Consider the following 112907-nt stretch of genomic DNA (forward strand, 5'->3'; position numbering starts at 1 on the left):
CCCCGCGGGGTGGAGCAGCCCGGTAGCTCGTCAGGCTCATAACCTGAAGGTCACAGGTTCAAATCCTGTCCCCGCAACCAAACCTACAAACAATCAGACCCAAGCAACCTCTTCAGCTTCACGCCAGGATCGGCCAGCGCCGCGCGATCCGGTGACGCAGAAGCGGCGATCAGCATCTCCGCGAGCCGGATATCCCGCGCAACCTCGCCCAGAACCCCGTAAGCGCTCGCGCCAACCAGACGACCGGCCTTGAGATGAAACAGGAACGGCATGCCGTCGAGATCGCGGATGATCGTCTCATCCCCCTCATCCGGCAGCCCCGCTATCTGAAGCGTCTCACCGAGCTGATCGGACCAGAACCAGGGAATGGCGGCGTAATCCGCCGTCTCGCCCAGCATGGTGCCGGCCACGTGCCGGCCCTGATCCCGCGCATTGCGCCAGGCTTCGAGCCGCAGGCGCCGGCCGCCGAAGACCGGATGCGGGAAGGAGCAGCAATCGCCTGCCGCGAAAATCGCGGGATCGCTCGTGGCCAAGCGTCCATCGACGCGAATGCCGTTTTCGATGGCAAGCCCGGCGGCTTCGGCAAGGCCGGTCTCCGGCACCGCGCCGATACCGACCACCACGCTATCCGCTTCCAGCACCCGGCCATCGGCCAGATGCACAGCCGCGCCGGCCGCGCCGCGCGGGCTGATCGCCGTGAGGCGAGCGTCTTCGAGGAGGGTGATGCCCGCCCCTCGATGACGCTCCGCGATGCGCGCCGCGACCGCGGCCGGCACCGCGCGGCCAAGGATGCGGGGCGCCATCTCCACCACCGAGACAGCGCAGCCGCGTGCCCGGGCGCTGGCCGCGATTTCGAGACCGATGAAGCCGCCGCCGATGATGATGAGACGGCCGCCGCCCCGCAGCCTCTCGCGCAGCGCCAGCGCATCACTGAAGCTGCGGAGATAGAGCAGCGGCACATCCTCCGCGCCCGGCAGGCGGAGCTGGCGCGGCCGCGCGCCGGTTGCCAGCAGCAGGCGGGAATAGGCCAATGCCGCGCCGCGATCGACATGCACGCGCCGCTCCTCCCGATCGATGCCGGTGGCCTGCAGACCCGGCTGATAGGCGATCCCCTGCGCCGCGAGCGCCTCGGCGCTGGCGATGACGACCGGGCCCGGCACCGCCGCCGCGGTCTGCGCCGCTTTGGAGAGCGGGGGCCGCTCATAAGGCGGATGGTTTTCCGCCCCGATGAGCGTTACCCGGCCCGCATAGCCGCGCTCCCGCAGGGTCAGCGCGGCGCGGGTGCCGGCTTCGCCCGCGCCGATGATGACGATCCCCCGATCGGCGGCTGCGGCCTGCATGGGAAGCCTGCCTCAGCCGAGACCGAGAAGGACGCGATCCCCCTCGATCCTCACCGGGAAGCTGCGCAGATCGATGCAGGCCGGCGCGCGCTTGGCCTGGCCCGAGGGGATATCGAAACGGCCATTATGCTTCGGGCATTCGATCGTCTGCCCGATCACCAGCCCATCCGCGAGATGGACGTTTTCATGCGTGCAGAACCCGCTGGTCGCGCAGAACGCGCCGCTCCGCAGCCGATAGATCGCGTAGCTCTGGCCGGCATGATCGAAGCGGATGACATCCTCCTCCTCGATATCATCCACCGCGCAGGCATCGACCCAATGCGTCATCGGGCATTTCCCTTTCTTCTCAAGGCATGGTGCAGGAGGGCGGCCGCCCGGCTCAGCCAGGCTCAGGCCAGGCTGTCGATCGCCGGCATCTGCGCGGTCGGCGGCAATTCCCGCCGCACGCAATAGGACGGATCGCGGGCCTGCCGCAGCAAGGCGGGAATGATCTCCCGATAGGCGGCGAGGATGCCGGGATAGGGCGCCGGACACTCCGCCCGGATCGCTGCATGTAGCGCCGGCAGCGCGTGATAGGGCACCATCGGGAACATGTGGTGCTCCACGTGATAGTTCATGTTCCAGTAGATGAAGCGCGACACCGGATTCATCATGACGGTGCGGCTGTTGAGCCGATGGTCGAGCACGTCTTCGGAAAGGCCGGCATGCTGGGTCAGGCCATGGATGATGGTGAGCCCGCCGCCGTAGAGCGTGGGCAGGCCGACCAGCATCGCGGGAAGCGCGCTGCCGATCGCGACCGAGAGGGCGCCGACCGAGAGGAGGATCGCGATGTAGAGGCGCGCGATGCGATAGACCTTGGCGCGTTCCGCCCCGGGAACGAAACTCCGCTCCTCCTCGGTCAATCGCCCCGCCGCATGCAGCGCAAGCTTGCGCAGCGCCGTCGCGGTCGATTGCAGCGCGAAGAGGTTGAGCAGCATGGCACGGAAATCCGGCGGGCGCTTGGCCGCGATCTCCGGATCGCGCCCGACGATGATGGTGTCGGTATGGTGGCGCGTATGGCTCCAGCGCCAGATGGTCGGCTCGCGCATGATCATGAAACAGGCGAGGTGATAGACGGCGTCGTTCATCCAGCCGGTCTTGAAGGCGGTGCCATGGCCGCATTCGTGCCAGCGTGAATCCGAGGCCGAACCATAGAGCACGCCATAGACGATGAAGATGGGCACGGCGAGCCAGCGCCCCCACCAGAGGATGCCAAGGCCCGCGCAGAGCAGCATGAGGCCGAGCCAGATCGCGGTATCGCGGATCGCCGGCCCGTCCTTCCGCCGCATGAGTTCCTTGAGCTGCCTGCGCGGCAGCGGTGCGGCATACCATCGGCCGGAGGCGAGGCCGCGCTCCGCCGCGCGCCCGGCTTCCGGCCCCACCAGGCTGTAATCCCGCCGCGGCGGCGCGTCCCTCAGGGTGGCGCTGGCCATTCCGTTCTCTCCCCGCGTCTCTCTGCGCTTATCGTCGCTATAGCGCAGGGATCGGCCGGGGCGGCTTCCACTTTTGATGGGTTTCCATCAAGCGGCGGCCGCTCTGCCGCTTGCCGCTCGGCGACATGCGGCCTCTGTTGCAGACGAGGCGGAGGGGCGTCGCATGATGAAGCCGGAACGGCTGCGGCCTGGACTCGTGGACGTGGCGCGGCGGGCAGGGGTCGGCATCGCAACCGTCGATCGGGTGGTGAACGAGCGCGGCGGCGTCTCGGCCGAGACCGAGCGGCGGGTGCTGGAAGCGGCACGCGCCGTCGGGCTGCGGCGCCTCCTGCCGGCGCCGCATGCGCGGGCGCGGCGGATCGAGGTTCTGCTCGGGCCGCCGGTCACCCCCTTCATGCGGCGGCTCAACAGCGCCATCGCCCAGGTCGCCGCGACGCTCGATCGCTCGGTCACGGTTCTCCGCTCCGGCTTGGACATGGCGGAGCCAGCCCGGGTCGCCGCGCGGATCGCCCACTCCCGCGCCGATGGCATCATCATCTATTGCGAGGAGCATGCGGCCAATGTCGCCGCCATCGCCGAGGCGGAGGCAGCGGGCCGCGCCGTGATCTGCGTGGTCACGGATGTGCCCGAAGCCCCGCGCACCGCCTATGTCGGCATCGACCATGCGAAGGCCGGCCGCACGGCCGGGTTTTTCGTCGCGCGGATGGCCCGCGCGCGGGGCCAGGCGCTGATCCTCGCGACCTCCCAGGGCTTTCGCGCGCATAAGCAGAGGATCGACGGTTTTCGCGCGGCTCTCGCGGCCCATGCGCCGGCCATAGCGGCATCGGCGGTGATGACGACGCATGACGCGGCGGAGCGCTGCTACCATCACGTCACCCACGCTTTGCGCCGTGCGCCGGGCGAGGTCGTCGCGATCTACAATACCGGCGGCGGCAATGAGGGGGTGGGCCAGGCCTTGCGCGATCATGCCGCCGCCGCGGCCCTGGCGGCTCCGGTCTTCGTCGGCCATGAACTGACCGAGGAAACCGCAGTGCTGCTCACGGAAGGATTGATGACGGTGACGATCGATCAGGCGCCGGAGCTGCAGGCCCGCCGCGCGATCGATCTGATACTAAAACGTCTTGCCGGCGGCGGGCTGGAGAGCGCGGCGGGCGAGATCGCCTTTACCCTGCATACCGCCGAGAACTGCTAGCCGCGCCGCTCAGCTGCCGTCGAAGCGCTGCGCCGACAGCGCGACCTGGGTGCGGTTGGAGACGCCCATCTTCTGCATGATGTTACGCACATGCACCTTCACGGTGCTGGCGCTCATGCCGAGATCCTCGGCGATCACCTTGTTCGGCTTGCCGAGGCGGATGAGTTCGAGCACCGCGAGTTCACGCTGCGTCAGATGCCGTGCCTCGCCTTTGCGCGTGGTGGCGATGGCTGGTGCTGGCGCCTGGGTGAAGAGGAAATCGCGCGGCACGAAGGTTCCGCCGGAATGCACGAGGTTGATCGCGGAAGCGACGACCTGCAGCCCGGTGCGGCGGGTGAGGATGAAACCGGCCACGCCACGGCCGAGCGTCTCACGCACCGTCTGCGGATCGCAGAGCGTCGCGTCGGACATGACGATGAGCGGGGTTTCGGGGAAGCTGTCCCGCAGCGCCTGGATGCCGTCGAGATCCACGTGATCCTCGGAATGACAGTAGAACAGGATGATATCGGCATCGAGCCCGCGCTGACCCAGGCATTCCGGCACGGAGGCGAAAGCACTGATCGAGAATTCCGGATGGCTGCCGACCAAGGCGCTGATCAAGCTTTCCCGCGTCAGCTGGGAATGGTCGATCCAGGCGATGGACACCGTCGCCGCGGCGTGCATCGGGTTGGCGGCGGCGCGATCGGCGGCGATCTGCGCTCCGTTGAACATGGGGGTGCTCTCGGTCGTCATATCCATCACTCACCTCTTGCCTGCTTCCGGAACGCTGAGCCTAGACGGGCCGGACGTCTTATTGGTCCTGTGGCTTAGACCACCCCCTCATGCTGCCTAAGACAGTTTGGCGGAAGCCTCAAATAGGGCTGATCACCGTAATTCGTTACATCCGGATGGCAGTCTCCAGGAGAATGTCATTTTTGGGTTTGGAAGATCGGGGGGAGTCAGTATTTTTATTTCCATATCGCATCAAAACGACCGGCCAAACCGCCTATTCTCGCTATCCATCCGGCTAAGACGGGGTTTCCGTTATGGAGCCGCAATAATAGCCCACGGCAGGCAAGCCGCCCGCCGCGATGGAAGCCAGAGTTTCTCGCGCGGAAAGCCAAAAGCATGAGGGCCGCGCCGATATTTGCGGCTAATCCTTTGGTGGGTGTTCTTCTCACCCTTTCGCAAAATGGCCAGGGCAATCTCCTGGGCACTAAGTCTAGGGGTGTATCTGTGCTGCGGTCGCGGCTCTCGCCCCTTGCCACCCGGGCCCTGCCTCGGCAGGTTTGCGCGAGACGACGGCTCAGCGGGGATAGGATGACGCTTGAGGATGGCACGTGCGAGGATCGGTTGGAGCGGGTGCTCGCCCTTGCCCGGGCGGTGGACCCCGCGATCTTCACCAGGTTCTACGAGGCGAGCGCGCGGGCCGAGGCTTCGGCTGCGGATCGCCGGGCGGCGCGGGGTGAAAGCCTCGGCCCGCTGGATGGGCGTCTCGTCAGCATCAAGGATCTTTTCGACGTGGCGGGCGAACCGACGACGGCGGGCTCGGCCATGCGGCGAGGCGCCGCCCCGGCCGAGCGGGACGCGACCGTCGTCGCCCGGCTGCGCGCGGCCGGCGCCGTCATTTTCGGCAAGACCAATATGACGGAGTTCGCCTTCTCCGGCCTCGGCCTCAATCCCCATTACGGCACGCCCGGCAACGCGCGGGATCCAAGCCGCATTCCCGGCGGCTCCTCCTCGGGCGCCGGGGTCGCGGTCGCGCTCGGTCTCGGCGAGATCGCGATCGGCAGCGATACCGGCGGCTCGGTGCGCATCCCGGCGGCGCTCAACGGCGTCGTCGGCTTCAAGCCGACCAGCCGGCGCATCCCCCGCGCGGGTGCCTTTCCGCTTTCGTACACGCTCGATTCGATCGGGCCGCTGGCGCCCTCCCTCGAACTCTGCATCGCGGCCGATGCGGTGATGGCGGAGAGGCCGCTCGGGCCACTCGCTGCGCGCCCGCTCACGGGCCTCAGCCTCGCGGTGCCGGACGCGTTCCTGGCCGAGACCGAGCCCGCCATCCTCGCCGCCTTTACCGAGAGCCTCGGCCGGCTTGAAGCGGCGGGGGCGCGGCGGGTGCCGATCGATATCCAGGATCTCATCGCCGCGATGCGCGAAACGCTGGCGGCTGGCCCGATCGTGCTGCCGGAGGTCGCCTCCATTCATGCTGAAGCGCTCGAAACCGCGCCCGAGGCTTTCGATCCGCGGGTGCTGGCGCGCATCCTGCCGGGGCGGGAGGTTCTGGCCTCGCGCTATATCGCGAGCCTGCGGCGGCGCGAGGCGTTGATCGCCGATCTCGCCGCGCGCCTCGCCGCGGAGCGGTTGTGGCTCGCGATGCCGACGGTGCCGATGGAGGCGCCGCCGATCGCCGCGGTGCAGGCGGAGGAGCCGTACTACCGCATCAACCAGCTCATTCTGCGCAATACGAGCTTCGGCAATTTCTTCGATCTCTGCGCCCTCTCCCTGCCGATGCCGAAGGATGGGCTGCCCGCCGGCTTCATGCTGATGGGCCGGCCCGGCGCGGATGCCGAACTGCTGGGCTGGGGCCTTGCCTGCGAGAGGGCGCTCGGCGGCTGAGGAGGAGGCGTCTGGCCGGGCGCTGCCGGGCGGCAGCGGCTGCCATCAAGGTTTGTTTACCCGCCATCAATGTTTGTTGACCGGCACGCGAGCCGCAGCCTAGAGCAGCCCGATGCGCAAGGAAAGCATCCCCCTGACCTCGATCCGCGGTTTCGCGGCGCTCTGGGTCGCCTTCTACCACTATACGCTTGAACTGAAAGTGCTCGGCTACACGATCTGGGCGCATTTCAGCTGGTGGTTCTACGGCTATGTCGGGGTGGATATCTTCTTCATCCTGAGCGGCTTTATTCTGATAGCGGTGTATCGCGCGCTCGATTGGCGCAATCTCGGCGCCTTCCTGACCCGGCGGGTCTTTCGCATCTATCCCATGCACGTCGCCGTGCTGCTCGGCATGCTGATCCTGTGGCTCGACATCTACTACCGCTTCGATGTCATCGATCCGACGCAGCAACTCTCCTGGTGGCCGGTCTGCGCGCTGCTTCTGCAGCCCTTCTTTTCGCACAAGCTGATGTGGAATGCGGTGACCTGGTCGCTCTCGGTCGAGTTCACCTGCTACTTCCTGTTTCCTCTCGCCATCATGCTGTTCCGGCGGGCCCCGCTTGCCCTGCTGCTGCCGCTCATCCTGCTGCTCGGCCTGGTCGAGGAACAGGTCCAGATCTACGATCTCTACACTTGGTCCGGCGGCGCGGTGGGCCGCGGCGTGGTCGCCTTCGGGCTCGGCATGATGCTGCGCCTGGCAAGCGAACGGATGCCCACCCCCTCGGCCCTGCTGGTGACGCTCGGCGAATGTCTCGCGGTTGGCGGCATCATCCTCTGCGCCTGCTTTCCGAAGCCGCCGGGCCATGGTGGCGGCCCCTATGTCGCGCTCTTCGCGGCGCTTCTCATCCTCTGCCTGTCCTATGAAAGCGGGATCGTCGCCAAGGCGCTGAGCGCGCGGGTCTGCCTCTGGCTGGGCAAGATCTCCTTCTCGCTCTACCTGCTGCACGAACCTGTCTTCGGCTTCGCCTGGGCACGCTTTTCGGCCCACAAGCTGCCGTTCGGTCATCATACGGATGCGGTGGTGTGGGTGATCTGCACGATGGGGGTGACGCTCGGCGCCGCCACCATCACCTGGTTGCTGATCGAGGAGCCGTTCCGCCGCCTCGGCGGGCGGATCGCGCGGCGGATGGAGCGGAACGATCCTCTGCGCGCGCCCATGCCGGACGGGCCGCCGGTCCTCGCGGCCCCGCTGGCGCCGGCGGGCAGGGCGGCCGGGGCGGCGATCCGGGCGTAAGCGCCGGCCGCGCCGCGGCTAATCGGCCGCGCTGGGCGCCTGGGTAAGGCGGAAGGCGGCCGCCGGATAGACGCCGAGGACGCGAATTTCCCGCGAGAAGAAGGCGAGTTCCTCGAGCGCGCGGCGCAGGCCCGGATGCTCCGGATGGCCCTCGACGTCGCAGAGAAACTGCGTCGCGGTGAATTGCCCGCCGATCATGTAGCTTTCGAGCTTGGTCATGTTCACGCCATTGGTCGCGAAGCCGCCGAGCGCCTTGTAGAGGGCGGCCGGCACGTTGCGCACGCGGAAGACGAAGCTCGTCATGAGGTTGGGCGCCTCTGCCGGCGGCAGGCGCGGCTCGCGCGCAGCGATGTAGAAGCGCGTGGTGTTATGCGCCGCGTCCTCGACATTGCGCAGCAGGATCTCGAGCCCGTAAAGCTCGGCGGCGAGGGCGGAGGCAATGGCCCCGTCCTCCACCCGCCCCCAGCCGGCGACGAGTGCCGCGCTGCCGGCGGTATCGGCCTCCACCACCGGCTCCATGCCATGCTCGCGCAGCAGCCGGCGTACCTGGCCGAGGGCGACGGCGTGGCTATGGACGCGCCGGATATCCCCGATCGCCGCGCCCTTGATGCCGAGCAGGCAATGCTCCACCCGCTCGAAATGCTCGCCGACGATGGCGAGCCCGCTATCGGGCAGCAGGGCGTGGATATCGGGCACGCGGCCGGCGAGCGAATTCTCGCAGGCCAGCATGGCAAGCTCCGCCCGGCCTTCCCGCACCGCCTCGATCGCGGCCTCGAAGGTCTCGCACGGCAGCGGCTCCAACTCAGGATGCGCACGGCGGCAGGCGAGATCGGAATAGGCGCCAGGAACCCCCTGGAAAGCGATGCGGCTGGTGCTCATGCCAAGATCCTCCGGGCGCGTTCGAGATCGGCGGGCGTATCGACGCCGAAGGGCGCGGCCGGCGCGCGCGCGACGCCGATGCGCATGCCGGCTTCGAGCAGGCGAAGCTGTTCGAGCTTCTCCCGCAGTTCGAGCGGCGAGGGGGGCAGGGCCACGAAGCGCTCCAGCGCGGCGCGGCGATAGGCATAGACGCCGATGTGATGCCAGAGCGGCCCTTCGCCCCAGGGCACTGTCTGGCGCGAGAAATAGAGCGCGGCGGCGATCTCCGCACCCTCGGCGAAGGCGCAGACGGCCTTGACCACGCTGCTCGCGCGCGCTTCGGCCTCGCTCTCGATCGGGACGACGAGGGAGCCGACATCGAAGCCATCATCCGCGAGCGGCAGCAGCACCTGGCGCAGCAAGGCGGGGTCGAGCGTCGGGAAATCCCCTTGCAGGTTGATCACCACCTCATGCCGTGCGTCGGGGTCGATCTCGGCGAGGGCGGCCTGCACGCGGTCCGACCCGCTCGGGAGGTCCGGCTCCGTCATGACCGCAGTCCCGCCCGCAGCCCGCACGGCGTCTGCGATCTCGGCTTCGGCGCAGGCGACGGCCACGGGCCCGATGGCGGCCGCGACCGCGAGGCGCCAGACGCGTACGATCATCGCCTCCCCGCCGATCATGGCGAGCGGCTTGCCGGGCAGGCGGGTCGAGCCCATGCGGGCAGGGATGAGGATGATAGGGGCCACGGCCGGTCCTCTGTCAGGCTCGCCCCGGGCGAGAGTGCCTGGGGCGCTGCCTTGCGCTCGTAATCGCTCCGCCCGCGGCCGGCAAGCGGGCCGCCCCGATCTGCCCGCTCGCCCCGATCCGGCAGGGCGCCCCGGCCAAGCCCCCGATTCCCCGGGGCGGGCGCTTGCCGAGCGGGGCGCGGCATGGTCTCTGTCTCGGGCTGGATATTCTTCCCGGGAGAGCGACATGGGGTGGGGCTTCGATGCCTGAGGCTGCGGATTATCTCGCCGTCGCGTTGGCCCTTGCGGATGCCGCGGCGGCAGCGGTGCGGCCGCATTTCCGCACCCGCATCGCGACCGACGACAAGGATGATGCGAGCCCGGTGACCCGGGCGGATCGCGCGGCGGAGGAGGCGATGCGCGCCGTGCTCGCCGCGCGCTGCCCCGATCACGGCATCATCGGCGAGGAATATGGCACGAGTGCTGCCGGCACGGGCGGATTGTGCTGGGTGCTCGACCCGATCGACGGCACGCGCGCCTTCATCACCGGCCGCACCACCTTCGGCACCCTCATCGCCCTGATGAAGGACGAAACCCCCGTGCTCGGCATCATCGATCAGCCGATCACCGGGGAACGCTGGGTCGGGCTTGCCGGTCGGCAAACGGAGTTTTTCGGCCCCTTCGGCGGCCGGATCGGCTGCCGGCCTTGCCCGCGCCTGGCCGAGGCCGAGCTTTCCTGCACCAGCCCGGATATCTTCGGGCCCGCCCATGCGCCCCGCTTCGCGCGGCTGCGCCAGGCGGTGCGCCGGACGAGCTGGGGCGGGGATTGCTACGGCTTCGGGTTGCTCGCCCTCGGCGAGATCGACCTTATCGTGGAAACCGATCTCAAGCCCTGGGATTGGGCGGCCCTCGTGCCCATTATCTCGGGGGCCGGCGGGTCGGTGACGGATTGGCGCGGCGAGCCTCTCTCGCTCACCGGCGAAGGCTCGGTCATCGCGCTCGGCGATCCCTCCCTCCTGCCTGCGGTGGTGGCAAGCCTCGCCTGAGGCGGCGCCCGCCTCCGCCGATTCCGCCTCGTCCACCGCCTCCTCTATTGCTGTGCCGATGCCTCAAGGAGCCTGAATGAAGCGACGGAGCTTTCTCAAAACGGCCGCGGGAGCGATCGCCGCGCCGCTCGTCACCTTGCCCGAGGCCGGCCATGCCCAGGTGGTGCCGGCCGGCGGCTATGCGGTCGGCGTGCTGGCAACGCCCGCCCTGCCGCGGGGCTTCACCCATTTCCCCTATGTCGATCCGCAGGCGCCGAAGGGCGGCGCCGCCACCTTCAGCCAGATCGGCGGCTTCGATAGTTTCAACCCCTTCATCGTGCGCGGCACCCCGGCCGCGAGCGTCAGCCTCATCTGGGATACGCTGCTCAAGCAGTCGGACGACGAGGCGGCGGTCGCCTATGGCTGGCTGGCCGAAAGCGTCGTGGTTGCGGCGGATCACGGCAGCGTCACCTTCACCCTGCATGCCAAGGCCCGCTTCGCCGATGGCAGCCCGGTCCGCGCGAGCGACGTGGTCTGGAGCTTCGAAACCCTCGTCGCCAAAGGCCAGCCCTTCTACCAGCAGTATTACGCGGCCGTCGCCGGCGCCCGGGCGGTTGATGACCGCACGGTGGTCTTTACCCTCAAGCCCGGCGCCTCGCGGGAGCTGCCGCTCATCCTCGGGCAATTGGCGGTGCTGCCCGAAGCCTGGTGGAAGGGGCGGGATTTCACCGCCCCGTTGACCGACGCGCCGCTCGGCTCCGGCCCCTATGCGGTGGCGCATTCGGCGTTCAACCGCTCCGTCACCTATCGCAGGCGGCCGGATTACTGGGCGGCGGATCTGCCGGTCTGCCGTGGCTTTTATAATATCGACAGCATCACCCACGAATATTTCGGCGATCCCGCGGTCGCCCTGCAGGCCTTCAAGGCCGGGGATATCGATTTCCGCAACGAGAATATCGCGAAGAACTGGGCGACCGCCTATGATTTCGATGCCGTGAAGAAGGGGCTGGTGATCAAACGCATCTTCCCCAACCGCCTGCCCACCGGCATGCAGGGCTTCGGCATGAATACCCGCCGGCCGGTCTTTCAGGATGTGCGGGTGCGTCAGGCGATCGCCTGGGCCTATGATTTCGAATGGGCGAACAAGGTTCTGTTCTACGGCGGCTATGAGCGCACGCGGAGCTATTTCAGCAATAGCGACCTCGCTTCCTCTGGCCTGCCGCAAGGGGCGGAGCTCGCGCTGCTCGAACCCTATCGGCGGGATCTGCCGCCCCAACTCTTTACCGAGCCCTTCACCCTGCCGGTGACGGACGGCTCCGGCAACAACCGGCCGCAGCTGCTCGCGGCGCTGAAGATGCTGGAAGCCGCCGGCTGGCGCGTGCAGGATCGCAAGCTGCGCGATGCCGCGGGCCAGCCCATGCGCTTCGAAATCCTGCTGAACGACCCTGTTTTCGAGCGGGTCACGCTGCCCTATGCCGAGGATCTCAAGCATCTCGGCATCGATGTCTCGGTGCGGGTGGTCGATCCCTCGCAATACCAGACGCGGATGGACAATTTCGATTTCGACATGACGGTGGTGCTGTTCCCGGAATCGGACGTGCCCGGCAGCGAGCAGCGGGATTACTGGGGCTCGGCCGCTGCCAAGATCCCCGGCAGCGACAATCAGATGGGCGTGTCGAGCCCGGTGGTCGATGCGCTGATCGACAAGGTCATCGCCGCGAACGACCAGGAAAGCCTGCTCGCCGCCTGCCACGCGCTCGACCGCGTGCTGCTCTGGGGCTGGTATGTGGTGCCGCAATGGCATCTCGGCGCCTATCGCCTCGCCTTCTGGGATGTCTTCGGCTTCCCCACCCAGCCGATGCGCGCCGGTTTCGATATCGATACCTGGTGGATCGACCAGGCCAAGGCCGCCGTTACCGATCGCTCCCGCCATCATTCCAATGTCGCCTGACGCGCGCGGAAAAGGCTGAGCCATGGCCGCCTACCTGCTCCGCCGCTTGCTGCTGATCATCCCGACGCTGTTCGGCATCATCGCGCTCAATTTCGTGGTGGTGCAGTTCGCGCCCGGCGGCCCGGTGGAGCAGGAGATCGCCCAGCTCAAGGCCCATGCCGGCATGATGCCGGGAGAGGCCGGCAGCGGCCCGGCCGCGGGCAGCTTCTATCGCGGCGCGCAGGGGGTGGACCCCAAGATGGTCCTCGAACTCCGCCACATGTTCGGCTTCGACAAGCCGCCGCTTACCCGTTTCTGGCTGATGCTGAAGGGCTATCTCACCCTCAATCTCGGGCGCAGCTTCTTCCTCGGCCAATCCGTCTGGCATCTCATCCTCGAACGGATGCCGGTCAGCATCTCGCTCGGCCTCTGGTCCACGCTGCTGATCTATCTGGTGTCGATCCCGCTCGGCATCGCCAAGGCGACGCGCGACGGCACGCGCTTCGATCTCGTCACCACGCTGATGGTGCTGATCGGCTACGCGATCCCGGGCTTCCTCTTCGCGATCTTCCTCATCGTCGTCTTCGCCGGCGGCACCTTCGTGCAATGGTTCCCGCTGCGCGGGCTGACCAGCATGGGCGCCTCCTCCTGGGGCTGGCCCGCGCGCATCCTCGATTACCTCTGGCACATGGTCCTGCCGACGACGGCGATGGTGGTCGGCGGCTTCGCCAGCCTCACCATGCTGACCAAGAACTGTTTCCTGGAAGAGATCGGCAAGCAATATGTGCTGACCGCGCGCGCCAAGGGGGCGAGCAATACGCGCGTGCTCTACGGCCATGTCTTCCGCAACGCCATGCTGCTCATCATCGCGGGCTTCCCGGCCGCCTTCATCAGCATCCTCTTCACCTCGGCCTTGCTCATCGAGATCATCTTCTCCCTCAACGGCATGGGCCAGCTCGGCTATCAGGCGGCGCTGCAGCGCGATTATCCGGTGATGTTCGGCACGCTCTACGTCTTTTCGCTGCTCGGCCTCGTCATGCAGATCGTCGGCGACATCCTCTATACCATCGTCGATCCGCGGATAGACTTCAGCGCCCGGCGCTGAGAGCGGGGAGGCGGTGGCAACCGGCATGTGGCGCCCGCATCTTTCGCCCCTCAACCGCCGCCGGCTCGCGGCTTTCCGCGCCAACCGCCGCGCCTTCTATGCCCTGTGGATCTTCCTCCTCCTCTTCGGCATCAGCCTCTGCGCGGGCGTGGTGGCGAATGACCGGCCGCTGCTGATCGATTTCCGCGGCCAGCTGCTCTGCCCCATCCTGCACGACTATAGCGAGGATCGTTTCGGCGCCGATTTCCTGCCGACCGATGCCGATTATTCCGATCCTGGCGTGCAGGCGGCGATCCGCCGGCATGGCTGGATGATCTGGCCGCTGATCCCCTTCAGCTACGATACGACGGTGACCAATCTCGGCGGCCCGGCGCCCTCGCCACCCTCCTGGCGCAACTGGCTCGGCACCGACGATCAGGGGCGGGATGTGCTCGCCCGGGTGATCTACGGCTTCCGCATCTCGGTGCTCTTCGGCTTCACGCTAACGGCGCTTGCCTCCGTCATCGGCATCCTCGCCGGCGCCGTGCAGGGCTATTACGGCGGGCTGGTCGATCTCCTCTTCCAGCGTTTCATCGAAATATGGTCCGGCCTGCCGGAGCTGTTCCTCCTCATCATCCTCTCGGCGATCATCGCGCCCTCCTTCTGGGTGCTGCTGCTCTTCCTGCTCCTCTTCAACTGGATCAGCCTGACGGGCGTGGTGCGGGCCGAATTCCTGCGCGGCCGCACGCTCGATTACGTGCGCGCGGCGAAGGCGCTCGGCGTTTCCGATATCGCGGTGATGCGCCGGCATATCCTGCCCAATGCCATGGTCGCGACCCTGACCTTCCTGCCCTTCATCCTCTCCGGCTCCGTCACCATTCTCGCGAGCCTCGATTTCCTCGGCTTCGGCCTGCCGCCCGGCTCGCCCTCTCTCGGCGAACTCGTCTCCCAAGGGCGGGACAATCTCCAGGCACCCTGGCTCGGCATCACCGCCTTCGTGGTGCTGGGCGGGCTGCTCATCCTCCTCATCTTCATCGGGGAGGGGGTGCGGGATGCCTTCAACCCCAGAAAGACGGGTCTCACATGAGCCAGCTTGTGGTGGAGAAGCTCACCGTCTGCTTCGGTGAGCGGCCGGTGGTGAGGGATGTCTCCTTCAGCGTCGCGGCCGGGGAGACGCTGGCGCTGGTGGGGGAGAGCGGATCGGGCAAATCGCTGACCGCGCTCTCCATCCTGCGGCTGCTGCCGCCGGCCGCGCGCCTGCGGCAGGGCCGCATCATGATCGCGGGCGAGGATGTCGCCGCCATGCGGGAGGCCGATCTCCGCCGCGTGCGGGGCGGCACTGTCGGCATGATCTTCCAGGAGCCGATGACGAGCCTCAACCCTCTGCACCGCATCGGCCGGCAGGTGGCCGAGGCGGTGCAGCTGCACGCCAAGCCGGGGCTCGGCCGCGAGGCGCTCCGCCGGCGCAGCGTGACGCTGCTGGAGCAGGCGGGCTTCGCGGATGCCGAGCATCGGCTGGACGCTTTCCCCCACCAGCTGTCCGGCGGCCAGCGCCAGCGCGTGATGATCGCGATCGCGCTCGCCAACGATCCGGCCTTCCTCATCGCCGATGAGCCGACGACGGCGCTCGATGTCACGATCGAGGCGCAGATCCTGGCGCTGCTCGATGCGCAGAAGGCGGCGCGCGGATTGGGCCTGCTGCTCATCACCCATGATCTCGGCATCGTCCGCCAGCATGCGGATCGGGTCGCGGTGATGAAGGCGGGCGAGATCGTGGAGACCGGCTCGGTCGGCGATATCTTCACGCGTCCCCAGCACCCCTATACCCGGGCGCTGCTCTCGGCCGAGCCGGGCGGCGGGCCGCCGCCGCTCGCCCCCGGCGCGCGGCCGGTGATCGCGGCCGAGGGCATCGGCGTGCGCTTCGCCATCCGGCGCGGCGTGATGCGCCGGGCGGCCGGAGCCGTCACCGCGATCGACCGCCTTTCCCTTACCGTGCATGAGGGCGAGACGGTCGGGCTGGTCGGGGAAAGCGGCTCGGGCAAGACGACGACGGGCTTCGCCATGCTCGGGCTGGAGCCGGCATCTGGCCGGATCATGTTCCGGGGCCAGGATATCGCCCATCTCAAGGAACGGCAGCTGCGCGCCCGCCGCGCCGAGATGCAGATCGTCTTTCAGGATCCCTATGGCAGCCTCTCGCCCCGGATGACGGTGGAGGAGATCGTGGCCGAGGGCTTGCGCGTGCATTTCCCCAAGCTCAGCCGGGCCGAGCGGCGGGAGCGCGTCGTTGCCGTCCTGCACGAGGTCGGCCTGCCGGAGACGGCGCTGGAGCGCTACCCCAACGAATTTTCCGGCGGCCAGCGCCAGCGTATCTCGATCGCCCGCGCCATGGTGCTGGAGCCCCGCTTCGTCGTGCTCGACGAGCCGACGAGCGCGCTCGACCGCTCGGTGCAGACGCAGATCGTCGAACTGCTGCGGCGGCTGCAGGCCGCGCACGGCCTCGCCTATCTCTTCATCAGCCACGATCTGCGCATCGTCCGGGCGCTCGCCCATCGCATCATCGTGCTGCGCCGCGGGCGGGTGGTGGAGGAGGGACCGGCCGAACAGATCTTCGCCGCCCCGCGCGAGGATTATACCCGCGCGCTGATCGCCGCCGCCTTCGAAGGCCGCGCGATCAACACGGATTTCGAGGAGCCCGAAGCACCGCTCCTCGGTGTCGATTGAAGCGACCGCGCCGTCATCGCTAGCCGAGGCTGAGCGGCACCCATTGCGTCGCGTCCGACCCCTGCACGAGGAGCAGGACATCGTGCGCCTGCCGATGCCGCGCCCCCGCCACGATATCGAGCATCTGCTGGATCGTGGAAACCGGCTGGCCGCCGATTTCGAGGAGCAACTCCCCGGCGGCGAGGCCGGCGCGGGCCGCGAAGCTGCCGGGCGCGACCGCGGTGATGACGATGCCCTTGGCGCCATCGGCAAGGCTGTATTTGGTCTTGAGCGCGGGCGTGATGTCCGACAGCGTGAGGCCGAGAATGGCGGCGGTGCGCGGCTCGGCCGGCTTGGCGATCGCCCCGGCATCGGGCTCGGCGGGTGAGGCCGGCTCGTCCGCCACCTTGATCTCGGCCGTCCGCGCCTGTCCGTCATGCCAGTAGTCGAGCGGGACGGAGGTGCCGACCGCGCTATCCTGCACCAGGCGCGGGAAGGCCTGCATCGTCGCCACGCCATGCCCGTCGAAGCGGGTGATGACATCGCCCGGGGCCAGCGGCAGGGCGGCGGCGGGGCTGCCGGCAGCGACGGTCGCCACCACCACGCCTGCCGGCGCCGGCAGTTTGAGGGCGGCGGCGATATCCGGCGTCACCCCCATTACCTGCACGCCGATCCAGCCGCGGCGCGGCCGGCCGAAGCGGCGCAGCTGGTCGATCACCGCGGCCACCTCGTCCGAGGGGATCGCGAAGCCGATGCCGACGGAGCCGCCCGAGGGCGAGTAGATGGCGGTGTTGATGCCGATCACCTGCCCCTCGGTATTGAACAGCGGGCCACCGGAATTGCCGCGATTGATGGCGGCGTCGGTCTGGATGAAATTCGTCGATCCGTCTTCCTGCAGATCGCGCCCGCGCGCCGAGATGATACCGGCGGTAACGGTGCCGCCGAGCCCGTAGGGATTGCCGATCGCAAGCACCCAGTCGCCGATGCGCGCGGTGCGCGAGGAGCCGAACTGCACGGCGGTCAAGGGATGGGGGGGATGCACGCGCAGAAGGGCGATATCATCCTGCGTATCGCGCCCCACGAGCGTCGCCGGCAGGGCGGTGCCGTCCGACAGGATCACGCTCATGCTGCGCGCCCCGTCGATCACGTGATTGTTGGTGACGATGAGGCCCGAGGGGTCGATCACGAAGCCGGAGCCGAGGCTCTGCATCTGGTCCCCGCCGGTTGTCACGTCCGGGCTGCCCGGCCCTTCGGCGCTATGCAGGAATTGCTGGAATCCCTTGTCGAGCGGCGGCAGGCCGGCGCCGGGTGCCGCCCCGCTATCGGCGCCCCCCGGCGCCATCGCGGAGGGCGGAGGCGAAGCCCCGGAGGGTGATTGCCCGCTATCACCCGAACCGCCCGAATCCGGGGTCGCCGGCTCCGTGCTCGCGACATTGACGACCGCCGGCAGCAGGCCCGCCACGAGGTCGGCAAAGCCCGGCGGCACGGCATGGGCCGCCACCAGGCGCGTGCTGGCGAGCAGCATGAGGGTGGAGGCAAGCAGCAAAGCGCGCATGGGATCTCGCCGGCTCATCCGATGGACAGAAGTCGTCTCGCGGGCGATTGTGCGCGGCGGAAAGCGGGACCACAAGCAGAACGCGCGAAGGGCTGCGGTCCGGCGGCGGGCAGCGCCCGGCGCGGGGCTTTCTTCGGAACAGGGCGATGGATATGGCTGAGAGCGATGGCGTGATTGCCGCGGCGGCGGAGCGTCTGGTGGCGGGCTTCCTGGCCGAGGATGCGGCGGGCGAGGCGCTGGGTGGTGCCGCGGTCGAAAGCCTCGCGGTGCGGGACGGCGTGGTGCATCTGGCGCTCACCGTCCCCCGCGAGCGCGCTTCCGCCCTGGAAGCGCCGCGCCGGGCGATGGAAGCAGCCCTCGGCCGGCTGCCCGATGTCCGCCAGGCGCGGGTGGTGCTGACGGCGCATCGCGCCCCCGGCGCCCCGGGCGGCCCCGGAGCGGCCAGTGCGGCCGGTGCGGCAGGCACGGCGAGCCCGGCTAGGCCGGCGGCCCCGGCGCCGCAGCCGCTTCCGGGGATCGCCCATGTCGTCGCCGTCGCATCCGGCAAGGGCGGCGTCGGCAAATCGACGGTGGCGGTCAATCTCGCGGTCTCGCTTGCCCAGCAGGGCCTGCAGGTCGGCCTTATGGATGCCGATATTTACGGGCCGAGCCTGCCTCGGCTGGTCGGTGAGCAGCGGCGCCCGGGCTTGCGGGAAAATCGGCTGGTGCCGATCGAGGCCTGGGGCATCCGCACCATGTCCATGGGCTATCTGGTGGATGAGGAGACCGCGATGATCTGGCGCGGGCCGATGATCATGGGCGCGGTGCAGCAGTTCCTCGGCCAGGTGGACTGGGGCCGGCTCGACGTTCTCGTCGTCGATCTGCCGCCGGGCACCGGCGATATCCAGCTGACCCTCGCCCAGCGGGTCAAGGTCACGGGGGCCGTGGTCGTCTCGACGCCGCAGGATCTCGCTTTGCTCGATGCGCGGCGCGCCGTGTGGATGTTCGAGAAGGTGGCGATCCCGGTGCTCGGCCTGGTCGAGAATATGAGCTATTTCTGCTGCCCGAATTGTGGCCATCGCAGCGAGATCTTCGGCCATGGCGGGGCGCGGGCGGAAGCGGCAAAGCTCGGCCAGGCCTTCCTCGGCGAAATCCCGCTGCTGGCGGAGGTGCGCGCCCTCTCGGATGCCGGCACGCCGGTGGTGGCCGCAGCGCCCGAGAGCGAGGCGGGCCGCGCCTTCGCGGCGATCGCCCGGCAGGTGGCGGCGCATCTGGCGAGCCTGCCGCCAGGCTGACGCCCGGCCGCGCGCCCCGGGCTCCGCGCCCCGGGCTACGCGCCTCGGGCATTTGCTTGGCGAATACTTCCTCGCGTTTTCGTGCTCTTCTGGTGGCTCTCTCCGCGCCTTGCCTCCGCGCGGGCGTGCGGCCGATCGCCTCTGGCGTCTCATCTTGCGCTTCTACTGGGGCGGCGCGGGTGAGGCCTGGGAAAAACAAGCGGGTAAATGCCGCAAGCGTTGCCCGCAAGGCCGAAATCCAGAAGTTTTTTCGGATCTTCTCTTGCATTTCATCGTCAGTCAGGACAACTAAAGCACGTTCGATTCGCAGAATTGCCGCGCGTATTACCGAGTCGTAATACTTGCAAGCGCAGCCTGGCGGCGAAAGCCGCGTTCCGACCCCTGTATTGTCTCTCTTTTTTACGACAGAGTGTAATGAGATCTGAAAAGCTCAATCTCGATCCGCAGGCCGAGGCGATTGACGCGGCGGAGGCCCGGATGCGCGCGGCGCTCGGCCTCGGCACGCGGCCTGCGGCCGGTGGCGGCGGCAATGGCCACGCCAATCATGCGGCACCGCCACCGCCGCCCGCGCATGAGGGGCCACGGCCGCGCCGGCGCTTCGCCCAGGATGGCGATGTGCCGGTCGTCATGCTCGGCCGCGCCCGCGAAGCGGAGAGCGACGGCCGTGCAAGCGCGATGCAGGCGAGCCTGCGGGAGGAGAAGGAGGCCCGCGCCCGTGCCGAGCGCGCGCTGGAAGAGGCGCAGGCCAGCATCCAATCCCTCAAGACCAAGCTCGCCCATATGGAAATGGCTTTCGAGGAGCGGCTGAGGGCCGAGCAGGAGGCCCGCGCCCAGTTGGAGGCGCTGCGGCTCGCCGATCAGGAGGCCCGCCAGCGGAGCGAGGCCCGGCAGGCGGAAGCGGAACTCGCCCTTTCGCTCGCCGAGCGCAAGCTGGCGGAGCTGGAGGCGGGCCGCGCCGCCGCTCTCACTGCCCCGCCCAGCACCGATCTCTTTGGCGAAGAGGCGCCGCCGCCGAAGCCGCGGCGCGGGCGCCCGCCGGCGATCAAGCCTGCCGCGCCGATCGCGGCCTCGCCAGCCGCGGCCCCCGGCGCCGAAGCGGTAGAGGCAGAGACCGAGACCGAGACGGCGAGCGCGCCGGAGAGCGCGGGCGAGGAGGATCAGCCCATCGAATGGTGGCTGCCGAGTTTCCGCGCCCAACGCCATGCCGGCACCGGCCGCAAGCGCAAAGCCCGTTAAGGAAAACAGCTAGGCTGGAGTGGCGAACGGGGTGCCCGCTATCGGCACCGCGCCGCGCCCTTGGCAGCAACGTACGCTCTGCGGCTTCGCGCCAGTTGACGGCACGCCCCGCGCCGCCGAAACAGAGAGGCCATGGCCGCGCCCTCCTTCTCCGCCGAGACCGAACGCCTGCTGACGGAAGCGGCCGCCCTCTGCGCCGGCCGTCGCGAGAAGCTGACGGAGCAGCGGCGCCTCATCCTCGGTTTCATCCTGGAAAGCCCCCGGCCATCCGGCGCCTATGATCTGCTGGACCGGCTGCGCGCCGCGGGCCGCGCGGCAGCCCCGCCCACCGTCTATCGCGCGCTCGACTTCCTTACCGCCCAGGGCCTCGTGCATCGGATCGAGCGGCTCTCCGCCTTCATCGGCTGCGCCCATTTGCACGGACCCGGCAAGGGCGCCGCCGCCACGCATTGCCACCCCCCGGCCGCGGAGGGCGCGGAGCCGCCGCATCGCCTCGACTCCCTGCAATTCCTCATCTGCACCCAGTGCCGCCGGGTGTTCGAGATCACCGATGCCCGCATCCGCGGCGCCATGGAGAGCGCGGCCGAGGCGGCGGGCTTCCGCCCTGCCGGCGCCACGGTCGAGATCGAGGGCCTTTGCGCCGAATGCGCGGCAGCCCAGGGCGAAAATCCTGCCTGAGCGTGCTTTTCGGGATTCGCCTTCGCAGGCGAATTCGGCCATACCACCGCAGATGAACGATACCCTGACAGAGGCCAAGGCCGCGCCGGCCCAGAAGGACGCGGCACCCGATTACCGGAGCACCGTGTTCCTGCCGCGCACGCCTTTCCCGATGAAGGGCGATCTGCCGAAGCGCGAGCCTGGCATGTTGGCCGCCTGGGATGCGCGCGGGTTGTGGGAAAAGCTCCGCGCGGATTCGAATGGCCGCGCGCCCTTCGTGCTGCATGACGGGCCGCCTTATGCCAATGGCAACCTCCATCTCGGCCATGCGCTGAACAAGATCCTGAAGGATGCGATCAACCGCGCCCATCAGATGGCGGGCTTCGACGCGCATTACGTGCCGGGCTGGGACTGCCACGGCCTGCCGATCGAATGGAAGGTCGAGGAAGGGCACCGCAAAGCCGGTCGCAACAAGGACGATATCCCCGTCCTGCAATTCCGCGCCGAATGCCGCGCCTATGCCGAGCATTGGCTCGCCGTGCAGCGGGAGGAGTTCAAGCGCCTCGGCGTGCTGGGCGACTGGGCCGAGCGCTATGCGACGATGGATTTCGCGTCCGAAGCCGCGATCGCTCAGGAGATCGGGCGTTTCCTGATGAACGGCGCGCTCTATCGCGGCCTTCGCCCCGTGATGTGGAGCCCGGTCGAGAAGACCGCGCTCGCCGAGGCCGAGATCGAATATCACGACCATAAGAGCGTCACGATCTGGGTGCGCTTTCCCATCCTCTCAGGCGGTCCCGCCGAGATCGCGGGCAGTTCGGTGGTGATCTGGACGACGACGCCCTGGACCATGCCGGGCAACCGCGCCGTGGCTTACGGGCCAGAGATCGATTACGCGCTGATCGAAGTCACCGGCATCGCCGAGGGCGCGCGGGCCAAGCCGGGTGAGCGCGTGCTCGTCGCTGAAGCGCTGCTCGAAGCTTTCGCGAAGGATACCGGCGTCACCGGCCACAAGCTGCTGGCCACCTTCAAGGGCGCCGATCTCGAAGGCGCGATCGCCGCCCATCCGCTGCGCGGCCAGGGCTATGAGTTCGACGTGCCGCTGCTGCCCGGCGGGCATGTGACGACGGAAGCCGGCACCGGCTTCGTCCATACCGCGCCGAGCCATGGCGAGGAGGATTTCGACCTCGGCCGCCAATTCGGCCTCGAGGTGCCGGAGACGGTGGGGGATGACGGGACGTACAACCCCGGCGTGCCGCTCTTCGCGGGCCTGCATGTCTTCAAGGCGGCCGATCCGGTCTGCGCCGCACTCGAAGCCGCGGGCGCGCTCTTCCATCGCGGCATCCTCATCCACTCCTACCCGCATTCCTGGCGCTCCAAGGCGCCGGTGATCTACCGGGCGACGCCGCAATGGTTCATCCGCATGGATGGCCCCGAGGATATCCGCGGCCGCGCGCTGGCCGCGATCAGCGAGACGCGCTTCGTGCCCGAGCAGGGCCGCAACCGCATCGCCAGCATGGTCGCCGGGCGCCCCGATTGGTGCATCAGCCGGCAGCGCGCCTGGGGCGTGCCGATCGCGATCTTCGTCGATCGCCGCACGGGCGAGCCGCTGCGGGATGAGCGGGTGATGGCGCGCGTCGTCGAGATCTTCAAAGCCGAGGGCGCGGATGCCTGGTACGCGCGGCCCGCGGCCGACTTCCTCGGCAATGATTATGACGCTGCCAATTACGAGCAGGTGCGCGATATCGTCGATGTCTGGTTCGAAAGCGGCTCGACCCATGCTTTCGTGCTGGAAGCGCGCGGGCTGTCCTGGCCGGCCGATCTCTACCTCGAAGGCTCGGACCAGCATCGCGGCTGGTTCCAGTCCTCCCTCCTCGAAGCCGTCGGCACGCGGGGCCGCGCGCCCTTCAAGGCGGTGCTGACTCACGGCTTCATCGTGGACGAGCAGGGGCGGAAGATGTCCAAGTCGCTCGGCAACGGGGTCGAGCCGCAGGACGTCATCGCGCAATACGGCGCCGATATCCTCCGCCTCTGGGTCATGTCCTCCGACGCGCGGGACGATCTCTCGATCGGGCCGGAAATCCTCAAGCAGCAGGGCGAGCTTTACCGGCGCCTGCGCAATACGCTGCGCTGGCTCTTGGGCAGCCTCGATGGCTTCGACAAGGCCGAGATCCTGCCCCATGGCGATCTGCCGGAGCTGGAACGCTGGGTGCTGCACCGGTTGACCGAGCTTGATGCGCTGATCCGCGGCGCGGTCGAAAGCCATGACTGGACGGGGGTTTATCCCGCCATCCATCATTTCTGCGCGACCGATCTTTCCGCCTATTACTTCGATATTCGCAAAGACGCGCTCTATTGCGACCGGGCGGACAGCCCCCGGCGGCGCGCCGTGCGCACGGTGCTCGACCAGCTGCACCGCTGCCTCTGCACCTGGCTCGCGCCGGTGCTGGTGTTCACCGCCGAGGAAGCGTGGCAGACGCGATTCGGCGCCGAGAGCAGCGTGCATGAAGAGCTTTTCCCCACCCTTCCGGCCGAGTGGCGGGACGCAGCTTTGGCCGAGAAATGGGCGCGCGTGCGGGAGATCCGTCGCCTTGCCACGACGAAGCTCGAAGCCATGCGGCAGGAAGGGCAGATCGGCGCCTCGCTCCAGGCAGCGGTGACCTTTCTTCTCCCCGAGGGAGAGCAGACGCTGCTTTCGGCGCAGGATTGGGCCGATACCCTCATCGTCTCCGCGGTCGAGCTGGGGCAGAGCGATGCCGGGCTGCTGGCCGATGCCGCACTCGCGCCGGGCGAGAAATGCGCCCGCTGCTGGCGCGTGCTGCCCGAGGTCGATGCCGCCAGCAAGCTCTGCCGCCGCTGCACCGATGCGGTGGCGGCACTTTCCTGCGATCCGGCCCGCTGATGCGCGCGCGCCCTGCCGTCGCCATGGGCGGCCTCGCCATGGCGGTGCTGATCTTCATCGCCGACCAGCTGAGCAAATGGTGGGTTCTGCACGGGCTCGATCTGCCGCGCCTCGGCCAGGTGGAAATCCTGCCGGTGCTCAACTTCACCATGGTCTGGAACCGGGGCGTCACCTTCGGCCTGCTGACGGGCGATAGCATGCTCGCCCATCTCGGCCTTGCCGCCTTCGCGCTCGGCGTCGTCATCGTGCTCGGCCTCTGGCTGATGCGGGCGGAACGGCGGATGGTGGCACTGCCGGTGGGCGCGATCGCCGGCGGCGCTCTTGGCAATGTCGCCGACAGGCTGCATTACGGGGCCGTCGTCGATTTCATCCAGGCGCATGCTTTCGGCTATTCATGGTATGTGTTCAACCTAGCGGACGCCGCGATCGTTTGCGGCGTGGCGGCACTCTTGATCGACAACCTCTTGCCGGGGCGGCCTCAGACGGCGGCGGCCCGGGCCAAGAATCGCGGCTGAAGGACGCAAGGCTCGGATGATGACGAAGCGGTGGACGCTCCTGCTGGCGCCCCTGATGCTTGCGGGCTGTTCCAGCGGGGTGATGCAGACCATCGGCCTGCAACGCAACCCGCCGGATGAGTTCAAGGTGACGACGCAGCCGCAGCTTGCCATGCCGCCGGATCTCAACCAGGCGGCGCAGGCGCTTCCGGCGCCGACGCCGGGTGTCGCCCGGCCGCAGGATGTCGCCATCTCGCAACAGGCGGCGAGCGCCATGATGGGCGCGGCCTCTCTTCCGAGTGGCGCGCCATCGACCGCCGGCGACCAGGCCTTCCTCGCCAAGGCCGGGCCGCCGCCGCCGGCCAATATCCGCGCCCAGGTGGAAGCGATCGCGGTGAAGGATCAGAAGAGCCGCACGCTCGGCAATCGGCTCAACCCCTTCGGCGCCCCGATCGCCAAGCCCGCGATCGTCAATGCCCGCGAGGAAACCAAGCGCCTGCAGCGGAACGCCGCCCTCGGCATCAGCCCGGCGGCCGGCACCACGCCCCTGGTGAAGCCCAAGAACCGGGGGCCGCTCGGCAATTTCTTCGACAGCCTGTTCTGACCGCCCTAACCACGGATTCCTGACATGAGCAGCAGATACGCGCGCTACCCGAGCCTGGACGGCCGGCGGGTGCTGGTGACGGGCGGGGCGTCCGGCATCGGCGCCGGCATCGTCGAGCATTTCGTGGAACAGGGCAGCCGCGTCGGCTTCCTCGATCTCGACACGGCTTCGGCCGAGGCGCTGCTCGCCCGCCTGCCCGAAGGGGCGGCGGCGTTCCGGCAGGTCGATCTGCGGGACATACCGGCCGTCCGCACCGCGATCGCTGAGCTGCGCGAAAGCCTCGGCGGCGGCTTCACCGTGCTCGTCAATAATGCCGCACGCGACGATCGGCACGCGATCGACGAGGTGACGCCGGAATACTGGGACGACCGGATGGCGACCAACCTTCGCCACCAGTTCTTCTGCGCGCAAGCCGTGAAGGATGACATGATCGCCGCCGGCGGCGGCTCGATCATCAATATGAGCTCGAACAGCTTCTTGCTGGGCCAGGGCGGCATGCCGGCCTATACGGCGGCGAAATCCGGCGTCATCGGCCTCACCCGGGCGCTCGCCCGCGATCTCGGGCCGCATCACATCCGGGCGAATATCGTCTATCCGGGCTGGATCATGACCGAGCGACAGCTCAAGCTCTGGATGAACCCGGAGGCTGATGCCAAGCGCGCGGCCGGCCAGTGCATCCCGGATCGGCTGCATCCGGCCGATGTCGCGCGCATGGTGCTCTGGCTCGCGGCGGATGACAGCGAACTCGTCACCGCCCGGGAATTCGTCGTGGACGGAGGCTGGCGCTAAGCGCCTCTCCTCCGTCGTTCACAGGAGGATTGGCTTATGGAACAGAGACGTCTCGGGCATTCGGGCTTCATGGTGCCGGTGCTCAGCTTCGGCACGGGCACCTTCGGCGGCAAGGGGGAGTTCTTCGAGGCCTGGGGCAGTTCGGACGTCGCGGAAGCGAGCCGGCTGATCGACATCTGTCTGGACGCCGGCCTCAATATGTTCGACAGCGCCGACATCTATTCGGGCGGCTCAGCCGAAGAGGTGCTGGGCGCGGCGACGAAGGGCCGGCGGGACAAGATCCTCATCTCGACCAAGGCGACCTTCCGCGCGGGTGAGGGGCCCAACGATGTCGGCTCCTCGCGGTTTCATCTCATCCGCTCGGTCGAGCAGTCCCTCAAGCGGCTCGGCACGGATTATATCGACCTCTTCCAGCTCCATGGCTTCGATGCGATGACGCCGGTGGAGGAGACGCTCTCGACGCTCGACGATCTCGTCCGCGCGGGCAAGATCCGCTACGTCGGCTGCTCCAACTTCTCCGGCTGGCATCTGATGAAGTCGCTGGCGGTGGCGGAGAAATACAACCTGCCGCGCTATGTCGCGAACCAGGCCTATTACTCGCTCATCGGCCGTGATTATGAGTGGGAGCTGATGCCGCTCGGCCTCGACCAGGGGATCGGCTGCGTCGTCTGGAGCCCGCTCGGCTGGGGGCGGCTCACCGGCAAGATCCGCCGCGGCCAGCCGCTGCCCGCGCAATCCCGCCTGCATAAGACAGCCGATATGGGCCCGCCGGTGCCGGACGAGCACGTCTATAAGGTGGTGGAGGCGATGGACGAGATCGCGCAGGAGACCGGCAAGACCGTGCCGCAGATCGCGCTCAACTGGCTGCTGCAGCGGCCCACGGTCTCGACCGTGATCGTCGGCGCGCGTAACGAGGAGCAGCTGCGGCAGAACCTCGGCGCGGTCGGCTGGAACCTGACGGCAGAGCAGGTCGCGAAGCTCGACGCGGCAAGCACGGTGACGCTCGCCTATCCCTATTGGCACCAGCGCGGCTTTACGGAGCGCAACCCGGCGCCGGTCTGACCATGCTGCGCCAGGCGAGCCATCGCCTCACCTTGCAGACGCGCGGCAAGGGGCTCGTCGAATTCACCGATGCGATCGAGGCCTGGGTGGGGGAGACGGGCATGGAAACCGGCCTCCTCACCCTCTGGTGCGCCCATACCTCGGCCTCTCTGGCGGTGACGGAGAATGCGAGCCCCGAGGTGCTGCGGGATATCGCGCAAGCCTTCGAACGGCTGGTCCCGGAAGATCGCGGCCAGGTGGGGGCCCAGCGCTACCTGCATGCGCTGGAGGGGCCGGACGATATGCCCTCCCATATCCGCACGCTGCTCACCGGCCCGCAGCTCACCATTCCCCTCGCCCAAGGGCGCCTGACGCTCGGCACCTGGCAGGGCATTTTCCTCTTCGAGCATCGCACCCGCCCGCACCGCCGGCAGATCGCGCTGCATCTGATCGGGGAATAGCGCGGCGCTCAGCCCGCTCGGTCGGCGGCCAGCAGGGTCTGCCGCACATGGGCCATCACGGTGAAGAGGAAGGCGGTGCTGACGCCGAAGAGCAGCATGCCGCACGCGCCCTCCAGCGGCCCCAACAGAGACCACTCCGCCGCGATCGCAACGCCGGTGCTGCCCAGCGTCGCCATGCAATCAACCGAATACAGCATTGCTGCATGGAAAGACGGAATGGCGCCCAGAAGGCAGTAGATCGCGGCCCAGACGGCGGCATCCAGCCCGTGCAGGCAGGCGAGCAGCCAGCCTGCAAAGCCGATGAAAACTGTCGCGCTGAGAATAGCGCGGCGCAACCGGCTGCGGCCCTTCTGCGTTCGGCGGCTTTCCCAGCGGCGCAGCCTGCCATCCAGTAGCAGGCTGATCAGCACCAGCCCGAGGGCATGCAGCATGATGGTGCCGCCAATGAGGCCAAGGCCGACGCACCAGTCCAGGAACCAGCCGTCACCTACCGGCTGGGTCATTGGCGGGCGAGGTCCGTCAGGCGTGAACGCGGCCGTTCGGCGCCTCCACAGCGACCGGGGAGAAGGCCTCGGCTTTGGCGGAAGCCGGCACCGCGCTCATCATCCTGTGCTCCGTTTCGGTGATGTAATCGCGCGATAGGGGTGCGGCGGTCTGTTCCCGTGTCAGTTGCACCTGGAAATTGACGTGCTGCTGGTAGTGGAAGGCGAGTTCGGAGCCCGCGAGGTAGAATTCGAACATGCGGCAGAAGCGCTCATCGTACAGCGCCTGGATGGCATCGCGGTTGGCGGCGAAGCGGCGCCGCCATTCCCGCAGGGTTTTGGCATAATGCAGGCGCAGAACCTCGATATCGGTCGCGATCAGGCCGACGCGCTGGATCGCTGTCATCATCTCGGAAAGCGCCGGGGAATAGCCGCCGGGGAAGATATATTTGGCGATCCAGGGGTTGGTCGTCCCCGGCCCGTCGCTGCGGCCGATGGTATGGATGAGCGCCACGCCATCATCCTTCAGCGTGCGCTTCACCATGTTGAAATAGGCGCCGTAGTGGTTGACGCCGACATGCTCGAACATGCCGACCGAAACGATCCGGTCGAACCGCTCCTGCACGGCGCGGTAATCCAGCAGTTCGAACTTCACCCGGTCCGTCAGCCCCTCGGCCTCGGCCCGCGCCCGCGCCTCGGCCAACTGCTCGGAGGAGAGGGTGATCCCCGTCACCCGGGCGCCATAATCCCGCGCCAGCGTCAGCGCCATGCCGCCCCAGCCGCAGCCGATATCGAGCACCGAAAGATCCGGCCGGTCGAGCTTCAGCTTGGCGGCGATGTGATGCTTCTTGGCAAGCTGCGCCTCTTCCAGCGTCTCATCCCCGCGCGGGAAATAGGCGCAGGAATATTGCCGGTCGCGGTCGAGGAAGAGGCTGTAGAGGCGACCGTTGAGATCGTAGTGGTGGGCGACGTTGCGGCGCGCTCGCACGGCGTTGTTGATCTGCTGCAGCCGGCGGAAGATGGTGCCGAGGATCACCCGCACCTTCATCATCGGCACCGCGCCAAGGCCGGCCTGGTGCAGATTGTCGAGCAGCACTTCGAGCACCTGATAGATCGAGCAGTCGATTGGCACCACCGTGCCCGCCATATAGCATTCGCCCATGGCAAGGCCGGGGTTGAGCACGATCGCCCGCACCGCCTTATCCTCCGTGATGCGGATTTTGGCGGCGCCCGCCAGCTCCGGCCCATACTGGGTCTGCTCGCCATTAGGCCAGATCACGCCAAGGCCACCGCGGCGGACGAGTCGCTTCAGAAGATGGTCCAGGATCTGCTGCATCGCCATTCCTCGGCTGACAAGGACGGGCCGGGGCGCAAGCCAGACCCGCTGAATGGTACCTTACCAACCGGATAATGCGCTGCGCGCAGCCGCGCAAGCAAGGCTCTGCACATGAGTCTTATCGGGCGGCATTCGCCGGACGCGAGAATGTGAAAAAGCCGCAATGTAAAAAGGCCGGCAAGCGATGCCTGCCGGCCTTTTTCGGTCGCTTTCGCCCCCTAAGGGGCCGAGGTCACGCGGCCGGGGCCGCAGCCTCTTCGTCACCACCGCCGAAGATATCGGCCGCAACGTCGGTCTCTTCCTCGGCCGCGCGGCCCACCGCCTCGCCGCGAAGCTGCTTCTCAGCCTCTTCCGCGCTGCGCGCGACATTGACCGTGACATCGATCACGACTTCGGGATGGAGCACCACGCGCACCGGGCGGATGCCGAGCGCCTTGATCGGGTGATCAAGCTCCACCTGGCCGCGGTCGATCGAGAGGCCGGCTTCCGCCGCCGCCTCGGCGATATCGCGGCTGGAGACGGAGCCGTAGAGGCTGCCCGAATCGCCGGCCTGGCGGATGATCGTCACCGTCAGGCCCTTCACGCGGCCGGCCACCGCCTGCGCCTCTTCCCGGCGCTGGAGGTTCTGCGCTTCGAGATGCACGCGCTCGGTCTCGAAGCGGGCGACGTTCTCCTTGGTCGCCCGCAGCGCCTTCTTCTGCGGGAGCAGGAAGTTGCGGGCATAGCCCGGCTTCACGCGCACGCGGTCGCCCATCTGGCCGAGCTTGGCCACGCGCTGAAGCAGGATGACTTCAATAGCTGCCATGGTTCGCGCTCCTTACTGAAGAACGTAGGGGAGCAGCGCCAGGAAGCGGGCGCGCTTGATCGCCCGCGCCAGCTCACGCTGCTTGCGGGCGGAAACCGCGGTGATGCGGGACGGCACGATCTTGCCGCGCTCGCTCAGGAAGCGGGAGAGCAGCCGCACGTCCTTATAGTCGATCTTCGGCGCGTTGGGGCCGGAGAAGGGGCAGGACTTCTTGCGGCGATAGAAGGGGCGGCGGGCGCCCACGGCCGCGCGGCGCGCGGCGGGATTCACATCGGTCGTGTCAGACATGGTCAGCCCTCCTCACCCATACCGCGTCCGCGGTCGTCCTCATCGTCGCGCGGGCCGCGATATTCCTCGCGGGCGCGGAATTCCTCGCGGTCGTCATAGCGGCGGCGGCCGCTCTCGAACCGGCCGGCCGGCTTCGGGCCGCGGAAGCCGCGATCGTCGCTCTTGCGCGCCAGCACCGCCGAGGGGGCCTCGTCGATCTCGTCCACGCGGATGGTGAGGAAGCGCAGCACATCCTCGTTGAGGCGCAGCTGGCGCTCCATCTCGGCCAGGGCCTTGGGCTCGATATCGAGGCCGAGGAGCACGTAATGGCCCTTGCGGTTCTTCTTGATGCGATAGGCGAGGCTGCGAAGGCCCCAGTATTCGCGCTTGCGGACTTCGGCGCCTTCGGCTTCGATCTGCGCGACGATCCCATCGGTCAGGGTATCGACCTGCTGCTGGGTGATTTCGCTGCGTCCAATCACGACGCATTCATATAAAGGCATGATGGTCCCTCCGGATGTATCGGCCTGGAGAACCGTGGCCCCGGGCTTCCGGGCACGGCCAGGCACAGCCGGGGTGATGCCTTCACCCCGGCAGGGCGCGCGCAAAAGCGCAGATCTTGCCCGATTCCGCAAGGCAAAGCTGATCTGCGCACTATTTCTGCCAGGCCCGCTGCCCGCGGATGCAACGCGGTCATGCTTGCACTCGGGCGTAATCCCGGCGTAAGGCTCCGCTCAGCATGGGCGGAGATCATCGCCCGGCTCCGTTTGGTTCGCCCCCGCGCGATTTGCCAAGCCAGCGGGAAGCTGATGGACGATGCTTTCGCCTGATCTGCCTCCCCTTCGCTCCCGCCCGACCGGGGGCCGCCTGACCCTGGCTTCGAGCCCTGCCGACAGATACGGGATTGCATGACCACCACCACGACGACCCCGACAGCCGCCGCTTCCTCTTCCGCGCGCGGCGCCGTTACGCCCGCGCTCATCCTCGGCGTGCTCGGCGTCGTCTATGGCGATATCGGCACGAGCCCGCTTTATGCGCTCTCCAGCTGCCTGGCATTTTTTGGCCGCGCCGGGATGGATGCCGCGACCGTGCTCGGCACGCTTTCGATGATCTTCTGGGCGCTCATCATCACCGTCACCATCAAATACGTGACCTTCGTGATGCGCGCCGACAATAACGGCGAAGGCGGCATCCTGACGATGATGGTGCTGGCGCAGCGCGTCTGCCGGCGGGCCAAGATGGCCGGCATCGTCATGCTCGTCGCCATCATCGGCGCCTGCCTCTTCTTCGGCGATGGCATGATCACCCCGGCGATCTCGGTGCTCTCGGCGGTCGAGGGGTTGGAAGTGACGTCGCCGATGCTCAAACCCGCGGTGCTGCCGCTCTCCATTCTGGTGATCGGGCTGCTCTTCGCCTTCCAGTATCGCGGCACCAGCCTGATCGGCCGCGTCTTCGGCCCCGTGATGGCATTGTGGTTCCTCTCGATCGGGCTGCTCGGCCTCTGGCAGATCCTCCAGGACCCCTCGGTGCTGCGCGCCCTGCTACCGATCTATGTGGTGATCTTCGCCATCCACCACGGCTTCGTCACCTTCATCACCCTCGGCTCGGTGGTGCTCGCGGTGACCGGCGCGGAAGCGCTCTACGCCGATATGGGCCATTTCGGCCGCCGGCCCATCCAGATGAGCTGGACCTTCTTCGTCCTGCCCTGCCTTGCGCTCAATTACTTCGGCCAGGGCGCGCTCGTGCTGCATGACCCGAGCACGCTCGACAATCCCTTCTTCCTGCTCTGCCCCGATTGGGCGCGGCTGCCGATGGTGATCCTCGCGACCGCGGCGACGGTCATCGCCAGCCAGGCGATGATCTCCGGCGCCTTCTCGGTCGCCCGGCAATGCGTGCAGCTCGGCTTCATTCCGCGCATGGTCGTCCGCCATACCAGCGGAACGGAGGAAGGGCAGATCTACCTGCCGCAGATCAACACCATGCTGCTGCTCGGCGTGCTGGTGCTGGTGCTCTCCTTCCGCAGCAGCGCCTCCCTCGCCTCGGCCTATGGCGTCGCGGTGACGGGCACCTTCACCTGCACCACGATCCTCGCCGCACTGGTGTTCCGCCGGCAATTCGGCTGGTCCCGCAAGGCGGTCGGCAGCGTCTTCGGGGTGTTCCTCTTCCTCGATCTCGTCTTCTTCATCTCCAACCTCATGAAGATCCCGGATGGCGGCTGGGTGCCGATCGCCGTGGCGCTCGTGCTGATGGCGGTGATGACCTCGTGGAAGCGCGGGCGGGAACTCATGCTTCAGCGCTGGAAGCAGGATAGCCTGCCGCTCAACTCCTTCCTCGCGCGGCTGCCCTCCTCGCGCATCATCCGCGTGCCGGGCACGGCGGTTTTCCTCACCGGTAACGGCGCCTATGTGCCGAATGCGCTGCTGCACAACCTCAAGCACAACAAGGTGCTGCACGAGCGGGTGTTTCTGGTGACGGTGCAGACCGCGGACGTGCCCGAAGTGCCGGAGCAGGAGCGGCTCGAGGTGGAGGAGTTGGCGCCGCAGATCAACCGCGTCATCGTCAAATACGGCTTCCAGGAAAGCCCCAATATCCCCCGCGCGCTGGAGGAGATGCGCACCCTCGGCGTGCCCTTCGACCCGATGCAGACGAGCTATTTCCTCGGCCGCGAGGTCATCGTCAAAGCCCTGGTGCCGAAGCTGCCGCTATGGCGGCTGTGGCTCTTCCTCGTCCTCTCCCGCAACGCGGTGCCGGCGACGGAATTCTTCCGCATCCCGAGCGACCGGGTGGTCGAACTCGGCGTGCGCATCGCGATCTGAGACGCCCGCCGAAGCACGGGCGCCGAAGCACGCCCGTCGAAGCAGGGGAGCCTGCGCGCCGCTCAGGCTTCCAGATCGGCATCCCAGTAGAGGAAATCGAGCCAGGTCTTGTGCAGGTTTTCCCGGGTCGCGTGGCGCTTGGCGAATTCGTCGATCTGGTGGGGCGTCGGCTCATAGGGCTCGCGCAGCAGCCGGAGCCCGCTCTCGCTCAGCGATTTGCTGCCCTTGAAGAGATTGTCCCGCTGGCAGCAGGTCACGACATTCTGCCAGAGCGTGCGCCCGCCGCGGCAGCGGGGGATAACGTGGTCGAAGGTCAGTTCCTTGGCGGTGAGGCTGTCCCCGCAATACTGGCAGCGGAACCCGTCTCGCAGGAAAACATGGTAGCGGGTGAAAGCGACGTGCTTGCGCTTGTGGTAGCGCTTGAGGGCGACGACGGAGGGAATGGGGAAGGATTGGTTGGCCGAATGGACCTCGGCCTCGTAATTGATCACCGGGCTCACCCGGTCTTGCAGCACCGCGACCAGGGCATCCTGCCAGGGCCAGACGGAAAGGGGCCCCCAGCTCAAGGGCTGCATATCCGCGTTGAGCACAAGGGTCTGAAGTCCGGCAGGGATCGCGCTCACCGGCTCATCCCCTTCGATGGGGCAAGTGTCGGTCCCGGCCAGAGAACCGGGACGAAGGCTTCGTCAGGCAGTAAGCCATAAGCCGATCGCCGCTCCTTCATGAGCGACCGGATCCGGGGAGGAAGAAGCCAAGCGCCAGGCCCGAATGCGGTCGCCGCTGAATTGCTCTGGTAAGTTATCGCAAAGCAGCGCCGCCACGGCAAGCATGGCAGCCATTCTGTCATGCGGGATTCATGGATCTCCTGCCGGCGCGCCGGAAAAAGCTTCCGCGAGCAGCCTGCGGCCGGCTGCGATCCCGGGCGAATCGATGGCATGGCCGAGTGCCGGGTCGAGGTCGAGCGTCACGCGAAGGCCGAGCGCGCCGAGTGTCTCCGCCGCCGCGCGGGAAAAGGCGGCTGGCACCACCTCATCCCTTTGGCCATGCGCCAGAAGCACTCTCGGCCGGCCGCCGATCTCGGCGGGAAGCGCCGCCGGGTCGAGCAGGATGCCTGAGAAGGCGAGGATGGCGGCCGGTGGCGGCCGGCGCCGCAAGCCGCAGAAGAGCGCCATCATGGCGCCCTGGCTGAAGCCGGCGAGGGCATAGGCCGCCGCCGGCAGCCGATGCTCGGCCAGGCTCTCATCCACGAAGCGATCGAGCGCCGGCAGGCCGCGGCGGACGCCGCGCGCCATCGCCGCCGGCGACCAATCGCCGAGCGAGAACCATTGCCGCGCCTGCTGGCCTTCCTCGGGCGAGACGAGATCGCAGGGCTCCGGCGCGTCGGGCATCAGGAAGAGCGCGCCGGGCGCGGCGGGGGCGAGCGCCTGGGCCAGCGGCGCCAGATCCGCGCCATTGGCGCCGAGGCCATGCAGCACGAAGACGATCTGGCGCGGCGGCCCGCCATCGGCGGGGCCGAAGCGGCGGGCGGGCAGGGGCGGCATGGCCGGCATGGGGCGAAGTCTCCTATCTCCCGGGGCCGGGGTGATGCTACAGCCCCTCCCTCGTGAACGCCAATTCGCCGAACCCCGCTCCAGCCACGGCTACGGCCTGGGTGACCCGCTTCGCCCCGAGCCCGACCGGCTATCTGCATCTTGGCCATGCCGCCGCCGCGCTCCGCGCCTGGCGCCATGCCCGCGCCAGCGGCGGCCGCTTCCTCCTCCGCATCGAGGATATCGACACGACCCGCGCGCGGCCGGACTATGAGGCGGCGATCCTGGAAGATCTGCGCTGGCTCGGGCTCGATTGGGATGGGCCGGTGCGGCGCCAGCAGGCGCATCTCGGAGAGTACCAGGCGGTGCTCGACGGGCTGCGGGCGCGCGGGCTCCTCTACCCCTGCTTCTGCACCCGGGCGGAGATCGCGCGCGAGGTGGCGCGCTCAGGCCAGGCGCCGCATGGGCCGGAGGGCGCGCGCTATCCCGGCACCTGCGCTGGCCTCTCCCCCGCCGTGGCGGCCGCGCGAATCGCCGCAGGCGCGCCGCATTGCTGGCGGCTCGCCATGGGCCGGGCGCTGGTCGAGACCGGGCCGCTCGCCTATCGCGAGGCAGGCGAGGGGGAGATCGCCTGCAACCCGGCGGCCTTCGGCGATGTCGTGCTGGCGCGGCGGGATTGCCCGGGCAGCTATCATCTGTGCGTGACGCATGATGATGCGGTGCAAGGCGTCACCCTCGTCACCCGCGGGGAGGAGTTGCGCGCGGCGACCGATGTGCATCGGGTCTTGCAGGCGCTGATGGGCTGGCCGGCGCCGGCTTACGCGCATCACCCCCTGCTGCGCGATGCGGCGGGGGAGAAGCTTTCGAAGCGCCATGGCGCTTTCACCCTGCGTGCCATGCGGGCAGCGGGCCTGGCGCCGGAAGCGGTCCTCCGGCGGGCCGCGGATTAAGCCGCAGGAGCCGCGGCGGCGGGGGCGCGGAAGCGGCGCATGAGGAGCAGGCCGAGCCCGGCCGAGGCGAGGAACAGCGCGCTCGCCAGGGCGATCTGCAGCCCGTGCGAAACCTGCACGCCGCTGCCGAGCAGGGCGAACACCAGGGTCTGCGGCACATAGCCGAGCGCGGAGGCCGAGAGGAAGGCCGGCGCGCTGACCGAGGAGATGCCGGCCAGGAGGTTGAGCGCCACGTTATTGCCCACCGGCAGCAGGCGCAGCGTCAGCGAGGCGGTGAAGGGATGCCCGGCGAGCCGCGCATCGAGCCGGGCGAGCCGCCCGCTGCCGAGCCGTGCCTGCACCCAATCGCGCGCGATCGCCCGCGCCCAGAAGAAATCCAGCACGCAGCCCAGCGTCTGGCCGATCAGGGCGAGGAGGAAGCCCGTCTTGAGGCCGAAAGCATAGCCGCCGGCAAAGGCCACCACCTGGCGCGGCAGCCCGGCCGCGCTCAGTAGCGCGCCCCCCAACACCAGCAGCACTTCGCCTTGCAGGCCATGGCCCATCACGTAATGGGCGAAGACCCCGCCCTTCACGCCGCCGGCGAGGGTCTTGAGCACGACGCCCGCGAGCACGAGGCCGAGGGCGAGGCCGAGCGGCTTGGCGAACAGCTTCCAGACCGGCTTGCGCGCGGCACCCGGCGGGTCATCGCTGCCCGCCGGCGCTCGCGGCATGGCCGGGAAGCCGCCCTGCGGCGCCACCGCGCTCATGGCATGACCGCGCCTGTCGGCCGCGCCTCCATCCCCGCTTCGCTCGGTCGGCGCTCGGCGCCCTGCATCGGCGGCTCGATGATCGCGCCCTCGATCTCGGGGCCCCGCCAGCGGCGCTGCAGCCAGTACATGCCGATGAGATCGACGAGGCCGACCTTGAGGCGCTGCCAGTTATTGTAGTTCGAGCGGCCTTCCAGCCGCGGGCGATGGTTGACGGCGACCGAGATAACCCGCCCGCCCTGGCGGATGAACAGCGCCGGCAGGAAGCGGTGCATATGGTCGAAATGCGGGATTTCGAGGAAGGCATCCCGGCGGAAGACCTTGAGGCCGCAGCCGGTATCGGGTGTCGCGTCGCGCAGCACGCGGGCGCGCACCTTGTTGGCGATGCGCGAGCCGTAGCGCTTGGCCGAGCTATCCCGCCGCTTCTGCCGCCAGCCGGCGATGAGGATCGGCTGCGGGCCGCGGCCCTCCTCGGCCTGGGCGCGGGCGAGCATTTCGGGGATGCTGGCGGGGTCGTTCTGGCCGTCGCCGTCCAGCGTCGCGATCCAGATGCCGCGCGCGTGGCGGACGCCGGTGATCACCCCGGCGCTCTGCCCGCAACTCGCCTTGTGGCGGATCACCCGCAGGGGCGCGCCTTCGGCGAGCGCCTGGCGCAGGCGCTGCGGCGTCTCATCCGTGCTGCCATCATCGACATAGACGATCTCATAGGGCGTGACGGCGAGGGCGGCGCGGATTTCGCCGATCAGTGGCAGGATGTTCGGCCCCTCGTTGCGCACGGGGACGACGACGGAGATCAGCGGGCGCGGCGCCGCGGTGGAGGGGGAATCCGGGAATAACGCCTCGCTCATGCCAGTCTTCTCCTCAAGGGCCGGATGGGGGAGATCGGGTGGCAGGCCGATTTGGCTAGCCACCCTCTCCCGGCATGTTGAGGAAGCCCTAAAGAAATGGTCAGAAAATGGCCGAGTTTGTCACAGTTCAGGCGGTATTGTCCCGCCGGGCGCCGATGGCGGCTTGGGCGGCGGCGAGGCGGGCGACGGGCACGCGATACGGCGAGCAGGAGACGTAATCGAGCCCGGCTTCCTGGCAGAAGCCGATGGAGGCAGGATCGCCGCCATGCTCGCCGCAGATGCCGAGCTTGAGGCCGGGCTTGGTGCGCCGGCCCTTTTCGGCCGCGAGTTCGACGAGGGCGCCGACGCCGTCGCGATCGAGCGTCACGAAGGGGTCTTTCTCGTAGATCCCGCTCTCGACGTATTTCGGCAGGAACTTGCCGGCATCGTCACGCGAGAGGCCATAGACGGTCTGCGTCAGGTCATTGGTGCCGAAGCTGAAGAAATCGGCGCTTTCGGCGATCCGGTCGGCGAGCAGCGCCGCGCGCGGCAGTTCGATCATGGTGCCGACCTGATAGGCGATGGTGCGGCCGCGGGCAGCGAAGACCTGTGCCGCCACCCGGTCGATCAGCGCGCGGGTGATCTCGAGTTCGCGCGGCGCGCCGACCAGCGGGATCATGATCTCGGGCACCGGCGCGGCGCCGGCTTCCTCGGCAACCGCGATCGCCGCCTCGAAAATCGCCTGCGCCTGCATCTCGTAGATCTCGGGATAGGAGATGCCGAGGCGGCAGCCGCGATGGCCGAGCATCGGATTGGCTTCCGAGAGATCCACCACCCGGCGCTGCATGCTGGCGAGATCGACGCCGAGCGAGGCGGCGACCTCGGCCAGCTCATGCTCGCCATGGGGGAGGAATTCGTGCAGCGGCGGGTCGAGCAGGCGGATCGTCACCGGCAGGCCGGCCATGATGCGGAAGAGGGCGATGAAATCGCCGCGCTGGAAGGGCAGCAGCTTCTCCACCGCCTGGCGGCGGCCTTCCTCATCCGTCGCCATGATCATCTGGCGCACCGCGCCGATGCGCTCGGGGTCGAAGAACATATGCTCGGTGCGGCAGAGGCCGATGCCCTCGGCACCGAAGGTCTTGGCGGTCTCGGCATCGAGCGGGGTTTCCGCATTGGCGCGGACATGCAGGGTGCGGGCCGCGTCGGCCCAGTCCATCATGGTGCTGAAATGGCCGGAAACCTTGGGCTCGATCATCGGCACATAGCCCAGGAAGACCTCGCCGGTCGTGCCGTCGATGGTGATCGCTTCGCCCGCGCGGACGAGCTTGCCGCCGGCCGAGAGGGTCTGCGCGCCGTAATCGACCGCGATGCCGCCGGCCCCTGATACGCAAGGCCGGCCCATCCCGCGTGCGACGACGGCGGCATGGCTCGTCATCCCGCCGCGGGTGGTGAGGATGCCGCGCGCGGCATGCATGCCGTGGATATCCTCGGGGCTGGTTTCGACGCGCACGAGGATCACCGCCTCGCCCTTCTGGGCGCGCAGCTCGGCCTCATCCGCCGAGAAGACGACGATGCCCGAGGCCGCGCCCGGCGAGGCCGGCAACCCGCGGGAGATGAGATCGCGCTTGGCATGCGGGTCGAGCATGGGGTGCAGCAGCTGGTCGAGCGCGCCGGGGTTGATGCGCATCAGCGCCTCTTCCCGCGAGATCAGCCCGCTCTCGGCCATCTCGACGGCGATGCGCATGGCCGCCGCCGCGGTGCGCTTCCCGTTGCGGGTCTGCAGCATGTAGAGCTTGTTGCTCTGCACGGTGAACTCGATGTCCTGCATGTCCTTGTAGTGGTTTTCCAAGGTCTCGCGGACACGCAGCAACTCGGCGAAGGCCTGGGGCAGCGCCTCCTCCATGCTTACCTCGCCGGGCTTGGCACGCTCGCGCCGCAGCGGCTGCGGGGTGCGGATGCCGGCCACCACATCCTCGCCCTGCGCGTTGATGAGGTATTCGCCGTAGAAGACGTTCTCGCCGGTCGAGGGGTCGCGCGTGAAGCAGACGCCGGTGGCGCAATCGGCCCCCATATTGCCGAAGACCATGGCCTGGACATTGACCGCCGTGCCCCAATCGGCCGGGATCTCGTGCAGGCGGCGATAGGTGATGGCGCGCTGGTTCATCCAGCTGCCGAAGACGGCGCCGATCGCGCTCCACAGCTGCTCCTGCGGCGCCTGCGGGAAGGGCTTGCCGGTCTCGGTCTCGACCAGCGTCTTGTATTCCTCAACCACCGCCTGCCACTCGGCGGCGGTCAGCGCGGTATCCTCGATCGCGCCGGCATCGATCTTGGCCTGGTCGATGATCTCCTCGAAGCGGTGGTGATCGACGCCGAGGACGACGCTGCCGAACATCTGGATGAAGCGGCGGTAGCTGTCCCAGGCGAAACGCTCATCGCCCGAGGCGGTGACGAGGCCCTGCACCGTCTCGTCATTAAGGCCGAGGTTGAGGACGGTATCCATCATGCCGGGCATCGAGACGCGGGCGCCGGAGCGGACGGAGACGAGGAGCGGGCGGGCAGGATCGCCGAAGGCGAGGCCGGTCGCCTCTTCCACGCGGGCGAGCGCCTCGGCCAGCTGGCCCTCAAGATCGGCCGGATACTGCCGGCCATTGGCGTAGAAGGCCGTGCAAACCTCGGTGGTGATGGTAAAGCCCGGCGGCACCGGCAGGCCGATCGCCGCCATCTCGGCGAGGTTCGCCCCCTTGCCGCCGAGGAGATTGCGCATCTCCGCGCGCCCCTCATTCGCCCCGGCCCCGAAGTTATAGACCCACTTCGTCGTCACGTCGCTCATTCAGACGGCTCCCGTCGTCGTTTCAAGCCTGGAGAAGTCGGCGGCACGATCCGTCAGGGATTTTAGCCGCATCAGAAGCTTCAGGCGATTTTTTCTTAAAGCGGGGTCGTCTGCGTTGACAGTGACTTTTTCGAAGAATTCGTCGATGAATGGCCGTATTGCGGAAAGTTGAGACATTGCGAGCGAGAAGTTTTCTTCCGCTATTGCTTTTGTGACGTTTAGTTCCGAACTATTCAGCTCTTCCGCCAGTTGTTGTTCCGACTTTTCGACCAGCAGGGCCGGATCGACCGGCCCGGCATCGACCGCGCTTTTCTTCTCCTCGATGCGCAGGATATTGGCGGCGCGGCGGTAGCCGGCGAGAAGATCCGCGCCCTCTTGCGTGCCGAGGAGCGCTTCCACCGCATCGGCCCGGGCGAGGAGACGGGCAAGATCATCGTCATTCGCGGCGGCGAAGGCGGCCGCCAGCACATCATGCCGGCGTCCTTCGCTGCGCAGTTGCACGCGCAGCCGCTCGATGATGAAGGCGAGGACGTCTTCGGTCGGATCGCCGTCAAAAAGGATGCCGAAGCGTGTCTTGGCTTCGAAAAGCACGGGGCGAAGCCGAATCCGCAGCCCGTTCTCGCGGATGATGCGGATGATGCCGAGGGCGGCGCGACGCAGCGCGTAAGGATCGCCCGAGCCGGTCGGCTTCTCGCCGATGCCAAAGAAACCCACGAGGATTTCGATCTTCTCGGCAAGCGCCACGGCGATCGAGACCGGCGCCGTGGGCACAGCGTCCGAGGGGCCTTTCGGCTGGTAGTGCTCGCGGATGGCGGTGGCGACCTCGGGCGCCTCACCGTCATGCGCCGCGTAATAGCCGCCCATGATGCCTTGCAGTTCGGGGAATTCGCCGACCATGCCGGTGGTCAGATCGGCTTTCGCCAGTTCCGCAGCGCGGGCCGCACGCGCCGTATCCGCGCCAATCGCTTGCGCAATGATGGGCGCGAGCGCCTGGAGGCGCGCCACACGTTCCAACTGCGTGCCGAGCTTGGCGTGGAAGGTGACCTTCTCCAGCGCCGGCACGCGGGAAGCGAGCGGATGCCCACGGTCCAGATCCCAGAAATGCCGCGCATCCGATAGCCGGGCGCGCAGCACGCGCTCGTTCCCGGCGACGATGGCGGCCCCGCCGTCCGGGGCCGCGATATTGGCGGCGAAGACGAAGGCGGGCGCTGGCGCGCCTGCCGCATCCGTCAACGCGAAATAGCGCTGGTTGACGCGCATCGAGACCTGGCGGACCTCGGGCGGCAGGGTCATGAAATCATCATCGATCCGGCCGAGGAGCGCGACGGGCCATTCCACAAGGCCGGCCACTTCATCGAGCAAGCCCTCATCCGGCACGATGCTGTAGCCGGCTTCGGCGGCACGGGCGGCGATGCCTTCGGCGATGCGGCTGCGGCGCTCGGCGGCATCGGCGAGAACCTGATGCGCCTGCAAGACATCAATATATGTTGATATACGCTCGATCGTCAGCACCGGCGCTGAGCCATCGGGCCGGCGATGGCCCTCGGTCAGCCGGCCGCTCTGGAGGCCATGGCCGTCATCCTCACCCAGCGCGAGGGTGAAGGGCACTACTTCGTCGTCGAGGAGACAGAGAATCCGCCGCAGCGGCCGCACCCAGGTGAACTGGCTGGTGCCGCCCCAACGCATGGACTTCGGCCAGGGGAAGCGGCGGAGCAGGCCGGGCATGGCTTCCGCGATGAGTTCGGCCGCTGGCCTGCCGGGGATGGTCTTGGCGAGCAGGTAGTAGCCGCCTTCCTCGCGCAGATCCTCTCGCGTCGCCTGATGCTTGCGGAGGAAGCCGGCGAGCGCCTGCTCCGGCGCGCCGAGCTTGGGCCCGCGTTCTTCGACGGCGCTTGCCGGCACCTCGGCCTCAATCTCCCCGATCCAGGCGAGGCGGCGCGGCCCATAGAGCGTGCGGACCGAGCGGGGCTTGAGCGGTGCCAGGGCTTCCGCCATCAGGCGCGCGAGTGTTTCTGCCGCCATCGCCTGCATGCGCGCGGGGATTTCTTCCGAGAAAAGTTCGAGCAGAAGCTGGGGCATGGCGGTCACTCCGTCTCCCCGGCAAGCCAGGCTTCGCAACAGCCGCGGGCGAGCGTGCGCACGCGGCCGATATAGGCCGCGCGTTCGGTGACGCTGATGACGCCACGGGCATCGAGCAGGTTGAAGAGATGGCTCGCCTTGATGCACTGGTCATAGGCCGGCTGGGCGAGCTTCGCGTTCAGGAGCGACTGGCACTCGGCCTCGGCATCGCGGAAATGCTGCTCCAGCCGCTCGGTATTGGCGATCTCGAAATTATGGCGGCTGTAGTCGATCTCGGCGCGCTTGAAAACATCGCCGTAGGAGACGCCGGCGCCGTTGAAATCGAGGTCATAGACGTTCTCGATCCCCTGCACATACATCGCCAGCCGCTCCAGCCCGTAGGTGAGTTCCATGCTCGGCAGCGCGCAGGCGATGCCGCCGACCTGCTGGAAATAGGTGAACTGCGTCACCTCCATCCCATCACACCAGACCTCCCAGCCGAGGCCCCAGGCGCCCAGCGTCGGGCTTTCCCAATCGTCTTCCACGAAGCGGATATCGTGGCGGGCGAGATCGATGCCGATCGCGGCATAGGAGCCGAGGAGGAGGGCTTGCGCGTCCGCCGGGCTCGGCTTCATCAGCACCTGATACTGGTAATAGTGCTGCAGGCGGTTCGGGTTCTCGCCATAGCGCCCGTCGGTCGGCCGGCGGCTCGGCTGCACATAGGCCGTCTTCCAGGGCTTGGTGCCCAGCGCGCGCAGCGTGGTTGCCGGGTGGAAGGTGCCGGCGCCCACCTCCATGTCATAGGGCTGGAGGATGACGCAGCCCTGCGCCGACCAATACTCGTGCAGCTTGAGGATGATGCCCTGGAAGCTCAGGGGCTTGCGCTCGTTCGCGGAACTCGGGTTCATGGGCTCGCCAGGGCTCGTGGATCGGGGCTTTTCATTACGGCCCCCATCGGCGCGCGGCAAGGCGAGGACGCAGCAGAGGGGATGGGCGGGCGCATGAGCGACGTGGCGGCGGTGATCGGGGCCTATTACGCGGCCTTCAATGCCGGGGATAAGGAGGCGTTCCTCGCCCTCCTCACCGAGGATGTGGCGCATGACATCAACCAGGGGGAGCGGCAGGTGGGGCGCGAAGCCTTCTCCCGCTTTGTCGATCATATGAGCCGCTGCTACCGCGAGCAGCTCACCGATATCGTGATCATGACCGGCAGCGCCGCCGATCGCGGGGCGGCGGAATTCACCGTCCACGGCACCTATCTGGCGACGGATGAGGGCCTGCCGGAGGCGACGGGCCAGACCTATGTGCTGCCCGCCGGCGCCTTCTTCACCATTCGCGACGGCCGCGTCGCCCGGATCAGCAATTACTACAACCTGCAGGACTGGCTGGCGCAGGTCGGCGCTTAACCCCGGGGGCTGGCGCTGCGAGCGAGACCGCTTACGCGCAAAATCCCGCCGCGGATGCCGCTCTGTCCTGGCGAAAGCAGGGGTGCTGGTTTGCTGCACCCGCGTTGACCCTGGGTGCGCGCGCGACTACAGAAGGTTGCGGGTCAATCCGGCCTCCGGCGCCGCATTCGTGGAACATTTGCGCCCGCGCACGCGGTTTGGTCGCCCTATCATCCGAGCCTAACAGCCTAGGTGGAACCGGTTATGGCAGATGTGCGTGACGCATTAATGATTGGTAAGCGAAGCGACGGCTCGCTGGTCCGCCGGCCGCTATCGCCGCATCTGCAGGTCTATAAGCCGCAGATCAGCTCCGGCACCTCGATCATCAACCGGGCGACCGGCATCGCGCTCTCGGTCGGCCTCCTCCTCATGGTCTGGTGGCTGGTGGCCGCCGCCACCGGCCCTGCCGCCTTCGCCGCGGCACAGGGCTTCATCGGCTCGCCGATCGGCCTTATCCTGATGTTCGGCTGGACCGTCTCGCTCTGGTATCACTTCTGCAACGGTATCCGGCATCTCCTCTGGGATATCGGCTGGGGGTTCGATCTGAACACCTCGCATCGCACGGCCGGCATCGTCGTCATCGCGACGATCGCGCTGACCGTGCTCAGTTGGATCATCGGCCTCGCCGTCTGGCTCTGAGGATCGCGCATCATGGCACAGAACGAAAAGCTTTCCGTCACCATGCGGCAGACGCCGCTCGGCCGGGTGAAGGGCCTCGGCGCCGCCAAGGCGGGCGTGCATCATTGGTGGGCGGAGCGTGTCACTTCCGTCGCGCTCATCCCGCTGACCCTCTGGTTCGTCTTTTCGGTGCTGGCACTCGCCGGCCACCCGCAGGCGGCGGTGGCGCATTGGGTTTCCCACCCGCTGGTCGCCGTGCTGCTCATCGCCTTCGTTCTCGCCTCCTTCCACCATGCGGCGCTCGGCCTGCAGGTGGTGATGGAGGATTACCTGCATGATGAGGGCCAGCGGCTGATCTGGATGATGGTGATGAAGGCCATCGTCTGGCTGCTCGGCCTCGCCGCACTTCTCTCAATCATCAAACTGGCGATCTGAAGGGATCTTCCGGATGAACGCGATCTCCAAGCCCAGCCTGGGCGCCTACACCGTCATCGACCATACCTATGACGTGGTGGTGGTCGGCGCCGGCGGCTCCGGCCTGCGCGCGACCCTCGGCATGGGGGCGACCGGCCTCAAGACCGCCTGCATCACCAAGGTTTTCCCGACGCGCAGCCACACCGTGGCGGCGCAGGGCGGCATCGGCGCCGCGCTCGGCAATATGGGCGAGGATGACTGGCGCTGGCATATGTACGACACCGTCAAGGGGTCGGACTGGCTGGGTGACCAGGACGCCATCGAATATATGTGCCGCAACGCCATCCCGGCGATCCACGAACTCGAACATTTCGGCGTGCCCTTCAGCCGCACCGAAGACGGCCGCATCTATCAGCGCCCCTTTGGCGGGCATATGCAGGAATACGGCAAGCGGCCTGCGATGCGCGCCTGCGCGGCAGCCGACCGCACCGGCCACGCCATCCTGCACACGCTCTATCAGCAGAGCCTCAAGCATGAGGTGGAATTCTTCGTCGAATATTTCGCGCTCGATCTCATCATGGATGAGGATGGCGCCTGCCGCGGCGTGACCGCATGGTGCCTCGACGATGGCACGATCCATCGCTTCCGCGCGCAGACCGTGGTGCTCGCAACCGGCGGCTACGGCCGCGCCTATCAGAGCTGCACCTCCGCCCATACCTGCACGGGCGACGGCAACGGCATGGTGATCCGCGCCGGCCTGCCGATGCAGGACATGGAATTCGTGCAGTTCCACCCGACCGGCATTTTCGGCGCCGGTTGCCTCATCACTGAAGGCGCGCGCGGCGAGGGCGGCTATCTCACCAATGCCGCGGGCGAGCGCTTCATGGAACGCTACGCGCCGACGGCCAAGGATCTCGCCTCCCGCGATGTCGTCTCCCGCTCGATGACGATCGAGATCAACGAGGGCCGCGGTGTCGGGCCGAACAAGGACCATATCCTCCTGCATCTGGAGCATCTCGGCGCCGAGATCCTGCATCAGCGGCTGCCCGGCATTTCGGAGACGGCGAAGGTCTTTGCCGGCGTCGATGTGACGAAGGAGCCGATCCCGGTGCTGCCGACCGTGCACTACAATATGGGCGGCATCCCGACCAATTATCACGGCGAAGTGCTTTCCCCGACGCCGGATGATCCGGACCGCGTGGTGCCCGGGCTCATGGCCGTCGGCGAATGCGCCTGCGTCTCGGTGCATGGCGCCAACCGCCTCGGCACCAATTCGCTGCTCGATCTCGTGGTCTTCGGGCGTGCGGCCGCCCATCGCGCGGCGGAGATCATCCAGCCGGGGGCGAGCCAGGCGCCGCTGCCGGCGCGCGCGGGGGAAGCCTCGCTCGATCGGTTCGATGCCGCCCGCCACGCCAAGGGCGAGACGCGGGTTTCCGAACTCCGCGCCGAATTGCAGCGCGCCATGCAGAGCCATGCGGCGGTTTTCCGCAATTCGGAAAGCCTCAAGCAGGGCGTGGCCAAGGTGCAGAAGGTGTGGAACGGGCTGAGCGACATGGCAGTGGCCGACCGCAGCCTGATCTGGAACTCGGACCTTGTCGAAGCCCTGGAGTTGCAGAACCTGATGGGCGCGGCGATGACCACGATGGTCGGTGCCGAAGCCCGCAAGGAGAGCCGCGGCGCCCAGGCGCATGATGATTTCCCCGAGCGCGACGATGCGAATTGGATGAAGCATACGCTCGCCTGGTGCGATGAGGCGGGCGGTGTGAAGCTCGACTATCGGCCGGTGAAGATGCGCACGCTCACCAACGAAGTCTCGGTCTTTCCGCCTCAGAAGCGCGTTTATTAAGCCGCGCGGATCGGAGCCTGGCAGATGGCAGAATTTACGCTTCCGAAGAACAGCAAGGTGGTCGAGGGCCGGCGCTATCCGGCCCCGGCCGGTGCGAAGAACGTCCGCGAATTCCGCATCTATCGCTGGAACCCGGATGACGAGCAGAATCCGCATACGGATATCTACGAGATCGACCTCGACGCCTGCGGCCCGATGGTGCTGGACGCGCTGATCAAGATCAAGAACGAGATCGACAGCACGCTGACCTTCCGCCGCTCCTGCCGCGAGGGGATCTGCGGTTCCTGCGCGATGAATATCGACGGGACCAATACCCTCGCCTGCCTCAAGCCGATCGAGGATGTGAAGGGCGCGGTGAAGATCAACCCGCTGCCGCATATGGCGGTGGTGAAGGATCTCGTCCCCGATCTCACCCAGGCCTATGCCCAGTATCGCTCGATCGAGCCTTGGCTGCAGTCTGAAACCCCGCCGCCGCCGGATGGCGAGCGTCTGCAGAGCGTGGAAGAGCGCGCCAAGCTCGACGGCATGTGGGAATGCATTCTCTGCTTCTGCTGCACCACGAGCTGCCCGAGCTATTGGTGGAACGGCGACCGCTACCTCGGCCCCGCCGTGCTGCTCGCGGCCTATCGCTGGATCGTCGATAGCCGCGACGAGCATACCGGGGACCGGCTGGACGCGCTGGAAGACCCCTTCAAGCTCTATCGCTGCCATACCATCATGAACTGCGCCGAGACCTGCCCCAAGGGCCTCAACCCGGCCAAGGCGATCGCCGAGATCAAGAAGCTGATGGTGCAGCGCCAGGGCTGAGGCGGGTTTTCGGGTGGCGCGAGGCGGGCCCATGGATGCGAGGGCTTTGATGCGGGCGGGCATCGCGGTTGTTCCTCCCGCTCATGCTGAGAGGCCGTAGCGTTCATGTTCAAGGGTGATCTGGCAACGCCACGCGGCCGCGCGGCCGCATGGTCCGACAGCCTCTTCGTCGATCACTCGGTCTTTCGCCTCGTCTGGTCCAACTGGGCCGAGGTGGTGCCGGGGCGGATCTATCGCTGCAACCACCCGACCGCCTGGCGGCTGGCGGCTGCCCAGCGGCGGCTCGGCATCAAGACGGTGATCAACCTGCGGGGGCAGCGGGCCTGCGGCTCGGACGCGCTCTCGCGCGAGGCGGCGGCGAAGCTTGGCCTGCGGCATGTCGATATGGCCTTCGAAAGCCGCGGCGCGCCGCACCGGGAGCGCATCCTGCGCTTTCACGCCATCTGCCAGACGCTGGTGGAGCCCGCGCTCATGCACTGCAAATCCGGCGCCGATCGCGCCGGCCTCGCCGCCGGGCTTTTCCTCATGTTCAACGGCGGCACCAGCCGCGATGCGCTGGCCCAGCTTTCCTGGCGCTTCGGCCACTGGAGCCGCTCCCGCACCGGGATTCTCGATGCCTTCTTCCTCCGCTATGCCGCCGAGGCCGAGGGGCGGCTGCCCTTCCTCGACTGGGTGCGAGACGAATATGACGAGGCGGCGCTGAAGAAAGACTTCATCGCGGGCGGCCTTTCCTCCTTCGTGGTTGATCGCGTGCTGCGGCGCGAATAAACCCTGCGGCCAAGGCTGGTGGCGCGCGTTCTGGCGCCGCTTTCGCTGAGCGGCGGTAGGCTTGGCCAGAATGCAGAGTGATTATCAGCTGACGAACCTCGCCGCCGGGATGAAGCCGCCGGCGCTGCGCCTGGCCGCTGCCAGCATCCTGGTCGGCGGCCTCGTGCTCGCCCTCAAGGCCGCGGCCTGGTGGATCACCGGCAGCGCGGCGCTCTATTCGGACGCGCTCGAATCCGTCGTCAACGTCGTCACCGCGATCGTGACCTTCTGGACGCTGCGGATCGTCGCCCAGCCGGCCGATCAGGACCACCCTTACGGCCATGACAAGGCGGAGTTCTTCTCGGCCGTGGTGGAAGCGGTGCTCATCCTGGTGGCCGCGATCTCCATCCTGCACCATGTCTGGCTCAATCTGAAAACCGGGGAGAGCCTGCGGGCGCCGCTGACCGGTATCGGCCTCAACCTGATCGCGACGCTGCTCAACGCTGGCTGGGCGGTGATGTTGATCCGCCAAGGGCGCCGCCGCCGCTCGCCTGCGCTGATCGCCGACGGGCGGCACCTGGCGACCGATGTGCTCACCTCCTCCGGCATCGCCATCGGCCTCGTGATGGTCATGATCACCGGCGAGATCTGGATCGATTCGCTGCTCGCCATCGCCACCGCCTGCTACATCCTCTGGGCGGGGTTCGACATGCTGCGCCAGTCGCTCCAGGGGCTGATGGACGCGGCGCCCGATGCCGAGACCCTCTCGCGCATCCGCAGGCTGGTGAGCGAACACGCCGCCGGCGCGCTCGAAGCGCATGATCTGCGCACCCGCCAGGCCGGGCGGCTGACCTTCCTGCAATTCCACCTCGTGGTGCCCGGCAGCATGACGGTGGAAGAGGCGCACGATATCTGCGACCGGATCGAGGCGGCGCTGAAGGCCGAGATGGAGGGGCTGGTTGTAACCATTCATGTCGAACCGGAGCGCAAGGCCAAGCATAGCGGCGTGATCGTGCTGTAAAAGCCCCGCCGGGCCGCCACAATCGGCGGCATTCCGCCACGCGAGCACCATGAAGCGGCGATAGTCTCGCCCGAGCTTCCTCCTATCTCAGCACCCGTCGGCAGGGGCTTTGCGCCCCGCGGCCCGGCCGCTCGGCTTCGTGATGGCGGCCGGCGATGCCGATCCATACCGCCATGCCATCTGCGGGAAACGCGGATTGGCACGATAGAGGAGGGGGCCATGCGCCTTGCAATCATCACCATGGCCGGTCTGGGCGGGCTTTGCCTGCTCGCCGGCTGCACCGATCCCTATAGCCCGGGGCAGCGGGCGCTTGGCGGCGCGGCGATCGGCGCCGGCTCCGGCGCGCTGATCGGCGGCCTCGCCGGCGGCGGGCAGGGGGCTGGCATCGGCGCGCTGGTCGGCGGCGCCGTGGGTGCGGCGGCGGGGGCGGCGACTACGCCGCAGCGACCCTATTACCAGCAGCCCTATGGCGGGGGATACTATTACCGCTGAGACGACGGCCGGCAGGGCAGCGCCCCGCTGAGGCCGGGCTTCAGAGCAGATCCTGGTCAGACCCACGCGCGTCTGACCAGGGGACGCCATGAACCGCTCCCGGCCGAGGCTGGGCCGGGGGCTTGGGCTTTCGCCATACCCCTCGTCACGGCATGCTGCCCCCGCGTGCGGCAGAGCGGGATCGGCGATGCCTGCCTCCGTCAGAGTTGCAGGGTCGCCAGGGCGGGCCGCCCCTGGCGGTTGGCGATGGCCGCGATCCGCCCGCCATCGCGCGCGGAGATCATGATCATGTCACCCGGCGCGAGCATATCCGCCGCGTCGGCAAAAAAATCGTCATCCTCGACATCGTTCAGTTGGTCCGCGCCGGCCTTGTAGTGCCAGAGCGTAAAGCCATTCGCGTAGGCCAGGACACAAAGATTACGAAGCGCAAAAGACATGGTTGCAGAAGCCTCCTATTCGAGGAATAGAATCCTGTAGAGTCGATTCGTTAGGAAACGATGCCCAAAGTTCGGAGGGGCCATTCAAGGCGGTCCAGAGCCTCGCGCCAGATGCGCGCGTCTGCGCCTCGATCGGGTTCCGCGGGTCCGGCGCGCGGCCGCGATGCGCCCAGAGGCGCAGGATGCGGACGTGATGCAGATCGATCCGGCGCTGGCGATAGAGCTTGTCCAGACATTTGACGACTTCATGCGGCGAGCAGATGGCGGCGCGGGCCGGCTTCTTCTCGGCCTCGGCCTCGGCCGCCAATTGCCGGATGGTCCAGACCAGGCAGGCCTCGGCATCGCGGAAGGGTTCGCCCCGCCGGCGAGGCTGGGCAAGGCCGAGGCCGGGGGTGGCGGCCGTCCCGGCAGCCGGGAAGCGCGCGGGCGCGGCCATCTCATCCAGAGACGGGCCGGTGCCAGGCAAGGGTTGGCAGGACCGCGGGATAAGGGTGGCGTGTTCAAGCTGCATTATCGGGGGATCCATCGCTTTGGGTCAGAAACAGGGCCCGCCGCCATTGCGGGCTGGTTTGGGATCGGGGAGATCCGGCGGAACGCCGAAGGTAGTTCGTTCCGATATCGAGATGATTAAGCCTAAATTCCTAGGCTTGCAACCCAAAATTAGGGATAGATTCTCATGTTGGGGTGTAGTCTTCTTCTAGAGTTTTGTAATTTAACGGAATTCTGATGCGGCACGAAGACATATGGCGCGCGATCGATACCCTGGCGGCGGAGCGCGGCCTGACGGCTTCGGGCCTGGCACGCAAGGCCGGATTGGATGCGACGACCTTCAACCTTTCGAAGCGCCTGACACCGGACGGGCGCGGCCGTTGGCCGAGCACCGAAAGCGTCTCCAAGGTGCTGGACGCGACGGACGCGACGCTGGAGGAATTCGCGAGCCTGGTGCGCGGCGCCCGCGCGCTGCCCGCCGCCGGCACCCGCCCGGCGATCCGCCGCCTGCCGATGATCTCGCTGCATCAGGCGGCCCTGCCTGGCTTTTTCGACGGTGCCGGCAACCCCTCCGGCAAGGAGTGGGACGAGGCGGCGCTGCCAGAAGTCTCCGACCCGCACGCCTATGCGCTGGAGGTGGGCGGCGATGCGCTGGAGCCCGTCTATCGCGACGGCGACCTGCTGATTGTCTCCCCGCTCGCCCCGATCCGCCGGGGCGATCGGGTTGTGCTGCGCGATCAGAAGGGCCGGGTGATGGTGCGCCAAGTCGTCCGCCGTTCGCCGCGCGGGGTCGATGCACGCTCGCTCAACCCGGCGCGGGCGGATACCCGCCTCGAAAGCGAGTCGATCGCCTGGATGCACCGCATCGTTTGGGCGAGCCAGTGAGTATAAGAGAGGGAAGCAGCGGGGTATGGCGGCGCCTCCGCGCTGCTTCTGCCAGCCGTTTTCCCATCAGTCATTTGCGAAGCTTGGCGAGATCCCACATGCACCGCATGAAGCGCCCGGACCTCACGCCCGACCTGCTGCTGCGGGCCTATCGCGTCGGCCTCTTTCCCATGGCGGAGAGCCGGCGGGACGATCGTATCTACTGGCTTGATCCGGATCTGCGCGGCATCATCCCGCTCGCCGGGTTTCACCTGCCCCGCCGGCTGCGCCGCACCACCCTCGGCCCCCGCTTCCGGGTAACGACCGACCGGGCCTTCGAAGCCGTGCTCAGCCAATGCGCCGATACCGCCGACAATCGGCCGGATACCTGGATCAACCCGACGATCGAGCGATTGTTCCTCGGGCTGCATGCGGCGGGCCATGCCCATAGCATCGAATGCTGGGAGGGAGACCGGCTGGCCGGCGGGCTTTACGGCCTTGCCATCGGCGGTGCCTTTTTCGGCGAAAGCATGTTCCACCGGGTACGCGATGCCTCCAAGGTGGCGCTGGTCTATCTGGTGGCGTTGCTGCGGGCGCAGGGCTTCACCCTGCTCGACGCGCAGATGGTGAACCAGCATTTGAACCAGTTCGGGATTGAGGAGGTGCCGCGCGAGCGGTATCGCGCTTGGCTCGGGCAGGCGGTCGAGGTCGGCGCCGTCTGGCCCCAGCGGATTGACGAGAGCGTGCTGCGGCCGATGATCGCGGCGATGGGAAGGGACCGGGAATGAAGCGAGCCATGATGATCTGCCGGGACGTGGCGCGAAAGCGCCCTGCCCGCCGCCGCCCGGTGCTTGGCGCGGCGTTTTGCGCCGCTTTCGCCGGTATGCTCCTGCCGGCTGCGGCCGAGGCTGCTGCTGCCCCCTCCATCCTGCCGCTCCGCCCCGTCTCGGTCGGCTATGATCTGACCAGCAGCCAGACGGGGGAACTCGCCCTCACCATGCGGGCCGATCCGGCCGATCAGCTGATGCGGATCGATCAGGCGGGCAATTCCGACTATCTGCTGCTCGATTTCGCGCATGATACCGTGCGCCTCGTCTCGCCGGGCAAGGGGATGATCTTCGCGGTGGCGCCGGCGGGCCTTGCCGCCATCACCCTTGCCCCGGACCATCTGCGCCTGCAGCGCGCCGGGGAGCGGGTGCTGCTCGGCCTGCCCTGCCGCGTCTGGACGGGCGCAGGGGAGGGGGGCAAGGGCGAGGCCTGCATCACCCGCGACGGCGTGATCCTGCAAGGGGATGCGGGGGGCACGCCGCCCGGCACGCCCCCCGGCGGGGCGGCCGATCACGGCCGGCTGGTCGCGACCTCGGTGAGCTTTGCGCCGATCCCGACCGACCTCTTCGCGGTGCCCGCCGGCTTGCAGCAGGTGGATCTGCCGCCCGCCCTGTTCCGCGCCATGGTGCCCGGCCTCGCGGGGCTCGGCGCGCCATGACCGAGGCCGGAACCGCCCAGCCGAGGCCGATCCGCCGCGGCGCGCGCGCCGGGGCGGCCAATGCCGCCGCCCCGGGCAGCGGCCGGGGCGCCGCACGCGCCCGCCTGCCCTGGTTCACCCCGCCCTGGCGGGACCGCGCGGGCCGCCTCTCCCCCTTCAAGACCGTCCTCCTGCTGCTTTGCCTGCTGCCTGGCCTGCTGATGGCGATCCGCTGGAGCGCCGGCACCTATTCGGCGACACCGCTCAACCGCGCGATGCTGATGACCGGCGTCTGGGCGATCTGGTTCCTCCTCGCCTCGCTCGCGGTCTCCCCGGCGCGGGCGATCTTCGGCCTGCCCAAGCTCATCCAGGTGCGGCGCATGCTGGGGCTGACGGCGGCGGCCTATACCCTGGCCCACCTCGTCCTCTACGTGATGGAGCAGGGCTGGAACCTCGGCTTCGTGCTGAACCAGATCTTCACCATCCTCTATCTGCTGATCGGCTTCATCGCCGTCCTCGGCCTCATCCTGCTCTCGGCGACCTCCACCGATGCCGCCATCCGCCGCCTCGGCCGACGCTGGAAATGGCTGCACCGGCTGGTCTATCCGATCGCCGTCCTCTCGCTCTGGCATTTTTTCCTGACCCAGAAGATCGACGTGACGCTGGCGGTATTGCCGACCGGCCTGTTCCTCTGGCTCATGCTGTGGCGCGGCTTGCCGGCGGGGGTCGAGCGGCAGCTCGCTGGCCTGCTTCTGCTGGCGCTCGCCGCCGGCGCGGCGACGATCGCGGTGGAATATGCCTGGTACGCGCTTGAAACCTTCGTGCCGCCGGGGCGGGTGCTCGCCGCCAATTGGCAGATCGGCCCGCGCGGGCCACGCCCATCCTTCTGGGTGACGTTCGATGGGCTCATCCTGCTGGCCGCGGCCTTCGCCTGGCGGCATCTGCCGCAGCACGAGAAGCTCGGCGGCTGGCTGACCCGGTAGCCCGGGAGGCCCATGCTTTCCGGCCCCGCCGATCCCCGGGACGGGCACGGGGATGGCGCTGCGGCCGAGGCTTCTGCCGAAAGCGGGCGGCCGTCAGGCCGCCGCGGGCTGGCCGATGAGTTTCCGGGCGATCAGCGCCTCGGCGATCTGCACCGCGTTGAGCGCCGCGCCCTTGCGCAGATTATCCGCCACGCACCAGAAGGCGAGGCCGTTTTCCACCGTCGGATCGCGGCGGATGCGGCTGACGAAGACATCATCCTCGCCGGCGATCTCGGCCGGGGTCGCGTAGCCGCCATCCTCCCGCACGTCGATCACCGTCACGCCCGGCGCGTCCCGCAGCACGGCCCGCGCCTCGCCCGCCGTCACCGGGCGCTCGAACTGGACATGCACGGCCTCGGCATGGCCGATGAAGACCGGCACCCGCACGCAGGTCGCGAAGACGGCGATCGAGGGGTCGAGGATCTTCTTGGTCTCGACCACCATCTTCCATTCCTCCTTCGTCGATCCGTCATCGAGGAAGACGTCGATATGCGGGATGACGTTGTAGGCGATGTTCTTGGTGAACTGCTGCGGCGTGACCGGATCGTTCACGTAAAGCGCGCGGCTGTTGTTGAAAAGCTCGTCCATCCCTTCCTTGCCGGCGCCGGAGACGGACTGGTAGGTCGCGACCGAGACGCGCTTGACGCGGAATTCGTCGTGCAGCGGCTTGAGCGCCACCAGCATCTGGATCGTCGAGCAATTGGGATTGGCGATGATGCCCTTGCGGCGGAAGCCGGCGAGCGCCTCGGGGTTCACCTCCGGCACGACGAGCGGCACCTCGGGGTCCATCCGGAAGTGGCTGGTATTGTCGATGACGACGCAGCCGGCGGCGGCCGCGCGCGGCGCATGGATCGCCGAGACCGAGGCGCCTGGGCTGAAGAGGCCGATATCCCAGCCATGGAAATCGAACTTGTCGAGGCTCTGGGCCTTCAGCACCCGCTTCTCGCCGAAGGAAATCTCGGTGCCGGCGGAGCGGCCGGAGGCAACGGCCGCGATATCGCTAATCGGAAAATCCCGCTCGGCCAGCGTTTTGAGGATCTCGCGCCCCACCGCCCCTGTGGCACCGACGACCGCGACCCGATAGCCCATCATCCTTGCTCCCGTTCTGCCCCGCGCTCCGGGGCCAGCCGACCCCGTTAGCCGCTCCCCCGCCCGATCACAAGCGAAGCCTGAGCCGATCAGCCTCCCGGCGGATGATGGACAAGGCGCGGAACTCCGCGATATCGTTCCGGCATCGGATCAAGAGGGCCAGCGATGAGCGTCGTCCGGGTGCAAAGCTTCGCCTTCTCCGGCATCCAGGCCGTGCCGGTGGAGGTGCAGGCGCAGGCGGCGGCGGGTTTGCCGGCCTTTCTCGTCGTCGGCCTGCCAGACAAGGCAGTGGGCGAAGCGCGGGAGCGGGTGCGCGCGGCACTGGCCGCCATGGGGCTCGCCCTGCCGCCCAAGCGCCTGCTCATCAACCTCGCCCCCGCCGATCTGCTGAAGGAAGGCAGCCATTTCGACCTGCCGATGGCGCTGGCCGTGCTCGGCACGATGGAGATCATCCCAGCCGAGGAACTGGCGGGCTTCGCGGCGCTCGGCGAGCTGTCGCTCGCGGGGGACATCGTGCCGGTCTCGGGCGTTCTGCCGGCGGCGATTTCTGCCGCCGAGCGGGAATGGGGGCTCATCTGCCCCGGCCGCCAGGGGCCGGAAGCGGCCTGGGCGGGGAGGCTGCAGATCCTCGCCGCGCCCGACCTGATGAGCCTCATCAACCATTTTCGCGGCACCCAGGTGTTGAGCCCGCCAAGCGTCGCGGGCCTCGCCGATCCGCCGCCGGGGCCGGACCTCGCCCAGGTGAAGGGCATGGAACTCGCCCGCCGGGCGATGGAGATCGCGGCCGCCGGCGGCCACCACATGCTCATGCTGGGGCCGCCCGGGGCGGGAAAATCCATGCTCGCCGAGCGCCTGCCCGGCATCCTGCCCGATCTTTCGCCGATGGAGGCGTTGGAGGTCAGCATGGTCCATAGCGTCGCGGGGATGCTGACCGAGGGGCGGCTCCTGCGCCGCCCGCCCTTCCGCGAGCCGCATCATTCGGCAAGCCAGGCGGCGCTGACCGGCGGCGGCGGGCGGGCCCGCCCGGGCGAGGTCAGCCTTGCCCATCGCGGCGTGCTCTTCCTCGACGAGCTGCCCGAATTCCCGCCGATGGCGCTCGAAGCGCTGCGCCAGCCGGTGGAGACCGGGCGCACCACCGTCGCCCGCGCCGCGGCGCATATCACCTACCCGGCGCGCTTCCAACTCATCGCCGCGATGAACCCCTGCCGCTGCGGCTATTTCGGCAATGCGGCGCGGGAATGCGGCCGCGCGCCGCGCTGCGCGGAAACCTATCAGGGCAAGATCAGCGGCCCGCTGATGGATCGCATCGATCTCGTGGTCGAGGTTTCGCCGATTTCGCCGACCGAGCTTTCCCGCGCGCCGGCCGGCGAGCCGACGGCCGCGGTGGCGGCGCGGGTGGCCGCCGCCCGCGCCTTGCAGCGCGCCCGCGCGCCCGCTGAGGCGCCTGGCGGCTGGCTCAACGCCGCGGTCGAGATTGACCGGATCACGCTCGAGCCGGAGGCGCGGGCCTTTGCCGAGCGCGCGGCCGAGCGGCTGGAGCTTTCGGCGCGCGGCTTTACCCGCACGCTGCGGGTTTCGCGCTCGATCGCCGATCTGGCGGCGTCGCCCGCGGTGCGGCGCGTCGATGTGGCCGAGGCGCTGACCTATCGCCATCGCCGGCCGGGGCAGCAGGCACGCCTGCCCGCCTTCAAGCCCCCTGCCGCCGCCGAGTGACCGGCCGGCTGCGAGTTTCCTCCGCCGCCGGGATGCGTTAGGCGGAGGGAGGACTTTCCCGCAGCATGAGGCGCATACGGCGATGGCGAAACCCAAGGAGCGGCAGAGCGCCAAGCGGATCCTCGTGATCCGGCTTGGCGCGCTCGGCGATTTCATCCTCTCCTTCGGCCCCTTCGCCGCCATCCGTGCCGCCCATCCGCAGGCGGAGATCACGCTGCTGACGACCGCGCCCTTCGCGCGGCTCGGCCGGCTCAGCCCCTGGTTCGATCATGTCGAGATCGACCGCCGCGCGCCCTGGTGGGATCTGCGCGGGCTCTTCGGCATCATGCGCCGCCTGCGCGGCTACGATTTCGTCTATGATTTGCAGACCTCCGGCCGCTCCAGCCGCTATTTCCGCCTCGCCGGCCGGCCGGGCTGGTCCGGCATCGCGCCGGGCTGCTCACACCCGCATGCCAACCCCGAGCGCGACCGGATGCATACCTGGGAGCGGCAACGCGACCAGCTGGCGATGGCCGGGATTATGCGCGTGCCGGTGGCCAGGACTGATTGGCTGCTGGCCGCCGCCCGCCCGCCCGCGCTGCCCGAGCCCTATGCGCTGCTGGTGCCCGGCGCCTCTCCGCATCGGCCGGCCAAGCGCTGGCCGACGGTGCTCTACGGCCGCCTCGCGCGGGAATTGCAGCGCCGGGGCATCACGCCGGTCGTGGTCGGTACCGGGCCGGAAGGCGCGCTCGCCAAGACCATTCAGGAGGAATGCCCGGAAGCTGTGGACCTGACGGGCCAGACCGACCTGCCCGGCCTCGCGGCGCTGGCCGCCCGGGCGCGCTTCGCGGTCGGCAACGATACCGGGCCGATGCACCTCGCCGCGGCCATGGGCTGCACCTGCCTCACGCTCTTCTCCTATGCGAGCGATTTCAACCGCACCCAGCCGCGCGGGCCGGAGGGCCAAAGCTTCCTCATCCTACGCGAGGATAACCTCGCCGATCTCTCGCTCGACGAAGTGCTCACGGCGCTGACCGAGGCGGATGTGCTGTAGCATCCGCCGCCGCTCCATGCGCTCGGGCGCGATCCGGCTGGCTAACCCGCCAGCGCCGCACGCACGGCGGCCAAGGCCTCTTCCGCCCGCTCACCCTCCGGCCCGCCGGCCTGGGCGAGATCGGGGCGCCCGCCGCCGCCCTTGCCGCCGACTGCCGCACTCGCCGCGCGCACGAGATCGACCGCGCTGAAGCGGCGGGTAAGATCGGCCGAAACCGCGACGACGATGCTCGCCTTGCCTTCGGCGGTCGAGACCAGGGCGACGACGCCGCTTTCGATCTGCTTGCCGATGGCTTCCGCCAGCCCCTTGAGATCGCGCGGCGGCACGTCGCCGAGATTGCGGGCGGAGAGCTTGACGCCGCCGACCTCCTCGATCTCGGCCGCGGAACCGCCGGTCGCGAGCTTCTTCTGCGTCTCGCTCAACTGGCGTTCGAGGCGGCGGCGATCCTCGACGAGGGCGGCGATGCGGGCGGGCAGCTCGCTCGCCGGCACCCGCAGCGCCGCGGAGGCTTCTTCGAGCAGCCGCTCGGTCTCGCGGAGGCTCGCATAGGCGCTCTCGGCGGCCACCGCCTCGATCCGGCGGACTCCGGCTGATACGCCGCCTTCCGAGACGATGCGGAGCAGGCCGATATCGCCGGTGCGGGCGACATGGGTGCCGCCGCAGAGTTCGATCGAATAGGCGCGGCGCTCCCCTTCTCCCTCGCCCATGCTGACGACGCGCACTTCCTCGCCGTATTTCTCGCCGAAGAGGGCCATCGCCCCTTCCGCGACCGCGGCATCCGGCGTCATCAGCCGCGTCGTCACCGCGGAGTTCTCGCGGATGCGGGCATTGACCTCGGCTTCCACCGCGGCGAGCTCCCCGGCCGTCACCGGCATCGGGTGGCTGATGTCGAAGCGCAGCCGGTCGGGCGCGTTGAGGCTGCCCTTCTGCACGACATGCGGGCCGAGCGTGCGGCGGAGCGCCTCATGCAGGAGGTGGGTGGCGGAGTGGTGGGCGCGGATGGCCCGCCTGCGCGCGTGATCGACCTCGGCGCGAATGGCGAGGCCCGGGCGGGCGAGCCCGCTTTCCACCCGGCCGAGATGGATGAAGAGATCGCCGAGCTTCTTTTGCGTATCCGTGATGGTGATGACGAGCCCGTCCGGCCCGGTGATGCGCCCCTCATCGCCCACCTGGCCGCCGCTTTCGGCGTAGAAGGGCGTCTGGTTGAGGAGGACGGCGACCGCGCTGCCCGCCATCGCGCTTTCGGCCGGCGCGCCGTCCACGACGAGCGCGAGGATCTCGCCCTCGGCGCTCTCCGTCGCGTAGCCGAGGAATTCGGTGGCACCCAGCCGCTCCTTGAGGTCGAACCAGACCCGATCGGTCGCGGCATCGCCCGAGCCTGCCCAGGCGGCGCGGGCACGGCTGCGCTGCTCGGCCATCGCCGCCTCGAAACCCGCGACATCGACGCCGAGGCCACGCTCGCGTAGCGCATCCTGGGTGAGATCGAGCGGGAAGCCGAAGGTATCGTAAAGGCGGAAGGCGACGTCACCGGCCAGGGCCTGGCCCTCGCCTAGCTTATCGGTCTCTTCCGCCAGCAGGTGCAGGCCGCGTTCGAGGAGGGAGCGGAAGCGCGTCTCCTCCAGCCGCAGCGTATCCGTCATCAAGGTTTGCGCCCGGGTGAGCTCGGGATAGGCCTGGCCCATCTGGCGGACGAGGGCGGGGACGAGGCGCGGCATCAGCGGCTCGGCGGCGCCCATCTGATAGGCGTGGCGCATGGCGCGGCGCATGATGCGGCGCAGGACATAGCCGCGCCCCTCGTTCGACGGCAGCACGCCGTCGGCGATGAGGAAGCAGGAGGAGCGGAGATGGTCGGCGACGACGCGGTGGCTGGTCTTTTCCGGCCCGTCCGGATCCCGGCCCGTGGCTTCGGCGCTGGCGAGGATCAGCGCGCGCAGCGTATCCGTATCGTAATTGTCATGCTTTCCTTGCAGGATGGCGGCGAAGCGCTCCAACCCCATGCCGGTATCGATCGAGGGGCGGGGCAGGGCGTTCCGCGTGCCGGGCGGCCCTTCCTCGTATTGCATGAAAACGAGGTTCCAGATCTCGATGAAGCGGTCACCATCCTCGTCCGGGCTGCCGGGCGGCCCGCCGGGGATGGCGGGCCCATGATCGTAGAAGATTTCGGAGCAGGGGCCGCAGGGGCCGGTATCGCCCATGCGCCAGAAATTATCCGAGGTCGCGATGCGGATGATCCGCTCCTCCGGCAGGCCGGCGATCCGGCGCCAGAGGCGGGCCGCATCCTCATCCTCATGATAGACGGTGACGAGCAGCTTCTCGGGTGCCAGGCCGAAATCCTTCGTCACCAGGGTCCAGGCGTGGTGGATGGCCTCTTCCTTGAAATAGTCGCCGAAGGAAAAATTCCCCAGCATTTCGAAGAAGGTATGGTGCCGGGCGGTATAGCCGACATTGTCGAGATCGTTGTGCTTACCGCCGGCGCGGACGCATTTCTGCGCCGTCGTCGCGCGGCTATAGGGCCTGCGCTCCTGCCCGGTGAAGACGTTCTTGAACTGCACCATGCCGCTGTTGGTGAACATCAGCGTCGGGTCGTTGCGTGGCACCAGCGGCGAGCTTTCGACGACCGTATGGCCGTTGCGCGCGAAATAATCGAGGAAGGTGGCACGAATATCGTTGCTGCTGGCCATGAGGGGCAAGGATTCCGAAATATCAGGTCTGCGATATTGCGCCTCGCACCTAGCGCACGATCTGCCCCCTGTCACCCTATGCGGGCGAGAATGGGCCTCCCCCGCTTCTGGTAGGTCGGCATTTTGCGGCGCCGGTGTGCCTGGATCGCCTGCTTGATCGCTATAACGTAAGTCTGTTCGCTATGCGGTACAGCGCTGCAAAAATGCGCTTGCATCGCACGAAGGTTCAGACTAGTTTGTGCATCGCAGCAACGGCGGTCCAGGATCGTGTTGCTGCTTTCTTGGACGTTTCCTCCCTAAACTTGGCGGTGCTTCGGCACCGCCTTTTTTTTGGCCGGAGGATAGGATGCCCGTGCCGGACGCGAAACCCCGCCCCCTTCTCATCGGCAGCGAGATCTACCGCCATTCCACCTATGGCGCCGACCATCCCCTCGCCGTGCCGCGGGTTTCGACGATGATCGACCTCTGCCGCGCGCTCGGTTGGCTGCCGGCCGCGGCCTATCGGGAAGCGCCCCTCGCCTCGCTCGAAGCGCTCGCCCGCTTTCACGACCCCGCCTATCTCGCGGCGCTCCGCCACGCCGAGGCGACGCAGAGCGTGCCGGAGGCGGCGCGCGCCCGCTTTCGCATCGGCACCGATAACAATCCGGTCTATGCCGAGATGTTCCGCCGCCCCGCGACCTCGGCCGGCGGCGTCATCGAGGCCGCGCGGCTGACGGCGGCGGGCGGCATGGTGCATGTGCCGGGCGGCGGCACCCATCACGGCCGGGCGGATCGCGCCTCCGGCTTCTGCTACGTCAATGACTGCGTGCTCGGCCTGCTCGCCTGGCTCGACCAGGGCCTCACGCGGGTGCTCTACCTCGATCTCGACGCGCATCACGGCGATGGCGTGCAGGATGCTTTCGCGGGCGATCCGCGGGTGCTCACGATCAGCATCCATGAGGCCGGCCGCTGGCCGCAGACAGGCGCTGCCACCGATCGCGCCGGCGGCAGCGCGCGCAACCTGCCGGTGCCGCCCGGCTATAACGATACGGAGGCGCGGTTCCTGCTGCGCGAGGCGGTGCTGCCGCTCATCGCCCGCTTCCGCCCGGAGGCGATCATGATCCAGTGCGGGGCGGATGCGCTGGAAGAAGATCCGCTGGCCCGGCTCTCCCTTTCCAACAACGCCTATTTCGAGGCGGTGGGCGCGGTGCGGGGGCTGGCGCCGCGGCTCCTCCTGCTCGGCGGCGGCGGCTACAACCCCTATACCGTCGCGCGGTGCTGGGCCGGGCTCTGGGCGGTGCTGAACGATCACGAAATTCCGCCCCGCCTGCCGCCCGAGGCCGAGACAATCCTGCGCCGCCTGGTTTACAACCGCGCCGCTGGCCGCGATCCGCCGCCGCATTGGACCACGACCTTGCGGGATGCGCCGCGAGAGGGTTTGGTGCGGGCCGAGATTCGCCAGCTTGCCGCCCTGACCCTCCGGGAGATCCCTTAGGATGCGCCTTCGCAACCTGCTTGCCATCTTCGTTCTGCTGCTCATCCTCGCAGCACTGCCGCTGCTCCTCGCCACCTGCCAGGCGCATGCCCAGAGCGACCCGACCGGCCCGCAGCCAAAGCTGCCGACGGCGCCGCTCACCATCACCGACGATCACGGCAAGCCGCATCATTTCGTGGTGGAGATGGCGACCACGCCGCAGGAGCAGGAGACGGGGCTGATGTTCCGCACCTCCGTGCCGGCGGATAGCGGCATGCTCTTCGTCTTCCCCGATGTTCAGCCCCAGGCTTTCTGGATGAAGAACACCATCGTGCCGCTCGATATGGTGTTCATCAATGCGGACGGCACGATCCGTGCGATCGCCGAGAATACCGTGCCCTACAGCCTGGCGCCGGTGCAAAGCCACGGGCCGGTGAAGGCGGTGCTGGAGCTGCAGGGCGGGCTGACTGCCAAGGATGCGATCTCCGTGGGGGACGAGGTGATCGGCGCGCCCTTCGGCAATGTGAAAGCCGGAGGCCAGTAGGTGGCCGCGCGGGCTGGCATATTGCGCCGGGCCCGCTATACAACGCGGATGGCGGGGCGTGGCGCAGCCTGGTAGCGCGCGTGTTTTGGGTACACGAGGCCGCCGGTTCGAGTCCGGCCGCCCCGACCATGCAGAACGAGGCTACAAAGCGGGAGAATGCCGATGCGCGTGCGGATCTACCAGCAGCCGAAATCGGCCATGCAATCCGGCCACGGCGCGCAGCGGAACTGGGTTCTCGAATGGCAGCGGCAGGATCCGCAGCGGCCTGACCCGCTGATGGGCTGGATCGGCGGCGCGGAGACCCAATCCCAGGTGCGGCTGACCTTCCCAACGCGGGATGAGGCGATCGCCTATGCCGAGCGGCACGGCGCCGCCTATGATGTGGAAATCACCGAGGAGCGGGTGGTGAAGCCCAAGGCCTATGCGGATAATTTCCGCACCGACCGGCCCGAAAACTGGACCCATTGAAGCGCCGCGCCCGGATGGCATGCGCCGCCGCGGCGCGCTATAAGCCCTGGATGAGCGGCGCCCTTAGCTCAGCAGGATAGAGCAACAGCCTTCTAAGCTGTGGGTCGGTGGTTCGAATCCACCAGGGCGCGCCATCCCCTCCGCCGCCATCGGGCCTGCCGCCGCGCCGGCCCCCGCTTCACCTCTGCCATCACCCCTGGCTCAGCCGCGGTAGCGCGCGCCGATATGCCGCGCCCGGCCGGCGCCCAGCCCGGCCGCCAGCATGGCGCCGCCGAGGATGACGATGAGCGCGGCAAGCCCCGCCCAGTTATGCATCGCCGCATGCAGCAGCCCGGCGAGCAGCGGGCCGGCCGAGGCCAGCACATAGCCGACGCCCTGCGCCATGCCCGAGAGGTGGCGGGTGAGGTTGCTGTCGGGCGAGCGCAACACGATGAGCATGAGCGCCAGCGGAAAGAGCCCGCCCTGGCTGAGGCCGAGCACGACAACCGAAGGCCAGACCAGCCCGAGCGGGGCGTAGAGGCAGCAGAGCAGGCTGGCAACGCAGAGCAGGCTGAGCGCCGCCGCGGCCGGCCGCTGGTCTTTCCCGAGGGTGGTGAGCGAGGGCAGGATGAGCGAGGCCGCCGCCTGCGCCATGATCGAGATCGAGAGTGCGAGCCCGGCTTCCGCCGGTGCCAGCCCGCGATCGCGCAGCACCGGCGCCAGCCAGCCGAAGACGATATAGGCGAGCGCCGATTGCAGCCCCATGAAGAGCGTGACCTGCCAGGCGAGCCTGTCCGACCAAAGGCCGTGCAGGCGCCCCGGCCCGCCGGCGGCGCCCGCCTCCTGCCCGGGGCCCGCGGCCCAGGGTAGCCATAGCCCGGCTGCCAGCAGCGCCGGCACCGCCCAGAATCCGAGAGCCGCCGCCCAGGAGCCGAGCGAGCGCTCCAGCGGCACCGTGCTGCCGGCGGCCAGCGCCGCGCCGACCGACATGCTCATGACATAGAGGCCGGTGACCGCCGCCACGCGGGTCGGGAAATCCCGCTTCACCAGGCTCGGCAGCAGGACATTGACGACGCCGATGCCGCCGCAGGCGAGGATCTGCCCGGCGAAGAGGGTGAGCGGCAGGCCCGCGAAACGCAGCGCGGTGCCGAGGGCAAGCGCCGCCAGCGCGGCGAGGATCGCCCGTTCCACTCCGAGGCTGCGGCTGAGGCGCGGCCCGAGCGGGCTGAAGAGGCCGAAACAGAGCGAGGGGATGGTCGTCAACAGGCTCGCCGCGGTCGCCGAGAGGCCGGTGCCGGCGATCGCCTCCGGCAGGACGGGCCCCATGCTGGTGACGGGCGTGCGCAGGTTGAAGGCGATGAGCGCCAGGGTGAGGGCGAGCAGCAGGGCGCGGCGGCGCGGGGGGCTGGGCGCGGCATCGGGGGCGAGTGGGGGCATGGCGCCTCCGTTAGCACCGGCGGCGGCGCTTGGGCAGGCCGGACCATCCCTATGAGATTCCTATGCCGGCGGCCGGCGCTCCGCATCGCTTTCCTATGCCGGGCGGGCGGATGATCCGGCCGCAACCGCGCTTGGAGACAGCAATGTTCGATCTCGGCTTTCTCGCCCTCGGCCTGGCAGGCTTCGCCGCCTGCCTCGGCTTCCTGCGCTTCTGCGCCAGGCTCTAGCGCCATGCTCGCTCTCGTGCTCGGCGGCCTCGTGACCGCCTTTCTCCTCGCCTACCTCGTGACCGCGATGGTCTGGCCGGAAAAATTCTAGGACATCGCCCGCATGACCGTTCTTGGCTGGGCGGAAATCGCCCTCTTCTTCCTCCTCGTCATCCTGATCACCCGGCCGGTGGGCGCGCTGCTCGCCCGGCTGAGCGATACGGGGCGCGCGCTCCGCGTGCCGGTTCTCGGCCCGATCGAGCGCGGCCTCTATCGCGCCGCCGGGGTCGATCCCGCGGCCGAGCAGAGTTGGGTTGCCTACGCAACCGCTATGCTCGCCTTCAAGCTCGCCTGCTTCCTCGCAGTCTACGCCATCCTCCGCCTGCAGAGCCTGCTTCCGCTGAACCCGGACGGGCAGGGCGCGGTGCCGCCGGCGCTGGCCTACAATACGGCGGTGAGCTTTCTCACCAATACCAACTGGCAGTTCTACGGGGGCGAGACGACGCTCTCCTATTTCAGCCAGATGGTGGCGCTCGCGGTGCAGAATTTCACCTCGGCGGCGGCGGGGATCGCCATCGCGCTCGCCGTCATCCGCGGCTTCTCCCGCCGCTCGGCCGGCGCGATCGGCAATTTCTGGGCCGATCTCGTGCGGATCACGGTCTATGCGCTGCTGCCGCTCTCGCTCATCTACGCGCTCTTCCTGGTCTGGCAGGGTGTGCCGCAGACTTTCCACGGCGCGGTGACGGTCATGACCCTCGAAGGGTCGAAGCAGACCATCGCGCTCGGTCCCGTCGCCTCGCAGGAGGCGATCAAGATGCTCGGCACCAATGGCGGCGGCTTCTTCAACGCCAATTCCGCGCATCCTTTCGAGAACCCGACCGCGCTGACGAATTTCATCGAGGCAATCTCGATCTTCGTCTTCGGCGCGGGGCTGACGAACGCCTTCGGCCGCCTCGTCGGTGACGAGCGGCAGGGCTGGGCGATCTTCGCGGCGATGGGACTGATGTTCCTCGTCGGCGTCAGCGCGATCTATCTGATCGAGAGCGGGCCGAACCCCATTCTCACCGCGCTGCACGTGGCCCCCGGCATGGGCAATATGGAGGGCAAGGAGATCCGCTTCGGCATGGCGGGCACCGCGATCTTCTCGACCGCGACGACCGATGCCTCCTGCGGGGCGGTGGATGCGATGTTCGAAAGCTTCCTGCCGCTGGGCGGCATGGTGCCGATGATCAATATGATGCTGGGCGAGATCATCTATGGCGGCGTCGGCTCGGGCCTCTACGGCTTCCTGCTCTTCGCCATCCTCGCCGTCTTCATCGCCGGCCTCATGGTCGGGCGGACGCCGGAATATCTCGGCAAGAAGATCGAGGCGCGCGAAATCAAGCTCACCATGCTGGCGGTTCTCTGCCTGCCGCTCGTGATGCTCGGCTTCACTGCCCTCGCCGTGGTGCTGCCGGTTGCAAAATCAATGATATCGGCGAGCGGGCCGCACGGCTTCTCGGAAGCGCTCTATGCCTATGTCTCGGCCGCGGCCAATAACGGCAGTGCCTTCGCCGGGCTTTCGGGCAATGATTTCTGGGACATCACGATGGCCATCGGCATGATGATCGGCCGCTTCTTCGTGATGGTCCCGGCGCTCGCCATCGCCGGCGCGCTCGCCGCCAAGAAGACGGTGCCGCAATCCTCCGGCAGTTTTCCGACGACCGGGCCGCTCTTCATCGGCCTCGTCATCGGCGTGATCCTTATCCTCGGCGGGCTGGTTTTCTTCCCCGCTTTGGCGCTCGGCCCGATCGCGGAACATTTCGCGATGCTGCGCGGCACGACCTATTGAAAGTACGACAATGACCCTTGCTGACGATCATGGGCAGCCCATGCCGCGGCTTGCCGCCCGCGCGCTGATGCGCGAGGCAGCCGTGCTCAGCCTGCGCAAGCTCGATCCGCGCCTCCTCTGGCGCAACCCGGTGATGTTCACCGTGGAGGTGGTGGCGACGCTGACGACGCTGCTGCTGCTGCGCGACATCCTCGCCGGCCGCCCCGGCATCGGCTTCGCCGTGCAGATCAACCTCTGGCTCTGGTTCACCGTGGTATTCGCCAATTTCGCCGAGGCGGTGGCCGAGGGGCGCGGCCGTGCCCAGGCCTCCACCATGCGGCGCGCCCGCACCGAGACGATGGCGCGGCGGCTGACAGGCGACGGCCGGGAGGAGAGCGTGCCGGGGGCGGCGCTCCGCGAGGGCGATCTCGTCCGCGTCGATGCCGGTGAGTTCATCCCCTCGGATGGCGAGGTCGTCGAAGGGGTCGCTTCCGTCAACGAGGCGGCGATCACCGGTGAATCGGCCCCGGTGATCCGCGAATCGGGCGGCGACCGTTCGGCCGTCACCGGCGGCACGCAGGTGATCAGCGACAGCATCCTGGTGCGCATCACCGCCGCCCCCGGCCATACCTTTCTCGACCGCATGATCGCGCTCGTCGAAGGGGCGGCGCGGCAGAAGACGCCGAACGAGATCGCGCTCAATATCCTCCTCGCCGGGATGACGCTGATCTTCGTCATCGCGGTCGCCACCATCCCCTCCTTCGCGGCCTATGCGGGGGGGCGGGAATCGGTGCTCGTGCTCGTCGCGTTGTTCGTCTGCCTGATCCCGACGACGATCGGCGCGCTGCTGTCTGCCATCGGCATCGCCGGGATGGACCGGCTGGTGCGCTTCAAGGTGCTCGCCATGTCGGGGCGCGCGGTGGAGGCGGCGGGCGATGTCGATACCCTGCTGCTCGACAAGACCGGCACCATCACCTTCGGCAATCGCCAGGCGGCGGCCTTCCACCCGGTGCCGGGTGTGCGGGTGGAAGCCCTGGCCGAGGCGGCGCGGCTCGCCTCGCTCGCGGATGAGACGCCGGAGGGCCGGTCGATCGTGGTGCTGGCCGATCAGCGGCTGGGGCCGGCGGCGGCGGTGGCGGGGGCGCGCTTCGTGCCCTTCACCGCGCAGACGCGGATGAGCGGCGCGGACCTGCCGGGGCAGGATGGCGACATCCGGCGCATCCGCAAGGGCGCGGTCGATTCCGTGCTCGCCCATGTGCAGGCCGCCCCCTCCGATCCGCCGGCGCAGGCGCTGCGCGAGACCAGCGAGCGCGTGGCGCGCGAGGGGGCGACGCCGCTCGCCGTCGTCGATGGCGGGCGGCTGCTCGGCATCGTGGAGTTGCGCGATATCGTGAAGCCCGGCATTCGCGCCCGCTTCGATGCGCTGCGCCGCATGGGGATCCGCACGGTGATGATCACCGGCGACAATCCGCTGACCGCCGCCGCCATCGCCGCCGAGGCGGGGGTGGATGATTTCCTTGCCCAGGCAACGCCGGAGGACAAGCTCGCGCTCATCCGGCGGGAGCAGGCGGCCGGCAAGCTCGTCGCCATGTGTGGAGACGGCACCAACGATGCGCCGGCCCTCGCCCAGGCCGATGTCGGCGTTGCCATGAATACCGGCACCATGGCCGCGCGCGAGGCCGGCAATATGGTCGATCTCGACAGCGATCCCACCAAGCTCATCGAGATCGTCGAGATCGGCAAGCAATTGCTGATGACCCGCGGCGCGCTGACGACCTTCTCGATCGCCAACGACGTGGCGAAGTATTTCGCCATCATCCCGGCGATGTTCATGGCCCTCTACCCGCCGCTGCAGGCGCTCAACATCATGCATCTGCGCACGCCGGACAGCGCCATCCTCTCGGCCATCATCTTCAATGCCCTGATCATCGTGGCGCTCATCCCGCTCTCTCTCAGAGGCGTGACCTATCGCGCGGTCGGCGCGGCCTCGCTGCTGCGGCGCAACCTGCTGATCTACGGGCTCGGCGGGCTCGTCGCGCCCTTCATCGGCATCAAGCTTATCGACATGCTCGTCTCCGCCATCGGTCTGGCGTAAAGACCCCGGACGAAGGGAATACCCTCATGCGACTGATCCGCCCCGCCATTGTCCTGCTGCTCGGCCTCACGCTGCTCACGGGCCTCGCCTATCCGCTGCTCGTCACCGGCTTCGCGCAGCTCATCTTTCCCAGCCAGGCGAATGGCAGCCTGGTGATGCGCGCCGGCCGGCCGGTGGGCTCCGCGCTCATCGGCCAGAACTTCACCGCCGCCGGCTATTTCCATGGCCGCCCTTCGGCGACGACGGTGACGCGCGCCGACGGCACGGTGGTGCCGGCGCCCTATAACGCGGATAATTCGGGCGGCTCCAATCTCGGCCCGACATCGAAGGCGCTGGCCGCGCGCGTGGCGGCGGACGTGAAGCAGTTCGTCGCGGCCAATCCGGGCCAGCCGGTGCCGGCCGATCTCGTCACCACCTCCGCGAGCGGGCTCGACCCCGATATCTCCCCGGCCGCGGCCTATGTGCAGGTGCAGCGCATCGCCGCCGCGCGGCATCTGGAGGAGAAGGCCGTGCAGGCGCTGGTGGCCCGCTCGGTCGTCGGCCGTACCTTCGGCCTGCTCGGCACGCCGCATGTCAACGTGCTCTTCCTCAACCTCGCGCTTGACCGGCTGGCCGGCCAAGCCGGACGATCGTGAGCGCTGCCGCCCGGCCTTCGCCCGAGCTTTGGCTGCGCGCCGCGGCGGCCGAAGGGCAGGGGCGGCTGCGCATCTTCCTCGGCGCGGCGCCCGGCGTGGGCAAGACCTACGAGATGCTCGCCGCTGCCCGCGCCGCCCGCGCGGAGGGGAGCGATATCGTTGCCGCGGTGGTGGAGACGCATGGCCGGCGGGAGACGGCGGCACTGCTGGAGGGGATGGAGATCATCCCCCGCCGGATCGTCTCCCATCGCGGGCACGATCTGGCGGAGATGGACCTCAACGCGGTGCTGGCCCGCCGGCCGCAGATTGCGCTGGTGGACGAGCTGGCCCACAGCAACGTCCCCGGCGCCCGGCACCCGAAGCGCTGGCAGGATGTGATGGAGCTGTTGGAGGCCGGCATTGATGTGTGGTCCACGCTCAATATCCAGCATGTCGAAAGCCTGAACGATATCGTGGCGCGCATCACCCGCATCCGCGTGCGTGAAACCGTGCCCGATCGGGTGATCGACCGCGCCAATGCCATCAAGGTCGTGGATCTCACGCCCGAGGACCTCATCAAGCGCTTGCGCGAGGGCCGCATCTACCTGCCGAAGGTGGCCGAGCGGGCCCTTGCGCATTACTTCTCACCGGGCAACCTCACCGCGCTCCGCGAACTCGCGCTGCGGCTGACCGCCGAGCGGGTGGACGATCAGCTGCGCGACCATATGCAGGCGCATGCCATCAGCGGCCCCTGGGCAGCGGGGGAGCGGGTGCTCGTCGGCATCACCCCCGGCGGGGCGGGCCCGGGCCTCGTGCGCTATGGCCGCCGCCTTGCCGAACGCCTGCATGCTGCCTTCCTCGTCCTCTACGTCGAGACGCCGCAGATCGGCGCGGAAGGCCAGGAACGGGTGGAGCATACGCTGCGCCTCGCCGAATCGCTCGGCGCCGAGAGCATCACGAGGCCGGGGCGGGATATCGCGGCCGAGATCCTCGCCTATGCCCGCGAGGTCAATGCGACGCATATCGTCATCGGCACCGCGGGCGGCCGCCGCCGCTGGCCGTGGCGCCGCCGCGTGGTGGAACGGGTGATCGAGGCAGCGCGGGACATTCCCGTCCATGTCATCGGCCGGGAGGTGGCGGCGAGCCGCGCGGGCCGCTCCGGCCGCGCCGGCCGGCCTCGGCGCCGGCCGGCGCCCGGCGGCTGGGTTATCGCCGCTGGCGCGATCGCCGCCGCGACCCTTGCCTGCGAGGTCTTGCAGCAGGTCGGCGGCAACGCGACCGTCAGCATGGGCTATCTCACCGCCGTCATCGCGGTGGCCGCCACCGCCGGGCCCTGGCCCTCGATCGCCGCCGTCGTCGCGAGCGTGCTGGCGGACAACTTCTTCTTCCTGCCGCCGCTCTACACCTTCACTATCGCCGATCCGCGCAACATCGTGGCGCTGCTCTTCTTCGGCATCGCCGCGCTGGTGACGAGCCAGCTCGCCGCCCGCTTGCGCGAGCAGACGCTCGCCGCGCGCAGCCGCGCCCGCACCACCGAGGAACTTTACGCCTTCAGCCGCAAGATCGCCGCCATCGCCTCGCTCGACGATCTGCTCTGGGCAAGCACCTATCAGGTGGCCTCCATGCTCGGCCGCTCGATCGTCGTGCTGCTGCCGGAGGGGGAGCGGCTGGCCGTCCATGCCGGCTACCCGCCTGAGGATGCACTGGACGAGGCCGATATCGCGGCCGCCACGCTCTGCCTGCGCAACAACCGCCCGGCCGGGCACGGATCGGATACCCTGCCGGGCGCCCGCCGGCTCTTCATCCCGCTCGCGACCGCGCATGGGCCGCTCGGCGTCCTCGGCCTCGACCGCGGCGGCGAGGCGGCGGGCGGGCAAGGCCTGCTCACCCTCGCGCAGCGGCGGCTGCTCGATGCGCTGGCGGATCAAATCGCGGTCGCGGTCGAGCGGATCCGCCTCGCCGATGATGTGGTGCAGGCCCAGCGCCATGCCGAAACCGAGCGCCTCCGCTCGGCGCTGCTCACCTCCCTCTCGCATGATCTGCGCACGCCGCTCGCGGCGATCCTCGGCGCTGCGACCGGGCTCGAGACCTATGGCCCGCATCTGCCCGCGGCGGAGCGGGCGGGGCTGCTCGGCACCATCCGGGAGGAGGCCGAGCGGCTAGGCCAGTTCGTCGAGAACCTGCTCGACATGACCCGCCTGGAGGCAGGCGCGATCGCCGCCCGGCGGGAGCCCGTGGAGCTGGATGAGGCGATCGGCAGCGCGCTGCGCCGGGCGGGGCGGCTTTTGCAGCGCCATCAGATCCGCCTCGCGCTGCCGCCCGGCCTGCCGGCGCTCGACCTCGACCCGGTGCTCTTCGAGCAGGTGCTGCTCAACCTGCTCGACAATGCCGGCAAATATACTCCGCCCGGCAGCCTGATCACGCTCAGCGCCGTGGCGCGGGGCGATTGGGTGGACCTCGCGATCGAGGATGACGGCCCCGGCATTCCGGCCGATATCCTGCCACGCATCTTCGAAAAATTCGTCCGCGCCGAAGGGGCGGACCGCAAGCGTGCCGGCACCGGCCTGGGCCTTGCCATCGCGCAGGGCTTTCTCACCGCCATGGGGGCGACGATCCGCGCCGCCAACCGCCCGGGCCAAGCGGGCGCCGTCTTCACCCTTGGCCTGCCGGTGCGGGCATGAGCACCCTCGTTCTCGTGGTGGAGGATGAGCCGCCGATCCGCCGCCTGCTGCGCACGGTGCTGGAGGCGGAGGCCTATCGCGTGCGGGAGGCGGCGGACGGCCGGGCCGCCCTGGCCGCGGTGGGCGATGGGGTGGATCTGATCCTGCTCGACCTCGGCCTGCCGGACATCGATGGGCTCGATCTCCTCGGCCGCATCCGCAAGCTCAGCGATGCGCCCGTCGTCATCCTCTCCTCGCGGGAGGACGAGCGGGGCAAGGTGGCGGCGCTCGATCTCGGCGCCGATGATTACGTGACGAAGCCTTTCGGCGTCGGCGAACTCGCCGCCCGGCTGCGCACGGCGCTGCGCCATCGCGCGGCGCGGGAGGGCGAGACCGCGCCCTTCCGCCATGCCGGGCTGGTGGTGGACCGTGTGCGCCGCCGCGTCAGCGTCGACGGGGCGGAGGTGCATCTGACCCCGCGCGAATATGATATCCTCGATCTTCTGGTGGCCCATGCCGGGCGGGTTCTCACCCATCGCTTCATCATGGACCGGCTCTGGGGTGCTTCGGGCGATGTGCAGCAACTGCGCGTCTATGTCCGCCAGCTGCGCCAGAAGATCGAGCGCGATCCGGCGCGCCCTGATCATGTCCTGACCGAAACCGGTATCGGCTATCGCCTTGCGGAAGATCCATGAACGCTCCTCTCCTCTCGCTCGCCGACATCCTGCCGGCAGGCCATGCGCTCGCCGGCCAGCGGGCGGCCGATAAGCCCGCCTTGCTCGGCCTGCTCGCCCAACGGGCGGCCCCTGCCGTGGGGGCGACGCCGGCAAGCCTCGCCGCGGCGCTGGCCGCGCGGGAGAAGCTCGGCTCCACCGGCATCGGCGCGGGGCTGGCGCTGCCGCATGCCCGGCAGCCGCAGCTCTCCGCCCCGCTGGCCTGGATGCTGCGCCTCGCCCGGCCGCTGCCCTTCGATGCGGTGGATGGTGCGCCGGTCGATCTCGTCGTGCTGTTGCTCAGCCCGGAGGGTGATCAGGCGCGCCATCTGGCGGCGCTCGCGGCACTCTCCCGCCGGCTGCGCCAGCCCGGCATCGCCGACGCGATCCGCGCCGCGCCCGACCCTGGCGCCATGCGGGCGATCCTGATCGACGCGTGAGGAAGGCGCCGGCCCTGGCCGCGGGTTGCCCCTGTGCATCGAAGGTGGCGCCGTGTTCGACGCGCCGGCGCGGCTTGCGCCTCAGCCGAGGCCGGTCAGGCTGCAGCGCCAGGCGGCGAAGGCCGGATCTTCCAACAGCTGCGGCACGGCCCAGAGGGTGACAACGCTGAGGGCGAGCAGGAAGAGCCAGAGCCAGCGCCCCTGGCGACCCAGCTGCACCGTCATGGTCCAGACCAGAGTGACTGCGAGGGCGAGCGCCATCGGCCCCAGCGGCGAGGGCAGGTGCCAGGCGGCTGCCATCAGGGCCCCGCTCGTCGCCGGCAGGCAGAGGGCGACCGCGGCGGTGACTGGCCGCTGCTGTTCACGCGGATCGGCGATCAGGCGCAGGAGGATGAGGGCGAGGGGGCCGGTCCCCAACAGGCAGAGCAGCATCAGTGTCGCGAAGGCTGGAAGGAAGGCGCCGCCGAAGCGCTCCAGCCAGGGCGGCAGGCTGCCGGCCGGGGCGAGGCCGTGCAGCGGTGCCCACCAGGCTCCCCAGATCTCGGACGCCGGCAGGCCGAAAAGGGCGCTCGCCAGCAGCGAGGAGAGGATGAGGATGACCGAGGGAAGGGCGGCGATCAGCACGATGGCCATGGCCGAGGCGCCGCCGCGCATGTCCCGGCTCGCGAGGGGCAAGACGAGCATGAGCAGGCCAGCGCCATAGACGGCATCCGGGCCGAGGGCCAAAGCGCAGGCGAGGGCGATGCCGAAAAGGATCGTCGCCTGAGTATCGCCGATCGCTTCGATCCGATCGAGGGCGAGGACGGCGCCTGCCATCGTGACGATGGCGATGCCGAGGTTGCCGCCGCTGGTCGCCAGGAAGAGGATCAGCGGGTGGGTGGCGAGCAGCCCGCAGGCGAGGCCCGCTTGCAGCGGCGTCCAGCCGCGCCGCAGCAGGATGGCCCCGAAAAAGCCGATGCAGGCGGCAACCGGCAGGCCGAGCCCGAGCCGCACCGCGCCGAGCCCGCTGCCGATGGTGAGCACGATGAGCCCGAACGGCGCGAGGCTGAGTTTCTGCGCATTTGCGAAAGGCTGGCGTGGGAGAGCGACGGGCGCCGCGGCATGGGGCGGCGGCGGGAGATGGGCCGTCAGCAGCAGCAGGGTGGCGGAGAAAAGCAGCAGGGACAGCAGCGCGATGGCGAGGCCGGCACAGGTCGTGCGGGAAAGCCGCAAGCGGGTGGCGAGGCGGGCGGTGCCGGGCCTCGGGCCGAGCTTGGGCAGATCTCCGCTGCTCTCCCTGTTGCCCGCGCCACCACGGCTCCGCAGGCCCAGATACGCCAAGGCCGGCCGGCCTTGGCCGCTCACGGCGCGGTGGCCCCGGCCTTGGCACCGATCCCCGCGCCCGCCGCGGCGGCATCTGGCGGGGCATAGCCGGCGGCGACCATGGCCAGCACTTCCTGCGTCTTGCCCGAGGTGCCGTGCTGCGTCTTTTCCCAGTAATGCGGGTTGAGGACGAGCTGCCACAGCGCCTTGTAGGCCGCCACGGAATGCAGCACCCAATAGATGGGCGCGAGGAGGCCCCAGGGGACCAGATCGAACCAGCCGCGCTTCGATGCGGCGACGATGTTGAAATAAACGTACATCGCATTGCCGATGAGGAGGTCGAAGAGCGAGAGCGTCAACGTCGCCGGGGGGAAGAGCACATGCAGCGCCTGTGGCCCGATGACGAGAGCGAAGAGCGAGGTCAGCCACAGAAGGGGATTGAGGAGGGCGGTGAAGGGCGGAAAGCCCACGAACATCTGAAAGCCGAGGAAGCCGAGAAAGCCGAGCCGCCGGTAGAGCGCCACCGGCTGGCGCATATGGACGAGCCAGGTCTGCATATAGCCTTTGATCCAGCGGCTGCGCTGATTGATCCAGCTTGGCAGGACGCCGTTGGCTTCTTCGAAGGTGGTGGAATTGACGATCGCCACGCGATAGCCGGCCTGGGTGAGGCGTACCCCGAGATCGGCATCCTCCGTCACGTTGTAGGGATCCCAGGCGCCGAGGGCGACCAGCACATCCGTCCGGAAGTGGTTGGACGTGCCGCCAAGCGGGATCGGGATGTTCAGCGTGTGCAGGCCCGGCAGCAGGTAATCGAACCAGTGGCTGTATTCGAGGGTGAACATCCGGGTGAGGAAGTTATCTGCCCGGTTGAAGTAGTTGAGCCTTGCCTGCACGCAGGCGACATCCGGCGATGCGGCGCGAAAGAGGGCGACGACCTTGCGGAGCTGATCTGGTTCCGGAATGTCTTCGGCATCGTAGATGACGGTGAATTCGCCGCGCGCGAAGCGCAGCGCATAGTTGCAGGCTTTCGGCTTGGTCTTGGGGTGGCTGTCCGGCACGCGGATGATTTCGAAAAGATCTTCCGCGCCGAGCGCCTTGGCGGCATTGATCGTCAGATCGTCCTTGGCTTCGAGAACCAGCTTCACGTCCAGCTTGGCGCGCGGATAGTCGATCCGGCGGAGGGATTCGACAAGGATCGGCAACACCTCCGCCTCCCGGTACATCGGCACCAGCACGCTGAAGACCGGCAGATCCTCCTCGCGCAGGGCGGCGAGCTGGGTGGCGCTGACGGTGAGATCCACCCGCCGGCTGCTGCCGATCACCGTGAGCCCGGCGCGGAACAGGAAGAGCAGCGCATAGAGGGCGGAAAGCAGCGCCGATATCACCATGAGGGTGAGCTTGGCATTGGCCACGAGCGCGAGCAGCAGCGTGAGCGCGACCAGCAGGAGGCTGAGGCGTTGGCTCGCCGAGAAGGTGATTTTGGCGGAGAATTGCGGGCTGCGGCGGAACAGCGCTTCCCGCGCTTCCTCGCTCATCACGTCATCAAAGCACCGCTGCACCGCCCAGATCACGTCGAACTTGCCGGTGACGGCGAATTGCAGCCGCAGGCCGGGCCAGCGGGCTTCCAGAAGCGGCAGGAGCGCCGGATCCTCGGGCTCTCGCGCGGCGATCACGAGGGTCTTGCCGGGCAGCATGCGCCACGGAATGAAGAGGTGCTGCAGATAAAGATCGCGATCCTCGGCGGCGAGAAGCGCCATGTCGGGCGGGTTCTGCCGCAGGTCGGCAAGCGGCAGCCCGGTCGCTTCGGCGAGGCTCTGCGCCCAGCTATGGCCGCTCACCCGGAAGAGCGCGGCCAGGACCTCGGAAAGCGGCACGCCCCAGGCATCGCGCTGGACGATCGCGGAGGCGAGGTTCGCCTCGTTGATCAATCCACGCATCATCAACCGCGCCACGGCGCGGAGGTGGCTTTCCGAAAGCGGGCCGCGAGAGGCCGATCCCGGCATCTCAGAAGCGCAGCCAGAGCGCGAGCACACCCGCATTGCCGAGCGAGATATCGCGCCCGCCAAGATCGTGCCAGGCGCCGAACTGCACCGCGACATGGGGTGTCAGATCATGCACCAGCGAGATTTCCATCCGGTAGAGATTGTAATCCGGCTGGCCTGGGTTCGGCGTCGAGACGCCGACGGTATTGAAGCTCTGGACGAGCAGCGTCCAATCCGGGAGCGGGCGGAGGCCGGCCGTGGCATCGAGGCGGAGCTGATTGGCCCAGCCCTCGGTTTCGAAACGATAGGCGGCTTCGAGGTCGATGAAGCCGGACCAGCCGTGCGGCAGGGCGAGGTTGCGGCCGTAGAGCAGACGGGTTTCGTATTCGTCGTTCGGCTGGGCAAGTTGCGGCTGCATGCCCGTCTGCACGCCCGAGATATCGACCTGCTCCTGTACGGCGACCGCGTTCCAATCGTCGCGATAGAGCTGGTAGCGGGCGAAGAGGTTGAGTTGGACGAGGCCGAAGGCGCGCGCCGTGCCCGGCAGGTTCGATTGCTGGATTTCCTGCACCCTGGGCTGCAGGCCGATCGTCCAGCGATCGGCAAGGCCGTATTCGATATAGGGCGCGAATTCCAACTGCTGGTAGAGCCCAGAACCTGCAGGCTGGCCGAGCTGGTTATAGCCGTTTGTATTGACCGCGTAATAGCTCAGCGCATTGATGTCGAGCCAGTGGCCGGTCGGCTCGTTCCAGGCGCCTGCCTCGGCGCTCCGGACAGAACCGAGTGCCAAGGCGGCGCCGAGCGCGAGCAGGCCGAGGCTCCGGCCGGTCAGCTTTCTGTGCAGAGAGAGGCTCATGTGCGTGGTTTCCGTCGACCGATGACGAAGACGACCGTCAGCGCCAGCGCGACCATCCAGAGGACGAGGATGATGACACCCTTCCATCGTTGCAGCAGCATCGTCAGGCTTGCGCCCGGTGGCAGCGGTGCCGCGGCGTGCCGGGCGGTGGTTTCGAACGTCGCGGCCTGGCCGCTGCCGTCATAGAGCGCGACATCGCCATCACCGGGCAGCACCGCCTGGGTGAGGCTCGCGGCCGAGCCGGGGCTGAGCCAGAGGCCGGGGATGCCCTGCGCCGTGGAGACGAGCTGCAGCACGCTGCGCGACGCGGGATCGGGCAGGGCGAGGCTGAGACCCTCTGCGGGCAAGGACAGATCGAGCCGCGCGCGCGGGTCCGGCAGCGGGGCGGCGCTGATCAGCGACGGCATCGTGCGGGACAGGACGAGGAAAGGCGCGACGGGCGCCATGCCCGGGGGAGCGAGCGTGATCTGCCCTGGCTGGGCGCCGGCGGCGCCGAGCAGCTGGGCCAGGAGCGGCAGGGACGGCGCGGCTTCCGCCGGCGGCAGATCGAGCAGCAGCGGCGTCGCGCCGCCACCCGCTACCGAGAAGGCGGCAAGGCGGGCAGGGTGCAGCCGCCCGGCGCCGAGCAGGAAGGCCGAGCTATCGAGCAGGCTGAAGACCACCTTCGACTGCCGCATGCAGGGAGCCGGGGCGGGGCTGCGGGTGAAGGTGAGGAAGGGGCGCGCCCCGCTGGCAAGCAGGGTATCCGGCAGCGGGATACGGATATGGTCGAGCCGCGGCACGCCACGGAACGCCTCGCTCCACAGCAGGGCGGCGCCGAGATGCAGCGCGATGGCGAGGCTTTGGCCCGGCGGCAAGGTCTCTCCCTGGCCGTTGAGGATCAGGGCGGTGGCGTGCTCCTGGGCCGGAATAGCAGGCGTCGGAAGCGGAATATTGAACTGGGCGGTCTCGCCCACGGGAATGGCGACGGAGCCGATGCCGAGGGCGGCGAAGCTCGCCCGGTTTCCCACGATAGGCTGTGGCGCCAGCGAGGCGGCGGCGCTCGTCGTGCTGCCGCTGAGCGCGCCCGCGCCGGCGATGAGGGCGCGCGCCGCGGCCGGGGAGGGCACTGTAAGCGCTTGTGCCGTTCCCGTAGCGGTGACGGCGAGGGCCGGGGCGGCAGGATCGACCCGGATGGCGGGAGTGGCCGAAGGCGCGAAAGAGGGGGTGATCCCGCGCTCCACAAGGGCGGTCGCCAGGATCAGCGCGGTCTCGATATCCCGCGGCTGGGGTTTGGCGGGAAGCGCGATCGCCAGCGGCGCCTGCATCTGCCGCCAGACGGCACCGACCCCCTGGGGTGCGCTGCTGGTGGCGGTAAGCTCGGTTTTCGGCTCGACATCGACCCACAAGGCGGCCGCATCGTCCTGGCATTCGAGTGTCGCGCTGGCCGGCGAGAGCTGGAAGGTTACTCGCAGATAACGGCTATGCAGAAGGCTGGGCGGGATGGAGACAGAGAGCGGCGCGTCCAGCCGATCTCCCGCGACCGTCAGCAGCGGCTGATCCTCGGCGAGGATCGTCAAGCCGGCGCGCGGGCCGAGCAGTGAGGAACTGCGCAGATTGAGCGTCAGCCTCGCGGTCTCTGCCTGTTCAGGTAGCGGGAAGAAGAGGGTGATGGAATGGCGCTTTGCCGTCAGCGTCAATCCTTGTGGATAGCCGAGATCGCTGAGCGTGGCCGCAGCGGCCGTGTGGGGCCGGCAAAAAATGCTTAGGGCGGGTAGGATGATGATAACGAGGCAGACTGCCAGGCGCGAAAGTTTCAAGACCGGTCGGAGCCCTTGCGTTATGTCAGCCGGCCGGACCATAGGTCGGAAATTCTAAACAAATTCGTAACGAGGAATCAGCGGCTAGCCCAGAGGAGCGGATGAGTAAGAATCCCGCGCAATCCCTACTTATTTACGAAAGCGAAATAGCATGCGCGGCTGCGGGAGGTTAGTTGGCCCAGCCGGGATCGGTGGTGAAAACGATGGTGAGCCAGCGGTCCGGGCTTTCCGGCCCCAGGGCTTCGCCGATCTCGTCGCGCAGCGCGTCCCACGCCTCCAGCCGCTGTGCCGGCCAATCCGCCGGGACGATGAAATAGAGTTCGATCTGGCTGCCGCGGCCGACCCGCGCGACATAGGCGCGGTAGGAGAGAAAGCCCAAGCGGCGCACGGCATCCGCCGCCACCGCGTCCACCCGGTCTTTCATCGCTGGCGGCGTTACCAAGAGAATATCGGCGAGCGCGCGGCGGATGGTCGTGAGCGGCACCGGGATCACCACCAGCGAGACCAACGCCAGTGCCGCCGGATCGACATAAGGGGCGAGCCCGTGCAGGTGCGTGCCGCCGATCAGTCGGCCGCCGAGGAAGGCCAGGAACAGCGTGAGGCCGAGGGCGGTGCCGATCGCCCAGGCCTTGGTATCGAGCGCGATGAGGTGAGAGCGAAAGCGCCGGTTCGCCGCCCAGGTATAGGCGACCATGCCCATCGCCCAGAGCGTCACCCCGGCTTCGAAGATCATGGCCGTGCCGAAGGCGAGGGGATGGCCGCCCGCCAGCAGCGCGCTGACGGCATTGACCAGGGCATAGATCGCCGCACCCGTCATCATCGTGCCGTTGAGCCCGAGGACGATCGGTTCCAGATGCCAGAACCCCATGGTGAAGCGTTCGTGGAAGGGGCGCCCGGCGGCATCCGCGGCATGGGACGCGGCGATCAGCCGGGCGACGCCGAAGGCGAGGCCGGTCATGGCTGCATCGACCAGCGAATACATGCCATCGAAAACAATGGCGTTCGACCGTGCGGTGAGGCCGAAGGCGAGGCTGGCGAGCGCCACCAGGATGGTCGCCACGACCGAGTTGCGGAGGACCGCCTGCTCGCTCCTCACGGCGCGGCCTCCCAAGCCGGGATGCTGGCGAACCAGCGTTCCAGCGCATCGATGAAGAGGCGGAGCTTGGCGCCGGCCAGTCGCGCCGAGGGGTAGAGGCAATGGATGCCGAGCGTCTCGGTGCGGAAGCCCGGCAGCACGCGGGCGAGCGCGCCGCTTGCGAGATGGGGCGCGAGCGCGAAGCTCGGGCCATAGACGACGCCGGCCCCGGCAACCGCGGCGGCGACCAGCATGTCCATATCATCGGCGAGCAGGCGCGGGGTGCCGGCCACCCGGTGGGCCTGCCCGTCCGCACCGGTGAAGCTCCAATCCCCGGCCGATTGGGCGCGGCTGAAGGCGAGCCGGTCCAGGCGCGCGAGATCCTCGGGGGTTTCCGGATCGCCGCGGGCGGCAAGGTAGGAGGGCGCGGCGCAGGCCATCATGCGGCTTTCGGCGAAACGGCGCGCGATGAGGCTCGAATCCGCCAGATGGCCGATGCGGATGGCGAGATCGAACCCCTCGCCGATCATATCGGCGAAGCGATCCTGGACCGTCATCTCGATCCGCATGGCGGGGTGACGATCGAGAAAAGCGGCGACCGGCGGGGCGAGGTAGGGGGCAGCGAAGCTGGCCGGCGCGGTGATGCGCAAAAGCCCGCGCGGCTCCGCCTGGAGCGCGCTCGCCGCGCGGTCGGCCTCGTCAAGCGCATCAAGGATGTCGCGGCAGCGGGGCAGGTAGCCTTCCCCGGCCTCGGTCAGATGCAGCTTGCGGGTGGTTCGCTGCATGAGGCGGATGCCGAGACTTGCCTCCAGCGCAGCCAGATACTTGCCGGCCATCGCCGGGGTCATTCCCAGCCGGCGGGCGGCCGCGGCCAGGCTGCCAAGTTCCGCAGCCGCGACGAATACCGAAAGAGCAGTCAGACGGTCCATCCGGCGCATTCTATCGCCCGGTGGCCGGCTGCCTAGGGCCATGGCAGGCTCATCAAGGAACCGGCGTGGCGGCGCTCGCCGACGAAACGCCATGCCAGGGTGGGCGCAGTTGCTGAATCTTAGGAAAGTGCCCGTATCTTCAGATTGGACAAGGACGGATGAAAACGCCGTGCTCCGGCGCAATGAGAGTTCGGATAGCCTCGCTTTCGTGCTGACGCGCGTGCTGCCTGCGGTGGTGCTGACAACGGTCGCCGGCCTTGCCGTCTATGCCCTCCTCCTCTGGGCTGTCGTTCAAACCGATCATGGCTCGTTCCGGCGCCAGGAAAAGCTCGTCGCCCTCGTCGTCTCCAAGCTCCGCACGCGCATCGCGCATGACCAGGAGAGTTCAACCGTCTGGGACGAAGCGGTACAGCGCGTCCGGGCCGACGACACGTCCTGGATCGACGATAATCTCGGCACCTGGATGCACACATATTTCGGTCTGGACGACCTTTTTGTCCTGAACCCGAAGAATGACCCGATCTATGCTTTTGCCAACGGTCGCATATCGCCGCTCTCGGCCTATCAGGGGATCGCGCCGATCGTCGCGCCGCTGATCCGCCTGATGCGCGAGGATCTTCGCCGCGGCGGGCCGCCGGAGCCGGGTGGTCCCTTCCTTTCGCTCGGCGTTGCCGATCTCATGATGATCGACGGCCATCCCGCCATCGTCAGTATCAAGCCGATTGTCTCGGAAAGCGGGAAGATCGTGCAGACGCCGGGATCGGAATATCTGCACATCGCCATCCGCCTGCTCGATCGCTCCTTCGCCCAGATCATCGCGCGGAACTATCTGGTCGATGAGCTGCATTTCGCGCTCAGACCGGCGGATGAGGACGATACCGCCGCTTATCCCCTGAAGAACAACGCGGGAGAGACCATCGGCTATTTCGTATGGGATCCGTACCGGCCGGGTAGCGCCGTGCTCGCTCAAGCCGCGCCGGCACTCGAAGGCTTCATGGGCATCGCGCTGCTGACGGTGCTGGGCTTCCTGGCCGCCGTTCGCAACCGCTCGCTCAAGCTCAGAGCGAGCGAGGCGCGCATCCGCTACATGGCCTTCCACGATCTGCTGACGGACCTGCCCAACCGGCCTTGTTTCGAAGATCGGGTGGATGCCACGCTCGCGGGCTCGCCAAGCGCGCGCCTCGCTCTCATCTATGTCGATCTCGATAGTTTCAAGCAAGTCAACGATACGCTCGGCCACCCGGTGGGCGACCAGCTCATCCGGGCTTTTGCCACCCGCATCAGATCGCTGGTGGACCCGCCCGGCATGGTCGCGCGCGTGGGCGGCGATGAGTTCGCCATCATGCTCACCGATATTGCCGGCCGCGAGGAGGTCGAGCGGCTGTGCCAGCGCATTCTAGGCTCCGTCCGCCAGCCCTTCGCCGTGGAGGAGACGCAGCTTTTCATCGGCGTCAGCCTTGGCATCGCCTGTGCGCCGCAAGACGGCACGAGCCGCGTCGAACTTCTGCGCAAGGCGGATATCGCGCTTTACCATGCCAAATCCACCGGCCGCAGCCGCTACGTCTTCTTCGATATCGGCATGGAAGACGCCCTGCAGCTGAGGCGGGAGATCGAGCGCGATCTGCCATATGCGCTGGAGGCGAAAGACCAGTTCACCCTCCATTACCAGCCGATCTGTAAAGCGGCGAGCCATGAGATTATCGGCTTCGAGGCGCTGCTACGCTGGCAGCACCCGCAGCGCGGCTTGATCGCGCCCGAAATTTTCATCCCGATCGCCGAAGAAGCCGGATTTATCGAGAAGATCGGCGAGTACGTGCTGCGTTCTGCCTGCACGGCCGCGCAGCAATGGCCGGGCAAGATGGTCGCCGTCAACGCCTCCGCCGTGGAACTCGCCCATTCGGGCTATGCCGCGAAGGTCGCCGCCATCCTGCATCAGGCCGGGCTGCGGCCGGAGCTCCTCGAACTCGAAATCACCGAAACCGCGGCCAATCGCCCGATCAGCGCGGCGTCGGCCAATGTCGCCGCTTTGCGGGAGCTCGGCGTCAGCATCGCGATCGATGATTTCGGGTTGGGCTTCTCGTCAATGGCGCGGCTGCAGCAGTTGCAAGTGGATCGCGTGAAGATCGACCGCAGTTTCGTCCATGGCTTCGGCGGCGGCAATGGGGATGAGGCAATCGTGCAAGCGATCGTCGATCTCGCCCATGCCAAGGGTTTGCGCGTCACCGCCGAGGGGGTGGAGACGCCGATGCAATGCGAACGCCTGACGACGATGGGGTGCGACGAGCTGCAGGGCTTCATCTTCTCCGTCGCGCGTCCAAGCAGCGACATTGCCGCACTCCTCGCCGGTGGAGATGCCGCCCAGGTGACTAGTCCCGGATTGTGACGGATATGACCATCCTTGGAGGGAAGAGCCAGGAGAAAATTGCTCTACGCCTGCACCGAGACGGCGCAGCTATGGCTTGCGAGCACTCGTCATGCCCCCCGGCACGCCTCAAGCCGCCACCGGCGACGGCAAGCGCCGCCGGTGGCTGAGCGATTACGCGGCTTCGGCAGCTAGCACGACGGGAAAGTCGATCTCGGTGTCGGCGACGATGTTGAGCAGGTTGGTGAAAATATTCTCTGCCACCACCGCGATGATCTCCACGATCTGGGCATGGGTGAAGCCGGCCGCTTTAACAGCCTGCATATCGGCATCGCTGACCTTGCCGCGCTCCTGGTTAATCTTGAGGGCAAAGGCGACGGCGGCATGGGCCCGCGGATCGGCCGAGGCGCCTTTGCGCGCCAAGGTGATTTCACCGGCATCGATCTTGGCGAGGTTCAGAGCGATGTAGCTGTGTGCCGAAAGGCAGTAGTCACAACCATTGCTTTGCGCGATGGCAATGGCGATGCGCTCGCGGGTCTTGAGGTCGAGCGCCTTGCCCAAGGCGCTGTTCAGGCCCAGCAGCCCCTGCAAGACGGCCGGGCTGAGCGACAGGACGCGGAAGCTGTTGGGGATCACGCCGAGCTGCTTCTGCACAGCCGCCAACATGGGCTGTGAGGCAGCAGGTGCAGTTTCAAACGTAGGAACGGTTATGCGCGACATGGGTCTCTCCGTGATTGAACCGCCGTTTGCGGTATGGCTGAACTTAGATTTATAGGGACGAAGCGATAATCCGTGATCTGAACAAGAGTTCATTGCTGACCTAGCAACAAAGCGGACGCGCCCTCACATCGCCAGTTCGGTTTGCTTGATGTTGGCGATGGGGGCAAGGATTGCCGGATCAAACGCGTTGAGCATGCGGCCATCGCGCAGGCGCTGCGGCAGATCGGGGTTGGCGAATGCCCCGCGGGCGATGGTGACGATATCGGCACCATCTTCGAGCGCAGCCAGGGCCTGCGCGATGTTGTGCAGACCGCCATTGGCAAGGATCGCGGCCTTCGGGGCATAGCGCTTGGCGAACTGGACCAAGGATGGGCCGCCCGGCGTGAATGCCGGCTGCCAGGCCGCGTGTTCGGTCACATGGATGAAGTCGGCGCCGGCGCCACCCAAGCTGCCGAAAATGATTTCAGCATCGTGCTCGGCCGCGGCCCATTTGTGCTGATAGTCGTTAACCTTGCCTTGCGAGATGCGCACCCCCACCGGCACCTTCGCGCCGAGTTTCGCGCGCACGGCGCGGAGGGTTTCGAGGACCAATCGCAAGCGGTTTGGCGTATCGCCGCCCCATCGGTCGGTTCTGGTGTTGGTGTAGTCCGTCAGAAACTGGTCCAGAAGATAGCCGTTCGCACCGTGGATTTCGATGGCGTTGAACGTCGCAACCGTGATGGCGCGCTCCGCCGCGCAGGCAAAGCTGTCGAGCGTGTCGGCAATCTGCTCTTCCGTCATCGCGGTCGGCACGGCGTAGCGGCCTTTGCCATGATAGAAGGCCATCTGCTCGCCCTTGGGCTGGATGGCGGACGGTGCCAGCGTGCCGTGACGAAAGCGGTTGCCCTGATTGAGCGCGCCGGCATGCATGAGCTGCGCAATGGCGAGCGCGCCGTGCGTTTTGATGCCGGCCACCACGGGCTTCCAGGCTTCCGCCTGGGCGTCATCGCTCATGCCTGGCTGATTCGCATAGCCCTGTGAAAACGCCTGATCGGTATAGATGCCCTCGGTGCTGACCGCCCCGAAGCCACCGCGCGCAAAACGCTCATAGTAATGAGCCATCGTCTCGCTCGCCCGGCCATCCTCTGCTGCGCTGATGCGCGTCATGGGCGCGACGGCGAGCCGATTCTTCACGACATGCCCGTTTATATTGATCGGCGCGAAAAGCGCGCTGGTATCGATCTCCGTGGTCTTCATCTCCGGTCTCCTTGGACGGACCGCCGATTGCGGTGTGACCCGTGATGTAAATTCCGAGCGGCCGTGCGATAATCCGCCATCTTGACAAAAGTTTATTGCTATTCCAGCAATTATCCATGGACAGTCTCGAAGCCATGCGGATTTTTGTCTCCGTCGCGACCCAGGGCAGCTTCAGTGAGGCGGCGCGGCGCATGCGGCTGTCCCCTTCCGTGGTGACGCGATCTGTTGCCCATATCGAGGAGCGGCTGGGAATCATGCTGCTCAACCGCACGACACGGTCCGTGCAATTGACCGAGCGTGGCCAGATCTATCTCGAGGACTGCAAGCGCATTCTGGAAGATTTCGAGATGGCGGAGCGGCGGGTGCGCGGCGAGGATGCCAAACCGCGCGGAACCCTGCGGATCACGGCACCGGTTCTGTTCGGGCGGCTCTACGTATTGCCGATCGTGAATGCGCTGTTGCACGCGCATCCCGCGCTATCGATCCATCTCACATTGTCGGATCGCAACGTTAATCTCTTCGAGGATGGTGTGGACGTTGCCGTTCGCGTCGGCGAGCTTGCCGATAGCAGCCTGATCGCGGTCAGGCTGGGCTTCGCCACCCCAGCCCTCATCGCCAGCCCCGCTTATCTGCAGGAGCGTTCCGCGCCGGTCTCACCGGCCGCACTTTCATCGCATGACATCATCCTGTTTGAAGGCATCGGCGCCATCAATGAATGGCCATTCGGCGCCGATCGAAAGACGGTGCGGGTTGAGCCGCGCCTCGTCGTCAACGGTGCTGACGCGGCAATCACCGCCGCCGAGGCCGGGGTGGGCATCGCACGAACGCTCTCCTACCAGGTCTGGGAGGCCGTGCGCGCCGGGCGTCTCGCGCTCGTTCTGCAGGAATTCGCGCCGCCACCCCTGCCCGTCAGTGTCACCTACCAGGCGCGGCGCATTGCCTCTGCCAATGTCGCCGCTTTCGTCAAAGCCATACGGGGGCATTTTAAGGCCAACCCACTTGTTGAGTTTGACGGCGCGCAGGCAGTGGCCGAGGGATTTTTGACGGAGAAGGGTGGTTTAGCTTAGCCGGCCGGGATAGCGCGTGTGCGCGCTTTGCCGCCCTTTGGCCCGGCGGGGAACCTCTGGCGCTGTCGATGCAAACACCAGATCCGCACATAGGGCGGACAAAGCCGGCCGCATCTCCGCGGCTTGACCTTCGCGCTAATGTCGTGGACCGTCCGCCGCGGCGATAATCCAGGAGAGCCACAGCTATGGCGGTGGAAGATCCGCAGTGGCAGCGCCTGATGGCGGCAGCGCAGGCAGGGGATAAGGCGAGCTATGGCCGCCTGTTGGCTGCTGCCATCCCGGTGCTGCGGCGCATGGCGCGGTCACGTTGGCCGGGTATCGATGCTGCTTTGGTCGAGGATATCGTTCAGGAGACTCTGATCGGCCTGCATGCTTCCCTGCATCTTTATGATCCGGTCCGGCCCTTCATTCCGTTTCTCTATGGGATCATGAAGTTCCGCGGCCGCGATGCGATCCGCAAGACGCGGCGCATGCAGACGCGCGAGCTTGGTATCGACGATTTCCCTGAAACCTTTGAGGGCTTCGGGACTGAAGAGCATCATGATCAAGGTTTGCAAGCCGAGGAGCTGCGGGCGGAGGTCGATCGCCTGCCGGCAGGGCAGAAGGTTGCGGTCGAGATGACCAAGCTGCGTGAGCTCTCTCTCGAAGAAGCATCCCGCGCCAGCGGCATGACGGTCGGCGCGCTCAAGGTCGCGACGCATCGCGGCATCGCGGCGCTACGCAAGAAGTTAAAGGGAGGCTGAGCATGGTGGAGACAGAAGCCCTTGCCCGCCGGCTGGCAGGTGATCTCCGCCCCGTCCGCCGGCTGCGCACGCCGTGGCTACGGCTCGCCGGATGGACCGCGGTCGCGCTACCCGCGGTGCTGCTGGCTGCCTTCATGATGGGACTGCGGCCGGATCTCGGCGCATTGCTGACGCGACCTGGGTTCATTTTCGCCGAAGCGGCGGCCCTGCTCACCGCCCTGCTCGGCATCTATGCCGCGGTCTGCGCCGGCCTGCCGGACCAGCCGGGCTGGAAGCTCTGGCTCCCAATGGTGGGTCTTGCCTTGTGGCTCGGCGTGCTCGGCAAGCAATGTATCGATGTCTGGCTGCGGTTGGGGCCGGGCGGGCTCAGCCTCTCGGGTGATCTCGTCTGCCTCCCCGCGATCGCCCTCATCGGCTTTATCCCGGCACTGCTCATCACCCTCATGCTTCGCCGCACAAGCGGCTTCCGCGCGACCCATGCCTGCCTCTGCGGTGGCATCGGGGCCGCCTCCCTCGCCGCGGCCGCACTTCGGCTCTGCCATGCCGAGGATGCGGCGCTCATGGTGCTCGTCTGGCAGGTGGGCTCCGTGCTGCTGCTCAGCCTGATCGCAGGCGCCATCGGCCGCCGGCTGCTGCCTGCGCGCGCCACGCGCTTTTCGCCGCCCGGCGCGTAACCTCCTTGGGCGCTCGCTGCCAATAGGGGGCACGGGGCGCCTTTCGCGCCCCGTCACAGCACAGGGAGTGAGACATGGATCGGAAGATTTTCACGGCCTCCGTTCTGGCCGCCGCCCTCGGCTTCGCGGGCTCGGCCGGGGCTTCCGCCGCCTATGCCCAGTCAATGAGCCAGAGCCAGATGATGCAGGTGCGCCAGGCGAATATGCAGCGCATGGCGGCCGAGCATCTGCAGAAGTGTTACGGCATCAACGCCATCGGGCGGAATGATTGCGCGGCGGGCGCGCATTCCTGCGCCGGCCAGGCGACGCGGGCGGATGATCCGAATTCCTTCGTCCTTCTGCCGCAGGGCGATTGCAGCAAGATCGCCGGCGGCGCGCTGAAGCCGGCGTAAGCGCATGACGACCGAGGGTGCGGCCGGCGCGCATCGGCGCCCCGCAGCGATCCCCGCGCAAGCGGGGATCGGGCTCCGCTATCCGCATCACCAGGCGTTTCAGGAAACGCGGCCTGCGGTGGGCTGGGTGGAGGTGCACAGCGAGAACTACCTCAACGGCCCGGCGCTCTCCGTGCTGGAGGCGGTGCGGGCCGACTATCCGGTTTCGCTCCATAGCGTCGGCCTCTCGCTCGGCAGTGCGGAGGGTGTGGATACGGATCATCTCGACCGTATCGCGATGCTGGCCGAGCGGATCGAACCCGGCCTCATTTCGGAGCACGTCGCCTGGGGTGCGGTGGACCATACCGTGCTCGCCGATCTGCTGCCCTTGCCGCTGACGGAGGAAAGCCTCGCCATCCTCTGCCGCAATGTCGATCAGGTGCAGGCAAGGCTGCGTCGCCGCATCCTGATGGAAAACCCTTCGACCTATCTGCAATTCGCGCATTCGACGATCCCGGAGCCTGAATTCCTGACGGCGCTTGCCGAGCACACGGGATGCGGCCTCATCTGCGATGTCAACAACATCGTCGTCAGCACAAGCAATCACGGCTGGGATGCCGATACCTATCTGCGCGCGCTGCCGGCGGCGGCGATCGGCGAATATCATCTGGCAGGCCATGCGGAGGCCGGCGGCGCGGCAGGTGGGCTGCTGCTCGACACGCATGACAGGCCGATCGCGGAAAGCGTCTGGGCGCTGTTCGAGAGGGCGCTCGCGGTGATCGGGCCGCGGCCTTGCCTCATCGAATGGGATGCGGCGATCCCGCCGCTCCGCACGCTGCTTGCCGAGGCGGCGCGCGCCGAGGCGATGATCACGAAACAGGGTGCAGGCGATGCCGAGGCTGCTTGAAACCCAGCAGGCCATGCGCCGCGCCTTGCTGGAAGGCGGGCCGCCGCCCGCCGGCATCATCGCCGGTGCCTGCGGAGAAGAGGCGCGGATCGCCATCTACCGCAACAATCTCCGCGGCAATCTGACGGGCGCGCTTAAGCTCTCCTACCCTGCCGTGCGGCGGCTGGTGGGGGAGGATTTCTTCGCAGGTCTTGCGGTCCGCTTCATCGCGGCAGAACCGCCGCGCAATCCTGATCTCTACGCCTATGGCGCCGGACTGCCCGCTTTTATCGAAAGGGCTGAGGCGGCGCGCGATCTGCCCTATCTCGCCGATGTCGCGCGGCTGGAATGGGCGGTGAACCAGGCGCTGCACGCGCCCTTTTCCGCGCCTCTGGACCCTGCGCGCCTCGCGGAAATTCCGGCCGAGGCGCAAGGCGCGATCCGCTTCCATGCCAACCCTGCGCTTTCGAGCGTTGTTATGCGCTATCCGGCGGAGGCGATCTGGCGGGCCGTGCTGACCGAGGATGCGCCGGCGCGTGCGGCGGCCCTCGGCGCGATCGATCTCGGCGCAGGTGGTGCGAGGCTCGCCGTCTCGCGCGGGGCAGACGGGCTCCGCCTCCTGCCGCTCCTGCCCGCGCAGCATGATCTGCTCGCGGCATTGATGGCGGGCGAGCCCCTGTCAGACGCTCTGGAGCGCGCGCCGGAAGCGGAGGCCGCTGCCTGGCTCGGCGGCTTCCTCGCGGAGGGCTTTTTCACCGGCTACGCGGTCTGACACTGCCCCCGCGCCAGCTGGCGCTTGCCGATACCAAGGCGGGGGGCGCGCGCGAATAGAATGACGACCGGGCGGCTCATCGCCGGTAAGCCCGGGCGAGGCGCGCGGCCTCGGCCCCCCGCAGGAAGCGGGCGAGAAACCACAGGTTGCGCATGGCCCGGCGCAGCCAGCCATCCCGCTCATAGGCGGCGGCATCCGTTCTGATGACGAGCGGCATGGGCCGCAAAGAGCGCCGCAAGCGCCGCGCAAGCGCTACATCTTCCATCAGCGGCAGGTCAGGCACGCCGCCACAGGCGCGCAGCAGCGCGGGCGTGATGAGCAGGCTCTGGTCCCCATAGGGCAGGCGAAACGCCGCACAGCGAAGCGCGACACCAGCCTCCAGCAGCCGGGCGCGGGGATCATCGCTCGCGAAGCGCAGCCGCCCATACCAGGCCGTGTCAGGATGATCGAGCAAGCAGGCGATCCGCCTCGGCCAATCGGGCGGCAGGCGGCTATCAGCATGCAGCAGCCAGAGCCACTCGGGCACAAAGGCGCTTTCCGCTTCCGCGACACCGCGGGCGATCTGCGCGCCGCGCCCGGGCGGGGCCCCGCCGCCCGGAACCCGCGCCCCCGCCGCGCGGGCCAGCTCCACCGTGCCATCCGTGCTGCCACCATCAGACACGATGACGGCGGCAATCAGATCCTCGCCCGCCAGATCGGCGAGGAGCGCCGGCAGATGCGCGGCTTCGTTCAGGGTGGGGATGACGACCGCGATCCTCATCCGCCGCGCCGCCAGCGATGCAGCCTCTCCAGCAGGCAAAGCGCGCGGGGCGACGCCCTCGCCTGCCGCCACTGGCCGGCGACGGCGCGGATCGCCTCTCCCCGCGTCGGGTAGGGGTAGATGACGCCGAGCAGCTTCCGGAGGCCGAGCCCGTGCTGGATGGCGATGGTGAAGCCGGTCAGCATCTCCCCCGCCTCGCGGCCGAGGATGGTGGCGCCGAGGATACGGTCGCTCCCGCGTTTGGTGAGAACAGTGACGAAGCCCGTCCTCTCGCCCTCGGCGATCGCGCGGTCAAGCTCGGCGAGATCGTGGCGGGTGATGTCATAAGCGATGCCGCGCGCCCGCGCCTCGCGCTCATTGAGGCCGACGCGGGCGATCTCGGGCTCGGTGAAGGTCACGGCCGGCACGGCGTGGTAGCGTGGGCGCAGGCGCCAGAAGGGGGAGAGCAGCGCGTTGATGGCGGCAAGGCTGCCCTGGTAGCCGGCCATATGCGTGAACTGATAGGGGCCCGCGACATCGCCGCAGGCGAAGATGGTGGGGTAGAGCGTCTGCAGCCAGGCATTGGTCTCGATCGCACCACGAGGCGTCAAGGGAATGCCCATTTCCTCGAGCCCATAACCTTGCACGCGCGGCTTGCGGCCGAGGGCGAGGAGCAGCCGGTCGAAGGGCAGAACCTCGGCACCGCCAGGGCCCTCCACTTGAAGCTGCCCAGGCTGGGCGGAGACGGCGCGCGTGCCGAGCATCACCCGCACGCCGCGCGCTTCCATCCCCTGCAGCAACGCATCGGAAACCGCGTCATCCTCCCGCATCAGAAGCCGCGGGCCGGACTGGACGAGGGTGACGGCACTGCCGAGCCGCGCGAAGGCCTGCGCCATCTCGCAGCCGATCGGCCCGCCGCCGAGGATGACGAGCCGCGCCGGCAGCTCCGCCAGATCCCAGAGCGTCTCGGAGGTCGCGACCGCGCAATCGGCGAGGCCCGGGAGTTTGGGCACCACCGGCGCGGCCCCGGCCGCGATGACGATGGCGCGGGTTGTCAGCACATCATCGCCGATGCGGACGGACCAGGGGCTTTCGATCCGCGCCGCGCCCTGCCGCACATCGACGCCGAGCGCCCGGTAGCGCCCTGCCGAATCATGCGGCGCGACACCGGCGACGGCCGCTTGCACCGCCGCGCGGGCGGCCGCGAAATCGGCGCCTTGGCGCGCCGCATGGATCAGCGCCTTGGAGGGCACGCAGCCGGTGTTGAGGCAATCGCCCCCCATCGCCGCAGCCTCGATCAGCGTGACTTTCGCGCGGAGCGCCTGGCCCATGTAAGCGGCGACGAGACCGGCCGAGCCCGCCCCAATGACGGTGATATCGCAATCGAACCGGCGGGGGCGGCGAAAGCTACGGGTGAGCCTGTGGGCCGCCAGCGCATCGCGCAGCCGGGGTGCGGCGAGCGGCAGCAGGGCGAGGAGCAGGAAGCCGATGACAATGCGGGGCGAGAGGACCGGCCCGCCATCATGCGCGAGCGCGCCGAGGCTCGCCCCGGCATTCACATAGATCAGCGTCGCCGGCAGCATGCCGATCTGGCTGGCGAGATAGAAGCGCCTGAGGGGGAGCCGGGTGAGGCCGGCGGCGAGATTGATGGCGAAGAAAGGGACGATCGGCACCAGTCGCAGCGAGACGAGGTAGAAGACGCCATCGCGCGCGAGACCCGCCTCGATTCGTTTGAACAGCGCGGGAAACCGCCGCTCCGCCACGTCCCGCAACAGGGTGCGGGCGGTGAGGAAGGCGAGGCTCGCCCCGATGCTGGAGGCGAAGGAGACGAGCAGCGTGCCGGCCCAGAGGCCGAAGAAGGCGCCGGCCGCGAGCGTCATCAGGCTGGCCGCCGGCAAGGCGAGGGCGGCGAAAAGCACATAGGCGAGGAAGAAGAGCGCGGCCGCAAGCAGCGGCGCCCGCGCCACGCCCTCATGCAGAATGGTGAAGACCTGCACGATCCAACGCGGCCCGAGATCATGCAGCCAGAGAGCCAGGCCGAGCACGAGCAGCAGCAGGAGACCAGCGATCAGCAGCCTCGGGCGCTTCATCGCGCGCTCATGCAGGAAGAGGCGCCGAAAACGCAGAAGCGCGCGCAGGCCGGATGATCGAGCCGCACCGGCCGCGATGCTTCCGCGAGGCTGCGCCCGAGATTGAAGCGCTGCTCGAAAGGCAGCAGGGTGCAGGCGGCGATGGAGGGCGCATCCTCTCCCTTGCGCTGCACCACCATGCGGGACGTGCGGCACATGGCATCCGCGCCACGGAGATGCAGCGCGCCCCAGGCGGCGGCACTCACGCCGGGGGCCGCCGGCGGCACGGCCATTTCCGGGAAGAGCACGAGGTGGCGCGCATCGAAGGCGTCGATATCCCATCCTTCGGCGGTGAAGAGGCGCGCGAAGCCGATGCGGGTTGCGCCCTCATCCTCCCGCGTCGGGTCGTAGCGCGCGGCGATAGACGGGGTGAAGCCCGCCTCGAACAAGGCGGCGATACCAGCGACCGCCGGCCCCCAGGCGCGCGGGCCGCGCAGCGCCGCATGCCCCGCCTCGCTATAGTGATCGAGCGAGACGCGCAGATGCAGATCCTCCCCTGCAAGCTTGCGTAAAGCGGCGAAGTGCCGGCGCATCGGCGCCATCGCGTTCGTCAGCACGAGAACGCGAAGGCCGCGCGCGAGCGCCGTTTCCAGCATCGGCATGATCTCGGGGTTCATGAAGGGCTCGCCCCCCGTGAAGGCGACTTCCCGCAACTCCGGGTGCAACGCCGCGGCCTCGTCCAGCAGCGTGATGACGGAGGCGAGCCGCAGCCAGCTGAGCGCATCGTTGCGCGGACTGCTTTCGATATAGCAATCGACGCAGGCGAGGTTGCAGAGCGTGCCGGTGTTGAACCAGAGCGTCTCCAACCCTTCGAGCGGCACTTGCGCATCCGGCACCGGCCGGGCGGGCAGCGGGGTCGCTGTCGCGGCACGCTCGGCATGGGGCAGAATGTCGAGATTGGGCCAGATGCCGGTCTCCAGCGTCTCCGCATAATCTGCCGGCAGACCGGCGCGGCGCATGGCGCGCGCCGCCGCCCGATGATCGTAGTCGAGCGGGTGGAGCGTGACGGCGAGATCGTCACCCTTAGTTTCGAGGATGGAATACCAGCCGCGCGGCGTGCCGTCATTCGCGGGCAGGCCGATCGCCCCGGCATTGTGCCAGAGGTGGCCGCCCGGCAGGTGGCGCGTGAAGGGCAGCCCGCTATGGCCGGCGATCACGCCATCCACATCCTCACCCGCAAGCTCGTCGAGAAACATCTCGTCAGGGTCGGAGGCGAAGAGGAAGCGATTGATCCGGCTCGGCGCGCCGTGCAGCACGGCGAGGCGATGGCGCCCGAGCGTGAGATCGATGCGCCGGGGGAGCGCGGCCATATAGGCGCGGTCGGCCGCGGTCACCGCCCTATCGGCATGGGCGAACCAGGCGGCGGAAAGCCGGTCGCAGGCGGAGCCCGGGGTAAAGCCGCAGCCGCAATCGGCCGCGCCCGCCGCCAACTGCTCCTCGCAATTGCCCATCACGCAGGCGATGCCGGTCTTCCGCATCAGGGCCAGGCAGTCAGCGGGATCGGCGCCATAGGCGATGATGTCGCCGGTGCAGATCATCCGCTCAGGCGGAATGCCGTGGCGCTGTGCTGCGGCGAGCAGCGCCTCCAGCGCCTGGAGGTTGCTGTAGATGCCGCCGAAGGCGAGCAGCGGGCCGTCTTCGTGCTGGATCATGGCTTCACCCATGGTGAGCCACGCTTTCGAGCGCGAGGCCGCGCGCTTCGACCCCGCCCCGCCGCCGCCAGATGACCATGGCGATGGCGCCGAGCGCCCAGAAGCACGCCAGCATGAGAAGCGCGGCCGGCATGCTGCGCGCCCCCACATAGCCGACGGCGAAGGGCGACAGCGCGGCACCGATCCGCCCGACGGTGACAGAGGCGCCGATGCCGGTCGCCCGCAGCGCGGTTGGGAACAGCTCCGAAAAGGTCGGGTAGGCGGCGATCCAACTGCCTGTCGCCAGCAGATTGACGAGCGCGAAGCCGATCATGATGGCGCCCGCCCCCATGCTGGTGACATTCGCGAAAGCGACGAGGCCAAGCGCCGTCGCGAGATAGAAGCCGATGACTGTGCGGCCCCGCCCGGCGCGGTCCAGAAGTGCTGCGGCGGCGAGCCCGCCGATGGCCGCACCCAGGCTGCCCGCGAGGTAGAAGAGCGGCAAGGCGCCACTCGGCAGATGCAAGGCCGGCAGCACGACGAGCGGCAGGAAGGCGAAGAGCCCGTAATAGCCGGAGGCTTCCGCGAAATCGAGCGCGGCGCCAAGCGCGAGGCGGCCCGGATAGGCCCGGATGAGGCGGCCGAACTGCCCCGCCTGCCGCCCGATCCGCCGCAAAACGGGCGGAGAGGCCGGCGGCCGGATATCGGTCAGCCCTGCCTCGATCCCGGCAACGATCGCTCGCGCATCCTCGCCCCGCCCGGCATCGAGCAGCCAGCGCGGGCTTTCCGGCAGATGCCGGCGGAACCAGGCGGCGGAAAGCGCGATGAGCCCGCCCAAGCCGAAGACCACCCGCCAGGCGAGATCGGGCGGCAGGGCGTTCAGCACAAGCCAGGCAAGGAGGGCTGCGACGAAACTGCCGAGCGGCCAGAAATTCAGCACCAGCGCCGAGGCCCGCCCGCGCGAACGGCTCGGCACCAATTCAGCGATTGCGGCATTGATTGCGGAATATTCCGCGCCGACGCCGATCCCGGCGATGAGCCGGAGTGCCAGCAGGCTGAGAAGCCCGGGCGCGAAGCCGGTCGCGAGCGTCGCCACGCCATAGAGGACGAGGCTGACGAGAAACACCCGCCGCCGCCCGAACCGGTCGGACAGCGCGCCGAAGCCCGAAGCGCCGATCATCAGCCCGACGAACCAGGCGGCGAGCAGCAGGGACATGCCGTTCGCGCCGAGGTGAAACCTGTCCTTGAGCACACCCATGACATTGCCGATGAGCGTGACCTCGAAGGCATCGAGCGCCCAGCCCAGGCCGAAGAGCAGCACCACGACTGTATGGAAGCGGTTCCAGGGCAAGCTTGAGAGCCGCTCCAGCAAGGCGCGGTCCCCGGCGGCGGTTGAGGAGGATTGTGCCATGGGGAACCTTTCCAGGAGGGGCCTAGCCTCAGGCGCGGGCGATGCGCCGGGCGATGAAGGCATCGGCCGACCAGGCGCCAGCCCCTTGCGCGATGAGGATGAGCTGCATCGCGGCCCATTGGATATGGGTGGGCCAAGCCTGCGGATAGATGAAGATCTCGATCACCGCGGTCATGCCGAGCAGAGCGAGCGCCGTGAAGCGCGTGCCAAGCCCGAGCAGGAGCAGCGGCGGCGTGACGATTTCGAGGGTGACGGCGAGATAGGCGGCGAAGCTCGGCGGCAGCAGCGGCACATTGTAGGAATTGGCGAAGAGGTAGAGCGTGGTGTTCCAACTCGCGAGATGGGTCTGCGCCGAACTCCAGAACACCTTCGCCAAAGCCAGCCGCGCCACGAGACCGACGACGGCGTATGGCGTGCGGTCAAGCATCGCGATCAGCGCGCGGGCAAGACTCAGCGCTCGCATGGGCCTGCTCCATCCTTCTTTATCAGGCATCAGGGATATCGCCGGGCAGCCAACTGCGAAGCAGCTGGCGGCCGCCTGCGGATCAGGAGGCTTTCAGAGAGCCGCCAGCGATCTTCTGGCAATCACCCTGCGGAAGCAGCACGAAGGAGGCAGGATCGCGCGCGATGGTGGCCTGGCCCGCGCAGGAATGGGCGCCCGCCGCGCAATCATTCCGGCCCACGGCGTTGATACCGTAGCATTTCTCAAGCTTGGGCGCTGCCGCATGTGCGGCGGGGCTCAGCGGCAGGGCGGCGGCCGCCGCGATGCCGGCGGCTGCGGTCAGGATCGTCGTCGTCATTGTCCGGCGGTTCATGGTAACGTCCTCTTGCGGGTTCAGCGCCAGGCGCGCTGTGCCCGTATTGGCCGCAAGCAGGCCATGAGGTTACGTGTTTGTTGCGAGATTATTCGCCCGCGCCCGGATGCTGGCGGAGCGGGAGGAATGGCTGGCGGAGCAGCCGGAGCACGCCCGAATCCCACGCTTCGCGAAACTCCTCAAGCCCGAGCGCCATACCGACCTGTCCCTCCGCAGGATCGGCCTTGTATGTGCCGAAGAGATGGTCCCACCAGGGCAGGTTGAAGCCGAAATTGCTGTCCGTCTCGGCGCGCCGTACGGAATGATGAACCCGATGCATATCCGGTGTCACCAGCACCATCCTCAAGGCGTGATCGAGCCCGCGTGGCAGCGCCAGATTCGCGTGATTGAACTCTGCCGTGGCGTTGAGGATGATCTCGAACAGCACGACCGCGACCGGCGGCGCGCCAAGCGCCAGAACCGCCGCCATCTTGACCAGCATCGACAGGATGATTTCGATCGGGTGGAAGCGCAGCGCCGATGTCGCATCCAGGTCGAGATCGGAATGATGCATGCGATGCACGCGCCAGAGCAATGGCGCGGCGTGAAACAGACGATGCTGCGCGTAGATCACAAAGTCGAGCATCAACAGGGATAAAGGGATGGTGAGCAGGGCGGGCAGGTGCAGCACCTGAAACAGACCCCAGCCCTTTTCCTGCGCCAGCACCGCCACCCCGACCGCCGCGAGCGGCACACCGAAGCGGATAGCGGCCGCGCCGACCAGGTGTTTGGTCCCGGGATGTGGTGTGACGGGTTGATCCTGAATCGATCCGGCTCTGCGGTCCAGATCGAGCAGACATATTCGTAGGGCGTGAGGCCTCTCAGGGTCTTCAGGCGGCGCGCGTGGTTGTAAGCGTCCACGAAGAGCTGCAGATGCGATTTCAGCTGGTCGTGGGTGTCATAGTGGTAGCGCTTGACGGTTGCCTCTTTGATCGTGCGGTTCATCCGCTCGACCTGCCCGTTCGTCCACGGATGGTTGGGCTTGGTCAGGCGATGCTCGATGTTGTTCTTGCGGCAGACGCGATCGAACATGTGCATGCTGTATTGGGCAGTGGGGCCTGACCTGTTACGGGGCCAGTGGCAGAACTGCATGCCATTGTCGGTGAGGACGGTGTGGATCTGATACGGCACAGTTTCGATGAGGGCACGGAGGCCCGAGAGTGACGTGTCGGCAACCAAGGCCAGGCATTCCCGGCTGAAATCGTCTACGATGGCAAGCACCCGCAACCGGCGGCCGTCCGTCAAGGCGTCGCTGACGAAATCGAGGCTCCAGCGTCGGTTCACCGCGTCCGGCAACAGCAGAGGTCGACGCGTCCCGAGCGCCCGTTTATGCCCGCCTCGCCGCCGCACCTGGAGACGTTCTTCCCGGTAGAGCCGCCGTAGCTTCTTGAGGTTCATCACGATCCCCTGCCGCCTCAGCATGATGTGGATGCGCCGGTAGCCGAACCGCCTACGCTCCGCCGCCACTGACTTCATGGCAATGCGTGCTTCGGCATCGTCGGGGCGAACGTGTTGGTAGCGAACGCTCGAGCGATCCACTGTCAGGACTTGGCACGCCGGCGCTGGCTCACCCCGTGCATCGCGACGACGTGGGCCACCGCTTCCCGCTTGACGCCGGGCGCTACCACTTTTTGCCGCAACATCCTTGAGGATCGCATTGTCCAGCATCGCCTCAGCCAGCAGCTTCTTCAGCTTGCCGTTCTCATCCTCGAGTGCCTTCAGCCGCCGGGCTTCAGACACCTCAAGGCCCCCATACCGGGCTTTGAACTTATAGAACGTCGCCGAGCTGACAACGTGCTTTCGGCAGACATCAGCCGTCGACATCCCGGCCTCCTGCTCGCCTTTGGTGCCGCGAATATGAGAAATTTATCGGCGTACGTTGCCGCAAGGTCAAACGTTGATGTCGGTAGATGTCGCCGAAGACGCCGCCGCATGGATGGAGGCTTGCTACCGTGAGGAGCCGAGCCGTGACTTGCTGCGGTGCCGGCTTGGCCGTCCTGTCGTGGACGGTGGGTAACGAACAGAACCATCTCCTGTTCGCATATTCGGTGGCAATACTGAGACGCTCCGCTCGGGAATATTCTCACATAAAACGGCAGAAAACGCGCGAACAAGCACTTTTCTCCACGTTTCTAGCAACGTGACATCCGCCATCATTATACGCGCTCGTCGCTAGCGCATGCTGCCAAACAAGCCTGGCTTCTGGCAAACGATCTGACGGCTGCGTTCAGTGCCGCATGATCCGGCTGACGAAGGCTTGGGTGCGCGGCATCTGCGGCGCATCGAAGATCTGCGCCGGCGGCCCGACCTCCTGCACCTTGCCCTCGGCCATGAAGACGACACGGTTGGAGACCTCGCGCACAAATGCCATTTCGTGACTGACGATGAGCAGCGTCATATGCTCCGCTGCAAGGAGCTTGATGGTGTCAAGCACCTCGCCGACACGCTCAGGGTCGAGCGCGGAGGTCACTTCGTCGAGCAACAGAATGTCGGGCTTGAGGCAGAGAGCGCGGGCGATGGCGACGCGCTGCTGCTGGCCGCCGGAAAGCTCATCGGGGTAGGCAGCGAGCTTATGGCCAAGACCGACCTTGTCGAGCAGTCGGCGGGCTTCCGCCTCCACCTCGGCGCGAGCGCGCTTCTTGATGGTGACGGGCGCGACCATGACGTTGCGCAGCACATTCATGTTGCCGAACAGGTTGTATTGCTGGAACACGATAGCGAGCTTCTCACGCGCTCGGCGGAGTGAAGCGCGGTCCGCGTAATTCACCGTCTCGCCGCCGACTGAAACCGTGCCGGCGCGCGGCGGCAGGAGCCCGGTGATGACGCGCAGCAACGTGCTCTTGCCTGAACCTGAGGGGCCGATGAGGCTGACGATCTCACCGCGCTCCACGGTGAGGGTGATGCCGTCGAGAACGGTGAGATCGCTATACCGCGCTTCGAGGCCGCGAATGTCGAGCTGCGCCAATGCGTCTCTCCAGATAGTTGCCGAAGCGGGCCAGGGGATAGGAAATTGCGAAATACAGGACGAGCACGGCGCCATAGACGAGGGAGGCCGAGAATCCCTTGGTCGTTAGGATCTTTCCTGCCTGCGTCAGTTCCAGTACGCCCACTTGGGATGCGAGCGCCGTGTCTTTGATAAAGAGCACGAAATAGCTGAAGACTGGCGGCAGCATGATCGGCCAGGCCTGCGGCAGGCGGACATGCCAAAAGGTTGTCCAGGCCGAGAAATTCATCACCTCCGCCGCTTCGATCTGCGCCGGCCTGACCGCCATGAGCCCGGTGCGCACGATCTCGGCCACAAAGGCGGTGGATATCACCGAGCTTGCGATGAAGGCCGTCAGCAACGGCGAGAAGCTGAAGCCGAGCACCTGCGACCCGAAGAAGAACATCATCAGCGTGATGAGGAAGGGCACGCGGCGCAGGATCTCGACGTAGAGAAAGGCGACAAGCTTGAGCGGCCAGAACACCGCGCGCTTGGAGAGCCGGGCGAGGCTGAGGCCGAAGCCGACGACAAGCCCAACCGCGCATCCGACGGCGGACAGCGCCAACGTGACGAGGGCGGCGTGCAGCAGCAAGATGATGTTGTAGCTCGTGAAAAGGCGGGGGATTTCCGCGATGATGAAGGTCAGCATCGTTAAATGACCGGAACACGGGCGCGGAAGGCCCAGCGACCGAAGAGCGCCAGGAGGATCGTCGCGATGAAGGTGACGACGACGTAGAGCCCAGCAACGGTGGTGAAGATCTCGATCGAGCGGAAGGTTGTCGAATTGATGTTGAAGGCGCGGCCGGTAAGCTCTTCTACACCGAAGATCGCGGCCATGGAGGTGCCGAGGGTCATGAGAATGTACTGATTGGTCAAGGCCGGCATGGTGATGCGGAAGAGATGCGGCAGGATGACGTGGCGGAGCGTCTGGAGCCGGGTCATATTCAGCGTCTCGGCGGCATCGAGCTCAGGCTGATGCACGGAGGCGAGGCCGCCACGCAGAATTTCGGTCAGGTAGCCGGCGGCGTTCAGCGTCATGCCAATGAGCACGGCCGAGAAGGGCGAGAAGAGAATACCGAAATCGGGTAGGCCGAAATAGATCACGTAGATCTGCACAAGCTGCGGCGTGTTGGTGAAGAAGGCGACGTAGCAGCGCACAAGGCGCGCCGGAATGCCGCCCTCATGGCGCAGCATGGCAAAGAAGAGACCAATCACCATGCCGCCGGCAAAGGACAGGATGCTGAGCGCCAGGCTGATCAGCATCCCGCCCATCAGATAGGGCAGGTAGGGCGTAATCTGGCCGTAGTGCAGAACGTAGTGCATGGGCCCAGGACGCCTTCCCGCGCTGGTCTTAGAAGTAGGGGCTGACGGGAATCGGATAGGCCGGCGCCATGCCGAACCACTTCTTGTAGGTGTCGTTCAGGAAGCCATCCGTCTCGATCTCGTAGATTGCGACGTTGAGCCAGGACTTCAGCGCGGCATTGCCGAAGGCGAGGCCGATGCAATCATAATCGACTTCCGCGTTCTTGTCGGTCAGCACGCGGGTTTTGGCTGGATACTGCTTCGTGTAGGCGCCGAGATAATCCACGACATCAACGATGGCATTGTCGCGGCCTTGCTCGAAAGCGCGCACCGCATCGGGGTAGTTGTCATAGAGCGTGACCTGCGCCTTGGGGAGGTTCTGCTTGACATAGTCGAGCGGGGTCGTGCCGCGCACTTCCGCCAGCTTGACGCTGGAGGCGTTGAGATCGGCCATGCTCTTGTAGGAGGAGGCATCCTTGACGAGCGCGCTGATCGCCTCCGTCTGGATCGGCAGGGAGAAATCGATCACCTGCGCGCGGGCCGGCGTGCGGGTCAGCGCGCCCATCATGAGGTCCGCCTTGCCGGTGACGAGATAGGGCACGCGATCCGCCGAGTTCACCTGTACGAATTGCACCGTCACGCCGAGCATCGCGCCGAGCTTGTTGGCAATGTCTACGTCGAAGCCCTGGATCTTGTTCTGGGCATCGAAGGAGCCGAGCGGCGGCAGGTTCGGGTTGATTCCGACCACCAGCGTCTTGGCAGAGAGGATTTGGTCGAGGCTGTGGGCCTCGGCCGCAACAGGCGCGGCAAGAAGGCAGGCGAGGCCGGCCAGGCGGCCGATCCAGGTGAAGGCACCCATGGTAGTCACCCCTTTCAAGATTGCATCGCGACCCATATCGGTATACCAATCATATACCGCTTGTCGACAAAAGAACCATTGGAATGGACGAAAGTCAATCACCGCGCGAGCCAGAAACGCTTCGCTCAGCCGATGCCGAGAGAGGCGAAAAGCTTCGCTTTTTCTTCGATGGCAGGCCGATCGAAGCCTATCGCGGCGAGTCCGTGGCGGCCGCGTTGCGGGCTGCCGGCATCCTCGCGCTGCGCCGCAGCCCGCGAGAGGGATCGCCCCGCGGTAGCTTTTGTTGGATGGGCCTCTGCCAGGAATGCACCGTCGTCGCCGACGGCGTGCGTCACCCCGCCTGCCGCCTGGAGGTCGCGGGCGGCATGGTGGTGTCATCCGGCACCGTGCCGTGAGCGCGGCCGATCTGATCATCGTGGGCGGCGGCCCGGCGGGCGTCGAGGCCGCCCTCGAGGCTGATGCGCGCGGCCTCTCGGTTATCCTGATGGATGAGGCGCCGCAGGCTGGCGGCCAGGTCTATCGGGCGCCGCCGCGCGCTTTCTCGGGCGCGATCCAAGGTCAGGCCGATCCGGTCGGTCGGCGGCTGAGGGATCGTCTGCGCGCCAGCCGCGTGCGGCAGTTTTTCGACCATACCGTCTGGTCCGTCTCGCCTGGCTTTCGCGTCGATGCGCTGGGGCCTGGCGGCCCAATTTCCTATGAAGCAATGGCTGTGCTGGCCGCGAGCGGCGCGCAAGAGCGGGTGGTGCCCTTCCCCGGATGGACAAGGCCGGAGGTGGTGGGGCTGGCCGGCGCCACCATCATGCTCAAGTCGCAGGGCATCCTGCCGGGGCGGCTCACGCTGGTAGCGGGGCAGGGGCCGCTCCTGCTGGTGGTCGCCATCGGCATTCTGAAGGCTGGCGGACAGGTTGCTGCCATCGTCGATCTCGCTTCCCGTGCGGAGTGGCTCGCCGACTGGCCGGCACTCGCCTCGCGGCCGGATCTTGCGGCGCGCGGGCTTGGCTGGCGGGCCAAGCTGGCGCGCGCCGGCGTGCCCGTTCTCTACCGCCATGCAATACGACAGGTGGAGGAGGGAGGGGCTGGCAGCGTGTCGGTAACGGTCGGGCCGGTTGCTGCCAATGGCATGCCGCTGGCGGGGCGTCTGCAGCGCTTCGAGGTCGATGCGGTCGCGGTCGGCAACGGGCTGACGGCATCGACGGACATCACCCGCCTGCTGCGGGCAGCGCATCATTTCGAGCCGTTGCGCGGCGGCTGGGCGCCGAAGCTGGATGCCCATTACCGCAGCTCCATTGCGGGGCTCTACGTCGCGGGTGACGGTGGCGGCATCGCTGGTGCGGCGGCAGCCGCGTGTGACGGGAGGTTGGCGGGCCTCTGTATCGCGCATGACCTCGGCCTCGTCGCGGAGGCGGAATTCCGGCGGGCGGCAGCGCCGCTGCGGCGTGATGCCGCGCGCGCCCGGCGGTTCGGCACGGCGATGGCGAGGCTCATGGCGTTGCGCCAGGGACAGGTGCAGGCGATTCCGCCCGAGACCGTGCTCTGCCGATGCGAGGATGTCACGCGTGCGGAACTCACGCAGGCGGCGGCCGAGGGGGCTCGCAGCCTTAATCAGCTGAAAGCCTGGACGCGTTGCGGCATGGGCCCCTGCCAGGGGCGGATTTGCGGCGATGTGGTGGGCGCGGTGCTCGCCCTCGAAGGCGGCAGCCGGCAGGAGGTGAGCCAGTTCACCGGCCGCACGCCCTTCCGCCCCCTGCCGCTCGACCAGCTGGCGGGTGATCGCGCCTATGGCGATCTCAAGCTGCCGCCGCCGGCGCCGCTATGAGCGAGGAGACCTTCGACAGTGCCGTGATCGGCGCAGGGGCCATGGGGGCGACAGTGGCGCTGTGGCTTGCCCATGGTGGCATGCGGACGACGCTGATCGACCGCGGGGAGATTTGCCGGGAAGCTTCGGGGGTGAATGCCGGTACCTTGACCCTGCATATGACGCGCGCGGCCCTTATCCCCTACGCGATGAAGGGGCGCGAATTGTGGCTCTCCTCCGCGGAGTGGCTCGGTAGCGATGTTGGTGCGCGCTCGGCGCCGGGCTTCTCGCTCGCTTTCACCGAAGCGGAAGAGGAGATGTTGGTGAAGCGCGCCGCGGCGAGGTCCGCCATGGGCGCGCCCATCCGGATCATCACGCCGGCCGAGGCCCGCGCCATCGAGCCCGGCATCAATCCCGCCATCCGCGCCGCGGCCTTCTGCGAGCTAGACGGCCATGTCACGGCCTATCTTACCGGCCGTGGCTACCGCACCGCGCTGCTGCAAGCAGGTGTTGCGCTGCATGAAGGCCAAGGCGTGGAGGGGATCGAGGTCTCGGATGCCGGCTACCTCATCCGCCGGGGCGACGGCGCGCCGATCCGCGCCCGGCGTATCGTGCTCGCCGGCGGCGTTTGGCTTGAGACTATGCTCGCCTGGCTCGGCCTGAATGTGTCGGTAAAATGCCTCATCAACCAGCTGATCGTGACCGAGCGCATGAGACCCGTCATGCGATCGGTCGTCGGCATCGCGAACGGGCTTCTTTCTCTCAAGCAGTTCGAGAATGGCACGGTCTTGATCGGTGGTGGATGGCAGGGCAAGGGCGATCCCATCCGCGGCGGCATCGAGCCGATCCCGGATAATCTCATCGGCAATATCCAGCTCGCCCGCCACGCCATTCCGGCCCTTGGCGAAACGCGCGTGCTGCGCATCTGGCTCGGGCTCGAGTCAGAGACCGAGGACGCGATGCCGATGGTCGGCCCGCTTCCCGGCCTCACGGAAGCCTATGTCATCGGTTGCGTCCATTCCGGCTATACCAGCGCCCCTTATATCGGCCGGCTGCTGGCCGAGCGGATTCTCGGCCGCGAGCCCGAACAACCCCTCTTCGATCCCGCGCGGTTGATGAAGCCGCGCCGCGAGCAAGCCTGAGGAACCAGCGTGATCCCTTCCTACGAGAATCCCTTCCACGGCATTTATGTCGCGACGCTGACGCCCTTCCTCGCAGACGGCCGGATCGACGAGCCACGGCTCGCCGCGCACTTCCGCAGCTATGCCGAGATACCGGGAATCGTCGGCCTGCTCTGCAACGGCCATGCGGGCGAGAATTTTCTCCTCAGCCGCGAGGAGCGCCGCCGGGTCGTGGAAATCGCGGCCGATGCCGTCGGTGATCGCCTTATCATCGTGTCCGGCGTGGTCGCGGAAGCGACCGAGGAAGCGGCAGGGCATGCGCAGGATGCGCGGGATGCCGGGGCGGATAGCGTGCTGGTCTTTCCCCCCTTCTCCTGGGCGCTATCCCAGGACCGGCACATGGCGGTGACGCATCATCGCGCGATTGCCAGCGCCTGCGGCCTGCCGCTCATGCTCTATCAGGCGCCGGTCTCCTCGGCCATGGCCTATCGCCCGGAGGTTCTGGACGACCTTGTGCGGATGCCAGGCGTCGTCGCCATCAAAGAAGGGAGTTGGGAGAGCAACCGCTACGAGCAGAACCGCCGTCTCGTACAAAAGGCGGCGCCCTATGTCGCGGTCATGGCCTCGGGTGATGAGCATATGCTCTCCTGCTTCGTTCTCGGCAGCGAGGGCAGCCTCGTCAGCCTCGCCGTGCTGATGCCGCGTGAAATCGTCGCGCTCGACCGCGCGGTGCGGGAAGGCGACCTCGCGACCGCCCGCGCGCTTCATGGCCGCATCCAGCCGCTCGCGAACGGTATCTACGGCCGCGCGCCGGGGGGCTTGGCAACGGCGCGCCTTAAGGCTTGCATGGGGCTGCTCGGGCTTTGGCCTAACCCGGCACCGCGCGCGCCCGTCACTGCCTTGCCGGAGGGGGAGATTGTGCTGCTTCGCGCCGCGCTCATTGAAGCCGGGCTGATGAAGGAGATGGCATGAGCGAAGCGGCGCCGAACGAGAACGAGGGCAGCCTCGCTGAACGGGCCTATGAGGCGCTGAGCAGGCTTGTGCTCACCCGCAAGCTGCCGGCCGGCAGCCTGGTCGTGGAAGGGCGGCTCGCCGAGCAGCTGGAAATCTCGCGCACGCCAATCCGCGAGGCCATCTTGCGCCTCGCCGCCGAGGGGCTGCTCGTCAAGCAGGGGTCGCGCTCCTATGCCGTGCGCCGCGTGCCGGCGGTGGAATTCTTCCAGGCCCTGAAAGTGCGTGAGCTTATCGAGGGCGAGGCGGTGGAGCTGGCAATCGGGCGTGTGGCGCCGGAGACCCTGCAAGCGATGCGCGGAGAGGTGATCGCGCTCGGCCGCGGCGAGACGCAGACCGACGCTCATTGGGAGATGGACGACCGGCTGCATCTTCTCTTCCCCGAGGCGCTCAACAACGGCGTCATGGTGCGCATGATCCGAGAACTGCGCATGACGACGCGCCTTTTCGAGCTGACGAGCCCGGAGGGCCGCGTGCCGCGAGACATGGCCGAGCATGTCGCCCTTCTCGACGCTGTCCTCGAAGGTAGCCCGCGCCGCGCCCGCGCTGCCATGGTCACGCATCTGCGCAACGTCGCGGCCGAAATGCTGGATGTGATGAGCGGCCGGGATGCCGCGCCGGCCAAGAGGAGATCGCGCTCATGAGCTATGATATCGTCATCCGCGGCGGCACCATCGTCACCGCCGCCGATAGCTTCGTCGCCGATATTGGCATCACGGGCGAGACGATCGCCGCAATCGGTCTTGGCCTCGACGGCGCCCGCATGATCGACGCGGCGGGCCGCCTCGTCCTGCCGGGGGGCATCGACAGCCATTGTCATGTCGAGCAGTTGGAAGCTGATGGCTCGATCCACGAAGAGAGTTTTGCCACAGCCGCCCGCTCAGCCTTCGCCGGCGGGACAACGACGCTCATCCCCTTCAGCCCGCAGTTCAAGGGGGAGCCGATCGCGGCCCATGCCGAAGCCTACGCCGCGCGCGCCGCGCTTTCTCCGATCGACTACACCTTGCACCAGATCATCACCGACCCGACCGAGGCTGTGCTGCACGAGGAATTGCCCGCGATCATCGCGGGCGGCACGCGCAGCTTCAAGATGTTCCTGACCTACGATCCCTTTCACGTGACGGATGGCGAGTATCTCGAGGTTCTGGCTGCCGCCAAGCGGCTGGGCGCGATGGTTTGCGTGCATTGCGAGAATTACGATGCCATTCGCTGGCGCGCCGAGGCACTTCTGCGCGCCGGCCGTGCCGAACCGGCCTCGCACGCGCTTTCCAGGCCGCGCGTCGTCGAACGGGAGGCGACGCACCGCGCCATTGCGCTCGCCGAACTCGTCGATCAGCCGATCCACGTCTTCCATGTCTCCTGCGCCGAAGTGGCGGAGGAGATCGCGCGCGCCAGGGCGCGCGGCGTGAAGGTCACGGGCGAAACCTGTCCGCAGTATCTCGTGCTGACGGCGGCGGAGATGGCGCGGCCGGGGAGGGAGGGCGCGAAATTCATGTGCAGCCCGAGCCCGCGGAATGCGGGGGATGCCGCGGGGCTATGGGCTGCTATCCGCGCCGGCACGCTCGATGTTATTTCTTCCGATCATTGCGGCTACAGCTTCGCAGGGCCGCATGGCAAGGCGGTCAACGGAACGGATGCCGATTTTACCCGCATTCCGAATGGCGTGCCGGGGCTGGCTACGCGCATGGCCATCACCTTCAGCGAAGGTGTTACGAAAGGGCATATCTCGGTCAATGACTTCGTCAAGCTGACGGCGACCACGCCTGCGAGGCGCTTTGGTCTCTATGGCCGCAAGGGGAGCGTCGCGCCTGGCTTCGATGCCGATCTGGTGCTCTGGGAGGCTGAGCGACAGGTCACGCTGACCAATGCCCTCATGCAGCATGCGATTGACTATACGCCCTATGAAGGCCTTTCCGTGACCGGCTGGCCGGTGCTGACGATGGCGCGCGGGCAGGTGGTGATGGAAGAGGGCGTCGTCACCTTGGCCGGTCGGCGCGGGCGCTTTCTGCCGGCCGATCCTTCGCCGGATGCGAAGCCACGGGGCATCGTGCCGGACGGGTTCGACGCCGCCCTCGTGCCATAAGCTGTTGGGCTCTGGCGCGGCCTTGGCTGACGCGAACCGCTCCGGGCTATCTGCCAGTAGCAATCCCGCTTGCGCCCTATATCCATCAGCGGGCGATGCCGCTCGGGATGATGGGGTGCCATGGCTATGCCGTAGGGGGCGTCGGGGGATGAAATGGCGGCGGGGGAGGCTCTGGTCATACTGCGTGCACATCCCCATCTGACGGTCAGACTGCCGCCGCCGGCACATCAGGCCGGCGTCCAAGACTGACACCGGAGGCCATGCCGATGACCGATTCCGCTGCGCCAGCAAAGGGTTCCGCCCAGGCCCCGGTTCGCAAGGCCGACCAGGACCAGCCCTATATGGACCCGGTGGCCTACGGCAATGGGCCGGAGGACAATGTCAGCGATGCGGCGGAGCATGCGGCCGTCACCCATCACCAGGTCACCATAGGCGGCAAGACGATCGACTATACCGCGCTCGCCGGCCACCTCGTGGCGGTGGACGCTAGCAGTTCTAAGCCGGAGGCGACCATTTTCTACGTCGCCTTCCTTGCCGAGGGCGCGGATCCGAGCGCCCGGCCCGTCACCTTCTTCTACAATGGCGGCCCCGGCTCGTCCTCCGTCTATGTGCTACTCGGCTCCTTCGCGCCGATGCGGCTGCGTACCGCGCTGCCTGATTTCACGCCGCCCGCGCCCTACACGATCGAGACCAATCCGGACAGCCTGCTCGACTTCAGCGATCTCGTCTTCATCAATCCGGTCGGCACCGGCTATTCCGCCGCGATCGCACCGAAGGTGAACAAGGATTTCTGGGGCACGGACCAGGATGCCGCCTCGCTCAAGCAGTTCATCAAGCGCTTCCTGACGGTGAATGACCGCTGGAATTCCCCGAAATTCCTCTACGGCGAGTCCTACGGCACCGCCAGGACGGCCGTGCTGAGCTACATGCTGCACGAAGACGGGGTCGATCTGAACGGGCTCACCATCCAGTCCTCCATTCTCGATTACGCCCAGGCCGGCAACCCGGTCGGGCTCATGCCCACCTGGGCTGCGGATGCGTGGTATCATCATCGCACCAAGGTCGCCTCGGTACCGCCGACGCTGCCGCCCTATGCCGAGCAGGCGATGGCATTCGCGGGCACGAAATATGCGGCGGCGCTGAAGGAGATGCCTCATCCCGATCCGCAGACGGTCAAGGAACTGTCGGACATGATCGGTATCGACGAGGACACGCTGAGAAGCTGGGCGCTCAACGTGGCCGCGGCCAACGGCATCGGCATCTCCGACTTTCTCGTCACGCTGCTCAAGGACAAGGGGCTCGCCCTTGGCTCCTATGACGGGCGGGCGACCGGCGTCGATACCGGCATCGCCGCCACGATCGATCCGATGTCGGGCGGCAATGACCCGACGATGACGGCGGTCAACGGTGCCTATACCGCGATGTGGAACAGCTACCTGAACGACCAGCTCCGCTACACCTCGACCTCCTCTTTCACCGACCTCAACGACCAGACGTTTGCCAACTGGGATTTCCATCATGTCGACCCGACCGGAGCCCAGAAAGGGATCGACGCTTCCGGCAACGTCATCCTCTACACGGCGGGCGATCTGGCCGCGACGATGAGCCTCAACGTCGATCTCAAGGTGCTCTCGGCGAACGGCTACTACGATTCCGTCACGCCGTTTTACCAGACAACGCTCGATCTGCAGAACATGCCGCTGGACAACGCGACCGTGCGGCAGAACCTCACCATCCGCTACTATCCGTCTGGGCACATGATCTATCTCGACAGTGGATCGCGCACCGCGCTGAAGGCCGACCTCGTGCAGCTTTATCACAGCGCCACGAGCGATCACGCGGCCTTGGCGCGCATCCGGGCGCTGCAGGCGACCACGCAGCAGGCCCAGGGCCGACCCGGATCCTAAGCGGTCGGGCTTCTCAACTCCGCCAATTCCTTGAAAGGGTCAATTATGGCCAGGCATCACCTGCAGGCGCTCGCTCCCAGCTTCTGCATGGAGCCCGCCGAGGCGCGAATCGGCGACGTCGCCGGCAGCGAGCCGATCCGGCTTACGATCGTCCTCAAGCCGCATCAGCCGATCGCCCCGCTCGGGCCTCGCCTGTCGCGCCAAGAATATGGCCACCGCCACGCGACCCGCCCGGCCGTCATCGAACGGCTCGTCGATTACGTCCGCGCGCAAGGGCTCACGGTCGAGCATGCAAGCGGAGAGCAGCACTGCGTGCGGCTCTCCGGCACCTACGCGCAAGCGCAAAGCGCTTTCGAGCCTGAGGGCCTGGGCCGCTACCGCTTCGGCATGCGGGACTATATCTGCCGGTCGGGCCATCTGCATGTGCCGCCTGATCTGGCCGAGCACATCGTTGCCGTTATGGGCTTCGATCAGCGGCCGGTTGCCAAGCCGCATTTTCGCATCCGGCCGAGGACGACGGCGCCGGTCGCCTCCTATACCCCGCGCCAGGTCGCGGCCCGCTACGGCTTCCCCAGCGATGTCGACGGCGCGAACGAAACCATCGCGCTGATCGAGCTCGGCGGCGGCTACGACCCTGCGCTGATTTCGCGATATTTCACGACGCTCGGCATCCACCGGACCGGAACCCTGGAGGCGGTGGCGGTGGATGGCAACGGCAATGCTCCTTCCGGCCAGGCCAATGGCGCCGACGGAGAGGTTCAGCTCGACATCGAGATCGCCGGGGCCGTCGCGCCCGCCGCCAACATCGCGGTCTACTTCGGCGGGAATTCCAGCCGCGCCTTCCTCGACGCGGTCTCCGCCGCCGTTCATGATGCGCAGCGCTCGCCCTCCGTCCTCTCCATCAGCTGGGGCGGGCCGGAGACTGGCTGGGCGACGCAGGACCTCGATGCGATGGACCAGCTCTTCCAGACCGCGGCCAGCCTCGGTATCACCATTTGCGCGGCCTCGGGCGACAGCGGCGCGTCGGACGGCAGTGCGGATGGCGCGCTGACCGTCGATTTCCCGTCGTCGAGCCCGCATGTGCTTGGCTGTGGGGGAACGCGCCTGCCGCCGCAGGGTGCGGAGACCGCCTGGAACGACGGTGCCACCGAGGGGGCCACCGGCGGAGGCTACAGCGGCTACTTCTCCAAGCCGGTATGGCAGACGGGTAATACCGAGACGGGGCGGGGTGTGCCGGACGTCGCCGGGGATGCCGATCCGGCGACCGGCTATGTCGTCTCAATCGATGGGGAGGAGGCCGTGGTCGGCGGCACCAGCGCCGTGGCACCGCTCTGGGCAGCGCTCATCGCGCTCATCAACCAGTCGCTCGGCAACAAGGCAGGGTTCGTCAACCCGGCGCTTTATGCCGCACCTTCTGCCTTTACGGATATCACCGCCGGCAACAACAACGGCTATACCTGCGGCCCCGGGTGGGACCCGGTTACCGGGCTTGGCACGCCACTCGGCGCGGGCATCCGCGCGGCCCTCAAAGGGCGGGAGTCGACGCCAATCACCTGAAGGCCGCGGGCTGCCTCTGCCATCCTCGCTAGCTATAGAAGTCCCGCCGGGCGCCGATGGCGGCTTGGGCGGCGGCGAGGCGGGCGACGGGCACGCGATACGGCGAGCATGAGACGTAATCGAGCCAGTGTTGATTTCCGCTGAGAACTGACCTGGGCGTTCCATCGAGAATTGACCCAGGTGATTTATGATTTTGGGGTCAGGATGCCGTCAAGGGAAGAGTCTTCTCCTTTCGCTTTTGGGTTTTCTGCGCGGAGCTATTCCTGAAGCGGAAGCTGTCGTTGCCAGTCTGCAGGATGTGGCAAGGTTGCGTCAGGTGATCGAGCAGCGCGGTGGTCATCTTGGCGTCGCCGAAGACGCTGGACCACTCGCTGAAGCTGAGGTTGGTGGTGATAACCACACCGGTGCGCTCGTAGAGCTTGCTGAGCAGATGGAACAGCAAAGCGCCGCCTGAGGCGCTGAACGGCAGGTAGCCGAGCTCATCGAGGATGACGAGATCGGAGTGGATGAGGCGCCCTGCGATTTGGCCGGCGCGCCCTTGCGCCTTCTCCTGCTCAAGAGCGTTGACCAGTTCGACGGTCGAGAAGAAGCGAACGCGCTTTTTGTGATGCTCGATCGCCTGGATGCCAAGCGCTGTTGCGACATGGGTTTTGCCAGTGCCTGGACCGCCGACGAGCACGATGTTGTCGGCGGTTTCGATGAAGGCGCAGAGATGGAGCTGGCGGACGAGCGCTTCGTTGATCTCACTCGACAAGAAGTCGAAGCTGGCCAGATCCCGGTAGGCCGGGAAGCGGGCGGCTTTGAGCTGATAGGCCATGGAGCGGACTTCGCGCTCCGCGGTCTCAGCCTTCAGCAACTGAGAGAGCATCGGCACGGCGGCTTCGAAGGCCGGAGCGCCCTGCTGCGCCAGGTCTTCAACCGCCTGCGCCATGCCATACATCTTGAGGCTGCGGAGCATGATGACGAGCGCCGCACTGGCGGGATCATGACGCATGACGGTTCTCCCCGTCCTGCCGGAGGCTATCGTAACGGCCGACATCAGCGATCGGTTCCCGGGTCAGGACCAAGGCCTGCGGTGCTCTGACGGCGGGAGGCACCGGCGCCTTGCCGTTCGTCAGGCGGTGGAGATGGTTGAGGATATGGGTTTTGGAGGGCACGCCGTCCTCCAGGGCAAGCTCGACGGCGGCCAGGACGGCCTGTTCGTCGTGGTGCAGGACAAGCGCTAAGACCTCCACCATCTCCCGATCGCCACCAGGAGCATGCCCGAGGCGCTGCTGCAGGCGTTTGAAGGCCTCTGGTAGCTCCAGGAACGGCGCTCCGTTCCGTAAGGCCCCGGGCTTGCGCTGCAGGACCGCGAGATAATGGCGCCAGTCATAAATGGTCTTCCCCCGGCCATCATGCGAACGATCGATGACGCGGGGGTGCTCGCAGAGGATCTGACCTTCCGCGGCGATGACGATCCGTTCGGGATAGACGCGCAGGCTGACCGGCCGATTGGCGAAGGATGCCGGCACGCTGTAGCGGCTGCGGTCAAGATAAACGAGACACGTCGGGGAGACGCGCTTGGTGTATTCGACAAAGCCATCGAAGAGGCGGCCCAGAGGCATCAGGCTCTCCACCTCCTCGGCCCAGGCGTCAGCGATCGTGCCGGGTTCGCGCCCGTGCGGCGTCTGCCCCCACAGGGCCCGGCAGCGGTCCTCGAGCCAGGCGTTCAATGCGTCCAGGCTCTCCATGGGTGGCGCCGTCTGCCAGAGGCGGGTGGCGGGCATCCTGGACGTTCTTCTCGACCTGGCCCTTCTCCCAGCCCGCGGCCGGATTACAGAACTCTGGCTCGAAGAGATAATGGCTCGTCATCGCCTGGAAGCGTAGATTGATGGTGCGCGCCTTGCCGGCCGCGCCTCGCCGGCCGCGCCTCGCCGGCCGCGCCTCGCCGGCCGCGCCTCGCCGTGGCCAACCTTATCCACCGCGGTGCGCATGTTGTCGTAGATCCCGCGACGCGGCACGCCCCCCAGAACCCGGAACGCATGATTATGCGCGTCGAACAGCATCTCATGGGTCTGGAGCCGGTAGGCACGGATTATGAAGGCCCGGCTATAGCTGAGCTTGGTGTGCGCGACCTGCAGCTTGACGCGCGCGCCGCCGATCACCGCGTGATCCTCGCTTCAGTCAAACTGGAAGGCTTCGCCGGGCGCGAAGGTCAGCGGCACAAAGATACCCCGCCCGCTCGTCTGCTGTAAGCGCTGGCATTCCTCTCGCCAGACCCGGGCAAAAGCCGCCACCCGGTTATAGAACCCGTCAT

General features: G+C 67.7%; 103 protein-coding genes, 3 tRNA genes and 1 pseudogene (1 of these 107 running past the window's edge). 61 read left to right on the plus strand and 46 right to left on the minus strand.

Going from position 1 to position 112907, the window contains the following annotated elements:
- Positions 1-3: 3 nt before the first annotated feature.
- Positions 4-80, plus strand: a tRNA-Met gene (locus ACYQ7X_RS07925).
- Positions 81-83: 3 nt separating this feature from the next.
- Here the strand turns inward: ACYQ7X_RS07925 and ACYQ7X_RS07930 are convergent.
- From ACYQ7X_RS07930 to ACYQ7X_RS07940, 3 genes are all read right to left on the minus strand, one after another.
- Positions 84-1340, minus strand: coding sequence for an NAD(P)/FAD-dependent oxidoreductase (locus ACYQ7X_RS07930; protein WP_459696411.1), 1257 nt, complete (start codon positions 1338-1340; stop codon positions 84-86).
- 12 nt (positions 1341-1352) lie between these two features.
- Positions 1353-1667 (minus strand): MocE family 2Fe-2S type ferredoxin, encoded by a 315-nt coding sequence (locus tag ACYQ7X_RS07935; protein WP_459696412.1) that lies wholly within the window; start codon positions 1665-1667, stop codon positions 1353-1355.
- 62 nt (positions 1668-1729) lie between these two features.
- A complete protein-coding gene (locus ACYQ7X_RS07940) occupies positions 1730-2812 on the minus strand; it encodes a fatty acid desaturase family protein (protein WP_459696413.1) in 1083 nt (360 codons plus the stop codon).
- A 163-nt stretch (positions 2813-2975) separates the two neighbouring features.
- On the opposite strand from ACYQ7X_RS07940, the gene ACYQ7X_RS07945 reads away from it, so the two are divergent.
- Entirely contained in the window at positions 2976-4004 is a 1029-nt protein-coding gene (locus ACYQ7X_RS07945) for a LacI family DNA-binding transcriptional regulator (RefSeq protein ID WP_459696414.1), read from the plus strand.
- 9 nt (positions 4005-4013) lie between these two features.
- Here the strand turns inward: ACYQ7X_RS07945 and ACYQ7X_RS07950 are convergent, their stop codons facing one another.
- Complete coding sequence (locus ACYQ7X_RS07950) at positions 4014-4742, minus strand: helix-turn-helix transcriptional regulator (RefSeq protein WP_459696415.1); 729 nt, start codon at positions 4740-4742, stop codon at positions 4014-4016.
- A 561-nt stretch (positions 4743-5303) separates the two neighbouring features.
- On the opposite strand from ACYQ7X_RS07950, the gene ACYQ7X_RS07955 reads away from it, so the two are divergent.
- Both ACYQ7X_RS07955 and ACYQ7X_RS07960 read left to right on the plus strand, forming a co-directional pair.
- The gene (locus ACYQ7X_RS07955) at positions 5304-6599 is read left to right on the plus strand and encodes an amidase (protein ID WP_459696417.1); all 1296 of its coding nucleotides are present in this window, start codon (positions 5304-5306) and stop codon (positions 6597-6599) included.
- A 112-nt stretch (positions 6600-6711) separates the two neighbouring features.
- A complete protein-coding gene (locus tag ACYQ7X_RS07960; RefSeq protein WP_459696419.1) occupies positions 6712-7872 on the plus strand; it encodes an acyltransferase family protein in 1161 nt (386 codons plus the stop codon).
- An 18-nt stretch (positions 7873-7890) separates the two neighbouring features.
- On the opposite strand, the gene ACYQ7X_RS07965 is transcribed toward ACYQ7X_RS07960, so the two are convergent.
- On the minus strand, positions 7891-8751 hold the full coding sequence (locus ACYQ7X_RS07965) for a prephenate dehydratase (RefSeq protein WP_459696420.1): 861 nt from the start codon (positions 8749-8751) through the stop codon (positions 7891-7893).
- A complete protein-coding gene (locus ACYQ7X_RS07970; RefSeq protein ID WP_459696421.1) occupies positions 8748-9476 on the minus strand; it encodes a 3-deoxy-manno-octulosonate cytidylyltransferase in 729 nt (242 codons plus the stop codon). The genes ACYQ7X_RS07965 and ACYQ7X_RS07970 overlap by 4 nt, the downstream gene beginning before the upstream one ends.
- 242 nt (positions 9477-9718) lie before the next feature.
- On the opposite strand from ACYQ7X_RS07970, the gene ACYQ7X_RS07975 reads away from it, so the two are divergent.
- The 5 genes from ACYQ7X_RS07975 (at position 9719) to ACYQ7X_RS07995 (ending at position 16215) form a co-directional block, all read left to right on the plus strand.
- The gene (locus ACYQ7X_RS07975) at positions 9719-10501 is read left to right on the plus strand and encodes an inositol monophosphatase family protein (RefSeq protein WP_459696422.1); all 783 of its coding nucleotides are present in this window, start codon (positions 9719-9721) and stop codon (positions 10499-10501) included.
- A gap of 76 nt (positions 10502-10577) precedes the next feature.
- Positions 10578-12431 (plus strand): extracellular solute-binding protein, encoded by a 1854-nt coding sequence (locus ACYQ7X_RS07980; protein ID WP_459696423.1) that lies wholly within the window; start codon positions 10578-10580, stop codon positions 12429-12431.
- A 22-nt stretch (positions 12432-12453) separates the two neighbouring features.
- Positions 12454-13515, plus strand: coding sequence for a microcin C ABC transporter permease YejB (locus ACYQ7X_RS07985; RefSeq protein ID WP_459696424.1), 1062 nt, complete (start codon positions 12454-12456; stop codon positions 13513-13515).
- A 25-nt stretch (positions 13516-13540) separates the two neighbouring features.
- Complete coding sequence (locus tag ACYQ7X_RS07990) at positions 13541-14581, plus strand: ABC transporter permease (protein WP_459696425.1); 1041 nt, start codon at positions 13541-13543, stop codon at positions 14579-14581.
- Positions 14578-16215, plus strand: coding sequence for an ABC transporter ATP-binding protein (locus ACYQ7X_RS07995; RefSeq protein ID WP_459696426.1), 1638 nt, complete (start codon positions 14578-14580; stop codon positions 16213-16215). The genes ACYQ7X_RS07990 and ACYQ7X_RS07995 overlap by 4 nt, the downstream gene beginning before the upstream one ends.
- Positions 16216-16234: 19 nt before the next feature.
- On the opposite strand, the gene ACYQ7X_RS08000 is transcribed toward ACYQ7X_RS07995, so the two are convergent.
- Positions 16235-17749, minus strand: coding sequence for a Do family serine endopeptidase (locus ACYQ7X_RS08000; protein ID WP_459696427.1), 1515 nt, complete (start codon positions 17747-17749; stop codon positions 16235-16237).
- Between the two features lie 146 nt (positions 17750-17895).
- Here ACYQ7X_RS08000 and ACYQ7X_RS08005 point away from each other — a divergent pair, with 146 nt between their 5' ends.
- From ACYQ7X_RS08005 to ACYQ7X_RS08045, 9 genes are all read left to right on the plus strand, one after another.
- Positions 17896-19023, plus strand: a complete 1128-nt coding sequence (locus ACYQ7X_RS08005) for an Mrp/NBP35 family ATP-binding protein (RefSeq protein WP_459696428.1) — start codon at positions 17896-17898, stop codon at positions 19021-19023.
- A 414-nt stretch (positions 19024-19437) separates the two neighbouring features.
- Positions 19438-20259, plus strand: a complete 822-nt coding sequence (locus ACYQ7X_RS08010; protein WP_459696429.1) for a hypothetical protein — start codon at positions 19438-19440, stop codon at positions 20257-20259.
- Positions 20260-20391: 132 nt separating this feature from the next.
- Positions 20392-20937 carry a Fur family transcriptional regulator gene (locus ACYQ7X_RS08015; RefSeq protein WP_459696430.1) on the plus strand — a complete coding sequence of 182 codons (546 nt, stop codon included), beginning with the start codon at positions 20392-20394 and terminating at the stop codon, positions 20935-20937.
- A 52-nt stretch (positions 20938-20989) separates the two neighbouring features.
- A complete protein-coding gene (gene ileS / locus ACYQ7X_RS08020; RefSeq protein WP_459696432.1) occupies positions 20990-23815 on the plus strand; it encodes an isoleucine--tRNA ligase in 2826 nt (941 codons plus the stop codon).
- Complete coding sequence (gene lspA / locus ACYQ7X_RS08025) at positions 23815-24330, plus strand: signal peptidase II (RefSeq protein ID WP_459696433.1); 516 nt, start codon at positions 23815-23817, stop codon at positions 24328-24330. Before ileS ends, lspA begins: the two co-directional genes overlap by 1 nt.
- A 19-nt stretch (positions 24331-24349) precedes the next feature.
- Entirely contained in the window at positions 24350-24913 is a 564-nt protein-coding gene (locus ACYQ7X_RS08030; protein ID WP_459696434.1) for a DUF3035 domain-containing protein, read from the plus strand.
- 24 nt (positions 24914-24937) lie between these two features.
- On the plus strand, positions 24938-25702 hold the full coding sequence (locus ACYQ7X_RS08035; protein WP_459696435.1) for an SDR family NAD(P)-dependent oxidoreductase: 765 nt from the start codon (positions 24938-24940) through the stop codon (positions 25700-25702).
- Between the two features lie 36 nt (positions 25703-25738).
- Positions 25739-26764, plus strand: coding sequence for an aldo/keto reductase (locus ACYQ7X_RS08040; RefSeq protein WP_459696436.1), 1026 nt, complete (start codon positions 25739-25741; stop codon positions 26762-26764).
- Between the two features lie 5 nt (positions 26765-26769).
- On the plus strand, positions 26770-27204 hold the full coding sequence (locus ACYQ7X_RS08045) for a secondary thiamine-phosphate synthase enzyme YjbQ (RefSeq protein WP_459696689.1): 435 nt from the start codon (positions 26770-26772) through the stop codon (positions 27202-27204).
- An 8-nt stretch (positions 27205-27212) separates the two neighbouring features.
- On the opposite strand, the gene ACYQ7X_RS08050 is transcribed toward ACYQ7X_RS08045, so the two are convergent.
- The 5 genes from ACYQ7X_RS08050 to rpsF all read right to left on the minus strand — a co-directional run bounded on the left by ACYQ7X_RS08050 (position 27213) and on the right by rpsF (position 30597).
- Positions 27213-27707, minus strand: a complete 495-nt coding sequence (locus tag ACYQ7X_RS08050; RefSeq protein WP_459696437.1) for a hypothetical protein — start codon at positions 27705-27707, stop codon at positions 27213-27215.
- 16 nt (positions 27708-27723) lie between these two features.
- Positions 27724-29022, minus strand: coding sequence for a class I SAM-dependent methyltransferase (locus ACYQ7X_RS08055; RefSeq protein ID WP_459696438.1), 1299 nt, complete (start codon positions 29020-29022; stop codon positions 27724-27726).
- Positions 29023-29254: 232 nt separating this feature from the next.
- Positions 29255-29827 (minus strand): 50S ribosomal protein L9, encoded by a 573-nt coding sequence (gene rplI, locus ACYQ7X_RS08060; RefSeq protein WP_459696439.1) that lies wholly within the window; start codon positions 29825-29827, stop codon positions 29255-29257.
- Between the two features lie 12 nt (positions 29828-29839).
- The gene (gene rpsR / locus ACYQ7X_RS08065; RefSeq protein WP_227306015.1) at positions 29840-30115 is read right to left on the minus strand and encodes a 30S ribosomal protein S18; all 276 of its coding nucleotides are present in this window, start codon (positions 30113-30115) and stop codon (positions 29840-29842) included.
- Between the two features lie 2 nt (positions 30116-30117).
- Positions 30118-30597, minus strand: coding sequence for a 30S ribosomal protein S6 (gene rpsF / locus ACYQ7X_RS08070; RefSeq protein ID WP_459696440.1), 480 nt, complete (start codon positions 30595-30597; stop codon positions 30118-30120).
- A 405-nt stretch (positions 30598-31002) separates the two neighbouring features.
- Here rpsF and ACYQ7X_RS08075 point away from each other — a divergent pair, with 405 nt between their 5' ends.
- Entirely contained in the window at positions 31003-32910 is a 1908-nt protein-coding gene (locus tag ACYQ7X_RS08075; protein ID WP_459696441.1) for a potassium transporter Kup, read from the plus strand.
- Positions 32911-32972: 62 nt separating this feature from the next.
- On the opposite strand, the gene ACYQ7X_RS08080 is transcribed toward ACYQ7X_RS08075, so the two are convergent.
- Together ACYQ7X_RS08080 and ACYQ7X_RS08085 are read right to left on the minus strand one after the other, a co-directional pair.
- Positions 32973-33485, minus strand: coding sequence for an HNH endonuclease (locus tag ACYQ7X_RS08080; RefSeq protein WP_459696690.1), 513 nt, complete (start codon positions 33483-33485; stop codon positions 32973-32975).
- A 279-nt stretch (positions 33486-33764) separates the two neighbouring features.
- Positions 33765-34460, minus strand: a complete 696-nt coding sequence (locus ACYQ7X_RS08085; protein ID WP_459696442.1) for an alpha/beta hydrolase — start codon at positions 34458-34460, stop codon at positions 33765-33767.
- A gap of 101 nt (positions 34461-34561) precedes the next feature.
- On the opposite strand from ACYQ7X_RS08085, the gene gluQRS reads away from it, so the two are divergent.
- Entirely contained in the window at positions 34562-35389 is an 828-nt protein-coding gene (gene gluQRS, locus ACYQ7X_RS08090; RefSeq protein ID WP_459696443.1) for a tRNA glutamyl-Q(34) synthetase GluQRS, read from the plus strand.
- Here gluQRS and ACYQ7X_RS08095 read toward each other — a convergent pair.
- From ACYQ7X_RS08095 to ACYQ7X_RS08115, 5 genes are all read right to left on the minus strand, one after another.
- The gene (locus ACYQ7X_RS08095; protein ID WP_459696444.1) at positions 35386-36135 is read right to left on the minus strand and encodes a TVP38/TMEM64 family protein; all 750 of its coding nucleotides are present in this window, start codon (positions 36133-36135) and stop codon (positions 35386-35388) included. The genes gluQRS and ACYQ7X_RS08095 overlap by 4 nt on opposite strands.
- Complete coding sequence (locus ACYQ7X_RS08100; protein WP_459696445.1) at positions 36132-36983, minus strand: glycosyltransferase family 2 protein; 852 nt, start codon at positions 36981-36983, stop codon at positions 36132-36134. The genes ACYQ7X_RS08095 and ACYQ7X_RS08100 overlap by 4 nt, the downstream gene beginning before the upstream one ends.
- A 127-nt stretch (positions 36984-37110) precedes the next feature.
- Entirely contained in the window at positions 37111-39792 is a 2682-nt protein-coding gene (gene ppdK / locus ACYQ7X_RS08105; protein ID WP_459696446.1) for a pyruvate, phosphate dikinase, read from the minus strand.
- Positions 39793-41871: a glycine--tRNA ligase subunit beta gene (glyS, locus tag ACYQ7X_RS08110; protein ID WP_459696447.1), complete on the minus strand. Its 2079-nt coding sequence runs from the start codon at positions 41869-41871 to the stop codon at positions 39793-39795. It abuts the gene before it with no gap.
- Between the two features lie 5 nt (positions 41872-41876).
- The gene (locus ACYQ7X_RS08115) at positions 41877-42758 is read right to left on the minus strand and encodes a glycine--tRNA ligase subunit alpha (RefSeq protein WP_459696448.1); all 882 of its coding nucleotides are present in this window, start codon (positions 42756-42758) and stop codon (positions 41877-41879) included.
- Positions 42759-42851: 93 nt separating this feature from the next.
- Here ACYQ7X_RS08115 and ACYQ7X_RS08120 point away from each other — a divergent pair, with 93 nt between their 5' ends.
- The 8 genes from ACYQ7X_RS08120 (at position 42852) to ACYQ7X_RS08155 (ending at position 49240) form a co-directional block, all read left to right on the plus strand.
- Positions 42852-43256 carry a ketosteroid isomerase-related protein gene (locus tag ACYQ7X_RS08120; RefSeq protein ID WP_459696449.1) on the plus strand — a complete coding sequence of 135 codons (405 nt, stop codon included), beginning with the start codon at positions 42852-42854 and terminating at the stop codon, positions 43254-43256.
- A 267-nt stretch (positions 43257-43523) separates the two neighbouring features.
- A complete protein-coding gene (gene sdhC / locus ACYQ7X_RS08125) occupies positions 43524-43934 on the plus strand; it encodes a succinate dehydrogenase, cytochrome b556 subunit (RefSeq protein ID WP_459696450.1) in 411 nt (136 codons plus the stop codon).
- A gap of 12 nt (positions 43935-43946) precedes the next feature.
- Entirely contained in the window at positions 43947-44348 is a 402-nt protein-coding gene (sdhD, locus tag ACYQ7X_RS08130) for a succinate dehydrogenase, hydrophobic membrane anchor protein (protein WP_459696451.1), read from the plus strand.
- Positions 44349-44361: 13 nt separating this feature from the next.
- Positions 44362-46173: a succinate dehydrogenase flavoprotein subunit gene (gene sdhA / locus ACYQ7X_RS08135; RefSeq protein ID WP_459696452.1), complete on the plus strand. Its 1812-nt coding sequence runs from the start codon at positions 44362-44364 to the stop codon at positions 46171-46173.
- A 24-nt stretch (positions 46174-46197) separates the two neighbouring features.
- On the plus strand, positions 46198-46980 hold the full coding sequence (locus ACYQ7X_RS08140; protein ID WP_459696453.1) for a succinate dehydrogenase iron-sulfur subunit: 783 nt from the start codon (positions 46198-46200) through the stop codon (positions 46978-46980).
- 105 nt (positions 46981-47085) lie between these two features.
- Positions 47086-47748, plus strand: coding sequence for a tyrosine-protein phosphatase (locus ACYQ7X_RS08145; RefSeq protein ID WP_459696454.1), 663 nt, complete (start codon positions 47086-47088; stop codon positions 47746-47748).
- A 70-nt stretch (positions 47749-47818) separates the two neighbouring features.
- Positions 47819-48748 (plus strand): cation diffusion facilitator family transporter, encoded by a 930-nt coding sequence (locus tag ACYQ7X_RS08150; protein ID WP_459696455.1) that lies wholly within the window; start codon positions 47819-47821, stop codon positions 48746-48748.
- Positions 48749-48967: 219 nt separating this feature from the next.
- Complete coding sequence (locus tag ACYQ7X_RS08155) at positions 48968-49240, plus strand: YMGG-like glycine zipper-containing protein (protein WP_459696457.1); 273 nt, start codon at positions 48968-48970, stop codon at positions 49238-49240.
- Positions 49241-49440: 200 nt separating this feature from the next.
- Here ACYQ7X_RS08155 and ACYQ7X_RS08160 read toward each other — a convergent pair whose 3' ends face one another.
- The gene (locus tag ACYQ7X_RS08160; RefSeq protein WP_459696458.1) at positions 49441-49677 is read right to left on the minus strand and encodes a hypothetical protein; all 237 of its coding nucleotides are present in this window, start codon (positions 49675-49677) and stop codon (positions 49441-49443) included.
- Entirely contained in the window at positions 49658-50113 is a 456-nt protein-coding gene (locus ACYQ7X_RS08165; RefSeq protein ID WP_459696459.1) for a hypothetical protein, read from the minus strand. Before ACYQ7X_RS08165 ends, ACYQ7X_RS08160 begins: the two co-directional genes overlap by 20 nt.
- 290 nt (positions 50114-50403) lie before the next feature.
- Between ACYQ7X_RS08165 and ACYQ7X_RS08170 the strand changes: the two genes are divergently transcribed.
- The 4 genes from ACYQ7X_RS08170 to ACYQ7X_RS08185 all read left to right on the plus strand — a co-directional run bounded on the left by ACYQ7X_RS08170 (position 50404) and on the right by ACYQ7X_RS08185 (position 53478).
- Entirely contained in the window at positions 50404-51051 is a 648-nt protein-coding gene (locus ACYQ7X_RS08170) for a LexA family transcriptional regulator (RefSeq protein WP_459696460.1), read from the plus strand.
- A 98-nt stretch (positions 51052-51149) separates the two neighbouring features.
- Positions 51150-51818, plus strand: a complete 669-nt coding sequence (gene aat / locus ACYQ7X_RS08175) for a leucyl/phenylalanyl-tRNA--protein transferase (RefSeq protein WP_459696462.1) — start codon at positions 51150-51152, stop codon at positions 51816-51818.
- Positions 51815-52516: a hypothetical protein gene (locus tag ACYQ7X_RS08180; protein ID WP_459696463.1), complete on the plus strand. Its 702-nt coding sequence runs from the start codon at positions 51815-51817 to the stop codon at positions 52514-52516. Before aat ends, ACYQ7X_RS08180 begins: the two co-directional genes overlap by 4 nt.
- Entirely contained in the window at positions 52513-53478 is a 966-nt protein-coding gene (locus ACYQ7X_RS08185; protein ID WP_459696464.1) for a protein-methionine-sulfoxide reductase heme-binding subunit MsrQ, read from the plus strand. Before ACYQ7X_RS08180 ends, ACYQ7X_RS08185 begins: the two co-directional genes overlap by 4 nt.
- 93 nt (positions 53479-53571) lie before the next feature.
- Here ACYQ7X_RS08185 and ACYQ7X_RS08190 read toward each other — a convergent pair whose 3' ends face one another.
- The gene (locus ACYQ7X_RS08190) at positions 53572-54606 is read right to left on the minus strand and encodes an aspartate-semialdehyde dehydrogenase (protein ID WP_459696691.1); all 1035 of its coding nucleotides are present in this window, start codon (positions 54604-54606) and stop codon (positions 53572-53574) included.
- 165 nt (positions 54607-54771) lie between these two features.
- On the opposite strand from ACYQ7X_RS08190, the gene ACYQ7X_RS08195 reads away from it, so the two are divergent.
- Together ACYQ7X_RS08195 and ACYQ7X_RS08200 are read left to right on the plus strand one after the other, a co-directional pair.
- Positions 54772-56319: a YifB family Mg chelatase-like AAA ATPase gene (locus tag ACYQ7X_RS08195; RefSeq protein ID WP_459696465.1), complete on the plus strand. Its 1548-nt coding sequence runs from the start codon at positions 54772-54774 to the stop codon at positions 56317-56319.
- Positions 56320-56401: 82 nt separating this feature from the next.
- Positions 56402-57352, plus strand: coding sequence for a glycosyltransferase family 9 protein (locus ACYQ7X_RS08200; protein WP_459696466.1), 951 nt, complete (start codon positions 56402-56404; stop codon positions 57350-57352).
- Between the two features lie 41 nt (positions 57353-57393).
- On the opposite strand, the gene alaS is transcribed toward ACYQ7X_RS08200, so the two are convergent.
- Entirely contained in the window at positions 57394-60033 is a 2640-nt protein-coding gene (gene alaS, locus ACYQ7X_RS08205) for an alanine--tRNA ligase (RefSeq protein ID WP_459696467.1), read from the minus strand.
- Between the two features lie 352 nt (positions 60034-60385).
- On the opposite strand from alaS, the gene ACYQ7X_RS08210 reads away from it, so the two are divergent.
- The 5 genes from ACYQ7X_RS08210 (at position 60386) to ACYQ7X_RS08230 (ending at position 62632) form a co-directional block, all read left to right on the plus strand.
- Positions 60386-61507 carry an acetoin utilization protein AcuC gene (locus ACYQ7X_RS08210; RefSeq protein WP_459696468.1) on the plus strand — a complete coding sequence of 374 codons (1122 nt, stop codon included), beginning with the start codon at positions 60386-60388 and terminating at the stop codon, positions 61505-61507.
- A 1-nt stretch (position 61508) separates the two neighbouring features.
- The gene (locus ACYQ7X_RS08215) at positions 61509-62030 is read left to right on the plus strand and encodes a DUF192 domain-containing protein (RefSeq protein ID WP_459696469.1); all 522 of its coding nucleotides are present in this window, start codon (positions 61509-61511) and stop codon (positions 62028-62030) included.
- Between the two features lie 52 nt (positions 62031-62082).
- Positions 62083-62159 (plus strand) — tRNA-Pro (locus ACYQ7X_RS08220).
- 27 nt (positions 62160-62186) lie between these two features.
- Positions 62187-62498 (plus strand): ETC complex I subunit, encoded by a 312-nt coding sequence (locus tag ACYQ7X_RS08225; RefSeq protein WP_459696470.1) that lies wholly within the window; start codon positions 62187-62189, stop codon positions 62496-62498.
- A gap of 57 nt (positions 62499-62555) precedes the next feature.
- A tRNA-Arg gene (locus ACYQ7X_RS08230) sits at positions 62556-62632 on the plus strand.
- A 67-nt stretch (positions 62633-62699) separates the two neighbouring features.
- On the opposite strand, the gene ACYQ7X_RS08235 is transcribed toward ACYQ7X_RS08230, so the two are convergent.
- Positions 62700-63914, minus strand: a complete 1215-nt coding sequence (locus ACYQ7X_RS08235; RefSeq protein ID WP_459696471.1) for a CynX/NimT family MFS transporter — start codon at positions 63912-63914, stop codon at positions 62700-62702.
- Positions 63915-64145: 231 nt separating this feature from the next.
- Between ACYQ7X_RS08235 and kdpF the strand changes: the two genes are divergently transcribed.
- Genes kdpF through ACYQ7X_RS08270 form a run of 7 tightly spaced genes read left to right on the plus strand, consistent with a single transcriptional unit; the run spans position 64146 to position 72452 of the window.
- Positions 64146-64232 carry a K(+)-transporting ATPase subunit F gene (kdpF, locus tag ACYQ7X_RS08240; RefSeq protein ID WP_459696692.1) on the plus strand — a complete coding sequence of 29 codons (87 nt, stop codon included), beginning with the start codon at positions 64146-64148 and terminating at the stop codon, positions 64230-64232.
- Between the two features lie 12 nt (positions 64233-64244).
- On the plus strand, positions 64245-65951 hold the full coding sequence (gene kdpA, locus ACYQ7X_RS08245; RefSeq protein ID WP_459696472.1) for a potassium-transporting ATPase subunit KdpA: 1707 nt from the start codon (positions 64245-64247) through the stop codon (positions 65949-65951).
- 40 nt (positions 65952-65991) lie between these two features.
- Positions 65992-68025 (plus strand): potassium-transporting ATPase subunit KdpB, encoded by a 2034-nt coding sequence (kdpB, locus tag ACYQ7X_RS08250; protein ID WP_459696693.1) that lies wholly within the window; start codon positions 65992-65994, stop codon positions 68023-68025.
- 26 nt (positions 68026-68051) lie between these two features.
- The gene (gene kdpC / locus ACYQ7X_RS08255) at positions 68052-68660 is read left to right on the plus strand and encodes a potassium-transporting ATPase subunit KdpC (RefSeq protein ID WP_459696473.1); all 609 of its coding nucleotides are present in this window, start codon (positions 68052-68054) and stop codon (positions 68658-68660) included.
- Positions 68657-71320, plus strand: a complete 2664-nt coding sequence (locus tag ACYQ7X_RS08260) for a DUF4118 domain-containing protein (protein ID WP_459696474.1) — start codon at positions 68657-68659, stop codon at positions 71318-71320. The genes kdpC and ACYQ7X_RS08260 overlap by 4 nt, the downstream gene beginning before the upstream one ends.
- Positions 71317-71994 (plus strand): response regulator, encoded by a 678-nt coding sequence (locus ACYQ7X_RS08265; RefSeq protein WP_459696475.1) that lies wholly within the window; start codon positions 71317-71319, stop codon positions 71992-71994. Before ACYQ7X_RS08260 ends, ACYQ7X_RS08265 begins: the two co-directional genes overlap by 4 nt.
- Entirely contained in the window at positions 71991-72452 is a 462-nt protein-coding gene (locus tag ACYQ7X_RS08270) for a PTS sugar transporter subunit IIA (protein ID WP_459696476.1), read from the plus strand. The genes ACYQ7X_RS08265 and ACYQ7X_RS08270 overlap by 4 nt, the downstream gene beginning before the upstream one ends.
- A gap of 81 nt (positions 72453-72533) precedes the next feature.
- On the opposite strand, the gene ACYQ7X_RS08275 is transcribed toward ACYQ7X_RS08270, so the two are convergent.
- The 6 genes from ACYQ7X_RS08275 to ACYQ7X_RS08300 form a co-directional block, all read right to left on the minus strand.
- Entirely contained in the window at positions 72534-73772 is a 1239-nt protein-coding gene (locus ACYQ7X_RS08275) for a hypothetical protein (RefSeq protein ID WP_459696478.1), read from the minus strand.
- Positions 73773-73792: 20 nt separating this feature from the next.
- A complete protein-coding gene (locus tag ACYQ7X_RS08280) occupies positions 73793-75694 on the minus strand; it encodes a glycosyltransferase (RefSeq protein ID WP_459696479.1) in 1902 nt (633 codons plus the stop codon).
- Between the two features lie 64 nt (positions 75695-75758).
- Positions 75759-76592 (minus strand): hypothetical protein, encoded by an 834-nt coding sequence (locus ACYQ7X_RS08285; RefSeq protein WP_459696480.1) that lies wholly within the window; start codon positions 76590-76592, stop codon positions 75759-75761.
- On the minus strand, positions 76589-78433 hold the full coding sequence (locus tag ACYQ7X_RS08290) for a cellulose biosynthesis cyclic di-GMP-binding regulatory protein BcsB (RefSeq protein WP_459696481.1): 1845 nt from the start codon (positions 78431-78433) through the stop codon (positions 76589-76591). Before ACYQ7X_RS08290 ends, ACYQ7X_RS08285 begins: the two co-directional genes overlap by 4 nt.
- Before the next feature lie 127 nt (positions 78434-78560).
- Positions 78561-79487 carry a cation diffusion facilitator family transporter gene (locus ACYQ7X_RS08295; protein ID WP_459696482.1) on the minus strand — a complete coding sequence of 309 codons (927 nt, stop codon included), beginning with the start codon at positions 79485-79487 and terminating at the stop codon, positions 78561-78563.
- Entirely contained in the window at positions 79484-80395 is a 912-nt protein-coding gene (locus ACYQ7X_RS08300) for a LysR family transcriptional regulator (RefSeq protein ID WP_459696483.1), read from the minus strand. Before ACYQ7X_RS08300 ends, ACYQ7X_RS08295 begins: the two co-directional genes overlap by 4 nt.
- A 169-nt stretch (positions 80396-80564) precedes the next feature.
- Between ACYQ7X_RS08300 and ACYQ7X_RS08305 the strand changes: the two genes are divergently transcribed.
- A complete protein-coding gene (locus ACYQ7X_RS08305; RefSeq protein ID WP_459696484.1) occupies positions 80565-82778 on the plus strand; it encodes a putative bifunctional diguanylate cyclase/phosphodiesterase in 2214 nt (737 codons plus the stop codon).
- A 153-nt stretch (positions 82779-82931) separates the two neighbouring features.
- Here ACYQ7X_RS08305 and ACYQ7X_RS08310 read toward each other — a convergent pair whose 3' ends face one another.
- The gene (locus tag ACYQ7X_RS08310; RefSeq protein ID WP_459696485.1) at positions 82932-83477 is read right to left on the minus strand and encodes a carboxymuconolactone decarboxylase family protein; all 546 of its coding nucleotides are present in this window, start codon (positions 83475-83477) and stop codon (positions 82932-82934) included.
- A 123-nt stretch (positions 83478-83600) separates the two neighbouring features.
- A complete protein-coding gene (locus ACYQ7X_RS08315; protein WP_459696486.1) occupies positions 83601-84713 on the minus strand; it encodes an NADH:flavin oxidoreductase in 1113 nt (370 codons plus the stop codon).
- A 116-nt stretch (positions 84714-84829) separates the two neighbouring features.
- Here ACYQ7X_RS08315 and ACYQ7X_RS08320 point away from each other — a divergent pair, with 116 nt between their 5' ends.
- The 6 genes from ACYQ7X_RS08320 (at position 84830) to ACYQ7X_RS08345 (ending at position 89226) form a co-directional block, all read left to right on the plus strand.
- A complete protein-coding gene (locus tag ACYQ7X_RS08320; RefSeq protein ID WP_459696487.1) occupies positions 84830-85780 on the plus strand; it encodes a LysR family transcriptional regulator in 951 nt (316 codons plus the stop codon).
- Between the two features lie 281 nt (positions 85781-86061).
- The gene (locus tag ACYQ7X_RS08325) at positions 86062-86523 is read left to right on the plus strand and encodes an RNA polymerase sigma factor (protein WP_459696488.1); all 462 of its coding nucleotides are present in this window, start codon (positions 86062-86064) and stop codon (positions 86521-86523) included.
- Positions 86524-86525: 2 nt separating this feature from the next.
- On the plus strand, positions 86526-87197 hold the full coding sequence (locus ACYQ7X_RS08330) for an NrsF family protein (RefSeq protein WP_459696489.1): 672 nt from the start codon (positions 86526-86528) through the stop codon (positions 87195-87197).
- 74 nt (positions 87198-87271) lie between these two features.
- Complete coding sequence (locus ACYQ7X_RS08335; protein WP_459696490.1) at positions 87272-87589, plus strand: BufA1 family periplasmic bufferin-type metallophore; 318 nt, start codon at positions 87272-87274, stop codon at positions 87587-87589.
- 4 nt (positions 87590-87593) lie between these two features.
- Entirely contained in the window at positions 87594-88475 is an 882-nt protein-coding gene (bufB, locus tag ACYQ7X_RS08340) for an MNIO family bufferin maturase (protein ID WP_459696491.1), read from the plus strand.
- On the plus strand, positions 88459-89226 hold the full coding sequence (locus ACYQ7X_RS08345; RefSeq protein ID WP_459696492.1) for an HvfC/BufC family peptide modification chaperone: 768 nt from the start codon (positions 88459-88461) through the stop codon (positions 89224-89226). The genes bufB and ACYQ7X_RS08345 overlap by 17 nt, the downstream gene beginning before the upstream one ends.
- Before the next feature lie 76 nt (positions 89227-89302).
- On the opposite strand, the gene ACYQ7X_RS08350 is transcribed toward ACYQ7X_RS08345, so the two are convergent.
- The 12 genes from ACYQ7X_RS08350 to ACYQ7X_RS08405 all read right to left on the minus strand — a co-directional run bounded on the left by ACYQ7X_RS08350 (position 89303) and on the right by ACYQ7X_RS08405 (position 101134).
- Positions 89303-89986 (minus strand): glycosyltransferase, encoded by a 684-nt coding sequence (locus ACYQ7X_RS08350; RefSeq protein ID WP_459696493.1) that lies wholly within the window; start codon positions 89984-89986, stop codon positions 89303-89305.
- Positions 89983-92055 carry an FAD-dependent oxidoreductase gene (locus ACYQ7X_RS08355; RefSeq protein WP_459696494.1) on the minus strand — a complete coding sequence of 691 codons (2073 nt, stop codon included), beginning with the start codon at positions 92053-92055 and terminating at the stop codon, positions 89983-89985. Before ACYQ7X_RS08355 ends, ACYQ7X_RS08350 begins: the two co-directional genes overlap by 4 nt.
- On the minus strand, positions 92052-93758 hold the full coding sequence (locus ACYQ7X_RS08360; protein ID WP_459696495.1) for a radical SAM protein: 1707 nt from the start codon (positions 93756-93758) through the stop codon (positions 92052-92054). The genes ACYQ7X_RS08355 and ACYQ7X_RS08360 overlap by 4 nt, the downstream gene beginning before the upstream one ends.
- Positions 93751-95136, minus strand: coding sequence for an MFS transporter (locus ACYQ7X_RS08365; RefSeq protein WP_459696496.1), 1386 nt, complete (start codon positions 95134-95136; stop codon positions 93751-93753). Before ACYQ7X_RS08365 ends, ACYQ7X_RS08360 begins: the two co-directional genes overlap by 8 nt.
- A 28-nt stretch (positions 95137-95164) precedes the next feature.
- Entirely contained in the window at positions 95165-95599 is a 435-nt protein-coding gene (locus ACYQ7X_RS08370; protein WP_459696497.1) for a DoxX family protein, read from the minus strand.
- 82 nt (positions 95600-95681) lie between these two features.
- Positions 95682-95951 carry a BufA1 family periplasmic bufferin-type metallophore gene (locus tag ACYQ7X_RS08375; protein WP_459696498.1) on the minus strand — a complete coding sequence of 90 codons (270 nt, stop codon included), beginning with the start codon at positions 95949-95951 and terminating at the stop codon, positions 95682-95684.
- A gap of 88 nt (positions 95952-96039) precedes the next feature.
- Positions 96040-96576, minus strand: a complete 537-nt coding sequence (locus tag ACYQ7X_RS08380; protein WP_459696499.1) for a sterol desaturase family protein — start codon at positions 96574-96576, stop codon at positions 96040-96042.
- Positions 96576-97814 carry an IS3 family transposase gene (locus ACYQ7X_RS08385; RefSeq protein WP_459696500.1) on the minus strand — a complete coding sequence of 413 codons (1239 nt, stop codon included), beginning with the start codon at positions 97812-97814 and terminating at the stop codon, positions 96576-96578. The genes ACYQ7X_RS08380 and ACYQ7X_RS08385 overlap by 1 nt, the downstream gene beginning before the upstream one ends.
- A gap of 403 nt (positions 97815-98217) precedes the next feature.
- Positions 98218-98955 carry an amino acid ABC transporter ATP-binding protein gene (locus ACYQ7X_RS08390; RefSeq protein WP_459696501.1) on the minus strand — a complete coding sequence of 246 codons (738 nt, stop codon included), beginning with the start codon at positions 98953-98955 and terminating at the stop codon, positions 98218-98220.
- Entirely contained in the window at positions 98915-99565 is a 651-nt protein-coding gene (locus tag ACYQ7X_RS08395; protein ID WP_459696502.1) for an amino acid ABC transporter permease, read from the minus strand. Before ACYQ7X_RS08395 ends, ACYQ7X_RS08390 begins: the two co-directional genes overlap by 41 nt.
- 59 nt (positions 99566-99624) lie before the next feature.
- Positions 99625-100296 (minus strand): amino acid ABC transporter permease, encoded by a 672-nt coding sequence (locus tag ACYQ7X_RS08400; protein ID WP_459696503.1) that lies wholly within the window; start codon positions 100294-100296, stop codon positions 99625-99627.
- Between the two features lie 28 nt (positions 100297-100324).
- Positions 100325-101134: a transporter substrate-binding domain-containing protein gene (locus tag ACYQ7X_RS08405; RefSeq protein ID WP_459696504.1), complete on the minus strand. Its 810-nt coding sequence runs from the start codon at positions 101132-101134 to the stop codon at positions 100325-100327.
- 83 nt (positions 101135-101217) lie between these two features.
- Between ACYQ7X_RS08405 and ACYQ7X_RS08410 the strand changes: the two genes are divergently transcribed.
- The 8 genes from ACYQ7X_RS08410 (at position 101218) to ACYQ7X_RS08445 (ending at position 110608) form a co-directional block, all read left to right on the plus strand.
- The gene (locus ACYQ7X_RS08410; protein WP_459696505.1) at positions 101218-101529 is read left to right on the plus strand and encodes a (2Fe-2S)-binding protein; all 312 of its coding nucleotides are present in this window, start codon (positions 101218-101220) and stop codon (positions 101527-101529) included.
- The gene (locus tag ACYQ7X_RS08415) at positions 101526-102950 is read left to right on the plus strand and encodes an FAD-dependent oxidoreductase (RefSeq protein WP_459696506.1); all 1425 of its coding nucleotides are present in this window, start codon (positions 101526-101528) and stop codon (positions 102948-102950) included. Before ACYQ7X_RS08410 ends, ACYQ7X_RS08415 begins: the two co-directional genes overlap by 4 nt.
- Positions 102947-104071: an NAD(P)/FAD-dependent oxidoreductase gene (locus tag ACYQ7X_RS08420; RefSeq protein ID WP_459696507.1), complete on the plus strand. Its 1125-nt coding sequence runs from the start codon at positions 102947-102949 to the stop codon at positions 104069-104071. Before ACYQ7X_RS08415 ends, ACYQ7X_RS08420 begins: the two co-directional genes overlap by 4 nt.
- A gap of 9 nt (positions 104072-104080) precedes the next feature.
- Positions 104081-105022: a dihydrodipicolinate synthase family protein gene (locus tag ACYQ7X_RS08425; RefSeq protein WP_459696508.1), complete on the plus strand. Its 942-nt coding sequence runs from the start codon at positions 104081-104083 to the stop codon at positions 105020-105022.
- Positions 105019-105705 (plus strand): GntR family transcriptional regulator, encoded by a 687-nt coding sequence (locus tag ACYQ7X_RS08430; RefSeq protein ID WP_459696509.1) that lies wholly within the window; start codon positions 105019-105021, stop codon positions 105703-105705. Before ACYQ7X_RS08425 ends, ACYQ7X_RS08430 begins: the two co-directional genes overlap by 4 nt.
- Positions 105702-107144 carry a dihydropyrimidinase gene (hydA, locus tag ACYQ7X_RS08435; RefSeq protein WP_459696510.1) on the plus strand — a complete coding sequence of 481 codons (1443 nt, stop codon included), beginning with the start codon at positions 105702-105704 and terminating at the stop codon, positions 107142-107144. The genes ACYQ7X_RS08430 and hydA overlap by 4 nt, the downstream gene beginning before the upstream one ends.
- Positions 107145-107410: 266 nt before the next feature.
- Complete coding sequence (locus ACYQ7X_RS08440) at positions 107411-109051, plus strand: S10 family peptidase (RefSeq protein WP_459696511.1); 1641 nt, start codon at positions 107411-107413, stop codon at positions 109049-109051.
- A gap of 45 nt (positions 109052-109096) precedes the next feature.
- Positions 109097-110608 carry a S53 family peptidase gene (locus ACYQ7X_RS08445; protein WP_459696512.1) on the plus strand — a complete coding sequence of 504 codons (1512 nt, stop codon included), beginning with the start codon at positions 109097-109099 and terminating at the stop codon, positions 110606-110608.
- Positions 110609-110807: 199 nt separating this feature from the next.
- On the opposite strand, the gene istB is transcribed toward ACYQ7X_RS08445, so the two are convergent.
- Positions 110808-111602, minus strand: a complete 795-nt coding sequence (gene istB / locus ACYQ7X_RS08450; RefSeq protein WP_459696513.1) for an IS21-like element helper ATPase IstB — start codon at positions 111600-111602, stop codon at positions 110808-110810.
- Positions 111592-112907 (minus strand): annotated as a pseudogene (istA, locus tag ACYQ7X_RS08455) (IS21 family transposase) (it continues 271 nt past the right edge of the window). Before istA ends, istB begins: the two are co-directional and overlap by 11 nt.

The organism is Acidisoma sp. C75 (assembly GCF_054665095.1).

Coding starts and splice junctions, on each gene's coding strand:
- ACYQ7X_RS08445 (WP_459696512.1), top strand. CDS start 109,097: ATGGCCAGGCATCACCTGCAGGCGCTCGCTCCCAGCTTCTGCATGGAG.
- ACYQ7X_RS08155 (WP_459696457.1), top strand. CDS start 48,968: ATGCGCCTTGCAATCATCACCATGGCCGGTCTGGGCGGGCTTTGCCTG.
- kdpB (WP_459696693.1), top strand. CDS start 65,992: ATGCCGCGGCTTGCCGCCCGCGCGCTGATGCGCGAGGCAGCCGTGCTC.
- ACYQ7X_RS08040 (WP_459696436.1), top strand. CDS start 25,739: ATGGAACAGAGACGTCTCGGGCATTCGGGCTTCATGGTGCCGGTGCTC.
- ACYQ7X_RS08115 (WP_459696448.1), bottom strand. CDS start 42,758: ATGAACCCGAGTTCCGCGAACGAGCGCAAGCCCCTGAGCTTCCAGGGC.
- lspA (WP_459696433.1), top strand. CDS start 23,815: ATGCGCGCGCGCCCTGCCGTCGCCATGGGCGGCCTCGCCATGGCGGTG.
- ACYQ7X_RS08335 (WP_459696490.1), top strand. CDS start 87,272: ATGGATCGGAAGATTTTCACGGCCTCCGTTCTGGCCGCCGCCCTCGGC.
- ACYQ7X_RS07935 (WP_459696412.1), bottom strand. CDS start 1,667: ATGACGCATTGGGTCGATGCCTGCGCGGTGGATGATATCGAGGAGGAG.
- ACYQ7X_RS08355 (WP_459696494.1), bottom strand. CDS start 92,055: ATGAAGCGCCCGAGGCTGCTGATCGCTGGTCTCCTGCTGCTGCTCGTG.
- ACYQ7X_RS07980 (WP_459696423.1), top strand. CDS start 10,578: ATGAAGCGACGGAGCTTTCTCAAAACGGCCGCGGGAGCGATCGCCGCG.
- kdpA (WP_459696472.1), top strand. CDS start 64,245: ATGACCGTTCTTGGCTGGGCGGAAATCGCCCTCTTCTTCCTCCTCGTC.
- ACYQ7X_RS08190 (WP_459696691.1), bottom strand. CDS start 54,606: ATGGGCTATCGGGTCGCGGTCGTCGGTGCCACAGGGGCGGTGGGGCGC.
- ACYQ7X_RS08085 (WP_459696442.1), bottom strand. CDS start 34,460: ATGCCGGCCATGCCGCCCCTGCCCGCCCGCCGCTTCGGCCCCGCCGAT.
- ACYQ7X_RS08055 (WP_459696438.1), bottom strand. CDS start 29,022: ATGCAGCAGATCCTGGACCATCTTCTGAAGCGACTCGTCCGCCGCGGT.
- ACYQ7X_RS08030 (WP_459696434.1), top strand. CDS start 24,350: ATGACGAAGCGGTGGACGCTCCTGCTGGCGCCCCTGATGCTTGCGGGC.
- ACYQ7X_RS08035 (WP_459696435.1), top strand. CDS start 24,938: ATGAGCAGCAGATACGCGCGCTACCCGAGCCTGGACGGCCGGCGGGTG.
- ACYQ7X_RS08310 (WP_459696485.1), bottom strand. CDS start 83,477: ATGTCGCGCATAACCGTTCCTACGTTTGAAACTGCACCTGCTGCCTCA.
- ACYQ7X_RS08145 (WP_459696454.1), top strand. CDS start 47,086: ATGTTCAAGGGTGATCTGGCAACGCCACGCGGCCGCGCGGCCGCATGG.
- rplI (WP_459696439.1), bottom strand. CDS start 29,827: ATGGCAGCTATTGAAGTCATCCTGCTTCAGCGCGTGGCCAAGCTCGGC.
- ACYQ7X_RS07945 (WP_459696414.1), top strand. CDS start 2,976: ATGATGAAGCCGGAACGGCTGCGGCCTGGACTCGTGGACGTGGCGCGG.
- ACYQ7X_RS08215 (WP_459696469.1), top strand. CDS start 61,509: ATGCGCCTTCGCAACCTGCTTGCCATCTTCGTTCTGCTGCTCATCCTC.
- ACYQ7X_RS08400 (WP_459696503.1), bottom strand. CDS start 100,296: ATGCACTACGTTCTGCACTACGGCCAGATTACGCCCTACCTGCCCTAT.
- ACYQ7X_RS07950 (WP_459696415.1), bottom strand. CDS start 4,742: ATGGATATGACGACCGAGAGCACCCCCATGTTCAACGGAGCGCAGATC.
- ACYQ7X_RS07960 (WP_459696419.1), top strand. CDS start 6,712: ATGCGCAAGGAAAGCATCCCCCTGACCTCGATCCGCGGTTTCGCGGCG.
- glyS (WP_459696447.1), bottom strand. CDS start 41,871: ATGCCCCAGCTTCTGCTCGAACTTTTCTCGGAAGAAATCCCCGCGCGC.
- ACYQ7X_RS07985 (WP_459696424.1), top strand. CDS start 12,454: ATGGCCGCCTACCTGCTCCGCCGCTTGCTGCTGATCATCCCGACGCTG.
- ACYQ7X_RS08290 (WP_459696481.1), bottom strand. CDS start 78,433: ATGGTCCGGCCGGCTGACATAACGCAAGGGCTCCGACCGGTCTTGAAA.
- ACYQ7X_RS08200 (WP_459696466.1), top strand. CDS start 56,402: ATGGCGAAACCCAAGGAGCGGCAGAGCGCCAAGCGGATCCTCGTGATC.
- ACYQ7X_RS07930 (WP_459696411.1), bottom strand. CDS start 1,340: ATGCAGGCCGCAGCCGCCGATCGGGGGATCGTCATCATCGGCGCGGGC.
- ACYQ7X_RS08300 (WP_459696483.1), bottom strand. CDS start 80,395: ATGGACCGTCTGACTGCTCTTTCGGTATTCGTCGCGGCTGCGGAACTT.
- kdpF (WP_459696692.1), top strand. CDS start 64,146: ATGCTCGCTCTCGTGCTCGGCGGCCTCGTGACCGCCTTTCTCCTCGCC.
- ACYQ7X_RS08195 (WP_459696465.1), top strand. CDS start 54,772: ATGAGCGTCGTCCGGGTGCAAAGCTTCGCCTTCTCCGGCATCCAGGCC.
- ACYQ7X_RS08000 (WP_459696427.1), bottom strand. CDS start 17,749: ATGCGCGCTTTGCTGCTTGCCTCCACCCTCATGCTGCTCGCCAGCACG.
- istB (WP_459696513.1), bottom strand. CDS start 111,602: ATGCGTCATGATCCCGCCAGTGCGGCGCTCGTCATCATGCTCCGCAGC.
- ACYQ7X_RS08100 (WP_459696445.1), bottom strand. CDS start 36,983: ATGAGCGAGGCGTTATTCCCGGATTCCCCCTCCACCGCGGCGCCGCGC.
- ACYQ7X_RS08185 (WP_459696464.1), top strand. CDS start 52,513: ATGACCGAGGCCGGAACCGCCCAGCCGAGGCCGATCCGCCGCGGCGCG.
- aat (WP_459696462.1), top strand. CDS start 51,150: ATGCACCGCATGAAGCGCCCGGACCTCACGCCCGACCTGCTGCTGCGG.
- ACYQ7X_RS08405 (WP_459696504.1), bottom strand. CDS start 101,134: ATGGGTGCCTTCACCTGGATCGGCCGCCTGGCCGGCCTCGCCTGCCTT.
- ACYQ7X_RS08120 (WP_459696449.1), top strand. CDS start 42,852: ATGAGCGACGTGGCGGCGGTGATCGGGGCCTATTACGCGGCCTTCAAT.
- ACYQ7X_RS08270 (WP_459696476.1), top strand. CDS start 71,991: ATGAACGCTCCTCTCCTCTCGCTCGCCGACATCCTGCCGGCAGGCCAT.
- ACYQ7X_RS08370 (WP_459696497.1), bottom strand. CDS start 95,599: ATGCGAGCGCTGAGTCTTGCCCGCGCGCTGATCGCGATGCTTGACCGC.
- ACYQ7X_RS07975 (WP_459696422.1), top strand. CDS start 9,719: ATGCCTGAGGCTGCGGATTATCTCGCCGTCGCGTTGGCCCTTGCGGAT.
- ACYQ7X_RS08170 (WP_459696460.1), top strand. CDS start 50,404: ATGCGGCACGAAGACATATGGCGCGCGATCGATACCCTGGCGGCGGAG.
- ppdK (WP_459696446.1), bottom strand. CDS start 39,792: ATGAGCGACGTGACGACGAAGTGGGTCTATAACTTCGGGGCCGGGGCG.
- ACYQ7X_RS07990 (WP_459696425.1), top strand. CDS start 13,541: ATGTGGCGCCCGCATCTTTCGCCCCTCAACCGCCGCCGGCTCGCGGCT.
- ACYQ7X_RS08385 (WP_459696500.1), bottom strand. CDS start 97,814: ATGTCGACGGCTGATGTCTGCCGAAAGCACGTTGTCAGCTCGGCGACG.
- sdhD (WP_459696451.1), top strand. CDS start 43,947: ATGGCACAGAACGAAAAGCTTTCCGTCACCATGCGGCAGACGCCGCTC.
- ACYQ7X_RS08010 (WP_459696429.1), top strand. CDS start 19,438: ATGAGATCTGAAAAGCTCAATCTCGATCCGCAGGCCGAGGCGATTGAC.
- ACYQ7X_RS08430 (WP_459696509.1), top strand. CDS start 105,019: ATGAGCGAAGCGGCGCCGAACGAGAACGAGGGCAGCCTCGCTGAACGG.
- ACYQ7X_RS08320 (WP_459696487.1), top strand. CDS start 84,830: ATGGACAGTCTCGAAGCCATGCGGATTTTTGTCTCCGTCGCGACCCAG.
- ACYQ7X_RS08005 (WP_459696428.1), top strand. CDS start 17,896: ATGGATATGGCTGAGAGCGATGGCGTGATTGCCGCGGCGGCGGAGCGT.
- ACYQ7X_RS08015 (WP_459696430.1), top strand. CDS start 20,392: ATGGCCGCGCCCTCCTTCTCCGCCGAGACCGAACGCCTGCTGACGGAA.
- ACYQ7X_RS08280 (WP_459696479.1), bottom strand. CDS start 75,694: ATGATGCGTGGATTGATCAACGAGGCGAACCTCGCCTCCGCGATCGTC.
- ACYQ7X_RS08050 (WP_459696437.1), bottom strand. CDS start 27,707: ATGACCCAGCCGGTAGGTGACGGCTGGTTCCTGGACTGGTGCGTCGGC.
- ACYQ7X_RS08330 (WP_459696489.1), top strand. CDS start 86,526: ATGGTGGAGACAGAAGCCCTTGCCCGCCGGCTGGCAGGTGATCTCCGC.
- ACYQ7X_RS08165 (WP_459696459.1), bottom strand. CDS start 50,113: ATGGCCGCGCCCGCGCGCTTCCCGGCTGCCGGGACGGCCGCCACCCCC.
- ACYQ7X_RS08380 (WP_459696499.1), bottom strand. CDS start 96,576: ATGCTCGACTTTGTGATCTACGCGCAGCATCGTCTGTTTCACGCCGCG.
- ACYQ7X_RS07940 (WP_459696413.1), bottom strand. CDS start 2,812: ATGGCCAGCGCCACCCTGAGGGACGCGCCGCCGCGGCGGGATTACAGC.
- rpsR (WP_227306015.1), bottom strand. CDS start 30,115: ATGTCTGACACGACCGATGTGAATCCCGCCGCGCGCCGCGCGGCCGTG.
- ACYQ7X_RS08075 (WP_459696441.1), top strand. CDS start 31,003: ATGACCACCACCACGACGACCCCGACAGCCGCCGCTTCCTCTTCCGCG.
- rpsF (WP_459696440.1), bottom strand. CDS start 30,597: ATGCCTTTATATGAATGCGTCGTGATTGGACGCAGCGAAATCACCCAG.
- ACYQ7X_RS08315 (WP_459696486.1), bottom strand. CDS start 84,713: ATGAAGACCACGGAGATCGATACCAGCGCGCTTTTCGCGCCGATCAAT.
- ACYQ7X_RS08095 (WP_459696444.1), bottom strand. CDS start 36,135: ATGAGCGCGGTGGCGCCGCAGGGCGGCTTCCCGGCCATGCCGCGAGCG.
- ACYQ7X_RS08235 (WP_459696471.1), bottom strand. CDS start 63,914: ATGCCCCCACTCGCCCCCGATGCCGCGCCCAGCCCCCCGCGCCGCCGC.
- ACYQ7X_RS07965 (WP_459696420.1), bottom strand. CDS start 8,751: ATGAGCACCAGCCGCATCGCTTTCCAGGGGGTTCCTGGCGCCTATTCC.
- ACYQ7X_RS08265 (WP_459696475.1), top strand. CDS start 71,317: ATGAGCACCCTCGTTCTCGTGGTGGAGGATGAGCCGCCGATCCGCCGC.
- sdhC (WP_459696450.1), top strand. CDS start 43,524: ATGATTGGTAAGCGAAGCGACGGCTCGCTGGTCCGCCGGCCGCTATCG.
- ACYQ7X_RS08345 (WP_459696492.1), top strand. CDS start 88,459: ATGCCGAGGCTGCTTGAAACCCAGCAGGCCATGCGCCGCGCCTTGCTG.
- ACYQ7X_RS08440 (WP_459696511.1), top strand. CDS start 107,411: ATGACCGATTCCGCTGCGCCAGCAAAGGGTTCCGCCCAGGCCCCGGTT.
- ACYQ7X_RS08360 (WP_459696495.1), bottom strand. CDS start 93,758: ATGGGTGAAGCCATGATCCAGCACGAAGACGGCCCGCTGCTCGCCTTC.
- ACYQ7X_RS08140 (WP_459696453.1), top strand. CDS start 46,198: ATGGCAGAATTTACGCTTCCGAAGAACAGCAAGGTGGTCGAGGGCCGG.
- ACYQ7X_RS08350 (WP_459696493.1), bottom strand. CDS start 89,986: ATGAGGATCGCGGTCGTCATCCCCACCCTGAACGAAGCCGCGCATCTG.
- ileS (WP_459696432.1), top strand. CDS start 20,990: ATGAACGATACCCTGACAGAGGCCAAGGCCGCGCCGGCCCAGAAGGAC.
- ACYQ7X_RS08365 (WP_459696496.1), bottom strand. CDS start 95,136: ATGGCACAATCCTCCTCAACCGCCGCCGGGGACCGCGCCTTGCTGGAG.
- ACYQ7X_RS08225 (WP_459696470.1), top strand. CDS start 62,187: ATGCCGATGCGCGTGCGGATCTACCAGCAGCCGAAATCGGCCATGCAA.
- ACYQ7X_RS08180 (WP_459696463.1), top strand. CDS start 51,815: ATGAAGCGAGCCATGATGATCTGCCGGGACGTGGCGCGAAAGCGCCCT.
- alaS (WP_459696467.1), bottom strand. CDS start 60,033: ATGGCCAGCAGCAACGATATTCGTGCCACCTTCCTCGATTATTTCGCG.
- ACYQ7X_RS08160 (WP_459696458.1), bottom strand. CDS start 49,677: ATGTCTTTTGCGCTTCGTAATCTTTGTGTCCTGGCCTACGCGAATGGC.
- ACYQ7X_RS07995 (WP_459696426.1), top strand. CDS start 14,578: ATGAGCCAGCTTGTGGTGGAGAAGCTCACCGTCTGCTTCGGTGAGCGG.
- ACYQ7X_RS08420 (WP_459696507.1), top strand. CDS start 102,947: ATGAGCGAGGAGACCTTCGACAGTGCCGTGATCGGCGCAGGGGCCATG.
- hydA (WP_459696510.1), top strand. CDS start 105,702: ATGAGCTATGATATCGTCATCCGCGGCGGCACCATCGTCACCGCCGCC.
- kdpC (WP_459696473.1), top strand. CDS start 68,052: ATGCGACTGATCCGCCCCGCCATTGTCCTGCTGCTCGGCCTCACGCTG.
- ACYQ7X_RS08150 (WP_459696455.1), top strand. CDS start 47,819: ATGCAGAGTGATTATCAGCTGACGAACCTCGCCGCCGGGATGAAGCCG.
- ACYQ7X_RS07955 (WP_459696417.1), top strand. CDS start 5,304: ATGACGCTTGAGGATGGCACGTGCGAGGATCGGTTGGAGCGGGTGCTC.
- ACYQ7X_RS08410 (WP_459696505.1), top strand. CDS start 101,218: ATGGACGAAAGTCAATCACCGCGCGAGCCAGAAACGCTTCGCTCAGCC.
- ACYQ7X_RS08285 (WP_459696480.1), bottom strand. CDS start 76,592: ATGAGCCTCTCTCTGCACAGAAAGCTGACCGGCCGGAGCCTCGGCCTG.
- bufB (WP_459696491.1), top strand. CDS start 87,594: ATGACGACCGAGGGTGCGGCCGGCGCGCATCGGCGCCCCGCAGCGATC.
- sdhA (WP_459696452.1), top strand. CDS start 44,362: ATGAACGCGATCTCCAAGCCCAGCCTGGGCGCCTACACCGTCATCGAC.
- ACYQ7X_RS08080 (WP_459696690.1), bottom strand. CDS start 33,485: ATGCAGCCCTTGAGCTGGGGGCCCCTTTCCGTCTGGCCCTGGCAGGAT.
- ACYQ7X_RS08375 (WP_459696498.1), bottom strand. CDS start 95,951: ATGAACCGCCGGACAATGACGACGACGATCCTGACCGCAGCCGCCGGC.